This is a genomic window from Leifsonia sp. P73 (genome assembly GCF_051059105.1).
Classification (GTDB): Bacteria; Actinomycetota; Actinomycetes; order Actinomycetales; family Microbacteriaceae; genus Leifsonia.
Genome location: NZ_CP194931.1, coordinates 2,455,665 through 2,566,946 on the forward strand (window position 1 = coordinate 2,455,665; position 111,282 = coordinate 2,566,946).

The window sequence follows — 111,282 nt, forward strand, 5'->3', positions numbered from 1 at the left end:
GGCGACGATGCCGAGCGAGTAGATGTCGGTGGTCGGCGAGGCCGGGTGGCCCGACGCCTGCTCCGGGGACAGGTACTGCACCGTACCCATGACCTGGCCCGTGGCGGTGAGCGGGACCTGGTCGGCGATGCGGGCGATGCCGAAGTCGGTGATCTTGACCCGGCCGTCCGGCGTGATCAGGAGGTTGCCCGGCTTGATGTCGCGGTGGACCAGCCCGGCGGCGTGCGCGGCGTGGAGTGCGGCGGCGGTCTGCGCGACGATGTCGAGGGTGCGGTCGGTGCTGAGCACATGCTCGCGCTCGAGGATGGTGGAGAGCGCCTCACCGGGCACCAGCTCCATCACGAGGAAGGCGCTGCCCTCCTCCTCGCCGTAGTCGTAGACGTTCGCGATGCCTTCGTGGTTGACGAGCGCGGCGTGCCTGGCCTCCGCGCGGAAGCGCTCGAGGAAGCCGGGGTCGCCGAGGTACTCGTCCTTGAGGATCTTGATCGCGACGGTGCGGCCGATGACCAGATCGGTCGCCTGCCAGACCTCGCCCATGCCGCCGATCGCGATGCGCGACTGCAGCTCGTAACGTCCTCCGAAGGTGAGCCCTGCTGTGGGTCTCATTTATTCAGCACCGCCTCTAGTACTTTTTTCGCGATCGGCGCGGCGATGGAGTTACCCGTGCCGTCCTGACCGCGTCCACCGCCATTTTCAACGACTACCGCAACAGCGAACTGAGGGTCGTTCGCCGGCGCGAACCCGGTGAACCACAGCGTGTACGGGTCGTTCGCCCCGTTCTGCGCCGTCCCCGTCTTACCGCCGACCTCGACCCCGTCTATTCTTGCATTGCTCGCAACACCGTGATCGACGCCGTCGACCATCATCTGCTTGATGGTGTCGGCGTTCTGCTGGCTCATCGGCTGCGAGAACTGCTGGGGCTGGAACGTCTCGATCGGCTGCAGATCCGAGGATCGGATCGAGTCGACCAGGTTCGGCGTCATCAGCTTGCCGCCGTTCGCGACCGCGGCCGACACCATCGCCATCTGCAGCGGGGTCGCGCGGTCGTCCTTCTGTCCGAACGAGCCGAGTGCCCGCTCCGCCGGGTCGGTGTAGAGCGGGTAGACGCTCTTCTCGACGGGGATCGGGATGCTCAGAGACTGGTTGAAGCCGAACTTGTCCGCCTGGTCCTTGATGACCTGCGGCTGGAGCTGCATCCCGAGCTCGGCGAACGGGATGTTGCAGGAGAGGATCTGCGCGGTCGCGATCGACACCGTCGCGCCGGGGCCGCAGGTGGTCAGCGAGTCGTTCTTGACGACGGTCGGGGAGCCGGGGAGCGGGAGTGAGGCCACGTTCGGGAGCTGGCTGTCCTTGGTGTACTGGCCCGTCCCGAAGGCCGCGGCGCTCATCACCGGCTTGAACGTGGAGCCGGGCGGGTTGAGGCTGCCGCCGATGGTGCGGTTGGTGAGCGGGCTCCCCGAGGTGGCGAGGAGCTGCTGGTAGGCCGTGTTGACGGCAGCGGTGTCGTGCGAGGCCAGGACGTTCGGGTCGTAGGTGGGCTTCGACACCATCGCGAGGATCTTGCCGGTCTTCGGCTCCAGCAGCACCACCGCGCCCTGGTAGTCGCCGAGCGCGTCCCAGGCCGCCTGCTGCGCCTTCGGGTCGATCGTCGTCTCGACCGTCGCGCCCTGCGGGTTCTTGCCGGTCAGGATCGAGTTGATCCGCTCGAAGAACTGCGAGTTGGAGGTGCCGGACAGCCGGTCGTCGAGGGCGCCCTCCAGTCCGGTCGCCTCGCCGTTGACCGGGTAGAAGCCGGTCACCGCCGAGTACAGCGGCCCGTTGCTGTACTCGCGCTGCCACTTGTAGACGTCGTTCGAGGGCACGGACTGCGCGATCGGCTGGCCCGCGACGAGGATCGCGCCGCGCTGGGCCGCGTAGCTGTCGTTGCGCGCCCGGGTGTTCCGCGCGTCGGCGGTCAGGCTGTCCGCCTGGAACGCCTGCAGGATCGACGTGGACACCAGGAGCGCCAGGAACATCACCAGCACGATCGTGCTGACCCGCTTGATCTCGCGATTCATCGTTCAGCTCACCACCAGACGGGGTTGGTTGCGGACCGTGTCGGACAGCCGCAGCAGCAGCGCCACGATGATCCAGTTGGCCACTAGGGACGAGCCTCCCGCCGCGAGGAACGGCGTCGTCAGACCGGTGAGCGGGATCACACGCGTCACACCGCCGATGACGATGAAGCACTGCAGGCCCACGGTGAACGACAGTCCCACCGCGAGGAGCTTGCCGAAGTCGTCCTGGCCTGCGAAGCCGATCCGCAGACCGCGCGCGACGAAGATCAGGTACAGCGCGAAGATCGCGAACAGGCCGGCGAGACCGAGCTCCTCGCCGAGGCTCGCGATGATGTAGTCGCTCTGCGACACCGGGGTGACCCACGGCTGGCCCTGGCCGAGCCCGGTGCCGATGAGGCCGCCGTGCGCGAGGCCGAAGAGGCCCTGGACGAGCTGGAAGCTGCCGCCCTGGGCGTCGTAGACCTTCTGGGAGAACGGGTCGAGCCAGTTCGCGAAGCGGTCGTGCACGTACGGGAGGAGTTGGCTCGCGACGACGGCGCCGCCGACGATCAGCACCAGGCCCAGGATGACCCAGCTGATCCGGGCGGTGGCGACGTACACCATCACGAGGAACAGCCCGAAGATGAGGAGGCCCGTTCCGAGGTCGCGCTGGAAGACGATGACCGCCATCGACATCAGCCACACGATGAGCAGCGGGCCGAGGTCGCGGGCGCGCGGGAAGCGGATGCCGAGGAACTTCTTGCCCACCATCGACAGCGAGTCCCTGGCCTGCACCAGATAGCCCGCGAAGAAGATCGCGAGGCACAGCTTGGCGAGCTCGCCCGGCTGGAAGCTGAACGGACCGATGCCGATCCAGACGCGGGCGCCGTAGATCTCCTTGCCGATGCCCGGCAGCATCGGCAGGAGCAGCAGCACCAGCGCGGCGAGGCCGAAGATGTAGGTGTAGCGCTGCAGGACGCGGTGGTTGCGGATGACGACGATGACCGCGATGGCGCACACGATGGCGATGGCGGCCCAGGCGATCTGCTTGACGCCCGCGCTGGCCCAGCCGGCGTCCTTGAAGTGGATGTCGATCCGGTAGATCTCCGCGATCCCGATACCGGTCAGGACGGTGGCGATCGGCAGCAGGAACGGGTCGGCCTGCGGGGCGACGATCCGCAGCGCGATGTGCATCCCGAGCACGAGTGCGGACAGGCCGGCGCCGAGGTAGACGAGCGTGAGGTCCAGGTGGCCCAGGGCGCCGAGCTGCACGAGGACGACCGCCGCGGCGTTGATGCCGCAGGCGAGGATCAGGAGCAGCAGTTCGAGGTTGCGCTGCTTGGCGGGCAGGCGCAGCCGCTTGACCGGGCCGGTGGCCGGCCTGGCCTGCTTCCGCTCGCTCACGCTACTGTTTTGCGGCATCGGTCAACTGGTCCACGATCGCGCGGGCGGCCGCCAGGTCGTCCGCGTTGATGGTCTGCTGCACGAGCTGCTTGTCGTACTGCGGGAGGCTCTTCACCGTCACGGCGGACTCCTCGTACACATGTGAGAGCACGATCGGCCCGAGGTTCTGCTGCACGCCCTGGTAGATGGCGACCTTGCCCGCGGGCGTGGAGCCGACGAAGAACCGGGACTGGGTCCACTGGTACCCGACGAGCACCGCGAGCACGATCGCGACGACGAGCACCGCCAGCCCGATCATCCAGGTGAGCCGGCGGCGGCGCGCCCGGCGCTCGTCCTCCTCGATCAGCTCGTCGAAGTAGTCGTCCGACTGCGGCTCGAAGTGCGTCGGGCCGGTGGCGGGCCGCACCGGGTGGAGGCGGAGGGTCGGGAGGCGCGTGGCGCGGGTGGCGGGCTTGGGCTCGCCGAACTGGAGGGGGGCCGACGCCGAGCCGACCGTGACCGGCTCCTTCATGATGTCGCCCCGCGCGACGTCCGCGATGTCGAGGATCACCACCGTGACGTTGTCGGGAGCGCCGGCGTCGAGGCTCTGCTTGAGGAGCTTCTCCGCGACCTGCTTGGGCGCGTCGCGCGTGGCGAGGGCCGCGAGAAGGTCGTCGTGCTTCACGACGCCGCTGAGGCCGTCCGAGCAGATCAGCCAGCGGTCGCCCGGCCGCGTCGCGAGGATGATGGTGTCGATCTCGGGGGATGCGTCGACGTCGCCGAGCACGCGCATCAGCACGGAGCGGCGCGGGTGGACCATCGCCTCCTCCTCCGTGATGCGGCCGCTGTCGACCAGCCGCTGCACGAAGGTGTGGTCGACTGAGACCTGGCTGAGCTCGCCGTCGCGGAAGAGGTAGATGCGGGAGTCGCCGATGTGGGCGATGGCCATCTCGTCGCCGACCCGCATCAGCGCGCTGACGGTGGTGCCCATCCCGGTGAGCTCCGGATGCTCGAAGACGGTCTCGGCGAGCAGCGAGTTGGCGGCGATCAGCGCGGATTGGAGGGCGAACTCCGCCTCCGTCGCCGTCTCGTACTCGCCGTCGGCCTCCTTGATGCGGTTGACCGCGATCGCGCTGGCGACGTCCCCGCCGGCATGGCCGCCCATGCCGTCGGCCACCACGAACAGCTCATGACCGGCATAGCCGGAGTCCTGGTTGTTCGAGCGGATCTTCCCGACGTGGGAGACGGCCGCTGCCCGATTGCCTGCCACGGGTTACCGTCGCAGCTCGAATGTGGTCGTCCCGATCTTGATCGGGGTGTCGAGCGGGACCTGGGTCGGGACGGTGACGCGGCGGCCGTCGAGGAACGTGCCGTTGGTCGAGTCCAGATCCTGGATCATCCACTCGTCGTTCCACAGGAGCAGGCGGGCGTGGTGGGTGGAGGTGTAGTCGTCGCGGATGACCAGCCCGGACTCGCTGGAGCGGCCGATGGTGATGGGGTCGCGGCCGAGCGCGAGCTCCGTGCCGGCGCGCGGTCCGGAGGTGAGGACGAGGCGGTGCGCCGTCTGGACGCTCGCGTTCGTGCCGCCGCCGGCGGTGTTGGCGCCGGCAGGCAGGCTGGACACGGGGGCGTGCTTCATCACCGGCTCGGTCGGGCCGGCGGGAACGGCGACCGGGGCGGGGGCCGGAGCGGGAGCGGAAGCGGCTGCCGGGGTCGGGAACGGTGACGCGGCCGCCTGCGACTCCGGGAGCTTGCGCACGCGCTGGCCGAACAGGTCGGTGCGGAGGGCGTAGACGATGCCGAACACGAACAGCCACAGCAGCAGCAGGAAGCCGAACCGCAGCACCAGGAGGGTGAGCTCACTCGGGTTCACGAGGTGCTCCAGAAGTTGTCGCCCTGCGCGGAGCCGGGGAGGGCGCCGCCTGCGGGAGCACCCGGAAGACGATGCGGGTGCGTCCGATGGTGACGACGGAGTCGGGTTCGAGGATCGCCTTCTTCACCGGCTGCCCGTTCAGCTTCGATCCGTTGGTGGAGCCGAGGTCCTCCACCTGGGCGCGGTGGCCGTCCCAGGTGATCATGACGTGCCGGCGCGAGATGCCGGTGTCGTCGACCGTGATGTCGGCGTCCTGCCCGCGGCCGACGACCGTGCGGCCCCCGGTGAGCGGGTAGTGCCGGCCGTCGATGTCGAGCACCGGCGTCCAGGCGACGTCGCCCTTGACGTTCTCGGAGTCGATCTGGAGCATCCCCACGCTGATGTCGGGGTCCTCCCGGAGGTCGATGGCGAGCCCGCCGGCGAACGCGTAGTGCTGGCTGGTGGCGTGCTTCTGGGCGAACGACACGAGCTCATCGGTGAGCGCGGCGCCCATCGCGCTCATGCGCGTGTAGTCGGCGGCCGACATCCTCAGGACGAAGCGGTTCGGCGCCAGGACGCGGTCCCGGGAGACGACGGCCGCCTTGGTGTCCATCTCCTTGCGGATGGCGCTCGTGAGCTCCACGGGCTGCAGCCCGGAACGGAAGGTCTTCGCGAACGCGCCGTTGACGGCGCGCTCGAGCCCCCGCTCGAAGTTGTCCAGAATGCCCACTAGTCTCCCGCTCCCGGCTTGGCCAGCTACATGCATGTTAGTCGGAACCCCCTGGAAGACACCCCCGCACGGCTGCCTCACAGGTGAAGATCGTCCTCAGGGGGTACGGACGGATTCGTTGTCGGACACGCTGTCGTGTTAGTCTTCCTGGGTTCGCGCGAGTGGCGGAATTGGCAGACGCGCTGGCTTCAGGTGCCAGTGCTCGAAAGGGCGTGGGGGTTCAAGTCCCCCCTCGCGCACGAACGAATGGCCGGATCGACGGGTGACGTCGAACCGGCCATTCTGTGTTCATCAGGGCCTTCTGGGGTTCATCAGGGTCTTCTGCGTGTATCAGGCCCGGGCGCGTCACGGCGCCGGGAGGACTTCGATCAGCGCCAGATCCCACTGGTCGGTCGTCGGCGCCGTGTCGTTGATGGTCACCGCGGTGCCCGCGGTCGCCGTCGGGGTGGTCGTCCGTTGCAGCCAATAGGTGTCCGCGGAGGGGGAGAGGTACTGGTCGACGAGAGTCTGGCCGGGGCCAGTCGTCCGTGCTCGGGCGGCGGTCCAGTCGGTCCCGACGCCCCACACCCAGGACCCGGCGCGGGCCGTGGTGAGGGTCGCGCTCGGAGCGCCGCCGGCGCCGTTCGCGGCAATGACCGCTCCGGTGGTGGTGTCGGCGCCGAGGAATCCGGCGACCGTGAGGGACGACTGCCAGGATCCGGCCTTCTGGGTGGCCGTGATGGTCACGTTCGAGAGCGGCGCCGGCGCCACTGCCTGCCAGACCTCCGCTGTGCCCGGTTGGCCGTTGGAGCGCTGGCGCAGCGTCCAGGTCAGGCCGCCTCCGGTCACCGAGCCGAGCTGCGCGGCGCTCGAACCGTCGGAGCTGACGAACGCGAGGAGCAGCTCGTTCGTGCCCGTGGTCGTCAGGCCGGTCACCGCGACCGTCGATGCGGCCGTGCCCTGGTGTTTCGTCACGAGCTTGTCGACGGTGATCGCCCGGGGGCCGGAGGCCGCGGTGAGCGTGACGCTGTTGGAGGCTGCGCTGACGTTCCCCGCCGCGTCCTGCGCGGTCACCGTGTAGGTGTAGGAGGTACCGCCCACGACGGCGGCGTCGGTGTAACCCGTCCCGGTGGTGGTCGTGAGCGGCGAGCCGTTCCGGGTGATGTTGTACCGGGTGACGCCCACGTCGTCGGTGCTCGCGGTCCAGGTGAGGGCGATGCCGCTCACTGAGGCGGAGGCGGCGAGGTTGCCCGGTGCGGAGGGAGCGGTGGTGTCGGGGAGAGCGGTCCCTGAGACCTCGGGCGAGGGCGGGCTCAGGTTTCCGGCCGCGTCCACCGCCTCGATCCGGTAGAAGTAGGTGCCGGGCGCGAGGCCCGCATCCGTGTAGCCGGTCGTGGCGCCGTCGACCTGCTTCACCAGGTTCGCGGCGCCGGGGGCGAAGCCGGAGGTCGTGGAGCGGTAGATCTGGTAGCCGGTCACTCCCACGTTGTCGGTGGAGGCGGTCCAGCCCAGCGTCACGCTTCCGACCGCTCCGGTGGCCGTCGGTGCGCCGGGCGCGGAAGGTGCGACGGTGTCTTCGGAGGGCGCGGGGAATCGCACCATCACGGCAGTGGACGGGACGCCTTTCGCGTTCACGATCGTGAGCATGTAATACCCGGGGGGCGCCCAATCGCCGTTCGGCGGGAGTTGCACGCTCAGCCCTCCGACGGTCTGGGTGAAGGACAGCTGCATCCCGCGGGTGTTCTGGTCGAACGCGTGGGTGTCCGAGCCGGTCCGGATCAGCGACACCGAAGCGATGTCGGCCGCATCCGGAGTCTGGATGAGGGCGCTCGCGCCGTATTGGACGGTCGAGGGAGCGGAGGTGATGGTCGGCCGCGCCCCCTTGAACAGATAGGGCGGCGAGTAGATCTGGTAGCTCAGCTGGTTGGCCACGCCGGTGTCGCCGCCGCCTCCGGAGACGAACACGCGTCCGTCGGGCAGCAGGAGCGCGACCGAGTGGTACAGCCGCGGTGCGGTCAGGGCGGCCACGGTCGTCCAGGTCCCGGTGGCCGGGTTCCAGATCTCGGCCGGCTTCACCGCCTTGGAGACGTCCTGCCCGGACTTGTCGGTTCCGCCGCCTGTGGCGAGCACGGTTCCGTCGGGGAGGTTGGTGAGGTCGACGAAGCTGCGCGGGTAGGCCATCGAGGCGGTCGCCTTCCAGGCCGGGTTCGGCTGGTTCATGTCGAGGGTGTATGCGGTGTTCGCGGAGATGCCGGCGAAGCCGCCGTCGGAGGCGGTGCCCGCCTTGAGGAACTTTCCGGGGGCGTAGTTGGTGATGGACGCGCCGTCCAGCACCTGGCTGTCGATGGTGGTCCACTGCTGTTTCGCGACGTCCAGGGCCTGGGTCGACGTCGCCTGTTCGGACGCACCGGCCTGCAGCACCCGGCCGTCCGGCAGCTGGTACATGAACGGGTAGTAGGGAATGTTATTGCTCGACGCGGTGAGGTCGGTCCACGTGTTGGTTGGAGGGTTGTAGACCTCCGGGATCCGGACGATGTCGGTGGAACTGGTGTTCGATCCCGAGGTGACCAGGACGCGGCCGTCGCCGAGCGTCGTGCCCGTCGGGTACCAGCGCGGGTGGTTCATCGATTTCAGGGCCTGCCAGGTCTGGGTGCCCGGATCGAAGGCGTTCACCGCCGTGATCCCGAGGCCGCCGCTCGTCGCGGTGCCGCCGATCGCGGCGATCCGTCCGTCGGCGAGCACGGCCTGGCCCGAACAGAACAGGTCGACGGCGCCGTTCGGGACCTGGATGTAGTCGCCGCTCACCGGGTCGAGGAGGAACTGCTGACCGTTCTGGGTGAAGTCGCCCTGCCAGGTGAGGATCTTGCCGGTGTCCGTGAGCGCCGCGTGGATCGAGACTTCGGGCCACGGGGCGACCGGCCCCCAGGATCCCACGACGGACGGATCGCTCGCGGTGTTGTTCACGGTGATCGTGACGGGCGACGCGGTGGCCTGGTTGCCGGCGCCGTCGAGGGCGATCGCGGACAAGGCGTGGCTCCCGTTGCCGACGGACGTGCTGTCCCACTGGATCGTGTACGGGGAGCCGGTGACGACCGGGGTCAGGGGAGTGCCGTCGAGCAGGAACTGCACCGAGGCGACCCCGATGTTGTCCGTGGCGTTCGCCGACACCGCCACGGTGCCGGCCACGGTGCTGCCGCCCGTCGGAGCTGTCATCGCGACGCTGGGCGGGACCGTGTCCTGGCCGCTCGCCGGCAGGACCTCGATGGCGGCGAGGTTCCACCGGTCGGTCGTCGGCGCACTGTCGTTGATGGTGACGCTCGCCGGCGCGGTCGCGGTGGTGGCCGAGGTCTGGCGCTGAGTCCAGAACGTGTCCCCGGAGGGCGCGAGGTCTTCGTCGACCTTGGTCTGGCCCGATCCGACCGTGCGTGCCGTGGCGGTGTCCCAGTCGTCGCCGACTCCCCAGACCCACGACCCCGAGCGTGTGGTCGTGAGCGCGGTGGAGGGCGCGCCTGTTGCACCGCTCGAGCCGGCGACGGCGCCCGCCGTGGTCGTGTCGGCGCCGGTGAAGCTGACGACCGTGATGGCCGCGAGCCCCGAGCCCCCGTGGGTGGCTGTGACCGTGGCGTTGGTGATCGCGCTGCTCGAGACGGCCTGCCAGATCTCCGCGGTCCCGTACTGGGCGTTCGCGCGCTTGCGAAGCTGCCACGTGAGGCCGGCGCCGGTGACCGCCGAGAACGTCTCGCTCCCTGCCGTCGCCGGCCCGTCGGCTGTGAGGAAGGCCAGGAGCAGCTCTCCGCTCTGCGCCGTGCTGAACACGGGCGACACGACGGTGGAGGAGGAGCCCGTCTGGTGTCCGCTGACCACGGCATCGGTGGCGAGAGTGGATGCGGCGGTCGCCGTGGAGACCGGCCCGAGGGAGAGCCCGACCAGGCCGGCGAGGGCGGCGAGGGCGAGGAGGCGGCTCCGATGAGCGATTAACATGACTGAACCTCACTAAATCGATACCTGCGAGGTTCCTCCGATCGCCGCCCGATGTAAATAGTTTTGGGGGCTGCGCCTGAGCATCGTGGCCATGATCGCGCGCACACGACGCGACCCTCGACGTGCTCGGCTTACCGCGCGAGCCTCAGCCGGACGGCTCGGTAGGCGACCCCCACCGCCAGCACCACGATCCCCGCCACGATCGACGCCACCGGCAGCGTCACCACCAGCACCAGGCACCCCGTCGCTCCCGCGACGGCCAACGCTCGCGGGTAGCGCCGATGCGGCTTCTGTTGCGTCCACGCCGAGAGGTTCGCGACGACGTAATAGAGGAGCACGCCGAACGACGAGAAGCCGATCGCGCCGCGGAGGTCTGTCACCGCCACGAGCACGCAGACCACCAGGCCGAGGGCCAGTTCGGCGCGGTAGGGCACGTGGAAGCGCGGGTGGACCGCGGCGAACCAGCCGGGGAGGTCGCGGTTGCGCGCCATCGCCAGGCTGGTGCGCCCGATGCCGGCGATCATCGCGAGCAGGGCGCCGAGTGCCGCGGCCGCCGCTCCGATGCGGATCACGACGCCCGGCCAGGCCGCTCCCGCGGTGTCGGCCACCGCGCTGAGCGGGGCGGCGGCCGACGCGAGTCCTGCGGCGCCGAGGGCGTGCAGGGCGGACACCGCGACGAGCGTGTAGACGACCAGCGCGATCGTGAGCGCGGTCGTGATCGCGCGCGGGATGGTGCGCGCCGGGTCGACGACCTCCTCGCCCATCGTGGCGATCCGGGCGTAGCCGGCGAACGCGAAGAAGAGGAAGCCGGCCGACTGGAGGACGCCGTAGACCGTCGGCGCGGTGCCTGGGGCTGCGGCGCTCGCCGCGGTGTGCGTGAAGCCGATCGCCACGGCCACGGTGAGCGCGAGCAGGGCCACTCCCACCAGCACGCGGGTGAGGAGCGCCGTCCGCGTGATCCCGAGCGTGTTGACGAGCGTCAGCACGACGACCGCGAGGATGGCGACGGGCTTCACCCAGGCCGCAGGCACCGCGTACGTGGCGAACGTGATCGCCATGGCGGCGGAGCTGGCGGTCTTGCCGACCACGAACGACCAGCCGGCGACGAAGCCCGGCCATTCGCCCAGCCGCTCGCGCCCGTAGATGTACGTGCCGCCCGAGGTCGGGTACTGTGCCGCGAGCTGGGCGGAGGAGGTCGCGTTGCAGAAGGCGATGAAGCCGGCGATCACCAGGCCGACCAGCAGCCCGACGCCGGCGGCCGCGGCAGCGGGGCCGAACGACGCGAAGATCCCGGCGCCGATCATGGAGCCGAGGCCGATCATCACGGCGTCGCCGAGGGTGAGCCGCCGGGCGAGCGCGCCGGGCGGCGGGGATGCGGGCGCGGTCACGGGCGGCAGCCTAGTCGCCGCGCGTGAACAGAATTAGACAGTCTGAACTGCACAGTTGGAACTGAACAGCTAGACTGTCGATATGCCCGATCCCTCCCCGTCCTCCATCCGCGCCGCACTCGACCTCCGCGTGGCCTTCGCGCGACTCCGCCGCCGGATGCGTGAGGTGGCGACCGAGCCAGCCGGTCTCAGCGCGCAGCAGTCGTCGGTGCTCGCCCGCATCGGCAAGGGCGAGGGCAGCACGGCCTCCCGTCTGGCGGAGCTGGAGGGCGTCCGCCCGCAGTCGATGGCCACCACCATCGCGTCGCTGGAGGAGCTCGGCCTCGTCGTCCGCACGCCCGACCCCACCGACGGCCGGCGGCAGCTCGTCTCGCTGACCGACGCCGGGCGGGAGGCCGAGAGCGGCAACCTGGATGCCCGGCGCGAGTGGCTCGCGCACGCGATGGAGGAGCGGCTGACCGAGGAGGAGCGCCAGACCATGCTCGCGGCGACGGCGCTGATCGAGAAGCTGGTGCGCGCGTGATCGACCTCATCGCCGCCAGGCCGGGCCCCGCGGACCGGTTCGACAGGCGGCTGCTCGCGCCGATGATGATCGGCGCCGTGCTCAACCCGGTCAACTCGTCGATCATCGCGGTCGCGCTCGTGCCGATCGCCACGGCCCTCGGCGCGCCGGCCTCCGAGACGGCGTGGCTGGTGTCCTCCCTCTACCTGGCGACCTCGATCGGGCAGCCGCTCGTCGGCCGTCTGGTGGACATGTTCGGGCCGCGGCGGCTGTCCATCGCCGGCGCGATCCTGACCGGGCTGGCGGGGGTGATCGGCGTGTTCGCACCGAACATCGCGGTGCTGGTGATCGCACGCGTCATCCTCGGCTTCGGCACCTGCGCCGGCTACCCCGCGGCCATGTACCTGATCCGCAGCGAGGCGACCCGGACGGGGATGCGGAGCCCGGCAGGCGTGCTGACGGCGCTGTCGGTGACGACCCAGACCATCGCGGTCATCGGGCCGACGCTCGGCGGCCTGCTCATCCAGGTGGGCGGCTGGCGGGCGACGTTCGCCGTGAACATCCCGCTGGCGATCGCGTCGCTGGTGCTCAGCCTGCTCTTCCTCCCGAAGGCGACGGCGCTGGACGCCAGCCGGCCGGCGCGGGGACGGCTCGACTACCTCGGCGTCGCGCTGTTCGCGGGCACGCTGGTCAGCCTCCTGCTCTTCCTGATGAACATCCACCTCGCGCAGCTCTGGCTGCTCGCGCTCGCCGCGGTGTTCGGTGCGGCCTTCGCGCTCTGGGAGCTGCGCCGCCCCGACCCGTTCATCGACGTGCGGGTGTTCGCGGGCAACATCCCGCTGCTGGTCACGTACGCGCGCGGCGTGCTCGCCGCGACCGTCTCGTACTGCTACCTCTACGGGTTCACGCAGTGGCTGGAGGGCGGCCGCGGCCTGTCGCCGGCGGCTGCCGGCCTCATCCTGCTGCCGACGTTCGGCGTCGGGATCGTGGTCGCGTCGCTCTTCGGGCGCAAGCCGGAGATCCGGTGGAAGCTCATCGTCGGCGCGGCCGGTCAGATCGTCATGGCGCTGCTGCTGCTCCTGGTCGGAGCGGAGGCCGCGATCTGGTTCCTCGTGCTCATCGCGATCGTCACCGGCATCCCGCAGGGCCTGGTGAACCTCGCCATCCAGAACACGCTCTACCACCAGGCCGACCCGGCCAGGATGGGCGCGACGTCGGGACTGCTGCGCACCTTCATGTACCTGGGGGCGATGCTCGCCTCGGCGGCGACCGGAGCGTTCTTCCACACGACGGCGGACACCGGCGGGCTGCACGACCTCGCCTGGTTCATGCTCGGAGCGAGCGCGCTGTTCCTGGTGATCACGCTCGTGGACCGCTCCCTGCGCCGGGTGGACCGGCTCGCGACCGGCGCATGATCACCGCCGCGCCGTAGAATCCTCACGTGTCCGAGGACGTCCCGGTGCTGAGCGAGCCGCTCTTCGACGTGTTCGCGAGCGGGAGCTGGATCTTCCTGCCCGCGGGTCCCGCGCGCGGCGTCGCGACCGAGCTGGACGCCGCGATCCTCGACGAGCAGTTCTCCTGGTGCGAGAACCCGCACCTCGGTGAGGGCTCCGGGCTGCTCGTCCTCACCTCCGCCATGAACGGCTGGATGCTGCTGCACGGCGCCAGCGAGACGGTCGGCTGGGCCGCCGGCCTGCTCAGCGAGCAGCGGGACCTCTACCGGGCGACGATCGACGTGCGGCTGCCGGCGATGAGCTGGAGCTTCCTGGAGCGCGGCGCGCCGACCCGCTCGGTCTCGGTGGAGCTGGGCGACGACGGCGACCTGGTGACCCGCACCTCCGGCCACCCCCTCCCGTTCGAGTCGGACGGCGTGGAGCTGCCCGGCACGGGAACCGGGTACGACGCCTTCTTCTACCCGGTCGCCATCCTCGGCGAGCACGGCGTCACGCTGCAGGACCTGGAGGCCGCGCTCGACCGGCCCAGCGTCACGCTGCGGGTGCGCTGACCCGGTAGTGCAGCATCACCGTCCCGGCCGGGAAGGCGCGCTCCTCCAGCAGTTCGAGGTCGAGCATGAGATCGGTCGGCAGCGCGGCCGTGCCGCCGCCGACGGACACCGGGACGAGGTAGAGCACGACCTCGTCGACCAGTCCGGCGCGGAAGGCCTCCGCTGCGAGCGTCGGGCCGCCGATCGACACGTCGCCGGGCGCGGCCTCCACCAGCGCGCGGACGGCGGCCGGATCGAACACCGGCTCGACCGTGGTGCGGGGCGTCGTGACACCGGTGAGCGAGGACGAGTACACGATCTTGTCGGCGTCGCGCCAGATGTCCGCGTACTCGCGCATGACCGCGGGCTCGTCGCCGGAGCCGATGTTCTGCCACACGTGCATGGTCTCGAACATGCGCCGGCCGTAGAGGTAGGTGCCGATGCCGCGCTCGCGGGCGTTGACGGCGGCGTGCACCTCCTCGTCGGGCGCGGCCCAGTCGAACGAGCCGGAGGTGTCGACGGTGTAGCCGTCGAGGGACGCGAGAGCCGAGAAGACGAGCGACATGCGGCGACTCTAGGCCTCCGGGGCGCCGGGGGACAGGGCTCGGTCTTGCAGACCCACGGCGTCAGTTTTAGCATTTTAGATATCTATGGGCAGTGTGGCTCACCGGGTTGGAGATCGCGATTGTCGGTACGAATCACCAAAAGACAGGCCGAAGTACTCGTCCGGCTTGCGCACGGGCTGACGCACCGAGAGATTGCTGAAGAACTCTCGACTACCGTCCACACTGTTGCCCACCACATCTCGGCGCTTCAAGATCGTTTGGAGGCCCGGAACCGACCAGCAATCGTAGCGCGCGCTGTCGTGGCTGGTCTGCTGGATGTTACGTATTGGCCGATAACGCTAACCGGATGCGTCGCCGGCGAGATTCGGGTAATGCCGACAAGAACTGTGCGCGGCGAACCGTAAAGCGAGAGCCCCCGTGAATCACGGAGGCTCTCGCTCTCGACTAAGCCCTGGGACGCGACAAGCCTGTTGCCAAGCTGGTCAGCCAGCTAGCCGAAATGCCGACCAGGAGGATGCACCCGATCGCTGATGTCGTGAGGATCATAACGAACGGGGGCTTGGAGGCTAGCTCCGCCAGCTTGTCGGGCGATGTCGTGGCGGTGAACGACTGCCACAGGACATACCAAATAGCGAGACCGATCAGGCCGCCGACGAACCCAGCAATCCGCTGAGCGAGGCGCCGGGGCCGGCTGGGGGACTCGTGGTTGGTCATGCGAACCACCGTATCGAGCTAGAGGGCTTGATCAGTTGTAACTGAGCATTTCATAAGATATGTTACAAGGCGATGCGCCGCCCGATGCTCGCGTTGCGTGGTTGACCCAGACTTTGGTGTTTGCCTTGTAGATCAGAGTGTCTCCGCTGATGGTGGGTGAGGTCGTCGTCACTACAACCTGACCCACCACGAGTGGTGGACACGGATTGTAGGCTCCGGTCAGTGCCTTGGAAATGTCGGAATAGATGGTCCAACCTTCCACGGTGGTTCCGAGCACTTTGATGACCTTTGTTGCGGGGAGGAACATCAACGCCACGCCGGGGACGTGTTGTGCCAGCACATTGGCAGTCGCCAATGCGGCATCGACGTTCGTCACGACAGTCCTCGATCCTGGCGAGTTCAGAACGTAGAAGTCCTTCTCTTCATTCACGCCGGGGACGTGAAGTGAGAACGTTATCCGTAGCGGGCCGAGAATCGGCACACCGGCACCTTGTTTGTTCCCGCCGGTTCCCGCAGCCCCATAGACCGCCCAGGAATTTATCACCGCGCTGGTCCGAGCTGCACGGGGATAGTTGATGGAAACCTGGATTCCGACAGATTTGTCGAGGGTTCGAAGCCGGTTGTACTGAATGTTGACACCTGGGTGCGTAGGAAAGTTCGGATCCTGGAACGAGGTGACCGAGATATTCGAGAGGTAGCTGTCGAGGATGGGAGTGGCTGCCGCATTCGCCGGCTGCGCGGCAGGAAGCGTCAGTGATCCGATCAGCGCGACCGTCAATGCGCCGATCATGAGGCGGGATCGCCTCGGCCTCCCAGCATCTGGTTCGATCCGGGCCGAACGTTTCCAACGCTTCATCGACGTTCCTCTCACTCATTCGTGCGCGGCCCAAGAAGGCCTCTCTCTCGAATGGTAAGAAGAATTGAAATCTAAAACATGGTACGAAACTGTAGTCTTTGTTGACTGTCGATCGGCATCGCGGCTCAGTGCGGGAGGAGCACGGCCAGCGCCCGCAACTCGTTCCCGAAGACCAGCGGCACGACCACGTCGAGCGCGAATCCGATCACGAGAACCAGTGACGCGGCGCCGGCCGCGAGGATGACCAGCGCGGAGAGCAGCCTGAGGTAGGCGTTGTCCGCCATTCCAGCGAGCGTTCCCCGTGCTCGCACCAGGCCCCCTGGTGGTGGCGGTGCTCCAGTGTGGTCATCGTCTCCCCTCCTCGGCCGGACCCCCGTCCGGCTGATGAGTGGCCGTCCGCCGGGCGAACCGGCCACGACATCAAGTCAAGCGGGGGAGGGCGCAGGGGGCATCGGTCGATGGTCGGGAGCGGGTCATCCCTGGGGATGATCTCCGGACACCGTGCAGCCGTACCCGGTGTCGGGCGCCTGCGGGACGTCGGCGGTCGCCGAGGCGAGGCGCCGGGCGAGCTGCTCGCGGCGGGCCTCCAGGACCGCGATCGCGGCCTCCACCTCGGCGAGGCCGTCGAGGTACGCGGCGACGGAGGCGGGGCACTCGTCGCTGCGGGCGTGGCCCGAGCCGAGGCAGGCGATGAACGGCGCGGCCTTCCCCGGGGGGATGCCGGTGGCCGCCAGCTCGCGGATCTCCCGGACCGCGCGCAGCTGGGCGTCGTCGTAGTCGCGGTAGCCGTTCGGCAGACGTTCGGGCGCGACGAGTCCGAGGCGCTCGTAGTACCGGACGGCCTTCACCGTCACGCCGGCGCGGCCGGCCAGTTCGCCGATCTGCATGTTCACCTCGCTGAGCCGGGATGATTCGCTTCGCCGTCAGCGTAAACCCTGACCCTCGGGTCATGGTCGAATCGCGCTACACTATTAGTTAGTGCCCTAACTATTCGGGGCGTCGATGGGAGAGTCGAGATGTCCAGTCGCTTCGCGCAGTGGTACGCGAACTGGAACGCCAAGCTGATCCGCGTGGCCGGTCCCGCGCAGCTCGGCGCCGGACATCCAGAAGGCCCCGATCTCCGTTCGCCGGCCGCGCCGTGCCCGATCTGCGGGCGCCCGATGACCGAGCACTCCGTGCTGCGGCCCGAGGGTCAGCGTGACGCCAGCCGGCTGGTCTGCCCGATCGCCGCCTGACCGCTCAGGACGACCGGACGGCCGCCGCGATGATCGTCCGCAGGCTCTCGCGCAGGTTCACGATGTCGTCCACCGGCAGGCCGAGCCGTTCCACGATCCGCGGCGGGATCTTCTCGGCTTCGGCGCGCAGCTCGCGTCCGGCGCGCGTGAGGGTGACCTCCAGCGCGCGCTCGTCGGACGAGCTCCTCCTGCGCTCGACGTAGCCGTTCGCCTCCAGCCGCTTGAGCAGGGGGAGAGGGTGGCCGGTTCGAGCTGCAGCGCGTCGCTGAGCTCCTTCACCGACCGCGGCTCGCGCTCCCAGAGGGCGAGCATCACCAGATACTGCGGGTGGGTCAGGTTGAGGGGCTCCAGCACGGGCCGGTACAGCGCGATGACGCTCCGCGCGGCGACGGCGAGGCCGAAGCAGACCTGATTCTCCAGGGCGAGGAGGTCTTCGGACACGTCGGTAAGTCTAGGCTCCGGGCCGGCCATGCTGCCTGATCACTCGGCCCGGGAGAACTCGGACGCCCGCATCACCTGGTCCGGGGTGAGCGCCACCCCGGTGTACCGCTCGAACTGGCGTGCCGCCTGCAGGGCGATGACCTCCGCGCCGGTGATCAGTCGCTTGCCCGCCGCCCGCCCTGCCGCGATGAGCGGCGTCTCGGACGGGAACGCGACGACGTCGAAGACGACGGACGAGCGCTCCACGAACGCGTCGCCGAACGACAGCGCGGACTCGTCGGCTCCGCGCATCCCGAGCGGGGTGACATTCACGATCACGTCGAAGTCCGGCTCGGGTTCGCTCCCCGTCCAGGCGTACCCGTACTTGCCGGCCAGCGCCGTGCCGGCCTCCTCGTTGCGGGCCAGCACCGTGAGGTCGTCGAACCCGGCGCCCCGGAACGCCGCGACGACCGCCTTGGCCATGCCCCCGGACCCGCGGACGACGACGCGCGACGCGGGATCGACCGCGTGCTCGGAGAGGAGCTGGGCCACCGCCTCGTAGTCGGTGTTGGAGGCGGTGAGCAGCCCGTCCTCGTTGACGACGGTGTTGACCGACTCGATCGCCAGCGCCGACGGCTCCAGGTTGTCGACCAGCGGGATGATGGCCTCCTTGAAGGGCATCGACACCGAGCAGCCGCGGAAGCCGAGCGCGCGGATGCCGCGGACGGCGCCCTCCAGGTCGTCGGTGGTGAACGCCTTGTAGACGAAGTTCAGTCCGAGCTCGTCGTACAGGAAGTTGTGGAACCGGGTGCCGATGTTGCTCGGGCGGCCGGACAGCGAGATGCAGACCTGCATGTCCTTGTTCAGGATGGGCATGCGTCCATTGTGGCAGGGCGCCTGAACACCTTCGCAGCCGTCCCTATCCAACCGTTACGTTCACAACTTGACTACATCTCAGACTTCATTCACTCTTATCGCATGACCGCCACTCAGGGTCTTCCCTCGCGTGGCGCACGCAATCCCGGGTCGCAAGGCGCGCTGAGGCACTTGAACCAGGAGCGGCTCGTCGAGTTCCTCCTGGCCAACGGACCATCCACCCAGGCTGAGCTGGCGCGCGGGACGGGACTCTCCACCGCCACCGTGTCGAACATCGTCCGCGACATGGCGGCGAAGGGCGTCGTGGAGACCTCGCCGGTGACCTCCAGCGGCCGCCGCGCACTGCTCGTCCAGCTCACCGACACCGGGGACATCGCGGTCGGGGTGGACTTCGGCCGGCGGCATGCGCGCATCGTTCTCTCCACCCTCGGTTACGAGGTGATCGCGGAGGAGGCGATGGCGCTTCCGCTCGGCTACGACGTGTCCGGCGCAGTGCGGCAGACGGCAGAGCTCCTCGACCGGATGCTGGCGGCCGGCGGGCACGACCGGCAGGCCGTCCTGGCGGTCGGGATCGGCATCCCCGGTCCCATCGACCGGCGCACCGGCACCGTGCTGCAGGGCGCGATCCTCCCGGAGTGGGTGGGCGTGCGGCTGCGCGACCTGGAGGACGCGTTCCGGTTCCCGGTGGTGGTGGACAACGACGCCAACCTCGGCGCGCTCGCGGAGGTGACCTGGGGCGCCAACCGCGGGGTCCGCAACCTGATCTTCGTGAAGATCGGCACCGGCATCGGCGCCGGGCTGATCCTCAACGGCCTGCCGTACTACGGATTCCTCGGGATCACGGGCGAGCTCGGCCACACACCGGTCGCCGAGCAGGGCGTGATCTGCCGCTGCGGCAACCGCGGCTGCCTGGAGACGATCGCCTCCACGAGCGTGATGATCGAGACGCTCGGGCACGGCGTCAACGCGCCGGTGAGCACGGCGGACATCCTGCGGCGCGGACGCGAGCGCGACCCGGCCGTGCTGCGGGTCGTGAGCGACGCCGGCACGGCGATCGGCCAGGCCATCGGCAACATCGCGAACGTCATCAACCCCGAGCTGGTGCTCATCGGCGGCCCGCTGGTCGGGCTCGGGGACGCGCTCCTGGAGCCGATCCGGCGCGGCATCCAGCACAACGCCATCCCGGTCATCGCCGAGACGACGGTGGTGCGGATCTCGTCGCTCGGCGACCGCGCCGAATCGCTCGGCGCCGCAGCCCTGGTCATCCAGGGCGCCCTCGACGGCAACGAATAGGTGCCGTAACCCGTGCACGGGAGACCGTTATGCATCCGTTGTCTTTACTATTTGACGTCAAGACTGAATTTAGCGTTTACTACTTAGGCACAACCCGCACCCGAACAGCACACCAAGGAGCGACGATGCCGTCGAACGCAGTCATCCTGCAGATGCGCGCCATCACCAAGGAGTTCCCCGGCGTGAAGGCGCTCGAGGATGTCTCCCTCACCGTCCACGCCAACGAGATCCACGCCATCTGCGGCGAGAACGGCGCAGGCAAGTCCACGCTGATGAAGGTCCTCTCGGGCGTGTACCCGTTCGGGACTTATACGGGGGACATCGTCTACCAGGGCGACGTCATGCGCTTCAAGGACATCAAGTCCTCCGAGCAGCGCGGCATCGTGATCATCCACCAGGAGCTCGCGCTCATCCCCGAGCTCTCGATCACCGAGAACATCTTCCTCGGCAACGAGCCGGGGCGCGGCGGCGTCATCGACTGGAGCCAGGCCAAGCGGCGCGCCGTCGAGCTGCTCGCGCGCGTCGGCCTGAACGACGACCCCGACACCCAGATCAAGAACATCGGCGTCGGCAAGCAGCAGCTCGTCGAGATCGCCAAGGCGCTGAACAAGGACGTCAAGCTCCTCATCCTCGACGAGCCGACCGCCGCGCTCAACGAGGCCGAGTCCGCGCACCTGCTCGACCTGATCGTCGGACTCAAGCACAAGGGCGTCAGCTCCATCATCATCAGCCACAAGCTCAACGAGATCGAGAAGGTCGCCGACCAGATCACGATCATCCGCGACGGGCGCGCGATCGAGACCCTCGACGTCAAGGGCGACGGCGTGGACGAGGACCGCATCATCCGCGGGATGGTCGGCCGCACGCTGGAGAGCCGCTTCCCCGACCGCACGCCGAACATCGGCGACGTCCTCTTCGAGGTGCGCGACTGGGTCGTGCAGCACCCGCAGGTCGCGGACCGGCTCGTGGTGAAGAACTCCAGCTTCACCGTCCGCCGCGGTGAGATCGTCGGCTTCGCCGGCCTCATGGGCGCCGGCCGCACCGAGCTCGCGATGAGCGTCTTCGGCCGCTCGTACGGCACCTACGTCTCCGGCGAGATCTACAAGGACGGCAAGCAGATCCAGGTCCGCAACGTCTCGGAGGCCATCGACAACGGCCTCGCGTACGTGAGCGAGGACCGCAAGGTGCTCGGCCTCAACCTCCTGGACGACATCAAGCAGTCGATCGTCGCCGCCAAGCTGAAGAAGATCGCCAAGCGCGGCGTCGTGAACGACCAGCAGGAGTACGCGGTCGCCGACGAGTACCGCAAGAGCCTCCGGATCAAGACCCCGGACGTCGACCGCGGCGTCGCCACGCTGTCGGGCGGAAACCAGCAGAAGGTCGTCCTCGCCAAGTGGATGTTCACCGACCCGGACATCCTCATCCTCGACGAGCCCACCCGTGGCATCGACGTCGGGGCCAAGTACGAGATCTACGGCATCATCCAGGCGCTCGCGGCCCAGGGGAAGGGCGTCATCGTCATCTCCTCCGAGCTGCCCGAGCTGCTCGGCATCTCGGACCGCATCTACACGATCTTCGAGGGGCAGATCACCAACGAGCTCCCCATCAGCGAAGCCACCCCCGAAACGCTCCTGAAGAGCATGACCTCCGCCAAGAAGAAGGCAACCCGATAATGACGACTCAGATCGAAGAGAAGAAGAAGTCCGGCGGAATCCGCGACCTCGGCAAGATGTTCGGCGGCGGCCAGTCCACAGGCCGCCAGTTCGGCATCCTGGGCGCGCTCGTCGTCATCATCCTGCTGTTCGAGATCCTGACCGGCGGCAAGACGCTCGAGTCGGTGAACCTCATCAACCTGGTCAACCAGAACGTCTACGTCCTGGTGCTGGCCATCGGCATGGTCATGGTCATCATCGCGGGCCACATCGACCTGTCGGTCGGCTCCGTCGCCGCCGTGGTCGGGATCATCGTGGCGAAGTCGATGACCGAGTGGCACTTCCCGTGGCCGGTCGCCATCCTGCTCGGTCTGGTCATCGGCGTCGTGATCGGCGCCTGGCAGGGCTGGTGGGTCGCGTACGCGGGTGTCCCGGCGTTCATCGTCACCCTGGCCGGCATGCTGATCTTCCGCGGCCTCAACCAGTTCATCGGGAACGCGAACACCATCCCGGTGCCGGACTCCTTCACCTTCATCGGCGGCGGCTTCCTCCCGGAGTGGGGACCCGACACCGGCTTCAACAACTCGACGCTCCTGCTCGGCCTCATCATCGCGGTCGTCATCGCGCTCTTCGAGGCGCGGACCCGCCGCAACCAGACCAAGATGGGCTCCGACAAGGCGCCGCTCTGGGTCAGCGTCTTCAAGGTGATCGTGCTCGACGCGGTCGTCATCTACGCGACGCTGCTGTTCGCCGGCGGCCGGGTCGGGACGTCGTTCCCGGTGTCGGGCATCATCCTCGGCGTCCTGATCATCGTCTACTCGTTCGTGACCAGGAACACGATCTTCGGCCGCCACATCTACGCGGTCGGCGGCAACTCGCACGCCGCGGAGCTGTCGGGCGTCAAGATCAAGCGCGTCAACTTCTACGTGATGATGAACATGTCGGTGCTCGCGGCGCTGGCCGGCATGATCGCCGTCGCCCGCTCGGTCTCCTCCGGCCCGCAGGACGGCCTCGGCTGGGAGCTCGACGCGATCGCCGCCGTTTTCATCGGTGGCGCTGCGGTCTCCGGCGGCATCGGCACCGTCGCAGGGTCGATCGTCGGTGGTCTCGTGATCGCCGTGCTCAACAACGGCCTCCAGCTCCTCGGCGTGACCAGCGACAAGGTCCAGATCATCAAGGGCCTCGTCCTCCTGATCGCCGTGGGCATCGACGTCTACTCGCACCGCCGCGGCGGCCCCTCGCTCATCGGGAGGCTGTTCGGCGGCCGCGGACGGACGGAGTCCGCAGCCGACGCCGCGGGCGCCGACCAGCCGGCGGTCCTGCCGACGTCGGACCCCGCCGAGGACTCCTCGCGCTCCCTCACCTCCTGACCTGCACCACTCATCCCGAATACCTGCACCATCCCAATCACAGAAAGAGAACGCAATGCGCAAATTCGCACTCGCGACAGTGGCTGTCGCTGCTGCCGCCGCGCTCGCCCTGTCGGGCTGCTCGAGCCGTGACGGCTCGTCCGGCTCGTCGACGGCGTCCGGCTTCGCCAAGGACGCGACCATCGGTGTCGCCCTCCCGACCAAGACGTCGGAGAACTGGGTGCTCGCCGGTGGCCTGTTCACCGACGGCCTGAAGGCGGCGGGCTTCAAGGGCGACGTGCAGTACGCCGGTGGCTCGGGCGTCTCCGACCAGCAGTCCCAGATCCAGTCGATGATCACCAACGGCGCGAAGGTCGTCATCATCGGCGCCGTGGACGGCGGCCAGCTCGCTGCGCAGGCCAAGGCCGCGCACGACGCCGGTGCGACCGTCATCGCGTACGACCGCCTCATCCTGAACACCAAGGACGTCGACTACTACGTCGCGTACGACAACGAGAAGGTCGGCGAGCTGCAGGGTCAGGCCCTCCTCGACGGCATGAAGGCCAAGTACCCGGGCAAGACCAAGTTCAACATCGAGCTGTTCTCTGGCTCGCCCGACGACGCCAACTCGAAGGTCTTCTTCGACGGCGCGATGAAGGTCCTCCAGCCGAAGATCGACGACGGCACGCTGACGGTCGTCTCCAAGCAGACCGACATCAAGCAGACCGCCACCCAGGGCTGGCTGCCGGCCAACGCGCAGACCCGCATGGACACCCTGCTCGCGGGCAGCTACGGCTCGACCGAGCTCGACGGCGTCCTGTCGCCGAACGACACCCTCGCGCGCGCCATCATCACCTCGGTGAAGGGCGCAGGCAAGCCGGTCCCGATCGTCACCGGTCAGGACTCGGAGGCCGAGTCGGTCAAGTCCATCATGGCGGGCGAGCAGTACTCGACCATCAATAAGGACACCCGCAACCTGGTCAAGCAGGCCATCGACATGGTCAAGGACCTGCAGGCGGGCAAGAAGCCGGCCACGAACGACGACAAGTCGTACAACAACGGTGTCAAGGTCGTCCCGGCCTACCTCCTGAAGCCGATCATCGTCACCAAGGCGAACGCGGCGGAGGCCTACGCCAACGACCCGACCCTGGAGCCGCTGACCAAGTAGTCGGCGCCCCTCCCGGGCAGCTGTAGACAGAGCAGAAGGCCGGTCCCGCTTCGGGACCGGCCTTCTGTGTCCCCCTGGACAGTTCCCCCGGGATTTCCCCCTCTGGCGGCCTTGGTCTCACGCTAGGACGCGTGCGGGGTCACGGCATCAGGGCCACCACGGATATCCGCACCCGTGGTGACCCTGATCGCGAGTGGGGGTTCCGCGGCCGGAACAGGGGTCACAGGGTGGCGAGGACCTCCCCGATCCGCGTCACGTAGTCGTCGATGAGCGTGACCGCGGCGCGACCGTCGCGGCGGGCGGTGGCTTCGCGGAGGTCGCGGGCGAAGCGTTCGAGGGCGAGCGGGTCGAGGCGGCCGTGCAGCTTGCGGCCGAGCCGCCGGACCTGGGGGAGCACGTTGCCGAGCGCCCGGATGCGGACGTCGTTGTCCTCGATCCGCGCGAACGCCACGACCAGTTGGGAGAAGACGGTGACGAGGCGGGTGGCGTCGTCGTTCGCCGCCGCCGCGACGAGCTCGTTCTGGATCTCGCCGATCAACTCGTCGTCGACGGCCTCCCAGAGCGGGAGGCCGCGCAACGCCGCGCCGGCCCACAGGTCGCCGGCGACCTGGACGGACTCGAGGACACCGTGGATGTCGAACTGGGCCACGCGCGTGAAGCGGTTGCGCTCCATCTCGACGAGGCCCTGCTCGGCGAGCCGGTCGAGCGCGTGGCGGATGGGGGTGCGCGAGATCCCCAGCCACTCGACGAGGTCGGCGTCGCGGAGACGTTCACCCGGTTCGAGGGTGCCGTCCATGATGGCGGCTTCGATGCGCACGTAGGCCTCTTCGGAGAGGGAGATGCGGGCGACGTGATCGGTGGGCATTGGCATGGTCGGGTGCTCCTGGGTCGGGGTCGGTGGAACGAACAGCTTGCTCTGGTCAGATGCCTACTGGTAATCTATAAATATACCAGAGCAAAACTGAGTTCATGAAACGAGTTCCCCCATGACCCTCGAAGAACTCCGCGCGCGCTTCCCCTCGCTCGCGGCCGATCGGCGCCTCCTCCGAAACGATGTCTACGCGGTACTCCTCGCCGGCATCATCACCGGAGATCTCGCCCCAGGTGAGCGCCTCAAAGACGGAGAGCTCACCGATGCCCTCCGCGTCTCCCGCACCCCGGTGCGCGAGGCGATAGGCAAGCTGCAGCAGGTCGGACTGATCCGCACGGCCCCCAACCGCTACACCCTGGTGTCGCCCCTCGAACTCCGCGAGATCGTCGATGTCGTCGGAGTGCTGCGGCTCCTGATGCCCCCGGCGATCCGCCACGCGATCCAGGGCGTCGACGTGGACACCGAGCTGGAGCTGACGGTGGTGGCCGAGCGGCTGGAGCGCGAATCCGACGGAGCGGGCGACGCCGCGCCGATCGACGCGTTCCAGCGCTCGACCGCGGCCATCCTGGCCGTGATCCCCGATCGTGTGCTCGCCGAGACGATCGAGAACCTCATCCCGCGCTTCGTGCGCTACGTCACGCTGTCCGACGAGGGCGCGGCGGCCGTTTCGCGGGAGCGGGTCCTCGACTTCGTGCGGGCGGTGGTCCTCGGCGACGAGAGTGCGACGGGCGTCCTGGACGAGATGCTGCTCGAACTCTCCGCGGCGCTCAGTCCGCGCGCCGGCGGAGCCGGCTGAGCACGGCCGCCGGGAACACCAGCAGCAGGAGCACCAGCACCAGCAGGATCCCGGCGCCGGCGACGATCGCCGCGGTGAGGCCCAGCGTCACGTCGAAGACGAAGAACACGACGCCGGAGGTCAGCAGGGCCACGAGGCCCAGAGTGATCCTCAGCAGCCGGTTGGCGATGGCGACGGACTGCGCCTTCTCGTGGTGCCGGAAGAGCTGGCGGTGCAGCGCGACCGGGGCGAGCCCGAGCGCGGTGCTCCCGGCGGCGAGCACGACCAGGACCAGGTAGAAGCCGACCTGGAACGCGTCCAGCGTGCCGAAGCGCGCCTGGAACGCGATCGCGAGCAGGAACCCGCTGATGAGCTGGGTGCCCGTCTGGGTCACCCGGAGCTCCTGCAGGATCTCGTTCCAGTTGCGGTCGGCGCGCTGGGTGGCGGACTCCGGGCGTCCGTCGTCCGGGTCGATGTCGTCCCGGTCCGGCGGCCGCGGGTCCGGCGGCGGGTCCGGGTTCTGGGTCATCGCTCCATCGTCGTCCGGGGAGGAGACGCACGCAACGGGTGGACTCCCTGCGCCGCCAGTGCCGCGCGGTAGAACCGCACGAGCTCGGCGGCGCTGGGCCGCTTCGCCGCCATCGTCGCGGCGTCCGACCTCCGGGCGGCCATGTGGTGCCGCCACGACTCGGCGGCGCAGCGGTGGTCCCAGGCGACCGCCGCCGCGGCCTCCAGCGTCCGGCACCAGCCGATCAGCTCCCGGCCCTCCGACGCCGGCGCCCAGGTGACGACGCGGTACCAGACGTCGGGCCGGTTCAGGTCCCCGAACGCGAACCGCCGGACGACCGCGTACGGCGTCCCGAGGGCACCCTGGCTCAGCACCCATTCCGAGGGCTGAGCGTTCGCCACGGGATGCCAGGATACGGTCACGTCAGAACGTTAGAGACGGCCGCCGACACCGGTTCCAGGCCTCGGCCCCGCCTGGCGTCAGGTCAGCAGGCGGATGAGTGCCGCCACGACGGCGGCCGCGGGCACCACCACGATGAACGGCACGCGCAGCGCGTACAGCCCGGCGGCGACGGCGACCGCGGGCAGCCGCGCGTCCAGGTGCAGCGACTGCCCGGAGCCGAAGGTCTGCACGCAGATCAGTGCGGCGAGCAGTGCAGCCGTCAGCAGGTCGCTCGTGCGGGCGACGACGGGATGGTCGAGCGCCTTCGGCGGGACCAGCCAGCCCACAGCCTTCAGCGCGAGCACGGCGATCGAGCCGAGCAGGATGATGTTCCAGGTCGTCACGGCTCGACCTCCCGCTCCATCGGGATCGGGTCGGGATGCGGCCTGTCGTCGCCCCGGCCGAACAGGTTGAGGACGCCGAACACGATCGCGACCGCCGCGGCAGCGAGCACGGGCAGTCCCGGCATGAGGACCGGCGTCAGCAGGGTCGCGACGAACCCGGCGGCGACGGCGACCGCCTGGGTCTGACGCGCCTTCAGCCGCGGCCAGAGCAGTCCGAGGAACGCCGCGGCCGCCGCCGCGTCCAGGCCGTACGCCTTCACGTCGCCGATCAGGTTGCCGAGGAGCGCCCCGGCGAGGGTCATCAGGTTCCAGCCGAGGTAGACCACGAGCCCGGTCACCCAGAACCCGATGCGCTGCGCGCGCGGCTCGGTCTGGGCGGTGGCGACCGCCGTGGACTCGTCGATGGTGAGCTGGGTGGCCGCTGCCCGCCTCCAGAATCCCGGGCCGATGATGCGCGACAGGCGCAGCGCGTAGAAGGAGTTGCGCACGCCGAGGAGGGCGGCGGAGGCGATGGCCGTACCGCCCGCAGCGATCCCGCCCGACGCGAGCACACCGATGAGGGCGAACTGCGAGCCGCCGCTGAACATGACGAGGCTGAGGACGCACGCCTGCCACACGTCGAGTCCCGAGGCGGTCGCGAGCGCGCCGAACGAGATGCCGTACAGCGCCGTCGCGACGCCGACCGCCCAGCCGGAGCGGGCGGCGGCGCGCTCCTGTGCTGTGCGGGGAGGGCGTGCCATTCTGACGACACTAGCGGGCCGGGAGGCTCCCTACCGTGCGGAGCCGGCGCCCGGCCGGAACAGGCGCGCGACCATGTCCTCCGCCGTCGTGTCACCGAGCGTCCACGGCTGGAAGATGACGCGGTTGACGATCGGGGCGATCACGACGTCCATCACGTCGTCCTCGGTCACGTCGGACTCGGGATGCCGCGCGAGCAGCAGCTCCGCCTCGGTGCGCCGGTTGCGGAGGCAGTCCGAGGTGCGCTCTCCCGCAGCGCCCGCGCCGCCGCGCAGCAGGGCCGCGTTGACCGGCTTGCGGAAGTGCGTGACGATCCCGCTCGCCCAGTCGGTGAGGTCGTCCCGCAGGTCGCCGCGGTCGGCGAGCGGACGGTCGGGGTCGAGATGGTAGGTGGCGATGTCGTTGAGGAGGGTCGGGAGGTCGCCCCAGCGCCGGTAGATGCTGGTCGGGTTGACCCCGGCGCGCTCGGCGATCATCGGAACGGTCACGCGCTCGCTGCCCTTCTCGCGGACGAGCTCCTCGACGGCGGTGCGCACGCTGTGGATGACCGCGGCGCTGCGTCCGCCCGTCCGCTTCGACGGTGTGGTCGTAGTCATGGGAATAGCTTAAAGCAAAGATTGTTGCTTTTTACCAGATCGCGCTTTATAGTCCATTAAAGCAATCAAATTTGCTTTTAGGAGGCCGAGATGTCCACTGCAGGGGAGAGCTGCCCGACGCTCGCGAGCCCGACGCTCGCGACTGGGTCGACTGCCGCCACCCGGCCGCGCCAGCGGGGTCGCTCAGTGCGGCTGCGCCCGACCGCCGCGTTCGCCGGAACGGCCCTGGCGTTCGTCGCCGTGGCGCTCGCCGTCGGCGCGCCCAGCCCGCTGTTCGTCCTGTACCAGCAGGAGTGGGGCTTCCCGTCCTGGCTGCTGACGGTCGCCTTCGCGATCTACGCGGTGACGCTGCTGATCACACTGCTCGTCGCCGGTTCGCTGTCCGACCACATCGGCCGGCGCCCCGTGCTGGTCGGCGCGCTCGCGCTCCAGATCGCGGCGATGCTGATGTTCCTGTTCTCGAAGGACATCGGGTCGATCATCGCCGCCCGCTCGGTGCAGGGCGTCGCCACCGGCGCCGCGATGAGCACCTTCACCGCCTCCCTGGTCGAACTGGCTCCCGAGCGGCAGAAGAAGCTCGGCGCGACCATCGGCTCGACGGCCCCGGTCGGCGGCATCGCGCTCGGCGCCTTCTTCACCGGGCTCGCCGTCCAGTTCACGGCCCAGCCGACGACGCTCGTCTTCGTGACGCTGGCGCTGCTGTTCGCCGCGGGCATCCTCGTCGTGCTGGCGTCGCCGGAGACCGTCGCGGCCCGTCCTGGCGCTCTGCGCTCGCTGACGCCGCGGCTGTTCATCCCACGGGCCGCGCGGGGCGAGTTCGTGGCGGCGCTGCCGCTCTTCCTCGCAACCTGGATGCTCGCCGGGCTGTTCATCGGGCTGTCACCGTCGATCCTGCACGGTGTCTTCCACCTGGACTCCGGCATCCTGAACGGCGCGATCGTCGCCGTGCCGCCCGCTGTGGGCGCGGTCGCCGGGCTGCTGCTGACCCGTGCGCCGGCGCGGACCACGACCGTCTGGGCGATGGCGGCGATCATGGCCGGGATCGCGTTGACCGCCATCGGGATCGGCGCCGGCCTCCTGCCCGTGCTGTTCGCCGGCGCGGTCGTCGCGGGAGCGGGCTTCGGCGCCGGATTCTCGGCGATGCTGCGGATCATCGCCCCGCTCGCGCCCAACGACCAGCGCGCCGAGCTGTTCGCCGGGGTGTTCCTGGTGAGCTACCTGGCCTACGGCGTCCCCGCGCTGGCAGCGGGGGAGCTGATCGGTGTCGTCGGGCTGCTGCCCACCGCGCTCGGCTACGCGGCGGCCATCGCCGTCGCCGCCGCGGTCGCGATGGTGGTGCAGATCGTGCGCCTGGCGCGCGGTGTGCGTGCCGAGGCGGCGGCCTCCGCCGAGCCCGCTCTCACGCCAGGTCGATGAGCACCTTGCCCACGGCGCCGTCCTTCACGGCGTCGTGGGCGGCGGCCGTCTCCTCCAGCGGGAAGCGCGTGATGGGGAGGCCGTGCTCGGCGCCGACCGGCAGCGCACCGGCCGCGACGGCCGCCGACACCGCCCGCACCGCGGCCGCCTTGGCCTCCGGCGCGACCGTGTAGGTGAGCACGAACTGCCAGCGCAGGTTCTTCTGCATCGCCGGGCGGATCGGCATGGTCACCTCGGTCGATCCAGGGGCGTCGGCGTACACCGCGATCGTGGCGCCCCGGGCGGCGACCTTCGTGTCGAGCTCGGCGTTGGCGCTGGCGTTGACCTCCACGACGATGTCGACGCCGCGCGGGGCGAGCGCACCGATCGCTTCGGCGGCGTCCGGCTCGCGGTAGTTGACGACGTGGTGGGCTCCTGCAGCGCGCGCGAGCTCGGCCTTCTCGTGGCTGCTGACGGTCGCGATGACCGTGGCGCCCGCCCAGACGGCGAGCTGGATGGCCGCGTGGCCGACCGCACCCGCGCCTCCCGCGACGAGCACAGTCCGCCCGTCGAGTGTGCCGGGCGCGAGCTCCGCTGCCACGCCCTCGTGCGCCGTGAGCGCGCGGTGCGCCGTGAGCGCTGGGATACCCAGCGACGCGCCGACGTCGAAGCTGACACCCTCCGGCAGCGGCACGACGTGCGCCTCCGGGAGGACGACGAGCTCCTGCGCCGTGCCGTCCGGGCGCTGGTACGCGGCGTCCCACACCCAGACCCGGTCGCCGGGTTGGACAGTGGTGACGCCCGCGCCGACCTCGTCGACCACTCCGGCGCCGTCCTGGTTCGGCACCTGCGCCCGCGCGAGATCCGCCGGGCCGCTGCCCTGGCGCGCCTTCCAGTCGGTCGGGTTGACGCCGGAGACGTGGATGCGGACGCGCACCTCGCCGTCGCCGGGGTGCGGCTCGGCGCGCTCGCCGAGGACGAGGACGTCGGAGTCGCCGGTGGAGGTGTAGCTGACAGCCTTCATGGCTCAAGCCAACCACGGGACGGCGCCCGTCGTCAGCCCGCGGAGCAGGCTCCCGAGCTGATCGGCGCCGAGCCGACCGAGGCGAGCACCGGGTGGAGCTCGTCCAGGGTCAGTGCGTAGCCGGTCTGCGGGTCGATGGTGGAGCGGGCGAACACCACCCCGACGACCTCGCCCGCCTGGTCGAGCAGCGGGCCACCGGAGTTACCCGGGCGGATCGTGCCGCGCAGCGAGTAGATCTGCCGCTCGACCGCGCCGCTCTGGTAGATGTCCGTCCCGCGGGCGGTGACCTGGTCGCGGACGCGCTGCGGGCTGATGGTGAACGGCCCGTCACCGGGATAGCCGGCCGCGTACGCCGAATCGCCCGCGCCCAGGTTCTGCCCGAGGTGCAGGGCAGGCGCCCGGAGGTCGGTGACGTCCAGCACGGCCAGGTCGCGCTCCGGGTCGAACGCCACGAGCGTGGCCCTGTCGACCGTCGTGCCGCCGGACTCCCGCACCACGACGGACGAGGCGCCGGCGACGACGTGCGCGTTGGTGACCACGCGGCCCGGCTGCACGACCCAGCCGCTGCCCTCGGAGTCCACGCCGCAGGCCGGCTTGGACGCCAGCACGGTGACGGTGGACTGCTGCGACGAGGCGACCGCGGCGGGGACGTTCGGGTCGGGCGCGCCGATGGTCTTGATCGACTCGCCGCCCTCGAAGACCTTGGGGAGGCCGGCCCCGGCGAGGGCGTCGTCCACGGCGCCCAGCACGGTCGAGGAGGGGACCGGCGCGATGCTGTTCAGGGTGGAGACGACCTGCGACGAGTTCGCGGCCTGCACCACGGTCGCGAGGCTGGTGGCCATCGCGAAGCCGGCGACGAGCCAGACGACGACCGCCCAGGTGACGAAGCCGAGGACCGCCCCGATCAGCGAGTCCACCCACTTGACCGGCCCGTGCCGGAGCACCTTGCCGATCACCGACGCCGCCGCGGTCGCCAGCGCGTAGACGACGCCGGCGCACACGACCAGGACCACCGCTGCCACGATCGAGCGCTGGCTGACGCCGGTCATCCCGGACGCGGCCATCCAGTTCACGACCATCGGCGCCAGGAGGAGGCCGAGCGAGAGACCGACGCCGAGCCCGATGAGCGCCCCCGCGGCGCGGATGGCGCCATTGCTCCAGCCCGCCGCCATCGCGAGGACGGCGAGCACCAGCAGCACGACGTCGACCACGATCTCCACGGCTCTCACGATGCCCCACCAGGCTGGGCGCGGGCTGGGGTACAGATGTACGGAACCGGAAACCTCCATGTGCGTGGGTATATTACGAGGGACGCCGGGTTCCCGACCCGAGCGTGGAGGAGGATGCCGTGCCGAAGGGAGCGAACCTCCCGGCGATCGCCGCGTTCAACGAGACCGTGGTGCTGGACGCCGTGCGGCGCTCCGAGGGCGGCCTCAGCCGCGTGGAGCTCACCTCCGTCACGGGTTTGTCCGCGCAGACCGTGACGAACGTGACGCGGCGGCTGCTCGGCCACGGGCTGATCCGGGAGGCCGGGAAGCAGAGCGAGGGCAGCCCGGGCAAGCCCCGCACCCTGCTGCGGCTCGACCCCGCCGGCGCGTACGCGGTCGGCGTGCACCTGGACCCCACCGTGATCACCTGCGTGCTCCTCGACCTGGAGGGCGAGGTGGTCGAGCACCTGCGCCGGCCGTCCCCTCCGGACGGCGACGCGAAGGCGACGCTCGCCGTCATCCTGGACGCCATCCGCTCGCTGCTCGCGACCCCGGGCGTCGACGCGTCGCGCGTGATCGGCGTGGGTGTCGCCGCGCCCGGCCCTCTCGACACCGCGACCGGCGTCGTGGTGCGGCCGCCACTCATCCCGGGTTGGAACGACTTCCACCTCCGCGACGAGCTCACCGCCGCGACCGGCCTCCCGTCGCTGGTCGCGAAGGACGTGATCAGCGCCGCCGTGGCCGAGCGCTGGCGCGACCCCGCGGGCGCCAGCAAGGACTACGCGTTCATCTACTACGGCACCGGCGCCGGCATCGGCCTGGTGCTCGGCGGCGAGGTCTACACCGGCTCGACCGACAACGCGGGCGACGCCGGCCACGTGCTGGTCGACCCGGGCGGAGCGCTGTGCGCGTGCGGCCGCCGCGGCTGCTGGGGCGAGTCGGTGCGGCCGCAGCGGCTGGTCATGCAGGGCCTGTGGGCCGGAGCGCTGACGGCGCCGGCGGGGACGTCGGTCGTCGACGGGGTCGATCTGGATCTCGACGTGGAGGTGGTCGACGCGCTCTTCACCCGGCTGACCGAGGCTGCGGACGCAGGCGACGAACGGGCCGCGGCGATCATCGACCGCTCCATCCAGAACACGGCGTTCTACCTGTCGAACCTCACTGCGCTGCTCGACCTGGACCGCGTGGTGTTCGGCGGTCCGTCGTGGTCGCGTGTCGAGCGCCGCTATCTCGCGCAGCTCGCCGACCGTCTCGCGGAGATCGATATGGGGATATTGACGCATCCGGTGCTGCTGGAGGGGAGCGCGGTGGGGGAGGATGTGGCGGCGGTGGGGGCGGCGTGCCTCGTGCTGAATGAGACGTTCTCGCCGCGGGTGGGGCGGGGCTGAGCCACCTCCTCTCACGTCCCCCACCCGAGGGTGGACGGGCGATTTGCTCTGCGCTCTTTACTTATAAATCAATTTGATTTATAAATTACGAAGAGTCCGCGGCACGGGAGCCGGAGGACCCCAATGCAAAGGAGCATCGATGAAGCGAAGCAGGGTTGTGGTCGCAGCAGTCGCCGCCGCCGCGCTCGTCGCACTGGCGGGCTGTTCGTCGTCGTCCGGGGGTGGTGACGGCAAGACCATCAAGGTCGCCTTCCAGGATTTCGGGTCGGACATCATGGCCAACTTCATGAACAAGGCCAAGACCGACTTCGAGAAGGCCAATCCCGGCACCAAGGTCGACCTGGTGCCCATCAAGGCCGCGGAGAACGACTATTACACCAAGCTCGCGCTCATGAACCGGGCCGCCACCACCGCGCCCGACGTGATGAGCGAGGACACCTTCCTCATCCGCGCGGACGCCCAGGCCGGGTACCTCGCGCCGCTCGACTCCTACGTCTCCAAGTGGTCGGACTGGTCCAACTTCTTCGACAACGCCAAGGACGCGGGCAAGGGCGACGACGGCAAGGTGTACGGCATCCCCACCGGGACCGACACCCGCGGGCTCTGGTACAACAAGCAGATCTTCGCCAAGGCCGGCATCCCCACGCCGTGGCAGCCGAAGAACTGGGAGGACGTCATCAGCGCGGCCAAGAAGATCAAGGCCGCCGACCCCGGCGTCATCCCGCTCAACATCTTCTCCGGCAAGGCTGCCGGTGAGGCGAGCTCGATGCAGGGCTTCGAGATGCTCATGTACGGGGCCAGCGCGAAGGGCCTCTACGACGACTCCTCCTCCAAGTGGATCACCGGCTCGAAGGCGTTCACCGACGCGCTCGACGTGATCAAGGAGGTCTACCAGGGCGGCCTCGGCCCGAGCCAGGAGGTCACCAGCGACACCAACTACCAGAACACGATCAACAACGAGCTGGTGCCGCAGGGCAAGCTGGCGATCAACCTCGACGGCTCCTGGGCCTCCAACGCGTGGCTGCCCACCGGCGCCACCCCGTGGGCCGACTGGGACAAGGTGATGGGCACGGCCAAGATGCCGACGCAGAACGGCGGCGCGCCCGGCTCGATCAGCCTCTCGGGCGGCTGGACGTTCTCGATGGGCTCCAAGAGCTCGGCGAAGGACACGGCCTGGAAGTTCATCACCTTCGTGACCGACAAGCAGCGCTCGCTCGAGTACAACATCAACACGGCCGGCATCCCGGTGCGCAAGGACGTCGCGAACGACGAGAAGTACAAGACCTCCAACCCGACGTCGGAGTTCTTCTCCTCGCTGGTCGCCGTCACCAAGTTCCGCCCGGCGACCCCGGACTACCCGAAGATCTCCAACGGCATCCAGGTGGCGATGGAGTCGGTGATGACCGGGCAGGCAACGCCGGCGCAGGCCGCCAAGACCTACGACGACTCGGTCGTGGGGATCGTCGGTAAGGACAAGACGGAGTCGAAGTAAGGTGACCTCCACTCTGGATGCCGTCGGCACCGACGCGCGCGGCCGGACCACCCCGGTCCGGCCGCCGCGCGGTCCGAAGACACGTTCGCGCGCACACGCCCGGCGCTCGCTCGCCCGGGCCGTCCCCCTGGTCCCGGCGATCGGCCTGCTGGTCGTCTTCCTGGTCGGGCCGATCCTGTCGTCGTTCTACGGCTCGTTCACCAACATGTCGCTCACCGGCTCGGCGGCGGCGTCGGCGGAGTGGGTGGGCCTCCAGAACTACATCGACCTTTTCAAGAGCCCGGACTTCCCGGTCTCGGTCTGGCTGACCCTGGTCTTCCTGATCGGCTCCGCGGTGATCGGCCAGAACATCGTCGGCATGGTGCTCGCCCTTCTGATGCGCAGCGGCAGCCGCTGGGTCGGCGCCCTCGTCTCGACCTTCGTGGTCGGCGCCTGGGTGCTGCCGGAGATCGTGGCGGCGTTCGCGTCGTACGCGTTCTTCAGCCAGCACGGCACGCTCAACGCGATCCTCGCCGGGTTCGGCATCGTCGGGCCGTCGTGGCTGTTCGCCTTCCCGATGCTGTCGATCATCCTCGCCAACACCTGGCGCGGCGCGGCGTTCTCGATGCTGGTCTACTCGGCCGCGCTGCAAGAGGTGCCGCCGGAGATCACCGAGGCGGCGGAGGTCGACGGCGCCAACGGGGCGAAGCGGTTCTTCCTCGTGACGCTGCCGATGATCCGGCGCAGCATCTCCACCAACCTCATGCTCATCACGCTGCAGACGCTGTCGGTCTTCACGCTCATCTACGTGATGACCGGCGGCGGACCGGGCAACAAGAGCATGACCCTGCCGGTGCTGGCGTACCAGGAGGCGTTCAAGTTCTCCGAGCTCGGCTACGGCACCGCGATCGCGACCATCCTGCTGCTCGTCGGGGCGGTCTTCGCGATCGTCTACGTACGCGCACTCAAGACGGAGGTGGACTGATGAAGCTCTCGTCGCCCAACGGCATCGCCCTCAAGTGGACGGCCAACATCCTGCTGCTGCTGATCGGCGTGGTCTTCGTGCTGCCGCTGGTGTGGGTGGTGCTGGCCTCGTTCGACGGCAGCGCGACCCTCTCGGTCGCGTGGCCGAAGCAGTGGACGCTGGACAACTTCCAGAAGGTGCTCACGCCCGAGCTGGCGTTCGTGCCACTGTGGAACAGCCTCCTGCTGTCGGCCGGGTGCGCGGTCCTCACCGTGATCATCGCGGTGCTCGCCGCCTACCCGCTGTCGCGATACCGCAACCGGTTCAACCGGCCGTTCCTCTACGCGATCCTGTTCGGGACCTGCCTGCCGATCACCGCGATGATGGTGCCGGTCTACAGCCTGTTCGTGTCGCTCAACCTGATCGACTCGCTCGGTGGGACGATCCTGTTCATGGCGGCGTCATCGCTCCCCATGGCCATCTGGATGACGAAGAACTTCGTCGACTCCGTGCCGATCTCCCTGGAGGAGGCGGCCTGGGTCGACGGCGCGTCCAGCATGAAGACGCTGTGGACGGTCGTCGTCCCGCTCGTGCGGCCGGGGATCGCGGTGGTGTTCATCTACGTGTTCGTCGCCGCGTGGGGCAACTTCTTCGTCCCGTTCGTGCTGCTGCTCAGCCCGCAGAATCAGCCGGCTGCTGTGAGCATCTTCACGTTCTTCGGGCAGTACGGCGCGGTCGCCTACGGCCAGCTCGCCGCCTACTCGCTCATCTACTCCGTGCCCGTCATCGCGCTCTACGTGATCGTGTCCCGTGCGCTGGGCGGCTCCTCCGCGCTCGCCGGGGCCGTCAAGGGCTAGCCGTACCTCTTATATAGAAGGAGTCCTCCTTGTACCAGCAGAACCAGCTCGCCGAGTTGCGGGTCGACCGTTTCGTCCGCGAGCGCCTGACGCCCGCCCTCGAACGGGCGTCCGTCCCGGTGGCCGTGGAGGCGTGGGAGGTGCCGGACGAGCCGGTGCCGTTCGCGCAGGCGGTGGAGGGCGCGTTCGAGCCGTTCGCCGTCGGGAGGCCGTGGGGGCGGCCGTGGGGCACGGTCTGGTTCCGTGTGACCGGGACGGTCCCGGCCGAGTGGGAGGCCGCTCCCGATGACGTGGAGCTGGTCGTCGACCTCGGCTTCACCGCCGGCCAGGTCGGCTTCCAGGCGGAGGGGCTGGTCTGGGCGACGGACGGCACGATCGTCAAGGCGCTGGAGCCGCTCAACAACTACGTGCGGCTGCAGGCGGCGCCTGGGGAGTCGTTCGAGCTGTTCGTGGAGGCGGCCTCCAACCCCGACGTGGGGTCGGACTGGTCGTTCCGGCCGACGCCGGTCGGCCGCAAGTCGACCGCGCCGACGGAGTCCATCTACACGCTGCGCCGGGTGGACGTCGTCCACCGCGACCGGGAGGTGTGGGAGTTGATCCAGGACATCTTCACGGTGCGCGGCCTGGCCGCCGAGCTCCCGGCGACCTCCCCGCGTCGGGCCGCACTGTTCGCCGCGCTGGAGGACGCGGTGACGGCGGTCGACCCGTTCGACGTCGGTGCGACCGCTGGGGCAGGCCGCGCCGCGCTCGCCGGCGTGCTGGCGTCGCCCGCCGCTGCGACCGCGCACCAGGTGTTCGCGGTGGGCCACGCGCACATCGACTCCGCCTGGCTGTGGCCGGTGCGCGAGACCATCCGCAAGTGCGCGCGGACCTTCTCCAACGTCCTCGACCTCATGGACCAGGACCCGGACTTCGTGTTCGCGTGCTCGTCGGCCCAGCAGTTCGCGTGGATGCAGCGGTTCTACCCCGAGCTGTTCGAGCGCATCCGCGTGCGCGTCGCCGAGGGCCGCTTCGTGCCGGTCGGCGGGATGTGGGTGGAGTCGGACACCAACATGCCCGGCTCGGAGGCGCTGGCCCGCCAGTTCGTGGAGGGCAAGCGGTTCTTCCTGGAGGAGCTGGGCTACGAGCCGCGCGAGGTCTGGCTGCCCGACTCGTTCGGCTACTCGGGCGCGCTCCCGCAGATCGCGCGCGAGGCCGGGATGGACTACTTCCTCACCCAGAAGATCTCGTGGAACGAGACCAATACGTTCCCGCACCACACCTTCGACTGGGAGGGCATCGACGGCACGCGCATCTTCACGCACTTCCCGCCGGTCGACACCTACAACTCGATCCTCTCCGGGGAGAACTCGCCCACGCCGAGCAGAACTTCGCCGACAAGGGCCGCGCGAACACCTCGCTCGTGCCGTTCGGGTTCGGCGACGGCGGCGGCGGGCCGACCCGCGAGATGGTCGCCGCGGCCGCGCGCACGGCCGACCTCGAGGGCTCGCCGACCGTTCGGGTCGCGGCGCCGTCCGCGTTCTTCGACGCCGCGCGCGCCGAGTTCGACCCGGCGCCGGTGTGGGCGGGGGAGCTCTATTTGGAGTTCCACCGCGGCACTTACACCTCGCAGGCGCGCACCAAGCAGGGCAACCGCCGCAGCGAGGCGCTGCTGCACGAGGCGGAGCTGTGGGCGGCGACCGCGGCGGTCCGCGCCGGTGCGGTGTATCCGGCGGAGGAGCTGCGGGAGGCCTGGCGGACGGTGCTGCTGCAGCAGTTCCACGACATCCTGCCCGGGTCGTCCATCGGCTGGGTGCACGACCAGGCCGTCGAGAACTACGCGGCGGTGGCGCGCAGCCTGGAGGACGTGATCGGGAGGTCGCTGGCGGCGCTCGCCGCGGGCGCGACCGACTCGGACGCCGTCGCCAACGCCTCCCCGTACCGGGTGGACGGGATCGCCCCGGGCGGCATCGGCGTCCCGGCGCGCGGCTCCGACGCCCGCGTCGAGCCCGACGGCGACGGCTTCCGGCTGATCAACGACCGCATCGCGGTCACGGTGGACGCCGAGGGGCTCATCCCCTCGATCGTGGAGCTCGCGACCGGCCGGGAGGTGGTACCCGCGGGCACCCGCGCGAACCTCCTCCAGCTCTTCCGGGACACCCCCACGCAGTGGGACGCCTGGGACGTCGACATCGAGTACCGGCTCGCGGGGGAGGACCTTACGCGGGTGGAGTCCCTCGACGTCGCCGCGGAGACGCCCGAGTCGGTGTCGCTGCGCCTGATCCGCCGCTTCGGCTCCTCCACGGTGACGCAGACGATGACCCTCGCCGCCGGGTCGCCCGCGCTCGACATCGAGACCCACGTCGACTGGCACGAGCGCCAGCGGATGCTGAAGCTCGGCTTCCCGGTCGACGTCCACACCACGTCGGCCCGCTCGGAGATCCAGTTCGGGCACATCGACCGGCCCACGCACACCAACACCAGCTGGGATGTCGCCCGGTTCGAGACCAGCGCCCACCGCTGGGTGCACGTGTCCGAGCCCGGCTTCGGCGTCGGCGTCGCCAACGACGCGACCTACGGCCACGACATCACCCGGCACGAGCGCGAGGGAGGCGGCACCTACTCGCTGGTGCGCCAGACCCTCCTGCGCGCGCCGCTCTTCCCGGACCCGGAGGCCGACCAGGGCGAGCACGCGCTGCGCAGCTCCCTCGTGGTCGGGGGCGTGGACGCGGCGATCGAGGCGGGCTACCGGCTCAACCTCCCGCTGCGCCCGGCGGCGGCCGCGAGCGAGCCGCTCGTCGCCTCCTCGTCGGCGGGAGTCGTGGTCGAGACCGTCAAGCTCGCCGAGGACGGCTCGGGCGACGTCGTCGTCCGCCTGTACGAGGCGCACGGCTCGCGGGCGTCGACGACGCTCGCGGTGGGCTTCCCGTACGAGCGCATCGAGCGCACCGACCTGCTGGAGCGCGCGACGGGCGACGCCGCGACGACGCTCGCGCTGCGTCCCTTCGAGATCGTCACGCTGCGGTTCGTCCGCGGCTGACCCAGACCGCCCGCCCCGGGCCGCGCGAACCCCGGGGCGGGCAACATCCTTCGCGAGCCGTCGCGCGTGCGGGCCGCGCAGCCGTCGGCGGGTCGCGTGTCCCGAACTGGGGGCGCGCGGCCCGGCAGAAGCATTCCATCCGCCCGGTTATTCTTTCCACGTGGCGGTCGGTATGTGGCGCAGGGGGTCCTCGTGGTCGAGGACCACGCCCTGATGCGTTCGCTCGTGGCCGACGCCTTCGCGCAGCGCGGATTCGAGGTCACCGCGGCGCCCTCCGCGGTGGACGCGCTGCGGCTCGTGGACGACGCCGACCCCGACCTGCTCGTGACCGACATCGACCTCGGCTCCCGGCCCAACGGCGTGGAGCTGGCGACGATCGTCCGCGAGCGCGCCCCGCACGTCGCGGTGCTGTTCCTCAGCAACCTGTCGCGGGAGGCTGCGGCGGCCCAGGCCCGCGACACCGTCGAGGGGGCCTCCTTCGTCAACAAGGGCGCGATCGGGTCGGTCGCCGAGCTGGTCGACGCCGCGGAGGCCGTCCTGGCCGACCGGCCCGTCGAGCACCTGACCGGCGCGACCGGCTCGCAGGGCGCGCTGGTCCGGCTGAGCCCGGCCCAGCGCGAGACGACGCGGCTGCTCGCCGCGGGACTCACGAACGCGGAGATCGCCCGCCGGCGCGGCGTCTCGGTGCGGGCGGTCGAGAAGAGCGTGGAGCGCGTCTTCCAGGCACTCGGCCTCGGCGGTGACGATGGCATCGCCCCGCGGGTGGCGGCCGCGACCCTCTACACGGCGACGTACGGCGACCCGGGGTCGGGATTGTGAACCCGTCCGTCGCTTCGCGGGTCCGGCGCATCGTCGCGCAGGCGACGGGCCGTCACGCCATCACCTGGTGGACGTGGCTGATCACGGCCCCGATCGCGCTGACCGTGATGTCGGGGCTGCAGTACGTGACCGGCGGGCCGTGGGCGGTCCTCGCGGTGGCCTCCGTCGAGCACCTGGCGGTCGGGCTCCTGCTGCTGGTGGGCCGGGCGCTGCTCCGGGTCACGCCGGCAGCGGCACGGGCAGCCACGGTGTTCGCCGTGTTCGCCGTCATCGGCGTCCTCCGTCCCGTCCTCTTCCTCGCCGCAGGATGGCTGCTGGGCATCCCCGCCGCGGCCGGTGATCTCGGCGGGCGGATGGCGATCAACCTGGTGACGACCGTCGCCGTGTTCTCGCTCATCGCGATCGGCGTCCAGCTCGTCGAAGACCATCTCGGCGTCTATCGACGGCTGCGCGCGGCGCGGGAGGCCTCGGCTCGCGATGCGGTGCGGGCGGCGGACCGTGCGCAGGCTCTGCGGGACTCCGCCCTGGACGCCGTCTCGGAAGGGCTGGAGCGCGCGACCGTCGCGGCCGAGAGTCACGGGATCCGTCCCGTCGACGCGGCGAATCTGCTCCGCGAGGTGGCCGAGCAGGTCGTCCGACCGGCCAGCCACCGGGTCTTCGACACCGACGCTCCTGCCGGGGAGGAGTCCGACGCGGGCCGTGTGCGCCGGCGCGACTGGATCGCCTCCGTGCTCGGCGGGATGCAGGCGGCCCCTCCACTCCTGCTGGCCGTGCTTTTCGCGGTGATGGTGCTCCCGTTCGGCGTCTGGCAGTACGGCCTGTTGTTCTGCCTCCCCCGCTGGTGTGCGGCCTTCTCGTGATGTGGGGAGGGAACGCGCTGCTGGGGCTCGCGGCCACCCGGACCCCACCCGCGCTGCGTGCGGTGGCCCTTGCGGTCGGTTACGTCGTGATCGGCGTGCTGCTCTCAACGAGCAGCGAGATCACGGTCCGGCTGATGGGAGGCGATCCCGAGCTGGTCTGGTTCGAGGCCGCCTCGTACTGGCTGGTCGGCCTCGGGGTCGCGTTCGTCGCCTCTCTCACGGCCCAGGTGCGCCGGGATCAGAGCGAGCTCGAGGAGGCGGTCCAGGAGAACATCCGCGCGGCGGCCGCCATCCGGAGCGACTTCGAGCGGGAGCGGGCCGCGCTCGCGCGATTGCTGCATTCCGGAGTCCAGTCCGAGCTGATCGCCTCCGCCCTCGCCCTGGCGGCTGGACCGCCGGCGGACGCGTCGGCCGAGCTGCGCAGGGTGGTGTCGAGCATCCGTGCCGAGCTGAGCGCGCCGCGCGTGGAGCCGGACGCCGCGGAGCGGATCACTGCGCTGGTCGAGAGCTGGGCGTGCGCCATCCCGCTGCGGTCGTCGTTCGGCGACGACGTGTGGGAGCGTCTGCGCGAGCCCGTGCGCGCCGCCGCGGTGATCGACACGATCTCGGAGGGCCTGGCGAATGCGGTACGCCACGGCGACGGGTCGGAGGTCACGCTCGACGTGCTCCCGGCGTCCGGCGACGGCGTCTCGGTCGTGATCGTCTCCGGAGGGGCGCTGACCACCGCCGTGCCCGGGATCGGGCTCCGCCAGCTCGCCGAGCGGGGGACGTCGCGCTGCAGGAGGTCGCCGGCCGGGTCGAGCTCGCGGTGGTCGTTCCCTAGCACCCGTCCGGCGTGCGAACGCCAGTCGTAGCAGCCGTACCCGGTGGCGTCTGAGCGGACTCGAAGGGTTACCTTCAAGGTGATCGGACCTGCATCCGTCTTCGTCAGGGCCGGGGTGGTTTCCGCGCGACCCGAACGCGCGGAATGCGCCCCGCCCCCGGCATCTCGCGGGATTCCGGCGACCTCCATTCATCCGCGAGTTCGCCCGTTCAGGGGCGTCGTGCCCCGAATTGGTGCGATCTATTCGTCTGCATTGATAGAACGTCCAGCGGAAATTTGATAAGAATGATCGGTACGCCTGAAAGCGTCGTCCCCCCGCGGCGCTCGGACCCGACCGTCCCAGGCGGGTTCAGTTCGTCCAGGAAGGCCCTTTTTGCCCGAGTCCTCTGCCCCCTTGCGGCCTCGCCGCAGTACTCGGGGACCCGTCGTACTCGACGTGGACGAGCAGACGCAGGCAGTCGCCGACCCGATCACGGACTTCACGCGGGCCGAGTCGCTGGCCCCCGCCGCACCTGTCGTCCCGGCGGCGCCCGCCGCGCCTGCGCCGATGAGCCGCCGTGCCGCGCTGGAGGCCGAGCGTGCCCAGGCGCGTCGGACGCCGGCCGCGAAGGCACAGGTCGCACCTGTCGCGTCGCAGGCCGCTCCGGAGGACGGCATCGCGTCGCTGTTCGCCGAGACCCTGGCGGCCGGGACCCCGCGGCCGCGGCCCCCGCGGCCGAGAGCGTCGTCGCGGAGAACGTCGTCGCCGAGAGCGCCGTCGCCCGCCGTCGCACGGATGAGCAGCACACCGCACCGCGGAAGAAGAAGCGCGTCGTCCGCGAGCGCGTCGTCGTGAAGCCGACCCGCCCGTCCCGCGCCGAGCGCCGTGCCGCCGCCGCCGCGCAGCAGTCGTCCGTCCCCGCCACGCAGGTCGCGGCCGGCCCCTCGGTCGCCGATCCGGCGAACCCGCGCCACCCCCGTCGCGGCATCTACCGAAAGCTCCACACCGAGAGCCGCCACCGCCGCGGCTTCCACCTCTTCGTGCTCGTCGCGCTGACCGCGTTCTTCGGCACCGCCTCCCTCCCGGCGTACGCGACGACGGGGGAGGCCTCCGTCGCCGGCGCCGCGCGCACCGCCCTCGCCGTGCAGACCCTGACCGGCGGCGACGCCACCGCGCAGGTCGTCTCCCGCGACGGCCTCGGTATCGCCGAGAGCCCGCAGGCCCTCGACTCGACCACCAACACCGCCGTGTCGCCCACGGTGCAGGCCCTGGCCGTGCAGCTCATGGGCGCCGTCGCCGCGGGCCGCCTGGTCGGTTCCACGCCGAACCACATCCCGGAGATCGCGAACCTGGCCGAGGGCAAGGTCGTCCCCGGCTGCGGCGTCGACTACCGCGTCCTCCAGGCGATCTCGGTCGCCCTGGACAACTTCAGCCAGGTCGGCGTCAGCGACATCAACCGCAAGTGCACGGGCCAGATCGAGGGCGCGGGCACCGACTCCGCCCACTACGCGGACGGCGGCGGCCACGCGGTCGACTTCTTCCTCCTCAACGGCTCGGCCCTCACCGGCGGCGACGCCAAGTCCCTCCAGCTCATCCGCCTCCTCGACCCCCTGGTGCCGAAGGGCTCCGGCCTGGGCCAGGCGGAGTGCCGCGGCTCGATCAGCGTGCAGAACTTCGCGCCGTTCGACGACACCTGTAACCACGTGCACATCGACTTCCTGAAGTCGCAGGGGGCGACGCTCCGCTACGGCTGATCCGGGCACGATTCGTGACGAATCGCGGCTGTGAGCAAGGCAATCACGCCATTCGTGCCGAATCGGCCACCGCTCTTACGGCAACGGCACCGCCACCCCCGACCCCAGACGCTTCATCACCAGCGTCGACGTCATCCGCTGGATCCCCGGCAGCCCGCCGAGCTCGCCGTCGTACAGCTCCTGGTAGGCCGCCAGGCTCGGCGTCAGGATGCGCAACATGTAGTCCGGGTCGCCGAAGAGGCGCTCGGCCTCGATCACGTTCGGGATGGCGACCACCGCCTCCTCGAACGCGCCGACCGTGTCCGGGTCGGTGCGGCTGACCGTCACGAACACGATCGCCTCGAACGTCAGCCCGACCGCGGTCGGCGACACCACCGCGCGGTAGTGCTCGATGACGCCCGTCTGCTCCAGTTCGCGGACCCGGCGGTGGCACGCCGACAGGCTCAGCCCGACCCGGGAGGCCAGTTCCGTCACGCTGATGCGGCCGTCCTGCTGGAGGGTTGAGAGAATCTCCCGGTCGAGGCTGTCCATGTGAACTATTCTCCCGCTGTTTCGGCGTTTCCGTCGCAGATTGCGAAGCACCTTTCGCAACTATTGCCGTAGCTTCTGCGACATGAATCCCGCACTGGTCGCGCAGTTCTGGACGATCGCCGTCCTGCTCACGCTGACGCCCGGCGCCGACTGGGCCTACATCATCGGCGCCGGCGTACGCGCCAAGTCCGCCGCACCCTCGATCCTCGGGATGCTGACCGCCTACGCACTGGTCATCGCGGCGGTCGCGCTCGGTGTCGGCGCGCTCGTCACGCGGTTCCCGGTGGTCCTCACCGCGCTCACGCTCGGCGGTGGCGCGTACCTGATCTGGCTCGGGGTCACCGCCCTCCTCAAGCGCGCCGAGCCGGTTGGGCCGCACGGCGAGCCGATCGTCGGGAGCGCGACCTCCCAGTTCCTCCGCGGCGCGGGAGTCTCCGGGTTCAACCCCAAGGGCCTCCTGCTGCTGCTCGCACTCCTGCCGCAGTTCACGTCGCCGACCGGGATGGCGCCGGCCATCCAGATGCTGGTGCTCGGTGCGATCCAGCTGGTCGATATCGCGGTCATCTACACGCTGGTCGCGTTGCTCGCCCGCCGGCTGCTGCGGTCCCGGCCGCGCGCTCTCGCGGTGGTGGGGAAGCTGTCCGGCGCGATGATGGTGCTCATCGGGGTGAGCCTGCTGGTGGAGCGGTTCCTGCAGCACTGACGAGCGTCGACCGTAACCCTCAGAACAGGTTCAACCCCGCCCACTGCAGCAGGATGACGGTCTTCCCGTCCACGATCCGCCCGTCCGCGACCATCGCCAGTGCCTCGTCATATCCCACGACGACCGGCTCGATCTCCTCGCCCTCCTCGGCCACGCCGCCCCCGCCGACGATCTCGCCCGGCCGGTACTCGGCCGCGTAGAAGTGGACGCGCTCGGTCACCGAGCCCGGGCTCATGTACAGGTCGAACAGGTGGCGGAGGTCGCCCACCCGCACGCCCAGCTCCTCGGCGGCCTCGCGGCGGATCGCCTCGTCGGGGGCGTCCCCGTCCAGGAGGCCGGCCGCGGCCTCCACCAGCATCCCGTCGGGGTGGCCGTTGACGTACGCCGGGAGGCGGAACTGCCGGGTGAGCAGCAGCGTGCGCGCGGCGGGGTCGTACAGCAGCACGGTCGCGCCGTTGCCGCGGTCGTAGGTCTCCCGCGACTGCGTCACCCACGCGCCGTCGCGCCCGCGGTAGTCGAAGGTGGTCCGGCGGAGGACGTGCCAGCCGTCGGACACGACCTCCACGTCGGTGACGCGGACGGCGGGGTTGCCGGTGGCCGAACGCCCGGTGCGGTGCAGCCCGGTGCGCCCTCTGCTGTCCGGGACGTCGTGCCCGGGTCGCGCGTCGTGCTCCGTCGATCCCTCACCGCTCATGGCAGGAGGGTATCGGAGCTTTCTCCCGCGCGAATGTACGAGCCGACGATCTCGCGGACCTCCACGCCGCCGCCCTGCCAGGTGGCGGGGTTGCGGCGGGCGATCGCGAGTGCGGCCGCCTTGTCGGCGGCCTCCACGATGCCGATGCCCGCGATGATCTCCTTGCTCTCGGTGTACGGTCCGTCGGTGACGCCGTCGCCGCGGACGGAGGTCGCCTCCGTGAACGGCGCGAGCGCGAACGCGGCGGTCAGCGAGCCGTCGGCGATCAGGTCCTCCGAGTGCCGGTCGTGCTCGGCGAGCTCCTCAGGGCTGCCGGCGACGCCGTTTCCGTAGATGAAGATGGCGAACTGGGCCATGAGTGATCCTCTCTGTCGTCACCAGGACGTCGAACCGCGCGCCGCCGAATCGACAGGGCCCGCGGGGCGCTCAGCGGTATCGGCGCCTGATCGCCCGCGCCGCCAGGATGTCGGCCGCATCCGCGTCTTCAGCCTTGACGATCAGCTTGTCCGACTTCAGCGGCAGCGCGCGGCCCTGCTCGACCTCCTTGCCGGCCATCAGCTCGCGGGCGCGGGCGATCTCCGAGTCGAACACCGCACCGAGCAGGAGGACGACGTTCGCGACCCAGATCCAGAGCAGGAACACGATGATCCCGGCCAGCGTGCCGTAGGTCTTGTCGTAGTTGCCGAAGTTCGCCACGTAGAAGGCCAGCAGCGCCGACGCGACGCCGAGGAGCACGATCGCGACGACGGCTCCGGGAGTGAGCCAGCGGAAGCGCGGCTGCCGCACGTTCGGCGTCGCCGAGTACAGCAGTGCGACGAGCAGCACGAGCGCGAACACCACGACCGGCCAACGGAGGATGGACCACGCGGTCTTGGCGGCGTCCCCGATGCCGAGGGCGTCGCCGAGCGCCTGCAGGATCGGGCCGGAGATCACGAGCAGGACGGCGACGACCGAGATGAGCACGAGGGCGGCGATCGTGACCCCGAGCTGGACCGGGCGCAATGCGAAGAACGTGCGGCCCTCCCGCACGTCGTAGATGCGGTTGAGCGCGCGGCCGAAGCCGCCGACGTACCCGGACGCCGACCAGATCGCACCGATGGTGCCGACGACGAGGGCGATCCCGGTCGCGGGGGAGGCGGCCAGGTTCTCGATGGGGGCGCGCACGACGGTGAGCATCCCCGGCGCGAGCTGGTCGACCATCTGGAACAGCGCGTCGATGCCCGACTTGCTCTGACCGACCAGGCCGAGGACGCTGACGAGCGCGATCATCGCCGGGAACAGCGACAGCACGCCGAAGTAGGTGAGTCCCGCCGCGAGGTCGGTGCACGACGCCTGGCCGAAGCTGCGCAGCGTGCGCTTGAGGATGTAGCCCCACGGCAGACGGGGCCGGGAGGCCTCAGCGGCCACGCGCGATCCCTCGCGCCACGAGAGCGGCGGCGCCAGCCAGCACCGCCAGGAACACCGCCGCGGCGGCGACGGGGTGCGACCGGATCTGCACGCGCACGTTGAAGGTGGCGAAGATGTCGTCGAGGGTCCCGGCGAGCTGGTCGCGGGTCTCCTCCAGTTCGAGCTTCAGCGTGTTCATCCCCTTGCCGCTCACGGCTGCTCCCCCTTCAACGCCTGGACGTCGGCCTTCAGCTCCGGCCCGAGGTCCTCCGGGACCGGCGGCATCCCGCGCTTCAGCATGCCGCGGCCGATGAGGGCGACGATGATCGCCAGCACGATCAGGATGCCCGCGACGATGAGTGCCGCGAGCCAGCCGGGGACGATGAGCGCGAACGCGAACACCGCGGCCGTGACGAGGACGCCGAGCGCGAAGAACACGAACACCAGGGCGCCGACCAGGAGGCCGACGCCCACCCCGGCCGCCTTCGCCTTCGCCGTCATCTCGGCCTTGAACAGGGCCAGCTCGGCGCTGAGCAGCCGCTTGAGCTGGGCTGCTGCGTCGCGCGTCAGCTCCGGCAGCGGGCGCAGTCCGCGCGTGGTCCGGCGGCGCTCGCGGGGGAGCGCGGCCTTGTTCTCGGTCATGCATGGCCTCCCTGGGTTCGCGTCCGAACGTACCCCACCACTGGGGGCGAGCCAAGGGAGTGCCGTCTCCGCGTGGCCCACGGGATAGTGCACACTAGTCGCATGAGCGGCATCGGCGGCAATGGCGCGGGCGGCGGCGGATCGGCCGGCATCAGACCCGGGGGAGTGCTCGTCGCGGTCGTCCCCGGTCAGCCGACCGCGGTGCTCGACGCGGCGGCGCGGCTCGCCGACGACCTGGACGTCCCGCTGGTGTGCGCCAACGTCGACCCGAACCGGTACCTGGTCTCCAGTTATGTGGACGGCACTGTCGTCGCGCTGCCGTACGACCCGGACCTCCCCGAGGTGGAGGACGAGACGTTCGACGCCGAGCTGGAGGCCGACATCCGCACGACGCTGAACGGCCGCGGCGTCCCGTACTCGCTCAAGCAGCTCGCGGGCGACCCGGCCTGGGCGCTCGCCCGCCTCGCGGACGAGATGGACGCGCGGTACATCGTGGTCGGCACACGCGAGGCGGGCCTGCGCGGCAGCCTCCGCGAGTTCTTCAACGGCTCGGTCGCGGTGCACCTGGCGCACCGGCAGCACCGGCCCGTGATCGTGGTGCCGCTGGCGCCGGTCAGCGGGTCGCAGGCGCTGCCGTGGGAGGACCCGCCGGTATAGTGGTCCAGCGGCGATGGATCTCGCCGGGGCCGACGGCCCGAACCGCGACGGTCGCTGATAGTTCCTGCGCTTCGTTCTGAAGGGTGGATGCCGCGTGTCCGCGAGAACCCCGCTGCCGGTGCACCTGCACTGGCGCTCCGTCCTGCTCGTCTTCGCCGGCGGCGCGATCGGCACCACGGTGCGCTACCTGCTGTCGGCCGCCGTGCCGACCGTGGCCGGCATCCCGCTCATCACGCTCGTCATCAACGTGACGGGCGCGTTCGTGCTCGGCTGGCTGCTGGAGGCGCTGGCCCTGCGCGGACCGGACGCCGGGCGGCGCCGTGACCTGCGGCTGTTCGCCGGCACCGGCATCCTCGGCGGGTACACGACGTACAGCTCGTTCGCGGTGGACACGGACGGGCTGTTCGCGGCGCACAACCCCGGCGGCGGCATCGGGTACGCGGTGGCGACGATCCTGATCGGCGCGCTGGCGTCGGTCGCGGGGATCGCGGCGGCCGCTGCGCTCGGGAGGCGACGTGCGCGCCGGGCGGGGGCGGCCGAGTGACGCCGCTGCTGGTGCTCGCCGTCGCTGTCGCGGGCGGCCTCGGAGCGGTGGCGCGGCTGGTGCTCGACGGGGTGCTGCGCAGCCGGTTCCGGATCAACTTCCCGTTCGGCACCACGGTCATCAATGTGACGGGGTCGTTCCTGCTCGGGCTCGTCACCGGGCTGGCGCTCGCGCACGGCCTGCCGCCCGAGTGGCGCGCCATCCTCGGCACGGGGTTCCTCGGCGGCTACACGACGTTCAGCACCGCGAGCTACGAGACCGTGCGGCTGGCGCAGCAGCGGAGGTACCGGGCGGCGCTGTTCAACGGCGCGGGGATGCTGATCCTCGCGCTCGCCGCGGCGGGGCTGGGGCTCTGGCTGGGCGGCCTGCTCTGAGCGGCGTCGGGCGCCGGCTCAGGCCTGCTGCTCCATCCACCACTCGGTGAACTCCTCGGCGCGGCCGTCGGCGGCCAGCACCACCACCCACAGGTTCGAGTAGGTCGGCCCGTCGTGGTAGTCGGTGACGCCCTCCACGAAGTACTGCGCCCCGTCCTGGCCGAGCAGCCGCCACTCGAAGTCGACCGAGCCCGGGTCGTCCTGCGCGTCGAGCCAGCCCTCCACGATCTCGAGGTGGCCGTCCCACGGCTCGGCGAACGGCTCGGTGCGGTAGCTCGCGTCCTCGGTGAAGAGCGCCCGGATGTCGTCCGGGTCGTTCGTCTCCCACGCGCGGCGATAGCGGTCGATCCAGGTCGTGATCGCGTCGGCCATGCCCCCCGTTATACGCCCAGGCCAGGCGAGCCCGCCAGACTTGACAGCGCGCCGCATCTGCGCGACCCCGCCGAAGGGCGCGCAAACGCCCCACCGGCCCGTTTCAGGGGCGTTAAGGCGCCCCTCGGCGAGAGTGTCAGCTCCGGGCGAGGGCGAGCTGCGGCAGGGCGTCGAGGAGCGGGGCGAGCTCGGGGATGCTGTGCGCCTCCTGAAGGGCGGCCTCCAGCGCGTCGTCGTGCACCGGACGGGCGCTGTCGAGCAGTTCGTGGCCGCCGGAGGTGAGCTCGGTGTAGATGCCGCGCCGGTCGTCCAGGCAGTCGATGCGGGTCAGGAGGCCGCGCTCCTCCAGCCGGTTGACCAGCCGGGTGGTCGCGGACGGGCTCAGCGCGCTGGCGCGGGCGAGCTGCTGCATGCGCATGTGCCAGCCGTCCTGCCGGCTGAGCGCGTCGAGCACGGTGTACTCGACGACGGAGAGGCCGGCCGCGCGGGAGAGCGCCTTCTCCAGCTCGTTCTCGATGAAGTTGTGGAGGGCGGCGAGGGTGCGCCAGCCCTGTGCGCGCACTTCGACGGCGTCGTCGGCGATGCCCATGTGCGGTCTCCTCGGTGCTCGGTTCGTGGCTCGTGCTTGCGAAAAGTAATTGCATGTGCAACTATTTAGGACGCGTCTGCAAGTACTTAGTGTACGCGGTCGCCCTCCCATCCCCGACTTTCCCAGGAGTTCTCATGCCTGCAGGCCTGATCGCCCTCGCGCTGGGCGGCTTCGGCATCGGCCTCACCGAGTTCGTCATCGCCGGCCTGCTGCCCGAGGTGGCCGCCGACTTCCACGTCGACGCCGCCGCGGCCGGCTGGCTCATCTCCGGCTACGCGCTCGCCGTCGCCGCCGGCGCGATCGGCCTGACCGCCGCCGTCACCCGCCTCCCGCGCAAGACGGTGCTGCTGGGGCTGATGGTGCTGTTCATCCTCGGCAACGCGATCTCCGCCCTGGCCACCGACTACCCGACGATGCTCACCGGACGCCTCGTCGCCGCCCTCTGCCACGGCGCCTTCTTCGGCATCGGCTCGGTGGTCGCCGCGAGCCTGGTCGACCCCAGCCGGAAGGCGCGGGCCATCGCCATCATGTTCACCGGTCTGACCGCCGCCAACGTCCTCGGCGTGCCGTTCGGGACGCTGCTCGGCCAGCAGTTCGGCTGGAGGTCGACCTTCTGGGCGATCACCGTGGTGGGGGTGCTGGCGTTGGTCGGCGTCGCCGTGCTCGTGCCGGGAGGCCCCGCGACGTCCGCCCAGGCGTCCGGCCTCCGCACCGAGCTCCGGGCCTTCCGCTCCGGCCAGCTCTGGCTCTCGCTGGCGGCGACCGTCCTCGGCTTCGGCGGGATGTTCGGGGCGTTCACCTACATCGCCTACACCCTGACCGGGCTCTCCGGCTTCCCCGCGGCCGCGGTCCCGTGGCTGCTGATCCTGTTCGGGCTCGGCCTGTTCGCCGGGAACGCGATCGGCGGCCGGTTCGCCGACCGCTCGATCGACGGGACGCTGCTGGTCGTGCTGGCCGTGCTCGCGGTCATCCTCGCCGCGTTCGCGCTGCTCGCCGCCCAGCCGGTCGCCGCGGTCGTCGCCCTCGTGCTGATGGGGGCGTTCGGCTTCGCGACGGTCCCCGGCCTCCAGCTCCGCGTACTCCGATCGGCCGACGCCGCTCCGACGCTGGCCTCCGGGGCGAACATCGCCGCGTTCAACGTCGGCAACGCGCTCGGCGCCTGGCTGGGCGGCCTCACCATCGCGGCCGGGCTCGGCTACGCGTCCCCGCTCTGGGTCGGCGCGGCGATGACCGTCGCGGCCCTCGCCGTCGTCGCGGTCGCGGCGGCCGGTCGAGCCGGACGCTTCCGGTCCCGTAGACAGGGGCGTACACTCGCAGCTGTCTCGAACGGAAGGCCGACGATCAGGGGGTGATCGTGTGGTGGATGTGCCTGAGCGGCGCTCCTCTCTCGGTCCCGCGCGGCTTGTGATCGGATCCCTCGTCCTCGGCGGTGGCATCGTCGCGCTGGGGATGCTTTTCGGGGGAGGCACGGCGAACGCGGCGGAACCGCCTGCGCCGAGCCCGCTGGGCGGAGTGGTTGCGGCCGTTGCGTCGGTGGCCCCTGCGGCCCCGGTTCCCGTTGCGGACGTGGCGGGGCAGGTCGTCCAGCCGGTGGCGAGCGACGTGCGGGAGGCGGCGGGCGCCGCGCCGGTGGAGGCCGTGGTGAGCCCCGTTGCCGACGCGGCTGATCGTGTGGTGGCGGCGCCGGTGGAGCTGGTGGCTCCTGTTGCTGCGACGCCCGCGTCGGGCGGCGGGGCCGCGACGGCGACCGCCTCCGGGGCATCTGCACAGGCCCCCGAGGCCCCTGCCTCCCCGGCTCCCGCCCCGCAGACCTCGTTGACGCTCGGCCTGGTGCGCACGCTCGCCGCGCCGCTCGCCCCGGTGACGTCGCTGCTCGCGAACCACCCCGTCGGCACGCTGACCGCGCCGATCGCGGCCGCCGCTGACGGCGTCCTCGCGGTCGTCGCGGGAGTCGTGGCGGACACCGTCCAGCCGCTTGCCGTCCCCGTCGGCGCTGCGCCCGCGGGCGAGCAGTCTGCCGCCCCGTCGGTCGACGTCCAGCCGGCCGTCGCTCGCGTGACTGCGGCGGGCACTGCGCGCGCCCCCGCTTCTTCGCACTCGCCGGCCTCCGCGCCGGCCTTCGGTGCGCCCTCCGCGCTACTCGCCGACGCCCCGCACGGCGACTCCGACGTGCCCGTGCCGGGGACTCCCTCGGGTGTGCTCGGCACGAGTGCGAGTGGTGTCCAGGCGGGCGGTCACGGCTCAGGAGTGGCCGCGCTCGGCGGAAGCGCCTCACCCGGGACCGCCCTGGGCGTCCGCGCCGGTATCCCCGCGGACGACGACCTCACGACTTCACCCGTCTTCGATCACGACATCAGCCCCGACTGAGTGGGTTCCTTCCGCCCTGCGCACATGCGCGGCGCGGACACGGAACCCGAACTCCCGACCGGGAGTCCGACACTCACTCGAAAGGCTGAACGATGAACAAGTACGTTTCCAGAGGGTTGTGGTTCACCCTCTGCGTCGGCGGGCTCTGGCTCGCCGGCACCGCGGCCGCGAACGCCGCGGAACCACCGACCACGACAGGATCCGGCGGCATCGCGTCCGGCGACCAGGCCGCGATCGGCGTCACGGCGCCGGTGACCGTCACCGGGAACGGGATCGCCGTGCTCGGCGACTCCACCGCCTCCGGCACGTCCGCCGCTCCGGCAGCGCCGGCGCCGACAACCGCCACCACCAGCGGACTCGGGTCCGTCGCCGGCGGCGACCAGGCCCTGCTCACCGTGCCCGTACCGGTCACGGTGTCCGGGAACGCGGTGAGTGCGGCGGGCGACGCGACCAGCGCCACCGCGCCGGCGGCCGCGGCACCTGCGCCCGCGGCTGCCGCGCCCGCGACGACCTCGGGATCGGATGGCGTGCTGGCCGGTGCTCAGGCGCCGGTCGCCGCGTCGGTTCCGGTGAACGCTTCCGGCAACTCGGTGGCGGTGCTGGGGGATGCGACGAGCGGAGGTTCGGGTGCTCCGGCGTCCGGCACCTCTGCTGCTCCCGCTTCGGGGCTGACCACCTCGGGTTCGGATGGTGTGGGCTCGGGTGCTCAGGCGCCGATCTCTGCGTCGGTTCCGGTGAACGCTACCGGCAACTCGGTGGCCGTGCTGGGCGACGCGAGCAGTGGCGGGACGGCTTCGAGCGTCCCGGCATCGTCACCTCCGGCGGCTTCGGGTCTGACCACCTCCGGCTCGGGTGGTGTGCTGTCGGGTGCTCAGGCGCCGGTCGCCGCTTCGGCTCCGGTGAACGCTTCCGGCAACTCGGTTGCGGTCCTGGGTGACGCGAGCAGTGGCGGGTCGTCCTCGTCCGCTCCGACGTCGGCTGGCGCTCCTTCGACCTCGGGTGCGACCACCTCGGGCGCGAACGGTGTGGGCTCGGGTGCGCAGGTTCCGGTGAACGCGACCGCTCCCGTGACCGCTTCCGGCAACTCGGTGGCGGTCCTGGGTGACGCCGCCACCACCGGCGCCGCGAGCATGCCCGCGGCGGGCGCTCCGGCCCCGGCCGCGTCGGGTCTGACGACCTCGGGTGCGGGCGGTGTCCTCTCCGGCGCCGGCAGCATCCTCGGCGGTGGTCAGGCGCCGATCGGTGTCGCGCTTCCGATCGCAGTGGGCGCCGACGCCATCGCTGTCGGCGGGAGCGCGACGACCGGTGCCGTGACCACTCCGGTCGCGTCCGGTACGACGATCACGGGGACGGGTCAGGCCGGCGGTACCGCAGCGCTCGGAGCCACGACCGGGACCCTGACCGACCCGGCCATGGTGGCCACCACCGCTGTGGGCGCAACCGCGCTGGGCGAAACCGCGCTGGGCTCGTCCATGCTGGGCGAAACCTCGCTCGGCTCCACCGGACCGACGGCCTCCATGCTGGCGTCCACCGGTTCGGACGCCCTGGCCTTCGGGTCGATCGCCGCACTGCTGGCGATGCTCGGAACCGTGCTGCTCTTCGGAGCCGCGAACAGGGAGCGCCGCCACCGCACGCGGTGACGACGCGCACCACGCGACGGGGCTGGGTCGGTCGGAGGACCGGCCCGGCCCATCGCCGTGCGTCCGCCCCCGCTCAGAACCCGATCGGGCGCCCCGGCGTCAGCGGCGCCTCGCTCGCGGTGAACATCTCCCCGCGGTTGTACTCGGCCTCCCGCCGTTCGACCTCCGCGATCAGGGCCTTGTTCAGCATCTCGGACCAGCTGCTGTCCCTCTCCTCGAAGGAGGTCGAGCGGTAGGCCGCGCGGGCGCGGTTGCGCAGCGTCTCGGACAGGTAGAACGTGACCGTCGTCTTCCTGGCTGTGGTCAAGGTGTCGGCGACGGCGGTCGGCCTGTCGGGCGTCTCCGTCGGACGCTCATCCGCGAGCGGGGGCTCCGCCCGCACGTCCGGGATGGCCTGGATGGCCGGGGAGAGGTCTTGAAGAGTCACGAACGCACCTCGCAAAATACCGCATGTGTCATCTACCGGCAACATACTACGTGATGATGCCGCAGGAGACCAGAGAGGGACCGAAAAGCCGCCTCAGCGCGACAGGCGCTCGACGATCGCGCCGAAGAGCTGCGGCCGCGCCGTCGCGGTCGACACGATCCGCGGACGGAACGGCGACCGGGCGGCGACCACCAGCCCGGTCGTCAGCATCCGGAAGTCCCGCGTCGTCGCCCGCCACGCCCGCTCGTACTGCTCGGTGTTCCCCGCCCGCACCGCGGCGACGGCGGCGCGCGCCTGCGCGAACCCCACCCGCATCCCCTCGCCGGTGAGCGCGTCGACGTACCCGGAGGCGTCCCCGGCCAGCAGCACGCGGCCCGCCGCCCGGGAGCGCGAGCGCTGCAGGAGCGGTCCGGCGCCGCGCGCGTCCGACACCGGCTCCGCACCCGCCAGGCGGCCGGCGAGCTCCGGGATCGCGGCGATCGCCGCCTCCTGGTCGAGCGGGCGCGGGCCGAGCACGGCGACGCCGACAGTGCGGTCGTCCACGGGTGTCACGTAGGCCTCCACGAGGGGGACCAGTGCACCTCGACCAGGTCGGTCCACGGCGCGACTCCGTAGTGCCGGCGCAGCCCGTACCGCCGGCGGACGGGGTGCTGCGCGCGCCCCTCCAGCCCGAGCAGCCGCCGGACGGGGGAGTGGAGGCCGTCCGCGGCGATCACCCACGGGGCGTCGATCGTCTCCCCGGCGGCGAGGCTCAGCTCCACGCCGTCCCTGCGCTGCGCCAGCGCGGCCACGCGTCCGCGGACGACCGGCGTCCCCAGTTCGGCGGCGCGGCGCGCCAGCTCGCGGTGCAGCACCGTGCGGCGGACGCCGCGTCCGGGCCGCTCGGCGAAGCGGTGCTCGACGCGTCGCGCGCCGTCCAGGTAGGCGATCCCGTCGAGCCGGTGGCCGGGCGGGTCGACCCCGATGCGGTGGAGGGCCGCGAGGGCGCCCGGCATGAGGCCCTCGCCGCAGGCCTTGTCTATCGGATCGTCGCGGGGCTCCACCACGACGACGTCCATGCCCGCCAGCCGGGCCTCGATGGCGCACGCCAGGCCGATCGGCCCGCCGCCGACCACGACGAGCTCGGCCGTCGTCATGCGGACGCGGAGGAGGCCGATGCGGCGGCGAGGGAGGCGAGCGCCCGGTTCTCGCACGGGAGCCGGAAGCCCAGCAGCAGCACCGCGTTCAGCGCGGTGAAGGCGAGAGCGGTGATCCACGCCGTATGCACGAGCGGGAGCGCGAACCCCTCCACGACGACGGCCACGTAGTTCGGGTGGTGCAGCCACCGGTACGGGCCGCGCTCGACCAGCGGGAGGCCGGGGACCACGATGACGCGCGTGTTCCAGCGCGGGCCGAGCGTCGCGATGCACCACCAGCGCAGCGCCTGGCTCGCCAGGACGAGCACGAGCATGGGCCAGCCGAGCCACGGCAGGAACGGCCGGTCGAGCAGCCAGACCTCCGCCAGGCAGGCGAGCAGGAGGCCGGTGTGGAGGGCGACCATCGGCGGGAAGTGCGCTCGACCGTACTCGACGCCGCCGCGGGCGAACGACCAGCGGGCGTTCCGCGCGGAGACCACGAGCTCGGCGATCCGCTCGGCGCCGGTGGCGAGGATGAGGACGGTGTACCAGATCACGCGGCCGAGCCGATCGTGCGCGAGGCGGTGTCCGCTGCCTCCGTCCCCGCCGCCCACCGCAGCAGCACCAGCTCGCTGGTCACGCCGGGCCCGAGCGCGAAGAGCAGCCCGACCGTCCCGGCCGGATGGGCGTCCAACTGCTCGGCCAGCACGTGCAGCACCGCCGCCGACGACAGGTTGCCGACGCGCGCCAGCGACCGCCAGCTCGCCTCCAGGGCGTCCGCCGGCAGGTCGAGCGAGCGGGCGAAGGCCTCCAGCACCTTCGGGCCGCCGGGATGCGCGGCCCAGGCGCTGACGTCCGACACCTCCAGATCGTGCTCGGCGAGGAGGCCGCGGGCGTCGCCGGCGAAGTTGCGATCGATCACGTCCGGCACCCCGGCGCTCAGGACGATGCGGAAGCCTGTGCCGCCGATGTCCCAGCCGATCACGTCCTCGGTGTCCGGGTAGATGCGGCTGCGCGTGTCCACGATCTCCGGGCCGGGGAGGCCGAGCTCGCGGGCACGGTCGTCGCCCGCCATCACGACCGCCGCGGCGCCGTCCCCGAAGAGCCCGCTCGCGACGATGTTGGCCATCGAGTCGTCGCGCGCCTGCACGGTCAGCGAGCACAGCTCCACTGAGAGCAGCACCGCGATCTCGCCGGGATGCCCGGCCAGGTAGTCGTGCACGCGGGCGATCCCGGCCGCGCCGGCGACGCAGCCGAGCCCGAAGCTCGGCAGCCGCTTGACGTCGGGACGCATCCCGAGCCGCTGCACGAGCTGGGCGTCGATGGAAGGGGCGGCGATCCCGGTGACGGAGGTGAAGAGCATGTAGTCGACGTCGGTGGCGCGCAGGCCCGCGGTCGCGAGGGCCTGGGTCACGGCGCGCTCGGCGAGCGTGGTGCCCTCGGCGATGAAGAAGTCGTTGGACTCCCGGAACGACGCGAGCGAGCTGTACCGCTCGAGCGGCATCACGAGGCTCCGCGTCTCGACCCCGCTGGCGGCGTGGATGCGCCGCATGACGGCCTGCCGCGCCGGGTCGCTGGTGATCATCGCCAGGAGCGCGGCGGTGATCTCGCCCTGGCTGTAGCTGCGGGCGGGCAGCACGGGCGCCACGGCGACGATACGGCTCACATGCGAAACGTACCACCGGGGTGGTTCCCGGGAGTGAGGTCGCGGTGAACTGTCAGACCGGTTCGGCTGGGTGCGCGGTCGCAGTCCTATTTCAGGTTGTCGAGTTCGGCCCTGACGAGCTTCTGGTAGTGCTCGGCCTGCTCGACCAGCGCTTTCATTTCTTGGGTGGAGATTGAGGCTTCGATTGTGCGTTGGACCCAGTCGAGGTCGTCGCCCCAGTAGTAGGCGCTGGGTTTGGAGAGATCGCTCATGGGATAGCTTGCTTTGGGTGCGTCGTAGCCGCCGCCCACCATGATTGTGAAGGATGCGATCTTCCCGCCCTTGATCGTGCCGAGGTGCGTGAGGAACGCAACGTCTGTTGCAACCGATTGCATTCCATGCTCGGTGAGGGTGTATTTGACACCAGCGTCTTCAATGACGACCCGAGGATTTTCGTCGCAGTGAGCATTGATGCCTTCTAACCCCAGACGCGAAGTCACTTGTTCGCAGTGCTTCTCCAATCCTCGAAGGTAAGGCCCGTATTCTAGATCCGATAGGCCACACGATGCCAAGAGGCTGATGGTTGCCACCCCTGTCGCTGCGGCCAACAGAGTCGTCGTGAAGCGACGCCAACGTCTGGTTTTCATCTCGGCAGCTCGCCTTGCAAGAAGCCCCGGGTCTATCCTCATCGCAGGTTGTCGAGCTCGGTCCTTACGAGCTGCTGGTAGTGCTCGGCCTGTTCGACGAGCGCCTTCATTTCCTGCGTGGAGATTGACGCTTCGATCGTGCGTTGCACCCAGTCGAGATCATCACCCCAGTAGAACGCACGAGGAGCCGACATGTTTCGCATATCATACTTTGCCTTGGGGGCATCGTAACCGCCGCCAACCATCACCGTTATGACTGTCACCTTTACGTGGAATGCGGTGGCGACAATCCTGATGGAGGCAACGTCGGTTTCGATCTGCTCGATCCCGTCGTCGCTGAAGGAGTACGCGACACCGGCGTCGTCTATGGTGGCCCAACGATGTTTGTCGCAGTGAGCGCTGATACCTTCTGGCGCCAGGAGAGAAGTCACGCGTTCGCAGTGCTCCTCCAAGCCGAGAAGGTGTGGCTTCCTGTAATCGGGGTCGGATAGTCCACACGATGCCAGGATGCTGACGGTCACCGTCCCCGCGGCTGCGGTGAGAAGAGCCAACGCGATCCGACGCTGCGCTCCGTGTTTCATCTGGACAGCTCTTCTTTCAAGAAGCTCAGGTATGCTTCGAGGCCGCCATTCTTGAGTTCTTCGTACTTTTCGAGTTCTCCGGTGAGGGCGTCCAAGTCAAGTTCGTACGTCGCTGCAAATGCCATCTGAGTGCGTAGGTGGTCGTTCATCACTTCGTCTCCGAGGTTGTACGACTCCACCTCTTTCGTCAGCACGCTCCTGAGTTGGTCGAAGTCTCCGCCACCCAGCGAGTCGATGAGTTCTTGGGCTCTGTTGGTGTCTCCGCTGGCGAGTTCGCTGTTGTAGTTGCTCATCGCTTGCAGCACGGTGGCACCGGGGTTCAGGGAGCGTCGGTGGATGTTGATCATGTCGGTGTCGGACTGCATATCGTCGCGGCCGAATCGAGTCGAGGTGACGTCGCCCTTGTAGCTTGAGAATTCGTCGAGCTGCCCGGCCAGCAGGAGGTCCATGATCCCTGCAGGGGTTACTCCGCGAGGCGCGGTGAAGATCGCCAGGCCGACCATCTCGTGCGCGAAGTCTTTGCTGCCAGAGCTGCTCGCTTCGGCGTGCTGGCGATTGAGTGCTGCGACCAACGCGTTCATGTCTTTCGCGGTGAGACCCAGACCGGCGAAGTACTCTCGTGCGTGCTCCAGTGAAGCGGTCCCCGCTGTGAGCGTCCACCGCGTCGCGCGATAGCTGTCGCAGAGCGATGCCATCATCGCGAGGAATTCGTGCTCATCGGAATGCTCACCCGACCGGAGGTACAGGCGTTCGGCGAGGAGGATCGCTGCGGCCTCTTCCTTGGTGAAGCCGTACAGCTCCATGAGCGTCTCGATCGAGCTTTCGCGGGTGGTTACCTCCGCACCGTTCAACTGCCGAATCAGGGCCAGGTTCACGCCGTTCGTGTAATACGTTCCGTCCGCTTCGACCGCCACTTTGTTCAACTCGATCGCAGCCCGCGTCGCGAGCTGCAGGACCTGCACGCTGTCGGAGAAGTAGTTCGACACGTCCGCGACGAACCATTCGAGTTTCTCGATCTTGGTCTTGTGGTCGCGGATGGTGTGCTCCAGGCGCTCCGCGAGTCGCTCGAGCGCCTGGTTCTGCAGATGGAGGAGGGCAGCTCGCCGGTGAAGAAGGCCTGGACCTGGGTGAAGAACTCCCTGTTCCGTTCGAGCTGGTCCTCGGTGAGACGGAGCTGTTCTTCCGCGCTCGCCAAGGCTGCCCGCAGATGGTCCAGATCAAGATCGCCGTGCTCCGCCACGACGGAATGCGCGTGCTCGTAGGACCTGAGCTCGGCTTGAATGTCGTCGATGGCCTCTCCCAGTTTCCCGATGGCGGGAAGGATCAGTTCGCTGAACAGCCCACGCCCGGCCGTGTAGGCGGCGCCTTGCAACACGCCGGTGTCGAGATGGGAAATCAGATGCTGCGACCCGGCCCTTAATCGATCGATGATCGTGTTCGCGATCGAGACGTTGTTGCGCATCGCGCTGATGAGGTTGCTCGAATCGTCGACGCCGAACTTCACTCCCATGGCAACGCATTCCTCTCGCGAATCAGGCGCTCGCGCTCATCGTCGAGAGACATCCTCACCTGTGTGCTCGTCCACGCCAGCTCTTCCACCGACTCTTGGACGTACCGATCGACGTGAAAGAGCAACTCGTGCTGGGCTTCGTGCTCCTGTCGCGCGGTGCCGCTGGAGTGCGGGTCGCGAGCGAGCGCGGACTCCAATCGGCGGGTCACCGAGTGAAACTGCTGCCGGAACTGCTCCAACGACCGTTCATACGCGTCCCGGAGCTCGGAAAACTCGTCCTCTCGCCGCTCGACATGCGCGATTTCGGCGCTGAGTCGGAAGCGTTCGTTCGCGCTCCTGTCCGCACTCACTCGGCACCCTCCCACCGCTCGGCGTCGGCGAGGTCACGCTTTTCGATGCTGCGGGCGAGTTCGGGGAACTTGTTCGCCTGCCCCAACACAGCGGAACAGAATTGCGTGATCGTCTGGAACAGCTGATTCGTGACGTCACGGCCGGCGTCCATCCCGGAGATCCCGTTGGTCCCACCGAAGCTGACCTGCTGATCCGCGTGACCGGAGGTGTTGATTCCGAGCAACTCGTGGACGGTGGCATCGGCGTCGACAACGCTCGAACTGACTTTCCCAGACGACATGAGCCCCCACCGCTGCGTTGACCGAGCGTGGTTGCCGCTCGTGATTGTCAAATCTTACATGTCTCAGGTGCAGTTTCAATGCGCGCATGACTAATGAACGAACGCCCATGCGCGCCCGCCCGCTACGCTCACCTTCATGCGCGCCTTCCTGATCCTGCACGGCTGGGACAACTTCCGGCCTCCCGGGCACTGGCAGTACGAACTCGCCGCGGCGCTCCACGAGCGTGGCGAGCGCGTCGCCTACCCGCAGCTCCCGGACGCCGCGCAGCCGGACCTGAACGCGTGGCGGGAGGCCGCGGCGGCGGCCCTCGCGGAGGCGGCGGAGGGCGGAGCGCGGGTGACCGTGATCGCCCACAGCTTGAGTGCGATGCTCTGGCTCGGCGCACGGCCGGACGACACGGAGGCCGGGTCATCCGTCGAGCGCGTCCTCCTCGTGGCGCCGCCGTCGCCCGGCTACCTGCGCGCGAACCCGGAGGTCGCCGCGTTCGCCGCCCTCGAACCGTCCCGCCCTGCGGCCGAGACGCGCATCGTCGCGTCCGACGCGGACCCGTGCAACCCGGAGGGGGCGGCCGCCGTCTTCGCCGGACCGCTCGGCCTCCCGCTCTCGATCATCCCGGGCGGCGGGCACCTCACGCCCGCGTCCGGATACGGGACGTGGCCGTCGGTTCTCGACTGGTGTCTCGATCCGACGGCCACGATCGTCCCGCGTTAGGCGGCGACGGCGGAACGCTCAGCGCCCGGCGCCGCGCACGACCTCCACCAGCGGCTCGAACAGCGCCTCGCCCCGCTGCACGCCCATGACGTCGTCCACGATGTCCTCCGGGTCGGCGCGCTGGAGGAGCTGCTGCAGCTCCATGCTCTGCGTGTCCTCCGGCACATCGAAGCGCAGCGCGGCGCCGATCGCGGCGAGCAGCGCCTCCGGGATGCCGCCGACGTACTGCACGTAGTCGGCGGCCGGGCCCACGAACCTGTCGTTGCGGCCGAGCTTGCGCAGCGGCTCGCGGCCGACGCGGGTCACCTCGTCCACCAGGTACGGGTTGCGGAAGCGGTTCAGGATCTTCGCGCGGTAGGCGGCCAGCTCCTCCGGGTCGAGCCCGTGCTTGGCGCTGAGCGCGGCCGACGTCTCCGTCAGCGCGGCCTCCGTCGCCGCGAGCACCGACGGGATGCCGATCGCCTCGCTGATGATCGTCGCGCCCGCCAGGAAGCCGGTGTAGGCGACGGTGGCGTGCCCGGTGTTGACCGTGAACAGCTTGCGCTCGATGTACGGACCCAGCGAGTCGACGAAGTGCGCGCCGGGGATCGGCGGCACGTTCCCGTTGAACGGGCTGCGGTCCACGACCCACTCGTAGAAGGTCTCCACCGTCACGTCGATGCCCGCGTCCGGCGCCTGGGCCGGCACGATCCGGTCGACGGCCGTGTTCGCGAAGACTGCGCGGGTGGCCAGCTCGTCGCGGGTGTCGTCGTCGGGGAGGCCGTCCATCAGCTCGGCCGCGAGGAGGTCGGTGGCGCCGATGGCGTTCTCGCAGGCCATCACCGCGAGACGGGGGGCGTCGGAGGCCCGGGCGGCGAGCCCGCGCGCGATCACCGGCGCGACGAAGCGCAGGATGCGCGGGCCGACGGCGGTGGTCACCACGTCCGCGGTCGCGATCTCCGCGACCAGCGCGTCCTCCGCGGTGGCGCTGTTGATCGCCCGGAAGCCGGTCACGGTCTTGGTCTCCGCGTCGTCCCCGACGAGGTGGACCTCGTACGAGTCCGCCGCGTCGAGCGCGTCGATCAGCTCGGCGTTGACGTCCGCGAACACCACCTCGTACCCGGCCTCGTGGAGCAGGAGCCCCACGAAGCCGCGCCCGATGTTGCCCGCGCCGAAGTGGACGGCTTTCATGCGAGCCCCCGTCTCAGTCGTTGACGTCGCCGAGCAGCGCGAACAGGGCGTCCGCGTCCGGCGCGTCGATGAGCTGCTGCACGTCGTCCTCCTCCGAGAAGAGGATGGCGATCTTGCTCAGGATGTCGAGGTGCTCGTTGTTCCTGCCGGCGATGCCCACGACGAACCGCACCTCCTCGCCGCCCCAGTCGAGCGGCGAGGAGTAGCGGATGAAGGAGAGCGCCGAACGCACGATCTCGTCCTTGGACTCGTTGGTGCCGTGCGGGATGGCCAGGCCGTTCCCCATGAAGGTGGAGACGGTGGCCTCGCGCTGCGCCATCGAGTCGACGTAACCCGGCTGCACGGCGCCCGCCCTGACGAGCAGCTCACCCGCCTCCCGGATCGCGTCCTCCCGCGTGGTCGCGGTGCCCGCGGCCACGACGTTCGCCCGGTCGAGAATCGTGTCGGTCATTTGGTGGCGTCCTCCGTAACGGTCTGCTGCTTCGCGACGAGGTCGACGACCTCGTCGTACTTGGGGCTGTTCATGAAGTTGTCGACGGACACGTGGAGCGAGTCCGGCGACTGACCCTTGGCCCGGTCGGTGAGCTCGCGCTGCGTGATCACCAGGTCGGCCGTGCCGTCGAGGTTGCTGATGGCCTGGTTCGTCACCGTGACCCCCTCCACGCCGGCCTTCTTGATCTTGTTCCGCAGCACGGACGCGCCCATCGCGGACGAGCCCATCCCAGCGTCGCATGCGAAGACGATGTTGCGCACCAGTCGTTCGGTGGCGTCGCCCTGCGCGTCGCCGGTGTCGTGCTCGCCCTCCTGGACCAGGCCCTCCAGGATCGAGGACTCCTTGCCCTTGTTGGCCTCGGTCTGCGCGACCGCGGCGTGCAGGTCGCCCGCGTTGCCGCTGGCGAGGTCGCGCTTGCGGCTGGCCCGCAGGATGATCGAGGCGACCACGAACGAGACCGTCGCGGCGCCGATCACCGAGAGCGTGACGCCCACGATGCTGTTGGCCGGCGACTGGATCAGCACGGCGATGATGGATCCGGGCGAGGCCGGAGCGCGCAGGCCCGAGTTGAAGGTCACGTTGATCGCGATGCCGGTCATGCCGCCGAGGATCGCCGCGATGACGATCATCGGCTTCATCAGTACATACGGGAAGTAGATCTCGTGGATGCCGCCGACGAACTGGATCAGCGCGGCTCCCGGGGCGCTCGCCTTGGCGATGCCGAGGCCGAAGATCGAGTACGCGATCAGGATGCCGAAGCCGGGGCCGGGGTTGGCCTCCAGCAGGAACAGGATCGACTTGCCCTGCTGCTGCGCCTGCTCGATGCCGAGCGGGGTGAGCACGCCGTGGTTGATGGCGTTGTTGAGGAACAGCACCTTGCCCGGCTCGATCAGGAGGCTCGCGAACGGCAGCAGGTGCGCCGTGACCAGCCAGTTGACCGCGTTGCTCAGGACGGAGCTCAGCCACTCGACGAGCGGCGCGATCCCGAAGAAGGCGCCGATCGACAAAAGCATTCCGACGATGCCGGCGGAGAAGTTGTTGACCAGCATCTCGAAGCCGGCTTTGATCTTCCCCTCCCAGATCCGGTCGACGTGCTTCATGACCCAGGCGCCGAGCGGGCCCATGATCATGGCGCCGATGAACATCGGGATGTTGGAGCCGACGATGACACCCATCGTGGCGATGGCGCCGACCACGCCGCCGCGGACGCCGTAGACCATGCGGCCTCCGGTGTTCGCGATCAGCAGCGGCAGCAGGTACGTGATCATCGGGCCGACGAGGCCCACGTACTGCTGGAAGGTGTGGCCGCTCGGGTCCTGAGCGAGCACGGTGGCCGCGCCGCTCCACCCGATCTTGGCCTGATCGCCGAAGCCGCCCAGGATTCCGCTGATCGCCCAGCCGGTGTTCTGAAGCCAGCCGGTGGCGATGAAGAGGGCCGTGATGAACCCCCAGGCGATGAACGCCGGGATGTTCGGCATGACCATGTTCGAGAGGAAGGTCCCGAAGCGCTGCACGTGGACGCGAGCGCTGCTGGGCTGCTTCGGCGTCGTCGCTGTCGCCGATGTCATGATGGTGCCTCGTTTCTGTGTCGGTCCTGCCTAGGCAGGTGGTTGGGCGAACCCGGCGGCCGTGGTTCGGACGGCCTCCCGGGCTTCGGCCGCGCCATCGGCGGCCAGTGCTGCCTCGGCCAGGGCTCTCGCCTGGTCGAGGGTGTAACGGGTGAGGGACAGCCGCACGTCGGCGAGGGCCGCGGGCGACATCGAGAGGGTGGTCGCGCCGAGTCCGACGAGAACCACCGCGAGCAGCGGGTCGGCTGCGGCCTCGCCGCAGATGCCGACCGGCTTGCCGTGCACTGCTCCGGCCGCGCCGACCTCGCCGACGAGGCGGAGGACGGCCGGGTGCCACGGGTCCTGGAAGCCGGCGACCGAGCCGAGGAGGCGGTCGGCGGCCATCGTGTACTGGGTGAGGTCGTTGGTGCCGATGGAGGCGAAGGAGGCCTCCCGCAGCACCCGGTCGGCCAGCAGCGCAGCGGACGGGACCTCGACCATGACGCCCACGGTCTTCAGCCCGAACTCGCCGGCCAGCTGCATGAAGTAGCGGGTCTCCTCGACCGTCGCGACCATCGGGGCCATCACCCACAGGTCGGCCTTCGTCTGCCTGTCGGCCTCGGCGAGGGCGGTGAGCTGTTCGCGGAGGATGTCCTCGTTGGCGCGCAGCGCCCGGATGCCACGCAGGCCCAGCGCCGGGTTGTCCTCGTGCGCGTCGTTGAGGAACTCCAGCGGCTTGTCCGCGCCCGCGTCGAGCACCCGCACGACGACCTTCTTGCCGGGGAACGCCTGCAGCAGCTTCACGTACTGCTCGCGCTGCTGCTCCACGGTCGGCGCCATCCGCGCGTCCAGGAAGAGGAACTCGGTGCGGAACAGGCCGACGCCCTCCGCCCCCGCGTCGACCGCCTTCTGCGCGCCGTCGGCCGAGCCGAGGTTGGCCAGCAGCGGGATCGCGGTGCCGTCGGCCAGTGCGCCGGGCTCCAGACCGCCGGAGAGGGCGGCCTCCCGCTCGGCGATGCGGCGGCGGGCGTCGTCGGACTGCGCCGCGCTCGGGGCGACGGACACGGTTCCGGCCCCGGCGTCGAGGATCACCTCGGTGCCGGCGGCCAAGTCGTCCGCTCCGGCGACGCCGACGATCGCGACGATCGCCTTCTCGCGGGCCAGGATCGCCGTGTGGGAGGTCGGGCCGCCCTCCCGGGTCACGAGACCGAGGACCTTGGTCAGGTCGAGCAGCGCCGTGTCGGCGGGCGCGAGGTCGCGGGCGACCAGGATGTACGGCTCGTCGGACTCCGGGACGCCCGGCGCGGGCCGGCCCTCCAACGCCGCGATCACCCGCTGGGCCACGTCGTCCAGGTCGGTCGCGCGCTCGCCCATGTAGCCGCCGAGGCCGATGAGCATGTCGCGGAACACGCCGAAGCCCTCGAACACCGCGCGCTCGGCGGTCGTGCCGCCGTCGATGCGGGACGCCACGTCGTCGGCGAGGGAGGAGTCTTCCGCCATCATCGACTGCGCCTCCAGCACGTCCGCCGCGGTGCCGGTGACGCGGCCCGCGCGCTCGCGCAGGTCGGCGGCCACGGTCGCGACGGCCTGCGCGACGCGGGCCTTCTCCTCCTCCGGGGTGCGGGTGCTCGGCGTCGTGTCCGGCTCCGGCAGCGGGTCCGACATGCGGAGCACGCGGCCGAGGGCGATGCCCTGGCCGATGCCGGCTCCGGTCAGCTGCGTCGTCGCTGCTGTCTGGTCTGTGGTCTCGGACATGATCAGGCGTCGTGGTCCGTGGTGAGGATCTCGGCGAGGTCGTCGAGGACGGCTTCGCCGTTGGTCGCGTCCGTCGTCAGCACGATCTTGTCGCCGTGGTCGATGCCCAGCGAGATGACGCCGAGGATGCTGCCGGCGTCGACCGTGCGGCCGCCCTCCTTCGACAGCGACACCTTCGCGCCCGAGGCGCCGACGGCCTCCACGAAGAGCTTGGCAGGACGGGCGTGCAGCCCGTGGGTCGATCCGACGGTGATGATCCGCTCAGCCATTGTTCCGGTCTCCTTCGTTGTCGATTGGCACGGTACGCCGCGGTTCCGCGGTGCCAGTGGCTCTCATCGTGCCCCGGCCTTCGCGTTGAGGGCCAGATCCAGCGCGAGCGCGCCGTCGAGCGCGGCAGGCGACACGGGAGGCAGGACGGCGACGGCGGTCCCGGTGGCGGCGGCACGGGCGCGCAGCCCGGGGACGGCGGCCTCCAGGTGCGCGCCGACGAGGACGACGTCCACCGCGGCGAGCGAGTCGAGCTGGCTCGCGCTGCCCGCGGCGACCTGCACGCTCATCCCACGGGCGGCCGCGGCGGTGCGCAGCTTCACGGCGACGAAGGTGCTGGAGGCGCCGGCGCCGCAGACAACCATGATCTTCATCGACCTCATGCCTTTCGGTGGTGCACGAACGGGTGAAACGGGTGGATCGGGTGGTCCGGTGGATCGTGACCATGCTCGTCCTGACGCCCGGGTGGGGGCCAGGAGGGTTTCTTCCTGGGGGTGCGGAAACAGCCGCTGGGACACCTCCGTCCGCGCCGTGGTCGTGATTGACTCGGAACCGGAAAGGTGGTCGCGTCGCATGGCGCTCTCGGCGAAGCAGACGAGGATGCTCGACATCCTGTCGCGTCGTGCTGCCTGGGTGACGGCCGCCGAGCTCGCGCACGACCTGGGCGTGACCTCCCGCAGCATCCGCAGCTACTCCGCCGCGCTCGGCGAGCTGGTCGAGTCGGGGCCGAACGGCTACCGCGTGAAGGGCGACGCCTACGCCGCCTACCTCGCCGACACGTCGGGCGCCTCCCCGACCGCCGGCTCGCCGCAGGAGCGCCTGGCCTTCCTCGCCCGACGGTTGCTGGACGAGCCGGAGGGGATCGACGTCTACGAGACGGCGGAGAGCCTCTTCGTGAGCGATTCGACCATCGAGGCGGACCTCACCCGCGTGCGCAGCCTCCTCGCCGACACCGAGCTGGAGCTGGATCGGCACGGTCCTGTCGCGCGGCTGAACGGGCCCGAGATCGCGCGGCGCAAGCTGATCAGCCGGCTGTTCCGGGACGAGATGCGGCAGGGCGTCGTGGACGTCTCGCGCATCCAGGAGGCGTTCGCGTCGAAGGGGCTGGCCGCGTTCAAGTCCGATCTGGTCGAGATGCTGGACGCGCGCGGGTTCTTCGTCAACGAGTACGGCATCAACGATGTGCTGCTGCACATGGCCGTCGCCCTCGACCGCGTCGCCAAGAACCGGGTGCTCCCCGCGGCCGGCGCGGCGGAGGCGGGGAGGCCCTGCGCGGGCTGGCGGACGACCTCGGCGGTCTGGTGCACACGCACTTCGACGTCGAGCTCGACCCGACCGAGCTGCGCTACCTCGCCATCCTGCTGCGCACCCGGGTCATCGCGCCGGGAGCGCGCGCGGACAGCGTGGCCGAGTTCGTCAGCGAGGCCGACCTGGAGATCGTGCGCGGGATCGTCGCGCGGGCCTCCACCGAGTACTTGGTCGACCTCCGCGACGAGGATTTCATCGTGCGGCTCACCCTGCACGTCCAGAACCTGGTGGCCAGGGCGCACGAGAACACGTACTCCCGCAACCCGCTCACGCGCTCCATCAAGAGCTCGTACCCGATGACCTACGAGCTGGCCGTCTACATCGCGAGCCGGCTGCAGGCGGCGGAGGGGATCGCGGTCAACGACGACGAGATCGCCTACATCGCGATGCACGTCGGCGCCTACCTGGAGCAGCAGTCGCGCCGCCGGGACGCCGTGCGCACCGCGGTCGTCTGCCCGAACTACTACGACATGCACATCCTGCTGCGCGAGAAGCTGGAGAGCGCGCTCGGCGACGAGCTGGACATCGTGAGCGTCATCACCTCCACCGACGCCGACTGGTCCGCGATCGACGCCGACCTCGTCCTGACGACGATCGACCCGCGCGGACGCCGGGAGAACACGGTCATCGTGCAGCCCTTCCTCACCGCGACCGATGTGGAGCACATCCGGCAGTCGGTCGCGCGCATCCGACGGCAGCGCCGCCGAGCCGGGATCAAGAACGAGCTGCTGGAGTACTTCGACGAGAGCCTGTTCCTGCGCAACTTCTACGCGCGCGACGCCATCACGATGATCCGCGCGCTCGGCGACAGGATGATCGCGGCGGACGCGATCGGCCGGGACTACGTGGAGCAGGCGGTCGAGCGCGAGCAGATGTCCTCCACGGCGTTCACCGACACCCTCGCGGTGCCGCACGCCATGACGATGAACGCCAAGCGGACGGCGATCGCGATCGTCGTCAACGACACCGCGATGGACTGGGGCGACGCACGGGTGAACGTGATCGCGTTCATCGCCTTCTCGGAGGGCGGCCGAGCCGCGTTCCAAACGGTCTTCGATCAGTTCGTCGACGTCTTCTCCGACCGGGAGGCCGTCCTCGGCCTCATCCGCCGCGCCGACACCTTCACGGCCTTCATCGACGAGCTCGTCCGTATCATCGACGCCTGACTACCCCCGAAACGTGAGTAGTCGCGGGAATCGAACGGTCGATTCCCGCGACTACTCACTCTTCGATCGTCAGTTGGCGGTGACGGCGTACGTCACGGCGACGCCGGGGGTGCCCACGGCGACGGTGTACGTCGCGTTCTTGTAGACGGCCTTGCTGTCGGTCGCGCCGGGCTGGACCGTGTAACCGGCCTTTTCGAGAGCGGCCTTCGCGTCGGCGAAGCCGTTCTTGTCCTTCGGCTGCACGGTGACGGACCAGCCGTCGTTCTTGTCGCCGTTGGCCACGATGATGCTGCCGGCGACGAGCGGGACGTCCGACTTCGGGAAGTCGGACGGGAGCGACTTGGAGGCCGCCTCCTGGGACGCCGACGCCGACGGCGTCGAGCTGGAGCCGTCACCGCTGCCGGAGCAGCCGGTCAGTGCGGCGATGGAGAGTGCCGCGACGAGGGCGGCGGGGACGAGCAGTTTGCTGTTGGTGCGCATCATTCTTCCTAGTGCTGTATGCGGTTCGGTAGTACAACACTCCAGCGTACTGCGCAGCCTCAGACACTCCCGCCGCGGGCGTCTGATGCTCGGTTCAGCCCAGCAGCAGTGTGCTGAGCTGGTCGGCCGAGTGCACGACCGCGATCGCGCCCGCCGCCTCGGCCGGGGAGCCGTAGCCCCACTCCACGAGGATGGTCGGGATACCGTGCTCGCCAGCACCCTCCACGTCGTACGCGCGGTCGCCGACCATCACGGTGTGGTCGAGCGCGACGCCCAGCTCGCCGAGACGGCGCAGCGCGTCGGCCACGACGTCGGCCTTCGCGCTGCGGCTCTCGTCGTCGGTCGCGCCTGCGATCACGTCGAAGTACTGCGCGAGCTCGAAGTGCTCCAGGATGCGCGTGGCCTGGGTCTCCGGCTTGCTGGTGGCGACGGCGAGCGGGATGCCCGCGGCCTGCAGCCGCTGGAGGAGGCCCCGGACCCCGGGGAAGACCGCGCTGTCGAACGCGCCGTTGGCCGCGTAGTCCGCACGGTAGACGGTGAGGGCGGCGCGGGCGCCCGCCTCATCGAAGCCGGCCATCGCCTGCAGCGAGTCGAGCAGCGGAGGCCCGACGTACTCCACGAGTTCGGAGGGGGTGGGGATGGGGAGGCCGAGCGTCTCGAACATGCGCACCAGGGAGGACGTGATGCCGGGTGCGGAGTCGGTGAGCGTGCCGTCGAGGTCGAAGAGGACGCAGGTCCAGGTGCGCGCGACGGCCGCGGGCGCCTCGGTGGTGATGGTCGGGTTTGTCATAGCCGTCCAATGCTATGTGAGATGTACGAATGTATCGTCAGTGCTCGCTGAGAGCCGACTCGATGTGCGAGCGCGCGACGACCATCGTGTGGGCGGCTCCCGGGTCGAACTGCACGGCCACGAAGTCGGCGTTGGCGATGTAGCCGAGCGCCTCAGCGGCCGGGACGATTACGGCCTGCACGCGCGTGCCCTTGCCGCCGGCGGCCCCGACGGCGTTACGGAGCGCCTTCATCGAGGTGAACAGCGGCAGCACCGGCTCGCCCGCCGTCGACTGGATGGTCCGCAGCCGGACCTCCCCGGGATCGGACCCGGTGACGTCCACCACGAGGCCGCCCTTCGTCGCGGCGGTCAGCAGCGCCTCCAGGTTCTCCATCGTCGGCTCGCCGGCGATGGCGGCGAGGGCCTTGCGGACGGGGCCGTTCTCGTAGGTCTGCGGGAAGCGTCCCGAGGGGGCGGCCATCAGAACAGCCTGCTGTCGCTGTCGTCCAGGCCACGCATGGCGTCGTAGTCGAGCACCAGGCAGCGGATGCCGCGGTCCTCGGCCAGCGTACGGGCCTGGGGTTTGATCTCCTGAGCCGCGAACACCCCGGACACCGGCGCCAGCAGCGGGTCGCGGTTCATCAGCTCCAGGTACCGCGTGAGCTGCTCGACGCCGTCGATGTCGCCGCGGCGCTTCAGCTCGACGGCGACCGACGCCCCGCGCTCGTCGCGGGCCAGGATGTCGACCGGGCCGATCGCGGTCATGTACTCGCGGCGGACCAGAACGTGGCCGTCGCCGAGGAGGTGGATCTGCTCGGCCAGCAGCTTCTGGAGGTGCGCCTCCACGCCGTCCTTCTGCAGCCCGGGGTCGACGCCCAGCTCGTGCGCCGAGTCGTGCAGCACCTCGTGGATGGAGACGACGAGCATGTCGGCCGTCTTCGCCTGGCTGACGCGCCAGACCTCGGTGATCCCGGCCTCCCGCTGCAGCTCGTCGGGCTCGTCGACCGTGAGCGTGCAGGGCGGGCTCATCCAGTTGAGCGGCTTGTAGGAGCCGCCGTCGGAGTGGACCAGGAGGCTGCCGTCGGCCTTGAGCATGAGCAGGCGCTTGGCGAGCGGGAGGTGGGCGCTCAGGCGGCCGGCGTAGTCGACGGAACAGTTGGCTATCACGAGGCGCACCGGTCAAGTGTACGGTGCTGGCAGGATGTGGGGATGGCCCACGACCTCCTCATCGGCACGTACACGCAGCGTCTCCCGCACGTCGACGGTCATGCGGACGGCGTGCTCTCGGCGCGGTTCGACGGCAGCGCGGTCGTGGACGTGACTGTGGCGGCCGAGGTGCCGAACCCGTCCTGGGTGGCGGTGTCGGCGGATGGGACCCGTGTCTACGCGGTCGAGGAGACCGGCCCGGACGGCGGTGTCTCGGCGTTCGCGCGTTCGGCCGACCGCTCACTGCGCCCGCTCGGCCGGGTGTCGAGTGGAGGCGACTCTCCCGCGCACCTGGCGCTGCACCCGTCCGGCCGGTTCCTGCTGACGGGGACCTACGTCGGCGGCACGGTCTCGGTCTTCGCGCTCGACGACGGCGCCCTCGGTGAGCGGACCGCGTTCATCCAGCACGATGGCCACGGTCCCGACCCCGCGCGGCAGGAGGCGCCGCACGTCCACCAGCTCTCGGTCGACCCGGTGAGCGGGGACGTCGTGGTGGTCGACCTCGGGCTGGGCGAGGTGCGCTGGTACGCGCTGTCGTCGGCGGGCTCGCTGACCCTCCGCCCGGAGGCGACCGTCGCGGTCGGCGCTGCGGGACCGCGGCACCTGGCGTTCCACCCGGACGGGCGGCACGCCCTCCTTGTGAACGAGCTGGACAGCACGCTCGACGTGCTGCGCCGGGAGGGCGACCGGTTCGAGCGGGTCGCCTCGGCAGGCACGCGCGGCCCGGACACGGCGGGCGCGAACCTGCCCGCCGCCGTGCGGGTGACGGACGACGGACGCACGGTGCTCGTGACCAACCGCGGGGACGACACGATCGCGGTGTTCGCCTTCGACGCGGCGGCGTCGGCCGTCGAGCTGGTGGACGTCGCGGCGGTGGGAGGCCGCGCCCCGCGCGACCTGGTGCTGTCGCCGGAGGGCGACCGCGTGCTGGCGGCGTGCCAGGACAGCGACGAGGTGGTCGTCTTCGCCTTCGACGCCGCGTCGCGCGCGCTGCGCCGGCTCGGCGCGACGCCCGTCCCGACCCCGGTCTGCCTCGCGTTCGCGTAGCCCGCCCAACATTCGTCACGAATGTCGCGTTAGGCGCCCCGGTACCGCACATTCGTGCCGAATCCGCGTGCGCCCATTCGTGCCGAATGTCGCCTTCGGCGGCGCGATACGGCACATTCGTGACGAATGTGCGTCGGGCGGCGGGGCTACTCGGCGGCGGGCTGCAGGCGCGTCCCGCGCTCCGCCGCGGGGCGCACGGCCGGCGCGGCCAGGAACGACGCCACCAGCAGCACGAGGATGAGGTACAGCGCGTTGAGCAGCCCGAACTCCTTGCCCAGGAACCCGATCAGCGGCGGCCCGACCAGGAACGCGCAGTACCCGATGATCGCCACCGCCGAGACGCGCGCGGCCGGGTTCTCGTTGCCCTCCGACGCCGCCGACATCCCGAGCGGGAAGCCCAGCGAGACGCCGAAGCCCCACAGCACCGTGCCGATCACGGCCACCCACAGCGGACCGCCGAGGATGAAGAGCAGGAGGCCGGCAACGCCCATCGCCGCCGTCACGCGGATCGCGGCCACGCGTCCGACGCGGTCGACGATCGGTCCGCCGAGCACGCGGCCGAGGGTCATCGCGGCGACGAAGAACCCGAACACGAGCGCGCCCGTGGAGTTGGACTGGCCGTGGCCGTCGACCGTGGCCAGCGCGATCCAGTCGTTCGCCGATCCCTCGCCGAACGCCATGCCGAGCATGACCACGCCGATGAGGATGAGCCGCCAGTCCGCCCACACCGCCAGCGACGCGCGGAGCCGCTGACCGAACGGGATGCGCGGCTTCTCGGCCGTCTCGTCCCCGAGGTCGGCCTCCCGCGGGATGAAGCGGATCGCGACCAGCGCCGCCGCGACGAGCAGCACGGCGATGAAGGAGAGGTGCCACACGACGCCGATGTGGAGGGCCGCCGCGGCCGCGCCCATCCCGGCGCCGAGTACGGTGCCCAGGCTGAAGAAGGCGTGCATGAGCGGCATCAGCGTCTTGCCGATCTCCCGCTCGACCGCGGTGCCCTCGACGTTCATCATCACGTCGACCATCCCGTTGCCGAAGCCGAGCAGGATGAGGCCGACAGCCACCGTCGGCACGGAGTGGAACACCGTCGAGCCGAAGCCGATCGCGAGCGTGCCGATCGCCACGATCACCAGGCTCCCGACCATCCCCCTGTGCGGGCCGAAGCGAACCAGCACGAGGGAGGACACCGACAGTCCGATGATGGCGCCGGCCGACATCCCGAGGATGAGCAGTCCGACCGAGGACGGGTCGCGGCCGAGGCCGAGGTCGTCGCGAACGCCGGGGATGCGGGCCACCCAGGTCGCCATCGCGAGTCCGCTGAGGATGAAGATCACGAAGACCGCGTTGCGCCAGGCGCGCAGTTCGCGGCGATCGCGGGTCGTCGTCGGGGTCGGCTGTGACATCGGCTGTCCTGGGAGGAGCGGGGGCCGCGAGCGGCCGGCGGGTTCTGGTGGGGGAGTGGATTTCGCCACTCGAATCGTTTCGATCGAAACGATTCGACTAAGCTACCACACGTGAACGACAGCAGCACACCCCTCGCGGGCGCCCGGCCGACGCTGGCCGCCGTCGCCCGCCTGGCCGGTGTCTCCAACTCCACCGCCTCCCTCGCCTTCTCCGGCACAGGGCCCGTGTCGGACGCCACGCGCGAGCGCGTCCTCCACGCCGCCAAGCAGCTCAACTACGCCGGGCCCGACCCGCGCGCCCGCTCGCTGCGCCGCGGCCGGTCGGGGATCGTCGGCGTCGTGATGGAGGAGCGGGTCGGCGACGCGTTCCGCGACCCGATCAAGATCGCCCTGCTCGACGGCATCTCCGACGAGATCGCCGCGGTGGACGCCGGCCTCCTCATCCTGACGGACGCGGGGAGACCGCCCAGCGGATCGAGGACGCCCCGATGGACGCCGTGGTGCTCGTCGGCTGCAGCCCACGCCTGGACGAGTCGGTCGCGATGCTGCGCCGGCGCGGCATCCCGCTCGTGGCGATCGAGGGCGACCCGGCCGACGACGTCCCCTCGATCGGCCAGGACAACCGGGAGGCCACCCGCCTCGCCGCCCAGCACCTCCACGACCTCGGCCACCGCGACGTCGCGGTCGTCACCCTGCCGCTGCCGCGTGACCGCGCGCGCGGACCGCTGACGCCCGAGGTCGTGCGCGCCAGCAGCTCCACCACGGCCACAGAGCGCCTCGCCGGCGCCAGGGACGTCTTCCCCGACGCGGGCGGCTGGACGACCCGCGGCTCGTTCGTGGAGGAGGGCCGCATCGCCGGCGCCGCCCTCCTCGCCGACCCGTCGCGCCCCACCGCGATCATCGCGCAGAGCGACCTGCTCGCCGCCGGCGTGATCCGCGCGGCGGAGGAGCTCGGCCTGGAGGTGCCGGGTGACGTCAGCGTGGTCGGCTTCGACGGCGTGCGCGTCGACGGCCTGTGGCCGTACGACCTCACGACGCTGGTGCAGCCCGCGGTCGAGAAGGGCCGCGCCGCCGGCCGCGCGATCGTGGAGATGCTGGAGGGCCACGCACCGCACCCGACGTCGTTCACGAGCGACTTCCACCGGGGGAACACGACGGCGGAGCCGCGCAGGTAGAGGTCTCACCACCCCCGCCGCATAGGGTGGACCGCATGGACCTCGAAGCCCTCTACCGCGACCTCCACGCCCACCCCGAGCTCTCGTTCCAGGAGCACCGCACCGCCGGTATCGTCGCCGAGCACCTGTCCGCCCTCGGCCTGGAGGTGCACACCGGCATCGGCCGGACCGGCGTCGCCGGCGTGCTCCGCAACGGCGACGGCCCGACCGTGCTGCTGCGCGCCGACATGGACGCGCTGCCCGTCCGCGAGGAGACCGGCCTCCCGTGGGCGTCGACCCAGACCGCGCCAGGCGACGACGGCAACCCCGTCCCGGTCATGCACGCGTGCGGCCACGACATCCACATCACCTGCCTGCTCGGAGCCGTCGAGCGCTTCGCGACGTCCACCGACGACTGGTCGGGGACGCTCGTGGCCGTGTTCCAGCCGGCGGAGGAGCACGGCGGCGGCGCGGACGTGATGGTCCAGGACGGCCTCTACGCGAAGGTCCCCGCGCCGGACATCGTGCTCGGCCAGCACGTCACCCCGTTCCCCGCCGGCATGGTGGGCGCCCATCCGGGCCCAGCGATGGCCGCGGTCGACGCTTTCGAGGTCACCCTGCGCGGCCGTGGAGGCCACGGCTCGCGCCCGGAGACGACCATCGATCCGGTGGTCATGGCGGCCTCCGCGGTCATGCGCCTGCAGACCGTCGTGTCGCGCGAGACCGCCCCGCAGGACACCGCTGTCGTCACGGTCGGCACCCTCCACGCCGGCACCAAGAACAACATCATCGCGCCGTCGGCGACCCTCGGGATCAGCGTGCGCAGCTTCGACGAGACGGTCCGCGCACGTGTGCTGGAGGGCGTCGACCGCATCCTCCGCGCGGAGCTGCTGGCCAGCGGCTCCCCGCACGAGCCGACCACCGAGTGGGGCGAGCGCTACCCGGTCACGGTCAACGACCTGGAGGCCACCGCTCGCGTGAACGCGGCGTTCGCGTCCGAGTTCGGTGCGGAGGCCGTCCTCGAGCCGGGCGCGCTGTCCGGCAGCGAGGATGTCGGCAACCTGGCGACGGCGGCGGGCGTCCCGCTCGTCTACTGGCTGCTCGGCGGGGGCGACCCGGAGACGGTGCGCGCGGCGATCGCGGCGGGGACCGTGGAGACGGACATCCCGTCCAACCACTCGCCGTTCTTCGCGCCGGTGGCGCAGCCGACGATCGACGTGGGCGTGCGGGCGCTGGTGGCGGCGGCGCGGGAGTGGCTGGGCTGAGCTGGAGGTAGCGGGGTGGGTCTGCGCCCCGTTACCGCTCGGCGCCCGCCCGCATCCACGCCCGGCCACGCGCCCGCAGCCCCAACGTCACCGCCCGCGCCCCGAGGTACCCGAACGCGAACGCCGCCGTCAGCGCCGCGAGTCCTCCCGCGTCAGGCGACCCCGAGGCCACCACCGCGAGCGCCAGCGGCACGAACACCGCCACGTTCAACACCCCCGTCAGCGCCAGGTACCGTGCGTCCCCCGCGCCGATCAGCACACCGTCGAGCACGAACACGTAGCCCCCCAGCGGCGCGCTCACCCCGATGATGGCGAGTGCAACCGGGAGCAGCGCCGCCACCGACGGGCTGCTCGTGAACAGCCCGGCCGCGACCGGGCTGAGCGCCACCGTCGCCGCCCCCAGGACCACGCCCGCGCCGAGTCCCCACTGCACGCACCGGCGCAGGACCTCCCGGACGTCGCCGAGCTCCCCGGCGCCGAGCCCCTTGCCGACCAGCGCCTGCGCCGCGATCGCGAGCGCATCCAGCGCGAACGCGAGCGTCGCGAACACGGTCATCGTCACCTGGAAGGCCGCGAGCTCGTCCGGCCCCAGCCGCGTCGCGCAGAACACGGCCAGCAGCATCGCCGCGCGCAGGCTCGCCGTGCGCAGGAACAGCCATCCCCCGCCCGGGCGGTCCGGCCGATCCCGGCGTGGTGCGGGAGCAGTGGGGCGCCGACGCGTCGCGCGCGCCGGACGACGATGACCGCGTACACGACGACCATCGCCCACTGCGCCACGACGGTCCCGAGCGCGGAGCCGGCGATTCCGAGCCCCGCCGGATAGATGAAGCAGAAGTTGAGCAGGATGTTCGCCCCGAACCCTGCGACGGCGACCGCGAGTGGGGTACGGGTGTCCTGCAGGCCGCGCAGCAGCCCGGTCATCGCGAAGACGAGCAGCATGGCCGGGAGCCCGAGCATCGAGATCGCGAGGTAGGTCTCCGCCTGGGCGGCGACCTCAGCGGACGCGCCGAACAGCCCCACCAGCACCGGGGAGGCCGCCCACCCGGCCGCGGCGAGCACGATTCCGAGCGCGAGCGCCAGCCAGCTCCCGTCGACGCCCGCGGCGACCGCACCGCGCTCGTCACCCGCGCCCAGCCGGCGTGCGACGGCGGGCGTGGTCGAGTAGGCGAGGAACACCATGAGCCCCACGACGGTCTGCAGCACGGCGCTCGCGATCCCGAGCCCGGCGAGCGGGGCGACCCCCAGATGCCCGACCATCGCCGAGTCGGCCAGCAGGAAGAGCGGCTCGGCCACGAGCGCGCCGAGCGCAGGGACGGCGAGCCGCAGGATCTCGCGGTCGAGCGGGCGGCGGGGGAGGACGTTCACGGCGGGGACAACGGTATCGCGAAGGGGTGACATGGGTGGTGGGCGGCTGGTTTGAGCTGGATGGCGATAGCGGGGGTGCGGTGGTTTGGGGTGTTGCCGGCGACCTCGCCGCGGAAGCGCGCGCCGGCCGCCTCCTGCTCACGCACCTCGCCCTCGGCCTCCCGCCCACCGACGCGATCCGGCGGGCCTCCACACGCTTCGGCGGCCCCGTCGCCGCGGCGCGCCCCGGCGACGTCGTGTCGGTCGGTCCGGTGTCGGTGGCTGTTCCTACAGTGGAGGGATGAGCCACCTGATGCCGGAACTGCTGTCCACCTGGTCCTGGCGTCTCGAGCGGGTCCGCAACGGGCGCACGGTGCTCACCAAGGGGCAGGCGGCGTCTGCGCGCACCGACCTCCTCCACGACCGGTCCGCGCATCCGGGCGACTACTCCGGCTACGAGGAGGAGTACACCTCGGCCGTCGACGCGCTGGGCGTGCTCGCGCAGCAGGCCAACCGCAGCGACGACCTCCTGGCGGTGCTCCGTTCCGAGCGGCCGGTGGACGCCCCGGCGCGCGAACGTTACGCCACCGCGCCCGACAGCACGGGAGTCCAGCGCGCCTCCCTCGCCGCCGAACACGATCGCGTCCCGGCGGGGCTCCCGGAGGCTCTGGATCAGTGGGTCCACCGGCTCATCCGCTACCGCAGCGGCGCCAAGATCATCGCCCCGGTCGAGGCCGCGCGCGCCGAGATCCGGCTGCGCAACGAGGCCGACCTCAACCCCGGCGCCTACCGCAACGCGACAGCGGCGCCGTACTTCGGGAGGGTGATGCGGGAGCTCGGCGAGATCGCGACCTCGCAGCGCCCGGGAGTCCACCTCTCCCGGCGCGGGCTCCACCGCGGCCTCGCCGACGACTCGTTCCTGTGAGCAGGACGTCCTCGCGGCGCCGTCGTCCGGCGCCGTGGCCGGTCGCTGTGGTCGCGCTGCTGCTCGCCGTCGCGGGAGCGGGAGGCTACGCCGCGCTGACCCACGGTGGCGCACCGGCCGGGCCGCCGGCGGCGGGTGCCTCGACTTCACTCGCATCCCCGCCCGGCGCCCGCTCGGCGACGGGCCTTCTCGACGCGCCCGGCGCACGCGCCGCGCTGGCGCAGCTCCCGGTGAAGGGCCGCGCGCCGGCGACCGGCTACGACCGTGTCGCCCGCTTCGGCGAGGCGTGGCTCGACGTCGACAAGAACGGCTGCGACACCCGGGACGACATCCTCGCCCGCGACCTCGCCGCGGTCACGCGTCGCACGGACTGTGCGGTCCTCACCGGCACCCTGAGCGACCCGTACACCGGCCGCAGCATCGCGTTCACCCGCGGGGTCCAGACGTCCGCGCTCGTCCAGATCGACCACGTCGTCGCGCTGCTCGACGCCTGGCAGACCGGAGCCCAGGGGTTGAGCCAGGACACGCGCGTCCAGCTCGCGAACGACCCGCTCGAACTGCTGGCGGTGGACGGGGCGACGAACCAGGCGAAAGGCGCGGGCGACGCCGCGACGTGGCTGCCGCCGAACCGCGGGTTCCGCTGCGAGTACGCGGCCCGGCAGGTCGCGGTGAAGGCGAAGTACGGACTGTGGGTGACGGCCGCGGAGGGTGCGGCGTTGAAGGGGATCCTCGCGGGGTGCTGACGGCTGCGGTGGAGGCGATTGTGACGCGCTGCTGAGCGCCGCGGCGCCGCCGCGTCGCCCCTGTGTCCGGCCGCGACCGGCCGCTACGATCAACGCATGCACCAGCCAGAGCGCATGATCCCCCGCCGATCGGGCGGCACCGCGGTGCGGCCGTGACCCCCGCCGAGGCGGCCGCCCTGCTCGGACTCCCCGAGAACGCGACCGAAGCCCAGATCACGGAGGCGTATGCCGCGCACATCGCGACCGTCCCGGAGAGTGACATCGCCGCCGTCGACGCGCTCACGCGGGCGCGGGACGCACTCCTCGCCGGGGTCCGCTGGCTGCCGCCGCAGAGCGCTGGTGCGCCGCGCGAGTGGGGAACGGCCCGGGGCGCCGCGACGCCGATCGGACTGGGGCAGCAGACTCAGCCCGGATACCCGCCACTCCCACCCGCGGCGGCGCAACCTGGACCGCTGTCGCAGCCGGGCTCCCCCTCCCAGCCCGCCCCCGCGCCGCAGGCCACCACTCAGCAGTCCCCGGGATACCCACTCCAGCAGCACGGCTACCCATACGCGCCCTCCTTCGCGCCCACGGGCGGACCGGGACTCGCGGCCCACCCCCAGCAACCGCCCTACCCCGGCTACCCCCAACCCCCCGCCTACCCCACCCGCCGCCGCACCCCCTCTCCAACGGCGCCATCATCGGCATCGCCCTCGGCAGCACCGCCGTGCTCCTCGTGGTCCTGCTCGTCGCGGTCATCGCCCTCGCCGGCGGCACCCAGCGGGGCCTCGCGAACGCCGCCGCCCAGCACGGCTCCGCCGCCGCGCCGTCCACCGCCCCGTCGAGCAGCGACCCGTCGGCGGCCGACCAGAGCTACGTCATCGACGGCGTGACGATCAAGCCGGAACAGGGGTGGACCTTCCTGCTGACCTCCCAGCGCGACTGCCCCGCCGCCGAGGTGATCGTCGGGTTCGCGGACACCATCGACGGCGACTCCATGGATCAGCACACCGACACCGTCTCGCTGAAGGCCGGCGTCCCGTACACCTACACGGTTCCCGACACGGCCTCCACGCGCCAGTACGCCGGCATCGACGACCTGCAGTGCGTCCCGACCTGATCCGGCGCGTAAGGATTCCGTTAATAGTTTTCACAAATTACTGAATCAAGCGTAGAGTCACGCCCATGACCACAGTGATTGAGGCCTCGGGCCTCGAGAAGCGATTCGGCCGGGTCCGGGCACTGGACGGCCTCGACCTCACCGTCACCGAGGGTGAAGTCCACGGATTCCTCGGGCCGAACGGCGCAGGCAAGTCGACGACCATCCGCGTCCTCCTCGGCCTCGCGCGCTCCAACGGCGGCACCGCCCGCGTCTTCGGCAGCGACCCCTGGCGGGACGCCGTCGCCCTGCATCGCCGCATCGCCTACGTCCCCGGCGACGTCAGCCTCTGGCCGAACCTCTCCGGCGGGGAGGCCATCGACCTCCTCGCCCGGCTCCGCGGCGGCACCGCGGACAAGGCCGCCTACGCCGAGCGCAAGAAGCGGCTGATCGAGGTGTTCCAGCTCGACCCGACCAAGAAGGGCCGCGCCTACTCCAAGGGCAACCGGCAGAAGGTCGCGCTCGTCGCCGCCTTCGCCACCCCGGCGGACCTCTACATCCTCGACGAGCCGACCAGCGGACTCGACCCGTTGATGGAGGCCACCTTCAACGCCGAGATCGCGCGCATCTCCCGGGACGGCGCGACCGTCCTGCTGTCCAGCCACATCCTCTCCGAGGTGGAGCAGCTCTGCGACCGGGTGAGCATCATCCGCGAGGGCAAGACCGTCGAGTCCGGCACGCTGGACGAGCTCCGCCACCTGACCCGCACCGAGATCTCGTTCGCGGCCGACGGCATGACGGACGAGCAGCTCGCCCGCATCCCCGACGCCCACGACCTTCGCACCGACAACGGCCGCGTCAAGTTCACTGCTGACAGCGACGGCCTCCCGCCGGTCCTCGCAGCGCTCGCCGACCTGAACGTGAAGAGCCTGACCGTGGCCCCGCCGTCGCTGGAGGAGCTGTTCCTCCGCCACTACGGCGACGAGCTGGCCGGTGTCGCCGAGCTGGAGGCGGAGGCGAAGGGGCGATGAGCACCACGACCACCGACCGCCCGGCCACGCGCGCCGGGCGCACCGCCGTCCCCGAACGCGGACGCGTCGCGACCCTCGGCGTCCTGCTCCGCCAGCGCCTGCGCCGCGACCGCTGGCAGCTCCTCATCTGGATCCTCTGCATCGCGTTCCTCGCGCTCTTCTCCGCGGCGAGCATCGACCAGACCTACGGGTCGGCGACCGGCCGCGAGGAGCTGATCCGGCTCGCGATCGCGAACCCGACCGTCCTCGTCCTGCGCGGCCTCCCGCAGGGCACCGGCCTCGCCGCGGTCACCTTCTTCGAGATCTACACCTTCCTCGCGCTGCTCGCCGGGCTGATGAACACGTTCCTCGCTGTCCGGCACTCCCGGGCGGAGGAGGAGTCCGGTCGCGCCGAGCTCGTCGGGTCGACCCCCGCGGCGCGGCTCACCCCGACGGTCGCGACGGTCATCCACGGCGTCCTCGCGGACATCGTGCTCGCGCTGGCCACGGCGCTCGGCTTCATGGCGTCCGGCCTCCCGGCGTACGGCTCCCTCGTCGCGGGAGCGGCAGTCGGCGGCGCGGGAATCGCCTTCCTCGCCGTCGGCCTCCTCCTCGCCCAGGTGATGAGCACCTCCCGCGGCGCGAACGGCTACGCCTCCGCCGTCGTGGTGCTCGCCTGGGTGCTGCGCGGGATCGGCGACGCGATCGGCACGGTCACGGGCTCCGGCACGACGATGGTCTCCGGCTGGCCGACCTGGCTCAGCCCGATCGGCTGGGGCGAGCAGTTCTCGCCGTACGTCCGCAACGACTGGACGCCGCTGCTCCTCCAGCTCGGCTTCGCGATCGTGCTCATCGCCGCGGTGTTCGGCCTCCAGGCCGTGCGCGACTCGGGCGCGGGGATCGTCCCCGAGCGCGCCGGCCGGCGGGATGCCCTCCCGATGCTGAACGGCCCGCTCGGGCTCGCCTGGCGCCTCCAGTGGCCGACCGTCCTCGGCTGGACGATCGGCGGCCTTCTCACCGGCGTGCTCGCGGGGGCGCTCGGCAGCGTGGTCAGCTCGTCGATCGCGAACGACCCCAGCCTGGGGAACATCCGGGATGCCGTCGCCCACCTGGGCGCGGGCGGCTCCGGCCCGATGACGGCGCTCTTCCTCTCCGCGATCATGTCGATCGTCGGGGTGCTCGCCGCGGCGTGCGCGGTGCAGACGGTCATCCGGCTCCGCCAGGAGGAGGTCGGAGGGTCGGCAGAGGTGATGATGGCGACCCCGGTCTCCCGGGTCCGCTGGCTGCTCGACTTCGTGTTGGTCGGCCTGATCGCGATCGTGCTCGTGCTGCTGGCGGCGGCGCTCGCCGCGGGCGTGTCCGCGACGGCGGCGGGGGAGAAGGCGTCCGCCTTCAATGACGCGTTCGCCGCCGCGGCCGCGCAGTTCCCGGTGGCGCTCGTCTACCTCGGCGTGCTGACGCTGGTGTTCGTGGTGCTGCCGAGCTGGACCGTCCCGGTCGGCTGGGCCGCCCTCGGCGCCGGCGCGTTCATCGGCATCTTCGGCGCCCTGATCAAGCTCCCGGACTGGCTGCGCCACTTCTCCCCGTTCGCCGACGCCCCCGTCGTCGTCGGGAAGGTGGATTGGACCGGTGGATACTGGATGTTCGGCATCGCGGTGGTCGCGCTCGCCGCCGCCGCGGCGCTCATCCGACGCCGGGACTTCGCGATCGGTTAGGGACGGGCATGGCGAGGGACGAACGCGCTCTGACCGAGATGATGGAGCACTCCGCGGCGGTGCTGACCGCCGCGGGGTTCCCGAAGATGCCCGCCCGCGTGCTGATGGCCCTCACGGTCACCGAGTCGACCGGGCTGACGGCCGCGCAGCTCGCCGAGCGGCTGGACGCGAGCCCGGCCGCGATCTCCGGAGCGGTCCGCTACCTCCAGACCCTCGGGATCGTCCGGCGCCTGTCGCAGAACGGCAGCCGCCGCGACCTCTACCAGATGCCGGCCGACTGGTACGCCCTGATGGTCCGCAACAGCCCGATCTACGGCGTGCTCGCCGACCAGGCGGACGCGGGCCTCGCCGCCATCGACGGCCCGGACGACCCGGCGACCGAGCGGCTGCGCGACATGGCCGGCTTCTACCGCTTCATGCAGGACCGGCTGCCGGAGATGCTGAACGAGTGGGAGCAGATCCGGGCGTCGCGGGATGCGTGAGCGGGGTGCGACCCGATTTGCCACCCTACAAATATCGGACTAATGCCTAACCCGCGTCCACGAGGGCGGACAAGCGGGCCCTGCGCGAGCCCGGGCCACCGCTGGGCGGCGGCTTCGGGAGGCCATCGCCGCACCGTGGATCGGTTCGGCGACCGGCGTGCCTCGCCTGCCGGTCGTGAACATCTGAAATGCTAATGATCGGACTCACAGGGGGATCGACATGCGTTTCACCACTCCGGCGCGGAAGGCGCTGGTGGTCGCGGTGCTGCTCGCCGTCAACGTGGCGCTCGCGCTGCTGTTCGACGCCCTCCACTCCGAGCCGGCGTCCATCGTGCTGACGGTGCTGCAGGTCGCCGGGTGGTACATCGTCTCCCGGGTGTTCCGGGGGCCGGGGGAGCCCGTGCGCGCGGCGCGGCCATGGTGGCGGATGACGAACCGGCCGCTCCTGTCCGGGGTCTTCGGTGTCGGCTACGCCGTGCTCGCCCTGGTCAACATCGGCTTCTCGCTCGCCGGGTTCGGCAGCATCTCCGGCACCGTGTCGATCCTCGCCGAGCTGGTCCTCGCCGCGCTCTTCCTGAACTCGTACGCCTGCCTCCGTCCGCGGCGGACCGCGCCTCAACAGGCTCCTGCGCGGCAGCAGTCGCGTCCGCGCGTCTCCGGGGGCGCGCGCACCTGACAGGCGGGGCGCCCGCGCCGTAGGCTGGAGCGCATGACGCTCTCCTCCGGCATCGCCACCGACGAACTCGACCCCACGATCCGCCCGCAGGACGACCTGTTCCGGCACGTCAACGGCACCTGGATCGACCGCACCGAGATCCCGGGCGACAAGGCGCGCTGGGGCTCCTTCATGGAGCTCGCCGAGAAGTCGGAGGCCGCGGTCCGCGAGATCGTGGAGGCCGCGCAGACCGCCCCCGAAGGCACCGAGGAGCGCAAGTTCGGCGACCTCTACACGAGCTTCCTCGACGAGGACCGCGTCGACGCGCTCGGCGTCGAGCCGATCCGCGCGCAGCTCGCGATCGCCGACGACGTCGCCACCATCCCGGAGTTCCTGAAGACCCTCGGCGAGCTGGAGCGGCACGGCGTCGGCGGCATCTACCAGCTCTTCGTCGACAACGACCCGGGCGACCCCAGCCGCTACCTCGTGTTCGCCGAGCAGGCGGGCATCTCGCTGCCCGACGAGTCCTACTTCCGCGAGGAGCGGTTCGCGCCGATCCGGGAGGCCTTCGCCGCGCACGTGCAGCGGATGTTCGAGCTGGCCGGCTTCCAGGACGCCCCCGAGCGCGCCCAGCGGGTCTACGACCTCGAAGTGGAGATCGCCGCGCAGCACTGGGACAACGTGACCTCCCGCGACTCCGAGAAGACCTACAACCTGTTCTCCTGGGCCGACGCCACCGCCCTGTTCGGCTCGACGGGCCTCGACGACTGGGCCGCCGGCCTGGGCGCACCGCAGGGCGCGCTCGCCGAGGTGGTCCTGCGCCAGCCGTCCTTCACCTCCGGCGTCGCCGGCCTCCTCACCGAGGACAAGCTGCAGTCGTGGAAGGACTGGCTGGCCTGGCAGATCATCCACGACTCCGCCCCGTACCTGACCGGCGACTTCGTGGACGCCAACTTCGACTTCTACGGCCGCACCCTCACCGGCACGCCGGAGATGCGGGCCCGCTGGAAGCGCGGCGTCTCGCTCGTGGAGGGCGTGATGGGCGAGGCCGTCGGCCGCATCTACGTCGAGAAGCACTTCCCGCCTGCGGCCAAGCAGGAGATGGACGAGCTGGTCGCCAACCTGATCGAGGCGTACCGGCAGAGCATCCAGAAGCTCGAATGGATGGGGGAGGACACCCGCGACCGCGCGCTCGACAAGCTCGGCAAGTTCACGCCCAAGATCGGCTACCCCGTGAAGTGGCGCGACTACTCCGCGCTCGTCATCGACCCGACCGACCTGGTCGCCAACGTGCGCGCCGCCGCGCTGTTCGAGTTCAACCGCGAGCTGAACAAGATCGGCAAGCCGATCGACCGCGACGAGTGGTTCATGACCCCGCAGACGATCAACGCCTACTACAACCCGGGCTTCAACGAGATCGTCTTCCCCGCGGCCATCCTGCAGTACCCGTTCTTCGACGAGAGCCGGGACGCCGCAGCCAACTACGGCGCGATCGGCGCGGTGATCGGCCACGAGATCGGCCACGGCTTCGACGACCAGGGCTCCAAGTTCGACGGCGACGGCAAGCTGGACGACTGGTGGACGGCCGCCGACCGTGCCGCGTTCGAAAAGCGCACCGGCAGCCTGATCGCGCAGTACGACGCGCTCGCCCCCGCGCAGGTGCCCGACCACCACGTGAACGGCGCCCTCACCATCGGCGAGAACATCGGCGACCTCGGCGGTCTCGGCATCGCGTGGAAGGCGTACCTCCTCTCCCTCGGCGGCGAGGAGCCTCCCGTGGTCGACGGACTGAGCGGCGCGGAGCGGTTCTTCCTCAGCTGGGCGCAGGCCTGGCAGCAGAAGGGCCGCGACGAGGAGGTCATCCGACTGCTGGCGATCGACCCGCACTCGCCGAACGAGTTCCGCTGCAACCAGATCGTCCGCAACATCGACGCTTTCTACGAGACGTTCGGGGTCGCGGACGGCGACAAGCTGTGGCTGGCTCCGGAGGAGCGCGTGACCATCTGGTGACGCGCCGGGGAGTGCGCGAAAGGGATCGCCCGGCGACCCCTCCGGCGAGGTAACATCGTCCCTATCGCGTCGAGGACACCCTGCCTCGCCGCGTCGCGGGCCGGGGGACCGCAGCACGGACCGAAGCCCCGACTCGGAAGAAAGACCCAGCGCGACTGTGACGATCCAGACCCCGGAGACCGACCACCGCCGCCGGCACGCCAGTGCGCGCCGCGGCCGGCACCGCGGGTCCGCGCCCGCCGCCGCCGAGGTCTTCAGCCGCGGCTTCGACGCGCTCGGGCGGCTGGCCGTGCAGGGCGTGCAGGTCTCGGCGCGGGCGACGGACCTCTCCACAGGCGAGGTGCTGTTCTCGGTCGACGACCACGTGGTGATGCCCACGGCGAGCATCGGCAAGGTCCTGCTGCTGGTGGAGGTCGCCGCGCGCCTCCAGTCGCACCAGCTCAGCCCGCTGGCCCAGCTGGATCGCGCACCCCAGGACATCGCGGGGGAGTCCGGCATCTGGCAGCACCTGCAGGTCCCCGCCCTCCCGGTCGCCGACCTGGCGGCCCTCGTCGGCGCGACGAGCGACAACCTCGCGACCAACGTCCTGCTGCGCCGCGTCGGCCTGGAGGCCGTGAGCGCCCGCACGGAGTCCCTCGGCCTCACCCGCACCGCCCTCCTCGACCTGGTCCGCGACCACCGCGGCCCGGACGACGCCCCGCAGCTCTCGGTCGGCAGCGCCAACGAGCTGACCTGGCTGTTCTCGGCGCTGGCCCGCGGGGAGGTCGTGGACGCCGCGACGAGCCGCCAGGTCATCTCCTGGCTGTCCCTCAACAGCGACTTCTCCCTGGTGTCGAGCGCGTTCGGTCTCGACCCGCACTCGCACCGCCACCCGGAGCACGGCATCCTGCTGGTCAACAAGACCGGCACCGACGCCGGGGTCCGCAGTGAGGTCGGCGTGCTGCGCGGGCCGCGCGCGGGGTCACCTACGCGGTGTCGACGTACTTCGACGACACGGCGCTGCCGGCACGGCTGTCGGTGATCGACGGGATGCGGACGGTGGGGCTGGATCTGCTGGAGTATGTGTTCTGAGGCGGGCTACCGCGCGGCCATGAACGCGTCTTCCGGGTCGTAGTCGAACCAACGGTCGTCCCTGGCCCGCTGCCCCTCACCCCAGCAGCGACCGCGCCAGCGCCAGGTACTCCCGTGCGTTCGCGTCCGGCAGGTACGCCCGTCCGATCGCGTTGCCGATCGCCGGGAGGGAGACAGCGTCCGGGTACGCCAGCCACAGCGTCTCGTAGGTCGGGTTGAACTTGCTCTTGAACGCGAACAGCGAGGCGAACCCGTATGCAGGCTCCAGCGTCCTGGCCAGGAATGCGAGCAGCCGGTCCATCACCGCCGGCCCCTCATCGGAGGCGTCGGTGTCAGCAGGCCCCGTGGGCTTCGTCGCCAGCGGCGCCCCCGACAGGCTCAGCACCTCCACGCCCTCGCCGCGCATCCGCTGGGCCGCGGACGCGATGACGAACTCCATGATGCCCGGGATGCTCTTGTCCGCCCGGCGCATGAAGTCGATCGTGTAGCCGACCACGCGGCCGTCCTGCCAGCTCGGCAGCCAGCTCGTGACCGCCTGGAGGTCGCCCTGCGGGTTGTAGGCGAGGTAGAGCCGCACCTCGGGGTCCTTCAGCTCGGCCATCCCGCCGAGGGTGAAGCCCATCTCGGGCAGCTCCTTCTCGGACACCCACTGCTCGCTCAGCGCGACGATCTGGTTCTGCTGGATCGGGGCCAGCTCGGCCCACGTCGTCCACAGCGTCGAGATGCGCTCCTTCACCCCGCGGTTGTGCGCCTGGCGGACCTTCTGCCAGGGCTTGCCCTGCATGTCGAAGGTCTGCGGGTGCATCAGCGTCTCCTCGCCGACCGACACGCTCTGCCAGCCGAGCGACTCGAACACCGGGAGGAACGCGCCGTGGATGCTGTAGAACGCGGGCGTCCAGCTGTTCGCGTCGCAGAAGCCGATGAAGTCGATGATCGTCTGCTCGGCCCGGTCGGGGCGGCAGACCGGGTCGGACAGCGTGATCGCCACCCCGTTGATCACCCGGTAGGCGACGGCGGCCTCGCCGTCCTCCGAGAACCAGTAGACGTTGTCCGGCCAGGTGCCCATGAACCCCAGCGTCCCGCCGCCGCCCGCGTGCAGGAGCTCGCGGAAGCGCAGCTCGTCGCCCAGCGTGCGGCCGGTGGAGGTCGCCCGGTACAGTCGCATCGTGCCGATGACGAAGATCGTCCAGAACACCGGGCCGACCCACTGGTAGAGCAGCAGCGTGAACGGTGACGTCGGCACGATGACGGGGCCCAGCACGGACTCGAAGCCCGACGGGACGAACCGGCGCAGCGTCGACGCGAACACGTCGCCGATGGAGGCCTCCGGCACGAACGACGACAGCGTCGCCAAGCCCGCGATCAGGTACAGCACCCCGAGCAGGGCGAACGCGACGACCGCCAGGATGGTGAAGCGCACCACCGCGTCCCTGGGCGCGCGGATCTGGAACTGGCGCCGCGTGGCCACCAGCAGCGCGATCGACGCCAGTGGCACCAGCATCGTCGCCAGCAGCCAGAGCAGCACCTCGATCGCGGGCGCGAGAGCGTCGATGCTCTCCACGTCGATGGTGATCTCGCCGCCGGGCAGTGCCGTGAACGGGAGGACGACCATCGCAGCGTTCACGATGATCCCGAGCAGCCACGCGAAGTGCCGGCCGCGACGGAGACCGATGGCCGTCACGATGAGCAGCACGAGCGGCAGCAGGCTGAGCAGCAGGGGACCGACCCCCTGCACGGAGACGGCGGCGAGCTCGTCACGGCAGTTGGTGGTGTCGGCGGCCTTGCACGCCGCCAGCACCGTCGCTGCCGCGACCTCCCGATGCTGGAACAGCGCGGAGATGAACGAGAGCGGGCCGAGGCCGCCCGGCGGCAGGAGCGCGGCGAGCGGGCCGATCGCGGTGATCGCGACGATCGCGGCGACCAGGGTGCGGGTCTCCCCGTGCGAGCTGCGGCGCATCCGGTGCAGCGGCCCACGGCGGAGGATGACGCCGAGCGCGAGGCCGAGCAGCGCCGCGAACAGCCGGTAGACGTTGTTCTGGTCGCCGTTGTAGAGCACGAACATGACGACGGTCGCGAAGGTGAGCAGCCGGATCCGGCGCCGCCACAGGGTCGCCGCGAACGCGCTCGCCGTGACCAGTGCGCCCACGATCCCGATGGTCGGGTCCAGTGTGAAGTCGAACTCGGTGGCGTGCGCGAGGATCTCCCCCACGTTCGCCGCCGCCCACTGGCCGAGCACGCCGAGCGTGATGCCGAGCACCCCGGTGACTACGAAGGCGATGATCAGGCGCACGGTCCCGAGCAGCCGTTCGGCCGCCGCGAGCACCGTCAGCGCCAGCAGGAAGGAGATCACGAACTGGATCGGGTCCTCCGGCACGAAGAGCGCCGTGACCGGCGTCCACCAGTACCCGGCCCGGATGGTCGTCGGTACGCCCGCCGCCCAGACGAGCGAGCCGCCGCCCACGCTCGCGGCGCTCCACAGGGTGCCGGTCGCGATGGAGGTCGCGAGCAGGATCACGGCGAGCGTCACGCTCGCCGGGGCGATCTGCACGTAGGCGCGCAGCATCGCCCACGCCGGCGGGCGTCCCGGGGAGGGATCGGCCGGCGGCGCCGGTGCGGTGTCAATGGGAGCCGTGCTCATGGTGTCTCCGTCGCGGTGGCCCCCACCCTAGCCGCCAATGGTCTCGGGGGCGCTACAGCCAGACGCCTGCAACGCCGATCATGCCGAATGCTCCGGCGAACGCGATCACCCAATGCGTCGCGCGCTGCGGCACGCGGAGCAGGAGCAGGATGACGAGCAGCGGCCCGAAGGCGATCGAATAGCGGGCGACGATCCCCACGTCGATCCCGAACGTGACGACGTTGGAGAGCCGCAGGGCCACGGGATAGAGCAGCAGTGTGAGCAGGGTCCCGAGGGCGAGCAGGTGGAGCGGGTTCAGGACGCGCGGCGCGAACTTCACGATGGTGAACTGGAAGCGCTCGTCGAAGTTGCTCCGGAGCACCGTGTAGACGAGGGCTCCGAAGATCAGCACGCTCAGCCAGACCGGCCAGCCGGCGGCGATCCCCCGCATGATCTGCCCGAGGAAGGCCTTGGATGCGGGCATGGCCTTGTCCCAGTCGGTCCACGGCGTGTGGACGGACGCGATCTCCTGGAACACGCCGACGATCACCTTGCGCCAGCCCTCGAACGCGAGGCCGCCGTACACCGTGGCGTTCGAGACCGTGGCGGAGGCCGCGATGTAGCGCCCCCAGATCACGACGGGCGCGATCACGATCGCGATCAGGGTCCCGAGCTGCCACCACCGGGGATCCCAGCGTTCGGGGCCGACGGTCCAGCCGAAGCGCCGGCCGACGAGCACGGCGAGGATCGCGAAGAGGAAGCCTCCCACCGGCAGCGAGCAGACCACCGCCACGCACGCGCCGAACGCGCTCGCCAGGGCGAACCACAGGAAGCCGCGGTTGCGGCGCATCCAGCCGATGCCGGTGCCCGCGATGAGCGCCCCGCAGAGCACGCCCAGCGCGTTCGGGTTGACGATGCCGCCCATGACCATGATGGTCGACGCGGCGACGGGGGCCGTCACCGCCGCGATCAGTCCCACTCGGCGGATGCCGAGCGCGTAGGCGGCGACACCGCTGGCGATCACGCCGAGGATCATCACGACGGCGCTGAACAGCCGGTACTCGTCCAGCGGGTAGTGGTCGCCGGGGAACAGCTCCAGGAGCCTCCGGAACAGCTCCGCTCCCGCGAAGTACGTCGGGTAGTGGATGTAGCCGCTCGTGTACTTGCCGCTCGGCAGCGACTCCGCGGACAGCAGCGGGTCGGCGCAGCCGCGCAGCGTGGGCCCGGCCTGGTGGCCGACCCCGCACGCCCATTCCTGCACGACGCCCTGATCGATCAGCGCTCCCCGATAGGAGAGCTGGCCCTTGTGCATCTTGAGGGCGGTGTCCAGGTGGACGTGCTCGTCGAGGAGCGACAGCGGATGCCGGTCGAGGGCGAAGTGGATCACCGACACCGCGAAGTAGAGCACCAGGAGGGCAGAGACGATCAGGGAGAGCAGAGCGCCGTGGCGCACGCACCACGACCAGACCCGCTGACCCGCCTGTGCGGGGCCCGCCACGTCAGATCTCGCGCAGGCGCTCGGCGAGGTATCGGTCGAGGCCTTCCAGCGGGATGCGCTCCTGCTTCATCGTGTCGCGGTTGCGCACGGTCACGGCGTCGTCTTCGAGCGAGTCGAAGTCGACCGTGACGGCGAGCGGCGTGCCGATCTCGTCCTGACGGCGGTACCGGCGGCCGATCGCGCCCGAGTCGTCGAAGTCGACGTTGCGGCGCTTGCGCAGCTTGTCGGCCAGACCGCGGGCGAGCGGCGACAGCGCCTCGTTGCGGGACAGCGGGAGGACGGCGACCTTCACGGGCGCGAGACGCGGGTCGAGGTGCAGCACCGTGCGCTTGTCGGTGCCGCCCTTGGCGTTCGGCACCTCCTCCTCGTCGTACGCGTCGACCAGGAACGCCATCAGCGCGCGGGTGAGGCCGAAGGACGGCTCGATCACGAACGGCACGTAGCGCTCGTTCTTGTTCTGGTCGAAGTAGCTGAGGTCTTTGCCCGAGTGCTCGATGTGCGTCTTCAGGTCGAAGTCGGTGCGGTTGGCGACGCCCATCAGCTCGCCCCACTCGCTGCCGACGAAGTCGAACTTGTACTCGATGTCGATCGTGCGCTTGGAGTAGTGCGCGAGCTTGTCCTTCTCGTGCTCCAGGCGGCGGATGTTCGCCGGGTCGATGCCGAGGTCCACGAACCAGTCCCAGCACAGGTCGATCCAGGTCTGGAACCACTCCTCGTCGGTGCCGGGCTCGACGAAGTACTCGATCTCCATCTGCTCGAACTCGCGGGTGCGGAAGATGAAGTTGCCCGGCGTGATCTCGTTGCGGAACGCCTTGCCGATCTGGCCGATGCCGAACGGCGGCTTCTTGCGCGCGGCCTGCAGCACGTGCGCGAAGTCGGTGAAGATGCCCTGCGCGGTCTCCGGGCGCATGTAGTGGAGGCCGGACTCGTCGTCCACGACGCCGAGGAAGGTCTTCATGAGGCCGGAGAACTGCCGGATCGGCGTCCACTGGCCGACCTTGTCCGGGTGGTCGGGGTCGGCGATGTCGTCGAGGCCGTTCACCGGCGGGTGGCCGTGCTCGGCCTCGTACGCCTCGAAGAGGTGGTCGGCGCGGTAGCGCTTGTGGGTGATCAGCGACTCGGTCAGCGGGTCGCTGAAGACCTGCACGTGACCGGAGGCCTCCCACACGGCGGTCGGCAGGATGATCGCCGAGTCCAGGCCGACCATGTCGCCGCGGCCGCGCACGAAGGCGTTCCACCACTCGCGCTTGATGTTCTCCTTGAGCTCGACGCCGAGGGGACCGTAGTCCCACGCGGAGCGGGTGCCGCCGTAGATCTCCCCGGAGGGGAAGACGAATCCGCGGTGCTGCGCCAGCGTGATGACGGATTCCAGTCTCGACGGTGCGGCCATGGGTGCTCCCTGTTCGGTGCCGGGGTGTGGGGGGACCCGTCCATCCTACTGAGGATGCGGCGGCCTCACCGGCTCGGGCGGAAGTCGTCCTCCAGGATCGCGAACACCGCGGTGTCCGACCATTCGCCCTTGAAGATCTCGCTCTGGCGCAGCAGGGCCTCCTGCTTCATCCCGAGGATGCCGCACAGGCGGGCCGACGCCTCGTTGCGGGCGTCGAGCTGGGCGAAGACGCGGTGGCCGCCGAGGGAGTCGAAGCAGAGCTCCAGGAGGCGGGTCGTCGCCTCGGTCGCGTAGCCGCGGCCGTGCACCGCCGGGTGGAAGACCCAGCCCATCTCGAACTTCGCCCACTCCGCCTTCTTGAGGAACAGGCTCACGTGGCCGATGACCCTGGTGTGGCCGCCCTCGGGGTCCGGGAGCTCGACCGCGTAGACGATGCCGTCGCCGTCGTGGGCGAGCCGGTTCATCGCGATGCGCTTGCGCAGGTGCTCGGCCGACTCGTCGTGGTCGTGCACCTCCCAGAACAGGTAGCGGGCGACGTCCTTCAGGCGCTCGAACTCGTGGCCGTTCTCCAGGTCGCCGCTGTTCAGCGGGCGCAGCAGCAGGCGCTCGGTGCGCAGCTCCTCCGCGGCGTAGGGCAGGCCGGTGGCGGCGTGCGGCTCGGTGGCGGTGATCGTGGCCTCGTCGCTCACGTGTCCTCCTCTGGTGGGTGCTCCTGGACGGACGTCAGGAGGCGGCGGTCTCGTCGTCGACGGCGCGGAGCGCCTGCGGGCGGGGCGCGTCGTCGACCTCCACGCCGAACAGCGCCGACGTGGCGTCCACGAACGCCTGCGCCTCGCCGTTCCTGGCGAGTTCGCGCGCCCGGACCGACGGGGTGTGCAGGAGGACCCCGGCCAGGTGGCGCAGCGCCGCCTCGGTCTGCTCGGTCGAGTCGCCGCGCGAGCGGGCCCGGGCGATCTCCGCGTCCAGGATGCCGAAGACATGGGTGCGGAGGGCGACCAGCGCGGGCGTGACGGCCTGCTCGGCGTTCTGCGCCGCGAACTCCGCGGCGGCGGCGCCGACGAGCTCCCGGGCGTCGGCCGCGGCGTTCAGCTCCTCGACCGGCGCGTGGATGCTGATGGTCTCCAGGTCGAGCAGCTCGACGTCCCGCAGCTCGGCGACGGCCGGGTCGACATTGCGGGGGAGGCCGAGGTCGATCACGAGGCGGCGGGCCGCGGCATCCGGCGCGGCGATCGCGTCCGCCAGCAGGGCGCGGGTGATGACGTGCTCGGTGACGGCCGAGCAGGTGACGACGAGGTCCGCGGCGCCGAGCGCCTCCAGGAGGTCGTCGGACTCGACGGGGACGACGTCGTGCGACAGGGCGAACTTCGACGCGCGCCCGGTCGGCGAGAACACCTGCACGTCGACCGCGCCGCGCTCGCGCAGCGCGGCCAGGCTGGCGCCGGCGTACTTGCCGGTCCCGACGAGCAGCACGCGCACGGCCGCCCAGTCGCTGATCCGGCTCTCCGCGAGCTCCAGCGCGAGGCGGACCATCGAGCGGCCGGCCGTCATGATGCCGGTCTGGTTCTTGACCCCGCGGGAGGTACGCGACGCGACCTGGAAGACGCGCTCCAGGTTCCCGGTCACGGTGCCGGAGGTGCGGGCCGCCTCCAAGGCGCGGCGTACCTGTCCGGCGATCTCGCCCTCCCCGACCACGACGGACTCGAGGCCACTGGAGACGGAGAAGAGGTGTTCGGCGACGGCGTCGTCGCTGTAGACGGCGCTGGAGGAGCGGAGGAGGCCGGAGTCGATGCCGCTGGCGGCGGCGACGGTCTCGATCAGCCGGTCCGCGGTCGCGTCCGCGGCGAGCGGCTGCGCGTCCACGTCGAGGTAGGCCTCGAAGCGGTTGCAGGTGGCGAGGACGACCGAGCCTGCGACGATCCCGTGCTGCTCCGCGAGTGCCGCGGTGACGGCCGGCGCATGGCGCTCGAGCCGTTCGAGGAGGTCGAACTCCGCAGTGCGGTGGCTCGACGAGAAGCAGAGAAGCACGGGGGAAAGAATACGCTCGGCGCCGACCAGACTCGAATCGGAGTACCCCGTCCTGAGCCGGTTCGACAGGATTCCCGGGGGATTGGCAGATTCGGCCCTGGCAGAATCATCGGGTGACCTCCCTCGACCCGACCCACCCGCTCTCCGAAGGCCGAACCGCGGGCAGCCGCCTGATCCGCTCCTATCAGGGCGAACGCCAGGAGACCGTGCCCGTCTGGTTCATGCGCCAGGCCGGGCGGTCGCTGCCCGAGTACCGGGAGCTGCGCGTCGGCACGCGCATGCTCGACGCCTGCCTCGACCCCGCGATGGCGAGCGAGATCACGCTGCAGCCGGTGCGCCGCCACGGCGTGGACGCCGGCATCTTCTTCAGCGACATCGTGGTGCCGCTGAAGCTCGCTGGTGTGGCCGTGGAGATCCAGCCCGGCAAGGGCCCGGTGTTCGAGAGCCCAGTGCGCACCGCCGACGACGTCGCACGGCTGGAGGAGGTCGACCCGGCCTCGCTCGGCGCCGACACGTTCGCGCCGATCGCCGAGGCCGTGCGCCTGACGACGGCCGAGCTCGGCGACACCCCGCTGATCGGCTTCGCCGGCGCCCCCTTCACCCTGGCCGCCTACCTCGTGGAGGGCGGCCCCTCCAAGGACCACATCCGCGCCCGCACGCTCATGCACGCCGACCCGAAGACCTGGGCCCGGCTGATGGCGTGGAGCGCCGACGTGACCGGGGCCTTCCTGCGGGCGCAGCTCCTGGCGGGAGCGAGCGCCGCCCAGCTCTTCGACTCGTGGGCCGGGTCGCTGTCGCTGCACGACTACGTCGAGCACGTCGCCCCCGCATCGGCGCGTGCTCTCTCACACATCCGCGACCTCACCTACGAGGTGCCGCAGCCTCCTGTGACCGGCGTGGACGCCGTCGGTGACGCGCCGGCGAACGACGAGCCGCTGGTCCGCAACGTGCCGATCGTGCACTTCGGCGTCGGCACCGGCGAGCTCCTCAAGGCGATGCACGGGGTGGGCGCCGACGCGGTCGGGGTCGACTACCGCACGCCGCTGGACGAGGCCGCCCGCCGGCTCGGCCACGTCGTCCCGGTGCAGGGCAATGTGGACCCCGCCATGCTCGACGCGCCCTGGGACGTGCTCTCGGCGCACGTCGTCGACGTCCTGGAGCGCGGGCGGGAGGCGCCGGCGCACGTGCTCAACCTGGGCCACGGCGTCCCGCCCGAGACCGACCCGACCGTGCTGACCCGCGTGGTCGAGCTCGTCCACGGATGGCGGGCATGACCTCCGAGCCGCTCGATCACGACGCCGTCACGGAGAGCGTCCGGCACGCGGTGGAGGCCGCGCCGACGCGCATCGTCGTGATCGGCGGCGGCGTCTCCGGGCTGGTCGTGGCGCGCGAGTGCGCCCGCCCCGGCTTCGAGGTCACCGTGCTGGAGGCGTCCGGCCGCGTGGGCGGTTCGGTGGCGCCGCTGGAGCTCGGCGGCATCACGGTCGACGCCGGCGCCGAGAGCTTCGCGACCCGCGGCGGCCACGTCGCCGCCCTGCTGACAGAGCTGGGCCTGGCGGACGACGTCGTGGAGCCGAACCCGGCCGGCGCGTGGGTCCGCAACGGCTCGCGCACCGTCCCGCTGCCGAAGGCCGGCCTGCTCGGCATCCCGAGCTCCCCGTTGGCGACGGACGTCGTCGCCGCGATCGGCTGGGGCGGCGCCGTGCGCGCGTACGTGGACCGGCTCCTCCCTGTGCTGAAGATCGGCCAGGAGCGCAAGCTCGGCACCCTGGTCCGCAAGCGCATGGGGTCGAAGGTCCTCACCGAGCTGGTGTCCCCGGTCGTGACAGGCGTGTACTCGGCCGACCCCGACGACCTCGACGTCGATGTGGTCGCTCCCGGACTCAACGCGGCCCTCACCCGGCTCGGCTCGCTGTCCGGCGCCGTCGGCGAGCTGCGCGCCGCCGCCAAGGCGGGGAGCGCGGTGGGAGGCATCCGCGGGGGCATGTGGCGCCTTCCGGCAGCGCTCGCCGCGGACATCGAGGAACGAGGCGGGACCATCCGCACCGACGCGGCGGTCGCATCGGTGGCGCCGTGGGTCGCGCCCGCTCCGGAGGACGTCGCCGCCGCTGCCGTGGAGGCCGCGATGGCCGACGCCGCCGACGAGGCCGCGCTCGACGGACTCGCGCTCGCCGGGCAGCCCCCGGCCGAGCCGGCCGAACCCACCGAGGAGCCCGCCGCCCCGCGCCCCGCACGCTGGACCGTCACCCTCGCGGACGGCTCCACCCTCGACGCCGACGCCGTGGTGGTCACCGCCCCCGCCGACGCCGCCCTTGCGCTCCTGCCCGGCATGGACGAAGCCCTCGGCGACCTCGCCGCCCTCGACTGGCCTCCCGCGTCCAGCGTCGAGCTGGTCACGCTCGTCCTCACCGACGACCGGGTCGGCGCCGCACCGCGCGGCACCGGCGTGCTCGTCGCCGACAGTCCCGACTCCGGCGTCTCCGCCAAGGCGATGACGCACTCCAGCGCCAAGTGGGCGTGGGTCGCGGAGGCCGCGGGCCCCGGCCGCCACGTCGTCCGGCTCTCGTACGGCCGCGCCGGCCGCGCGCCCGAGACGCCGGCGCTCTCCGATGCCGAGCTCCGGGCGCGCGCGGTCGCCGACGCCGCGGTACTGCTGAATATTCCGCTCACGGAATCCGCAGTCTCCGCGTTCGCCCGGACCCCCTGGACGAACGCCCTCCCCTATGCGACAGTGGGGCAGCGGGAGCGCATCCAGCGCGTCCGCGATGGAGCTGAGAACGTCGAAGGCCTCGAGGTGACCGGCTCCTGGCTGACCGGAACCGGTCTCGCGTCCGTCATCCCGGACGCGCGCCGGGTGGCGGAACGGGCCAGGGGTCTACGCTGGAAGGCACTGACCGACGACCTGGAGGGGTGAGGACGGAATGCGGGGCAAGATTCTCTTCGTGACGGGGGCGGCGGTGGGCTACGTGCTCGGCACGCGCGCCGGTCGCAAGCGTTACGACCAGATGAAGTCGGCCGCCCTCAAGGTCTGGGAGTCGCCGGGGGTGCAAAAGCAGGTGAACGCCGTCGAGGACTTCGTCGCCGAGAAGATCGGCGAGGCTCCCGAAGCGCTCTACATCACGATCAAGAAGGCCGTGGTCCGGGCGAACGATCGCCGCAAGGAGGCTCGCGCCGACTCGCGCACGACGGGGGTGGCCGTCGTCGCCGTCACGCGAGATGATCCTGACGAAGTGATCCGGTAGCGCGCAGTACGAGTGTCACGGAAGGGCGGTGAGCCGATGACCGATCGGGAACGTGCCAGATCGCAGTCGCTCGGTGAGCTGATCGCGTCGCTCCCGCGGCTGCTGATCCAGCTCGTCAAGGCCGAGCTCGCGAACCTGAAGGCCGAGTACGCCGAGAAGGCGAAGTATGCCGGGATCGGCATAGGGCTCTTCGTGGTGGCCGCGGCCTTCCTCTTCTTCGCGCTCGGCGTGCTCGTCGCCGCGGCGATCCTGGGGCTGGCGCTCGTGCTGCCCGGGTGGGCCGCCGCACTCATCGTCTTCGGCGGCCTCGTCCTCATCGCGGTGATCCTCGCGCTGATCGGCGTCGGCTCGCTCAAGCGGGTGGACGGCGCGGCGCCCAAGGAGACCATCGCCAGCGTCAAGTCCGACATCGACGCCGTGAAGGGGCTGGGCAAGTATGACAACTGACCGAAGCGGCGTCGAGAAGGCCCGGGCCGACCTGGCCGCGACCATCGACGCCATCCAGTACAAGGTCAACGTGCCCGCGCGGGCGTCCGAGCGGTTCCGGCGACTCCGCGACGACAACCCGCTCGCGCTCGTCGGCATCGCGGTCGGGGTGGCCGTGGTCGTGGGAGGCGCGGTCTGGGGGATCGTCGCCGCCTCCCGCCGCTGACCCTGGTTTTTGCCTTCTCAGCTTTGCGAGGGAGACTGTCGGTATGAGTACCCCGGCTGCCGTTCCGGCAGAGTCGACCACCCCCGAAGACACCGCCCCCGAAAGCCCCAGCGGCTTCACCCTGTGGGCCGTCCTGCGCCGCGACCCCGCCCGTCCCGACGACCTCGACGGCACCGACGTCCCCAAGGCCGTCCAGGAGCTCGAAGGCGTCATCGCCGACATCGAGCTGCAGGGCGTCGTCACCCGCGGACTCTATGACGTGAGCGGCCTCAAGGCCGACGCGGACATCATGATCTGGCTGCACGGTCCGGAGGCCGAGACGCTGCAGTGGGGTCTCCGCCAGCTCCGCCGCACCCGCCTGTTCAAGGCGCTCCTGCCGACCTGGAACGCGATGGGCGTGCACCGCGACGCCGAGTTCAACCGCCAGCACGTCCCCGGCTTCCTGCGCGGCAAGGAGCCGAAGGGCTGGCTGTGCGTCTACCCGTTCGTGCGCAGCTACGAGTGGTATCTGCTGCCCGACGCCGACCGCTCGAAGATGCTCGCCGAGCACGGCCGCAAGGGCGCCGCGTTCCGCGGGGTGCTGGCCAACACGGTCGCGGCGTTCGCCCTCGGCGATTACGAGTGGATCCTTCCGCTGGAGGCCGACGAGCTCACCGACCTGGTGGACGTGATGCGCGACCTCCGCTACACCGAGGCCCGCCGCCATGTGCGCGAAGAGGTCCCGTTCTACACCGGCCGCCGCATCCAGCCCGCCGAGGTCGTCGAGGTGCTGCAGTGACGGACACGACGGCCGTTCCGCGGGTGCTCGGCGCGACCGCCGCCGCCGCGTCCGGCCCGGAGCATGTGACCGAGCCGGTCGCGTACGACGCGATCCTCCTCGCCGGCTTCGGCGGCCCGGAGGGTCAGGACGACGTCATCCCGTTCCTCCGCAACGTGACCCGCGGGCGCGGCATCCCGGAGGAGCGGCTGGAGGAGGTCGCGCACCACTACCGCCACTTCGGCGGCGTGAGCCCGATCAACGACCAGAACCGCGAGCTCAAGGCCGCGCTGGAGGCCGAGCTCGCGTCGCGCGGCATCGACCTCCCCGTGCTGTGGGGCAACCGCAACTGGGACCCGTACCTGGAGGACGCCCTCGCCGAGGCGCAGGAGCGCGGCCTCACCAAGCTGATCGCCATCGCGACGAGCGCGTACTCCTCCTACTCGAGCTGCCGCCAGTACCGCGAGGACTTCGCCCGTGTGCTGGAGGAGAAGGGGCTGGAGGGCACCATCCAGATCGACAAGGTGCGCCAGTTCTTCGACCACCCCGGCTTCGTGGAGCCGTTCATCGAGGGCGTCCGCAACGCCGTGGACGAGCTGCGCGAGCGCATCCCGGGCATCGACCCGGCGACCGAGATCCGCATCCTGTACTCGACGCACTCCATCCCGTCGACGGATGCCGCGCGGTCCGGCCCCGCCGACCGCGGCTTCGGCGAGGGCGGCGCCTACGCGGCCCAGCACCTCGCCGTCGCGGAGGTCGTCTCGCAGGAGGCCGCAGGCGGCGTCATCGGCTGGGACCTGGTCTACCAGTCGCGCTCGGGCCCGCCGTCGATGCCGTGGCTGGAGCCCGACATCAACGACCGCATCGCGGAACTCCCGGCGCTCGGCGTCAAGGCCGTCATCATCGTCCCGCTCGGGTTCGTGAGCGACCACATGGAAGTGCTCTGGGACCTCGACAACGAGGCGATGGAGACCAGCCAGGAGAACGGCCTCGTCGCCGTCCGCGTACCCACCCCCGGCACGCACGCCCGCTACGTGAAGGGCCTGGTCGACCTCGTCCTGGAGCGCCGCGACGGCGTCCCGGTCGAGCAGCGTCCGGCGCTCACGACGCTCGGCCCCTGGTACGACGTGTGCCGCCCGGGCTGCTGCGAGAACGTCCGCCTCGGATTCAAGCCGGCTGCCGCGGGGCTCGCGCCGTGAGCGGCACGGTGAGCAGGGCCGAGAGCGCGTCCGCGCGTCGCGACGGCGTGCTGCGCATCGGCACGCGGGGCAGCGCGCTCGCGGTCGCGCAGACGACCGCTGTCGCCGAGTCGATCGCGCGGGCGACCGGGCTCGACATCGAGTTGGTCGCGATCACCACTCACGGGGACACCTCGCGCGAGTCGCTGTCGGAGCTCGGCGGCACGGGGGTCTTCGCCACCGCGCTGCGGGAGGCCCTTCTCGCGGACGAGTGCGACCTCCTCGTCCACTCGCTCAAGGACCTCCCGACCGCGCCGGCTCCGGGGCTGGTCATCGGCGCGGTGCCCAAGCGGGCGGACGCCAGGGACGCGCTCTGCGCGCGCGACGGCCTGACGCTCGACGCGCTGCCGGAGGGCGCCAAAGTGGGCACCGGCTCGCCGCGCCGCGTCGCCCAGCTCAAGTCGGTGCGGCCGGACCTGGAGGTCGTGGACATCCGCGGCAACGTGGACACCCGGCTCGGCCGGGTGGCGGACGGCGACCTCGACGCCGTCGTGCTCGCCGCCGCGGGCCTCGGCCGCCTCGGCCGCCTCGACGCGGTGACCGACTTCTTCGCGCTGTCGCAGGTGCCGACCGCTCCCGGCCAGGGCGCGCTCGCACTGGAGGTCCGCTCGGGCGAGCAGACCGGCCGCGGCGACGTCGCCCGGGCGCTGAAGGCCGTCGACCACGCGACCACGCACGCCTGCGCCACCGCCGAGCGCGCCGTGCTCGCCGGTCTCGAAGCAGGCTGCGCCGCCCCGATCGGGGCGTCCGCGCTGGTCGACGACGGCCTCCTGTTCCTCACCGCCACCGTGTACCGCCCGGACGGGACCGAGCGGCTCACGGCATCCCACGCCGCCACTCCGGACTCCTTCGGCCTCGCCGACCTCGACGAGGCCGCGCGCGAGGTCGGCGCCCGCGTGGTGGCCGAACTGCTCGGCGCGGGGGCTGCCGACCTGGCCCCGCTCGGGAGCGAATGATGCCCTCCACGCCGTCCTCTCCGAAGCCGCTCGCCGGCTGGCGGGTGCTCGTGCCCCGGGGAGGGCCGTGGGGCGACTCGGTCGCCGCCGATCTCCGTGCCAAGGGCGCCTCCCCGGTGGTGGCCGCGATGATCAACTTCGCGCCGACCGCCGACGCCCCCGCCCTGGAGGCCGCCCTCGCGCGGCTCGCGGCCGGCGGCTTCGACTGGGTGACGGTCACCAGCGCCACCACGGTCGACGTGCTGAGCGCGGCCCGCGCGGTCGTCCCGCCCTCCACCCGCATCGCGGCCGTCGGCGAGACCACGGCCGCCGCGCTGGCGGCCGCCGGGTACGCCGTCGACCTGGTCCCGGCGGAGGACAACTCCGCGCGCGGACTGCTCGCCGAGTGGGAGGCCGCGACCGAGGGCGTCGTCCCGCTGCGCATCCTCACCCTCCGCTCCGAGATCGCCAAGCCCCTCCTCACCGAGGGGCTGCGTCGTATCGGCCACGACGTGGAGTCCGTCGTCGCGTACCGCACGATCGGAATCCCCGTGCCGGAGACCATCCGCGCCGACGTGCGCGAGGGCCTCGTGCAGGCCATCCTCGTCACGAGCGGCTCGGTGGCCGAGCAGGTGCAGGTGCAGCTCGGCCCGATCCCCGAGAGCACCCTCGTCGCGGCGATCGGCCCGCAGACCGCGCGGGATGCCCGCGAGTACGGCCTCCGCGTCGACGTGATCGCCGACGAGCGCACGGCGGCCTCCTCATCGAGGCGGTCGCCGCCGCCGCGACCGCGAACCGGTCCGCCGCCTCCTGAGCGTGCGCGGGCACCCAGTGGTGCGGCGTAGGCTGGGGAGAGTGAGTGAGTTGCATCCCGTCGTACGGCCCCGGCGCCTCCGGCAGTCACCTGCCATGCGCCGTCTGACGGCCGAGACCCGCCTCCATCCGGCCGAGCTGATCCTCCCGCTGTTCGTGCGGGAGGGCGCCTCCGAGCCGCAGCCGATCGGCTCCATGCCCGGCGTCGTGCAGCACAGCCTCGACTCCCTGAAGCGTGCCGCCGTGGAGGCCGCGGAGGCCGGCGTCGGCGGCGTCATGCTCTTCGGCGTCCCGGAGACCCGCGACGCGACCGGCACCGCCGCGACCGACCCGGACGGCATCCTCAACGTCGCCACCCGCGCGCTCGCCTCCGAAGTGGGCGACGCCCTCGTCGTCCAGACCGACCTGTGCCTGGACGAGTTCACCGACCACGGCCACTGCGGCGTGCTCGACGGCGAGGGCCACGTCGACAACGACGCCACGCTGTTGCGCTACCGGGACATGGCCATCGCGCAGGCGGAGGCCGGCTCGCAGCTCCTCGGCCTGAGCGGGATGATGGACGGCCAGGTCGCCGCCGTGCGCGACGCGCTCGACGCCGCCGGCCGCACCGACGTCGTCATCCTCGCCTACGCCGCCAAGTACGCCTCCGGCTTCTACGGCCCGTTCCGGGAGGCCGTCGACTCGCAGCTCTCGGGCGACCGCCGCGCCTACCAGCAGGACCCGGCGAACCGCCGCGAGGGCCTGCGCGAGGCGCGGCTCGACCTCGACGAGGGCGCCGACATCCTCATGGTGAAGCCGGCCCTCAGCTACCTCGACGTCCTCAGCGACGTCGCCGCCATCAGCGACGTGCCGGTGTGGGCCTACCAGGTCTCCGGCGAGTACGCGATGGTGGAGGCCGCAGCCGCGAACGGCTGGATCGACCGCGAGCGCGTCATCGAGGAGACCCTGATCGGCACGCGCCGTGCGGGCGCCGACGCCGTGCTCACCTACTGGGCGACCGAGGTCGCGGGATGGCTGCGATGAACGACACCGACTCCCAGGACCTGCAGGGCCTGGCCGACGACGCCGCGCTCGGCGACATCAACCTCGCCCAGTTCGAGCGCGCGCAGCGCGTGATCCCCGGCGGCGTGAACTCCCCGGTCCGTGCTTTCCGCTCGGTCGGCGGCACGCCGCGCTTCATGGTGTCGGCGCACGGCCCCTACATTGTGGACGCGCAGGGGCGCGAGTACGTCGATCTGGTCGCGTCGTGGGGTCCGGCGATCCTCGGCCACGCGCATCCTGCCGTGATCGACGCCGTGCAGGCGGCCGCCGGGCGCGGGCTCTCGTTCGGCGCCTCCACGCCGGCCGAGACCGAGCTCGCGGAGGCCGTGCTCGGGCGGGTGCCGTTCATCGACAAGCTGCGGCTCGTCTCCACCGGCACCGAGGCGACCATGACCGCGATCCGCCTGGCGCGCGGCTTCACCGGCCGCCCGCTGCTGATCAAGTTCGCCGGCCACTACCACGGCCACTCGGACAGCCTCCTCGCCGAGGCCGGATCGGGACTCGCGACGCTGTCGCTGCCCGGCTCCGCGGGCGTCACCGAGGCGACCGCCGCGCAGACGCTGGTCCTCCCGTACAACGACCTCGACGCCGTGCGCGCCGCCTTCGAGGCGAACGGCCCGGACATCGCGGCCGTGATCACCGAGGCCGCCGCCGCGAACATGGGCGTCGTCGCCCCCGACGAGGGCTTCAACGCCGCGTTGACCGACCTCGCCCACGAGTACGGCGCGCTGCTCATCCTCGACGAGGTGCTCACCGGATTCCGGGTGAGCGAGGCGGGGTACTGGGGCTTGGACCGCGGCTACACGCCCGATCTGGTCACCTTCGGCAAGGTCATCGGCGGCGGGATGCCGCTGGCGGCCGTCGGCGGACGCGCCGAGCTCATGGACTTCCTGGCCCCGACCGGCCCGGTCTACCAGGCCGGCACCCTCTCCGGAAACCCGGTCGCGGTCGCCGCGGGCCTCGCCACACTGGCGCACGCCGACGAGGCGGTCTACGACCGGCTGGATGTCGTGGCCGATACGCTGTCGGGCGCGGTCTCCGACGCTCTCGCCGTTGAGGGCGTCGCCCACCGCGTTCAGCGCGCGGGCAACCTGTTCAGCTTCGTCTTCGGCGACTTCGCGGCCGCGCCGCGGACCTACGCCGAGGTGCAGTCGCAGGAGGCGTTCCGCTACCGGCCGTTCTTCCACGCGATGCTCGACGCGGGCGTCTCGCTGCCGCCGAGCGTCTTCGAGGCGTGGTTCGTCACGGCCGCCCACGACGACACCGCCGTGGACCGCATCCTCACCGCCCTCCCCGCCGCCGCCCGCGCCGCCGCCCGAGCCACCCCGGCCTGACCCTTTCGCCGAAGGGCACGTTGTTGTCACTTTTCGGGCGCAGAAGTGACAACAACGTGCCCCTCGGCGTCCGGAATCACTCGTCGGACGCGGAGGGGGTGCGGGAGAGGGATTCGACGTAGGTGTAGGTGGCCGAACTGGGCCAGCCGTCGGCGTCGAGCAGCGCGTAGACGTCGAAGTTGAGGGTGCCCCCACCACCGGCCGCGCGCCGCAGCGTGCGCGGCGGCACGTCCGACGACGCCCGCACCGTCACCGTCTGCGGGTCGACGCCCGAACGGAGAAGGCGGGCGTGGAAGGTGGTGGTTCGGGTCACCGGTCCACCTTCTCACACCCGCCCGGAGTGCTGTCCCGCTAGGCCTGCCCGTGCGATTCGCGCGAGCGGCGGGACAGCGAGTCGATGATCACGGCGAGCAGCAGCACCGCTCCGGTGATCATGAAGCGGTACGACGAGTCGAGGTTGAGCAGCGTCAGGCCGTTCGAGATCGACTGGATGACCAGGATGCCGAGCAGTGCCGACCATGCCGATCCACGGCCGCCGAAGAGGCTCGTGCCGCCGATGACCGCCGCCGCGATCGCGTTCAGGTTGGTGTCGGTGCCACCGGACGACGCGCTCACCGATGCGAGGCGGGCCGCGGCGAGCAGTCCGCCGATCGCGGCGAAGGTCGAACACAGGATGAACACGCTGATGAACACCCGGTTCACCTTGATACCGGCTCGCCGTGCGGCCTCCACGGACCCACCGACGGCGAACACCGAGCGGCCCCACTTGGTGCGCGTCAGGAAGAAGTTCATCACGATCACGAGCACGACGAACAGCAGGAACATCGCTCCCGTGCCGCGGTCGGTGGAGAGGTACCAGACGGCGATGCAGAGGCCGACGAGCAGGAGCGCGGCCTTGATCAGCACGATCGCCATCGAGCCTTCCGACAGGCCGGCGCGGCGACGCCGGGCGTTGCGGCGCCAGTCCGACCAGAACATCGCGATCGCGGCGATCGCGGCGAGCGCGTAGGCCGCCCACGGCGGCAGGAAGGTCTGCTGCGCGAACTTCACAATCCACGAGTCGTAGGGGATGTTGATCGAGCTGTTCGGCCCGAGGATCCAGAGCTGCACGCCCAGGAAGCCCAGGAGGCCGGCCAGCGTGATGACGAAGCTCGGGACGCCGAACCGGGTGAACAGCAGGCCGTAGAGGTAGCCGATGGCCGAGCCCGCGAGGATCGCGACGATCACGGTCAGAGCGAGGGGCCAGTGGAGCTGCGTGAACCCGACGCCGAGGATCGCCGCAGCGACACCGCTGACCGAGCCGACCGAGAGGTCGATCTGCCCGAGCAGCAGCACCAGCACGATGCCGATCGAGATGGTGCCGATCGCAGCGCACTGCAAGGTCAGGTTGACCAGGTTGTTCGCGCTGAGGAAGTTGGGGTTCAGGATCTGGAACACGACCCAGATCACGATCAGCCCGACGACGACGGGCAGCGAGCCGAGGTCGCCGCCGCGCACCCGGCGCCCGAATGCGCGCACCGCGCCGCCGAGCCCCTCCTCGCGGATGAGTCGTTCGTCCTGGAGGTCGGCCGCGATCTGGGCCGGAGTCTCTGGTGCCTTGGTCATCAGGCCTGGTTCCCTTCGCTGTTCTCCACGCGCTCGACGCGCTCCTCGATGCGCTCGGCCCGCTGCGCGACGACGTTGTCGGTGGCGCCGGTGATCGCCGAGATGATCTCTTCGTAGCTGACGTCGGGGACGCGGAAGTCCCCGTTGTTGCGGCCGAGCCGGAGCACGGCGACCCGGTCGGCGACCGCCTGGACGTCGGCCATGTTGTGGCTGATCAGGATGACCCCGAGGCCGCGCTCGCGCAGGCGCTCGATGAGGTTCAGCACCTCGGCGGTCTGCGCGACGCCGAGGGCGGCCGTCGGCTCGTCGAGGATGACGACGCGCGGCTCGCCGATCAGCGAGCGGGCGATCGCGACGGTCTGGCGCTGGCCTCCGGAGAGCGACGCGACCGCGATGCGCACCGACGGGATGCGCGCCGAGAGCTGCCGCAGCAGGCTCCACGACCGCTTCTCCATCTCCTCCTCGTCGAGCGTTCCTCGGGTGATCTCCCGTCCGAGGAAGAGATTGGACACGACGTCCAGGTTGTCGCAGAGCGCGAGGTCCTGGAACACCGTGGCGATGCCGAGCCCGCGGGACGCCGCGGGCGACGGGATGTGGACGTCCTGACCGTCGAAGGTGATCGTCCCCGCGTCCTGCGGGTGGACCCCCGCGAGGATCTTGACCAGGGTCGACTTCCCCGCGCCGTTGTCGCCGACGAGGGCGACGACCTCTCCCGGGTAGACGTCGAGGTGGATGTCGGTGAGCGCCTGCACTGCTCCGAACCCCTTCGACACCCCCCGTAGCGAGAGGACGGGCTGTCGGCTGGACCGCTCCTGGTCGGTGACCGGGGATTCCATCGTCACGGCGTTCTCCTTCGGGCCTGACGCGTCGTACGCGTGTAGCTGTCGGTGCTTGGGCTAACTGTATGGCGGAACCACCCGGCCCGGGGATGCGGGATTCCGCAACTCCGGGCCGGGTGGCCCCAGGTGAATCGGTTGTGTTACTTGATGCCGTACTTGTCGCACGCCGTCTTGTAGTCCGCGGTGCAGATCTTCGAGGCGGAGTCGGGACCGTAGAACTCGTCCTTCACGACCGTGGACTCGATGTTGTCCGTGGTCACCGCGACCGGGGTCAGCAGGATGGACGCGATCTTCGCGCCGCCCGCCGTGGCGACCTCGCTGGTCTGCTCGGACGGCTTCTGGCCCTTGGTCAGAGCGATGGCGAGCGTCGCCGCCTGCTCGGCCTCCGGCTTCAGCGCCTTGTAGACGGTCATGTACTGGTCGCCGGCGAGGATCCGCTGGATACCCGCGAGCTCAGCGTCCTGACCGGTCGTCGGGGGCAGCGGGCTCAGGTTGGCCGCCTTCATGGCCGCGATCGCGCCACCGCCGGTGCCGTCGTTCGCCGCGTAGACGCCCTTGATCTGGTTCTTGAACTGCGAGACCTGACCGGACACCCAGTCCTGGGCCTTGGCGGGGTCCCATCCTGGTGTGTCGAACTCGGCCAGCACCTTGTAGCCGCTGGAGTCGATGACGCTGTGCGCGCCCTTCTTGAAGAGGGTCGCGTTGTTGTCGGTCGGCGAACCGTTGACCATCAGGATGCCGCTGCCGGACGGGACGCCGTCCTTCTTCAGCTTGTCGACCAGCGCCGTGGCCTGCAGCTTCCCGACCTTCTCGTTGTCGAACGAGATGTAGTAGTTCAGGTCGGGGCTGTTGATGAGACGGTCGTAGGAGATGACCGGGATGTTCTTGGCCTTCGCCTCGCCGACGATCGACGCGGCGGCCTCGCCGTCGAACGGGTCGAGGACGAGCACCTTGACACCCTGGGTCAGCATCGACTCGGCCTGCTGCTGCTGCTTGCTGGCGTCGCCGTCCGCGTTCGCGTACAGGACGGTGCAGCCGGAGCAGAGCGACTTGACCTTCGCCTCGAAGTACGGCTTGTCCGCCGCTTCGTAGCGGGCGGTGACCGAGTCGGGCAGGAGGAGGCCGATCTTGGCGTTCGCGGCGCCCGACGCGTTGTTCGTCGAGGAGTTGCCGGAACCGTTCGAACAGGCTGTGAGAGTGAGGGCTGTGGCCAGGATCGCGGCGGACGCCATGACCGCTCTCTTGGTGGCGATCTTCATTGAAAAACCTCCGATTCGAGGCCGCCGACGTTGGCGGCTGGGTTGAGTGTGTCAAAGCCCGGCCGTTGGCGTCAATACTTGAATTCAAGCTTTCGATAACGGTTCGTCACGGACGGGGGTCAATGGGGGACACGCGCGCCGCGAGCGGTCAGACGGCGACCCCCACGCTCGTGATCGAGACGCTGTCGACCGCGTGGGCCACGGCGCCGAGCGTGGCCGCCCGCACACCGAGCTGGCCTTGGACGATGTCGGGCATGAGGTCCTGGTTCACGATGATGGATCGCTCGACGGCGTGGCGCATCGGGCCGAGCAGCAGCTCTCCCGCGCGGGCGAGCTCGCCGCCCACCACGACCCGCTCCGGGTCGAGCAGGTTGCAGAGATTCGCCGTCGCGATGCCGATGTGCCGCCCGGCGTCCGCGATCGCCCGGATGCAGCGGGCGTCGCCGGCCATCGCCTGCAGGACGACGTCGCCCAGCTTCAGGCTGCCGAGGTGGTCGCGCAGCTCGTCCAGGATCGCGGGGCCGCCGGCGATGGCCTCCAGGCAGCCACGGTTCCCGCAACGGCAGAGCGGCCCGTTCTCCCGGATCGTGGTGTGGCCGAACTCGCCCGCGACGCCGTTGTTGCCCCGGAAGAGCTGGCCGTTGAGGAGGAGCCCCGCCCCGATCCCGTCGCCGACGTCGAGGGTGATGGACGTGCGCTTGCCGCGCCCGGCGCCGAGCCGCGACTCTGCCAGGGCCGTCAGGTTGGCGGCGTTGTCGATGAAGACCGGGCGCTTCACCCGGCGCTCCAGGGCCTCCGCGATCACCACGCCGTCCCAGCCGCGCATGATGCCGCTGCGCGCGATCGTGCCGGTGGCCCTGTCGAGGGGCGCCGGCACCGCGAGCCCGACCGCCAGCACCTCGTCGCGGGTCGCGTCGACCGAGTCGAGCATGTCCTGCAGCAGCAGCGCGACCTTGTCGAGCTCGTTGTCCGCGCGGTGGTCCTTGGCGAGCGGCATGTGGTTCTCGGCGACGACCGTGTTCGCCACGTCGGCCAGCGCGACGCGCAGGTGCCGGGTGGAGAAGTGGACGCCGACCACGAGCCCGAGCGCATGGGCGAGTGTGACGTGCTGGGCGCGCCGTCCCGAGCGGATGCTCTGCGCGGTGTGCAGCACGCCGGAGGTGGCGAGCTCCTTGACGATGTTGGAGACGGTGGCGGGGGAGAGCCCCGTCGCCCCGGCCAGCTCGACCTGCGTCAGGCCGCCGTGCTTCTTGATGGCGTCGACGATCCGAGCCCGGTTGGCTTCACGAAGTGAAGTCTGCGAGCCCGGAGTCCGCCGCTGCGTTGCCACGACGAGAAGGATACATGCCGCTCGGGCAAGCGGATCATGAGAGTCCTGCGACCGCTGCACGCCGTCCGTCGCGGCCCTCCAAGCCAACGGTTACGGGTTTGTGAGGTTCGCGACCCCCGCCGACCCCGGTCGGCGGGCAGGATAGAGCTATGGCCGACCTGCACGTTCACCCCGACCGCCTGGAGATCCACCTCACCCGGGCCGAGAAGGTGCTCTCCGTGCGTCGGGAGGATCTGGTGATCCCGCGGGAGAGCATCCGATCGGTCGCGATCACGGAGGACCCCTGGATCTGGATCCGCGGCATCCGCGCCCCCGGTGCCGCCGTCCCGCTCACGCTCTCGGTCGGGACGTGGAAGTTCCACGGCGGCAAGGACTTCCTCCTCATCAAGGGCAAGCAGCGCGCCGCGGTGGTCGTCGACCTCGACGGCGAGGAGTTCTCCCGCGTGATCGTCTCGACGCCGCACGCCGCGAAGCTGGTGGAGGCGCTGCGCGTGGACGTGAGCGAGATCCCGGCCGACGGAGAGATCATCGACTGACGGCTGGAGCGCGATCTGCTGTCGCCTGCGAGAGTATAAGATTGAAATACCGACTCGCAGCGCGTGTGGCGTTGGGGCGACGCTTATAGGACCGAGCCGAGGCAACCCTGCGTGACGACATCTTTGCTGCACCGAGCGGACTTCGTCTGGGGCGACCCAGCGCATTCGTTCTGCCTCGTCGACGCGGAACAGATTTCGCGGGATCGACCTTTCAGACAGCAGGCCGAAGCAGCCCGTCGAAGGCTCGCTTTTCGAGACGACGATGCCGTCATCGCAGGCGCTGCTCCGTTCGACCCTGATTCCGCGGGGGTGCTGTGGGTGGGCACGCCGAGGCCCTTCACGGTCGTACGAGCGGCAGCGGCGAACCGTTCGCCGAAAGCGGGCCAGGTCGAGCAGCGCTGGGAAACGAGGGCGTTGACGCCCGAAGCCGACTTCATCGCTTCAGTGGGGAAAGCGCTCAGGCAAATCCAGCTCGGTGTACTCGACAAGGTGGTCTTGTCTCGGGCGGTCGAGGTCGTCGGCCAGGTCGACATCGATCTCGA

Annotated in this window: 115 protein-coding genes, 1 tRNA gene, 6 pseudogenes and 1 riboswitch (2 of these 123 running past the window's edge); of the genes and pseudogenes, 59 read left to right on the forward strand and 63 right to left on the reverse strand. The window is 70.7% G+C overall.

What is annotated here, in order from left to right:
- The 6 genes in view from ACQ86L_RS12580 to ACQ86L_RS12605 are tightly spaced (at most 3 nt apart) and all read right to left on the reverse strand, a layout consistent with a single transcriptional unit that may run on beyond the window.
- Positions 1-606, reverse strand: the beginning of a protein-coding gene (locus ACQ86L_RS12580; protein ID WP_434315697.1) for a serine/threonine protein kinase. Its footprint begins 1,110 nt before the window's first position; the window shows 606 of its 1,716 coding nt (coding positions 1-606); its start codon is at positions 604-606; its stop codon lies beyond the left edge, outside the window.
- A complete protein-coding gene (locus ACQ86L_RS12585; protein WP_434315698.1) occupies positions 603-2,057 on the reverse strand; it encodes a peptidoglycan D,D-transpeptidase FtsI family protein in 1,455 nt (484 codons plus the stop codon). Before ACQ86L_RS12585 ends, ACQ86L_RS12580 begins: the two co-directional genes overlap by 4 nt.
- A 3-nt stretch (positions 2,058-2,060) precedes the next feature.
- Positions 2,061-3,440, reverse strand: coding sequence for an FtsW/RodA/SpoVE family cell cycle protein (locus ACQ86L_RS12590; protein WP_434315699.1), 1,380 nt, complete (start codon positions 3,438-3,440; stop codon positions 2,061-2,063).
- A gap of 1 nt (position 3,441) precedes the next feature.
- Entirely contained in the window at positions 3,442-4,689 is a 1,248-nt protein-coding gene (locus ACQ86L_RS12595) for a PP2C family protein-serine/threonine phosphatase (protein ID WP_434315700.1), read from the reverse strand.
- Between the two features lie 3 nt (positions 4,690-4,692).
- Positions 4,693-5,292, reverse strand: a complete 600-nt coding sequence (locus tag ACQ86L_RS12600; RefSeq protein ID WP_434315701.1) for an FHA domain-containing protein FhaB/FipA — start codon at positions 5,290-5,292, stop codon at positions 4,693-4,695.
- Positions 5,279-6,001, reverse strand: a complete 723-nt coding sequence (locus ACQ86L_RS12605; protein WP_434315702.1) for an FhaA domain-containing protein — start codon at positions 5,999-6,001, stop codon at positions 5,279-5,281. The genes ACQ86L_RS12600 and ACQ86L_RS12605 overlap by 14 nt, the downstream gene beginning before the upstream one ends.
- Before the next feature lie 155 nt (positions 6,002-6,156).
- Here ACQ86L_RS12605 and ACQ86L_RS12610 point away from each other — a divergent pair.
- A tRNA-Leu gene (locus ACQ86L_RS12610) sits at positions 6,157-6,240 on the forward strand.
- A 106-nt stretch (positions 6,241-6,346) separates the two neighbouring features.
- Here ACQ86L_RS12610 and ACQ86L_RS12615 read toward each other — a convergent pair.
- Positions 6,347-9,961: a galactose oxidase-like domain-containing protein gene (locus ACQ86L_RS12615; protein WP_434315703.1), complete on the reverse strand. Its 3,615-nt coding sequence runs from the start codon at positions 9,959-9,961 to the stop codon at positions 6,347-6,349.
- 131 nt (positions 9,962-10,092) lie between these two features.
- Positions 10,093-11,349 (reverse strand): APC family permease, encoded by a 1,257-nt coding sequence (locus ACQ86L_RS12620; RefSeq protein ID WP_434315704.1) that lies wholly within the window; start codon positions 11,347-11,349, stop codon positions 10,093-10,095.
- Positions 11,350-11,431: 82 nt separating this feature from the next.
- Between ACQ86L_RS12620 and ACQ86L_RS12625 the strand changes: the two genes are divergently transcribed.
- The 3 genes from ACQ86L_RS12625 to ACQ86L_RS12635 are packed head-to-tail and all read left to right on the forward strand — an operon-like array spanning position 11,432 to position 13,856.
- Positions 11,432-11,872 (forward strand): MarR family winged helix-turn-helix transcriptional regulator, encoded by a 441-nt coding sequence (locus tag ACQ86L_RS12625; RefSeq protein WP_434315705.1) that lies wholly within the window; start codon positions 11,432-11,434, stop codon positions 11,870-11,872.
- Positions 11,869-13,266, forward strand: a complete 1,398-nt coding sequence (locus ACQ86L_RS12630) for an MFS transporter (protein WP_434315706.1) — start codon at positions 11,869-11,871, stop codon at positions 13,264-13,266. Before ACQ86L_RS12625 ends, ACQ86L_RS12630 begins: the two co-directional genes overlap by 4 nt.
- Positions 13,267-13,292: 26 nt before the next feature.
- The gene (locus ACQ86L_RS12635; RefSeq protein WP_434315707.1) at positions 13,293-13,856 is read left to right on the forward strand and encodes a hypothetical protein; all 564 of its coding nucleotides are present in this window, start codon (positions 13,293-13,295) and stop codon (positions 13,854-13,856) included.
- Here ACQ86L_RS12635 and ACQ86L_RS12640 read toward each other — a convergent pair.
- Positions 13,837-14,400, reverse strand: a complete 564-nt coding sequence (locus ACQ86L_RS12640; protein ID WP_434315708.1) for a dihydrofolate reductase family protein — start codon at positions 14,398-14,400, stop codon at positions 13,837-13,839. The two genes, ACQ86L_RS12635 and ACQ86L_RS12640, sit on opposite strands and share 20 nt — an antisense overlap.
- Between ACQ86L_RS12640 and ACQ86L_RS12645 the strand changes: the two genes are divergently transcribed.
- Positions 14,305-14,805: a response regulator transcription factor gene (locus tag ACQ86L_RS12645; RefSeq protein ID WP_434315709.1), complete on the forward strand. Its 501-nt coding sequence runs from the start codon at positions 14,305-14,307 to the stop codon at positions 14,803-14,805. The two genes, ACQ86L_RS12640 and ACQ86L_RS12645, sit on opposite strands and share 96 nt — an antisense overlap.
- 40 nt (positions 14,806-14,845) lie before the next feature.
- On the opposite strand, the gene ACQ86L_RS12650 is transcribed toward ACQ86L_RS12645, so the two are convergent.
- The 4 genes from ACQ86L_RS12650 to ACQ86L_RS12665 form a co-directional block, all read right to left on the reverse strand.
- The gene (locus ACQ86L_RS12650) at positions 14,846-15,115 is read right to left on the reverse strand and encodes a hypothetical protein (RefSeq protein ID WP_434315710.1); all 270 of its coding nucleotides are present in this window, start codon (positions 15,113-15,115) and stop codon (positions 14,846-14,848) included.
- A 31-nt stretch (positions 15,116-15,146) separates the two neighbouring features.
- Entirely contained in the window at positions 15,147-15,905 is a 759-nt protein-coding gene (locus ACQ86L_RS12655; RefSeq protein ID WP_434315711.1) for a hypothetical protein, read from the reverse strand.
- A 191-nt stretch (positions 15,906-16,096) separates the two neighbouring features.
- Positions 16,097-16,255, reverse strand: coding sequence for a hypothetical protein (locus ACQ86L_RS12660; RefSeq protein WP_433861917.1), 159 nt, complete (start codon positions 16,253-16,255; stop codon positions 16,097-16,099).
- A 189-nt stretch (positions 16,256-16,444) separates the two neighbouring features.
- Positions 16,445-16,858, reverse strand: a complete 414-nt coding sequence (locus ACQ86L_RS12665) for a MerR family transcriptional regulator (protein ID WP_434315712.1) — start codon at positions 16,856-16,858, stop codon at positions 16,445-16,447.
- A 129-nt stretch (positions 16,859-16,987) separates the two neighbouring features.
- On the opposite strand from ACQ86L_RS12665, the gene ACQ86L_RS12670 reads away from it, so the two are divergent.
- Entirely contained in the window at positions 16,988-17,206 is a 219-nt protein-coding gene (locus tag ACQ86L_RS12670; RefSeq protein ID WP_434315713.1) for a hypothetical protein, read from the forward strand.
- Positions 17,207-17,210: 4 nt separating this feature from the next.
- On the opposite strand, the pseudogene ACQ86L_RS12675 reads toward ACQ86L_RS12670, so the two are convergent.
- Both ACQ86L_RS12675 and ACQ86L_RS12680 read right to left on the reverse strand, forming a co-directional pair.
- Positions 17,211-17,677, reverse strand: a pseudogene (locus ACQ86L_RS12675) (MarR family winged helix-turn-helix transcriptional regulator).
- A gap of 9 nt (positions 17,678-17,686) precedes the next feature.
- Complete coding sequence (locus ACQ86L_RS12680) at positions 17,687-18,502, reverse strand: shikimate 5-dehydrogenase (RefSeq protein WP_434315714.1); 816 nt, start codon at positions 18,500-18,502, stop codon at positions 17,687-17,689.
- Positions 18,503-18,604: 102 nt separating this feature from the next.
- On the opposite strand from ACQ86L_RS12680, the gene ACQ86L_RS12685 reads away from it, so the two are divergent.
- The 4 genes from ACQ86L_RS12685 to ACQ86L_RS12700 all read left to right on the forward strand — a co-directional run bounded on the left by ACQ86L_RS12685 (position 18,605) and on the right by ACQ86L_RS12700 (position 23,964).
- Positions 18,605-19,795 (forward strand): ROK family transcriptional regulator, encoded by a 1,191-nt coding sequence (locus ACQ86L_RS12685; RefSeq protein WP_434315715.1) that lies wholly within the window; start codon positions 18,605-18,607, stop codon positions 19,793-19,795.
- Between the two features lie 125 nt (positions 19,796-19,920).
- Entirely contained in the window at positions 19,921-21,468 is a 1,548-nt protein-coding gene (mmsA, locus tag ACQ86L_RS12690; protein WP_434315716.1) for a multiple monosaccharide ABC transporter ATP-binding protein, read from the forward strand.
- Entirely contained in the window at positions 21,468-22,817 is a 1,350-nt protein-coding gene (gene mmsB / locus ACQ86L_RS12695; RefSeq protein WP_434315717.1) for a multiple monosaccharide ABC transporter permease, read from the forward strand. The genes mmsA and mmsB overlap by 1 nt, the downstream gene beginning before the upstream one ends.
- A 55-nt stretch (positions 22,818-22,872) precedes the next feature.
- Positions 22,873-23,964 carry a substrate-binding domain-containing protein gene (locus ACQ86L_RS12700; protein WP_434315718.1) on the forward strand — a complete coding sequence of 364 codons (1,092 nt, stop codon included), beginning with the start codon at positions 22,873-22,875 and terminating at the stop codon, positions 23,962-23,964.
- A 220-nt stretch (positions 23,965-24,184) separates the two neighbouring features.
- On the opposite strand, the gene ACQ86L_RS12705 is transcribed toward ACQ86L_RS12700, so the two are convergent.
- Positions 24,185-24,835 (reverse strand): GntR family transcriptional regulator, encoded by a 651-nt coding sequence (locus ACQ86L_RS12705; RefSeq protein ID WP_434315719.1) that lies wholly within the window; start codon positions 24,833-24,835, stop codon positions 24,185-24,187.
- A gap of 115 nt (positions 24,836-24,950) precedes the next feature.
- On the opposite strand from ACQ86L_RS12705, the gene ACQ86L_RS12710 reads away from it, so the two are divergent.
- Positions 24,951-25,631, forward strand: coding sequence for a GntR family transcriptional regulator (locus ACQ86L_RS12710; RefSeq protein ID WP_434315720.1), 681 nt, complete (start codon positions 24,951-24,953; stop codon positions 25,629-25,631).
- Here the strand turns inward: ACQ86L_RS12710 and ACQ86L_RS12715 are convergent.
- From ACQ86L_RS12715 to ACQ86L_RS12735, 5 genes are read right to left on the reverse strand one after another with little or no spacing between them, the layout of a single operon-like run.
- On the reverse strand, positions 25,603-26,139 hold the full coding sequence (locus tag ACQ86L_RS12715) for a DUF6328 family protein (protein ID WP_434315721.1): 537 nt from the start codon (positions 26,137-26,139) through the stop codon (positions 25,603-25,605). The two genes, ACQ86L_RS12710 and ACQ86L_RS12715, sit on opposite strands and share 29 nt — an antisense overlap.
- Entirely contained in the window at positions 26,136-26,540 is a 405-nt protein-coding gene (locus ACQ86L_RS12720; protein WP_434315722.1) for a hypothetical protein, read from the reverse strand. Before ACQ86L_RS12720 ends, ACQ86L_RS12715 begins: the two co-directional genes overlap by 4 nt.
- A gap of 57 nt (positions 26,541-26,597) precedes the next feature.
- Positions 26,598-26,903 carry an AzlD domain-containing protein gene (locus ACQ86L_RS12725; protein ID WP_434315723.1) on the reverse strand — a complete coding sequence of 102 codons (306 nt, stop codon included), beginning with the start codon at positions 26,901-26,903 and terminating at the stop codon, positions 26,598-26,600.
- Positions 26,900-27,643, reverse strand: a complete 744-nt coding sequence (locus tag ACQ86L_RS12730) for an AzlC family ABC transporter permease (protein ID WP_434315724.1) — start codon at positions 27,641-27,643, stop codon at positions 26,900-26,902. Before ACQ86L_RS12730 ends, ACQ86L_RS12725 begins: the two co-directional genes overlap by 4 nt.
- 30 nt (positions 27,644-27,673) lie before the next feature.
- Complete coding sequence (locus ACQ86L_RS12735; RefSeq protein WP_345838715.1) at positions 27,674-28,237, reverse strand: TetR/AcrR family transcriptional regulator; 564 nt, start codon at positions 28,235-28,237, stop codon at positions 27,674-27,676.
- 90 nt (positions 28,238-28,327) lie between these two features.
- Here ACQ86L_RS12735 and ACQ86L_RS12740 point away from each other — a divergent pair, with 90 nt between their 5' ends.
- On the forward strand, positions 28,328-29,653 hold the full coding sequence (locus ACQ86L_RS12740) for an MFS transporter (protein WP_434315725.1): 1,326 nt from the start codon (positions 28,328-28,330) through the stop codon (positions 29,651-29,653).
- On the opposite strand, the gene ACQ86L_RS12745 is transcribed toward ACQ86L_RS12740, so the two are convergent.
- Complete coding sequence (locus ACQ86L_RS12745) at positions 29,637-30,656, reverse strand: NADPH:quinone reductase (RefSeq protein WP_434315726.1); 1,020 nt, start codon at positions 30,654-30,656, stop codon at positions 29,637-29,639. The two genes, ACQ86L_RS12740 and ACQ86L_RS12745, sit on opposite strands and share 17 nt — an antisense overlap.
- 32 nt (positions 30,657-30,688) lie before the next feature.
- On the reverse strand, positions 30,689-31,876 hold the full coding sequence (locus ACQ86L_RS12750) for a MarP family serine protease (RefSeq protein WP_434315727.1): 1,188 nt from the start codon (positions 31,874-31,876) through the stop codon (positions 30,689-30,691).
- Between the two features lie 128 nt (positions 31,877-32,004).
- On the opposite strand from ACQ86L_RS12750, the gene ACQ86L_RS12755 reads away from it, so the two are divergent.
- From ACQ86L_RS12755 to ACQ86L_RS12800, 10 genes and pseudogenes are all read left to right on the forward strand, one after another.
- The gene (locus ACQ86L_RS12755; protein WP_434315728.1) at positions 32,005-33,252 is read left to right on the forward strand and encodes an ROK family transcriptional regulator; all 1,248 of its coding nucleotides are present in this window, start codon (positions 32,005-32,007) and stop codon (positions 33,250-33,252) included.
- A gap of 139 nt (positions 33,253-33,391) precedes the next feature.
- Positions 33,392-34,744, forward strand: a complete 1,353-nt coding sequence (locus ACQ86L_RS12760; protein WP_434315729.1) for an extracellular solute-binding protein — start codon at positions 33,392-33,394, stop codon at positions 34,742-34,744.
- A gap of 1 nt (position 34,745) precedes the next feature.
- Entirely contained in the window at positions 34,746-35,708 is a 963-nt protein-coding gene (locus tag ACQ86L_RS12765; protein WP_434315730.1) for a carbohydrate ABC transporter permease, read from the forward strand.
- A complete protein-coding gene (locus ACQ86L_RS12770) occupies positions 35,708-36,544 on the forward strand; it encodes a carbohydrate ABC transporter permease (RefSeq protein ID WP_434315731.1) in 837 nt (278 codons plus the stop codon). The genes ACQ86L_RS12765 and ACQ86L_RS12770 overlap by 1 nt, the downstream gene beginning before the upstream one ends.
- A 29-nt stretch (positions 36,545-36,573) precedes the next feature.
- A pseudogene (locus ACQ86L_RS12775) lies at positions 36,574-39,563 on the forward strand (alpha-mannosidase).
- A gap of 192 nt (positions 39,564-39,755) precedes the next feature.
- Positions 39,756-40,382, forward strand: coding sequence for a response regulator (locus ACQ86L_RS12780; protein ID WP_434315732.1), 627 nt, complete (start codon positions 39,756-39,758; stop codon positions 40,380-40,382).
- The gene (locus ACQ86L_RS12785) at positions 40,379-41,242 is read left to right on the forward strand and encodes a hypothetical protein (RefSeq protein ID WP_434315733.1); all 864 of its coding nucleotides are present in this window, start codon (positions 40,379-40,381) and stop codon (positions 41,240-41,242) included. The genes ACQ86L_RS12780 and ACQ86L_RS12785 overlap by 4 nt, the downstream gene beginning before the upstream one ends.
- A complete protein-coding gene (locus ACQ86L_RS12790; RefSeq protein ID WP_434315734.1) occupies positions 41,242-42,096 on the forward strand; it encodes a hypothetical protein in 855 nt (284 codons plus the stop codon). Before ACQ86L_RS12785 ends, ACQ86L_RS12790 begins: the two co-directional genes overlap by 1 nt.
- 405 nt (positions 42,097-42,501) lie before the next feature.
- The gene (locus ACQ86L_RS12795) at positions 42,502-42,900 is read left to right on the forward strand and encodes a hypothetical protein (protein ID WP_434315735.1); all 399 of its coding nucleotides are present in this window, start codon (positions 42,502-42,504) and stop codon (positions 42,898-42,900) included.
- A complete protein-coding gene (locus ACQ86L_RS12800; RefSeq protein ID WP_434315736.1) occupies positions 42,897-43,799 on the forward strand; it encodes a hypothetical protein in 903 nt (300 codons plus the stop codon). Before ACQ86L_RS12795 ends, ACQ86L_RS12800 begins: the two co-directional genes overlap by 4 nt.
- 75 nt (positions 43,800-43,874) lie before the next feature.
- Here the strand turns inward: ACQ86L_RS12800 and ACQ86L_RS12805 are convergent, their stop codons facing one another.
- Positions 43,875-44,330, reverse strand: coding sequence for an Lrp/AsnC family transcriptional regulator (locus tag ACQ86L_RS12805; protein ID WP_434315737.1), 456 nt, complete (start codon positions 44,328-44,330; stop codon positions 43,875-43,877).
- An 82-nt stretch (positions 44,331-44,412) separates the two neighbouring features.
- On the opposite strand from ACQ86L_RS12805, the gene ACQ86L_RS12810 reads away from it, so the two are divergent.
- The gene (locus ACQ86L_RS12810; RefSeq protein ID WP_434315738.1) at positions 44,413-45,033 is read left to right on the forward strand and encodes a LysE family translocator; all 621 of its coding nucleotides are present in this window, start codon (positions 44,413-44,415) and stop codon (positions 45,031-45,033) included.
- A 19-nt stretch (positions 45,034-45,052) separates the two neighbouring features.
- Here ACQ86L_RS12810 and ACQ86L_RS12815 read toward each other — a convergent pair whose 3' ends face one another.
- From ACQ86L_RS12815 to ACQ86L_RS12835, 5 genes are all read right to left on the reverse strand, one after another.
- Positions 45,053-45,727, reverse strand: coding sequence for an NUDIX domain-containing protein (locus ACQ86L_RS12815; RefSeq protein WP_434315739.1), 675 nt, complete (start codon positions 45,725-45,727; stop codon positions 45,053-45,055).
- Entirely contained in the window at positions 45,724-46,083 is a 360-nt protein-coding gene (locus ACQ86L_RS12820; RefSeq protein ID WP_434315740.1) for a YciI family protein, read from the reverse strand. Before ACQ86L_RS12820 ends, ACQ86L_RS12815 begins: the two co-directional genes overlap by 4 nt.
- Positions 46,084-46,153: 70 nt before the next feature.
- Positions 46,154-47,134: a YihY/virulence factor BrkB family protein gene (locus ACQ86L_RS12825; RefSeq protein WP_434315741.1), complete on the reverse strand. Its 981-nt coding sequence runs from the start codon at positions 47,132-47,134 to the stop codon at positions 46,154-46,156.
- A complete protein-coding gene (locus ACQ86L_RS12830; RefSeq protein ID WP_434315742.1) occupies positions 47,124-47,327 on the reverse strand; it encodes a hypothetical protein in 204 nt (67 codons plus the stop codon). Before ACQ86L_RS12830 ends, ACQ86L_RS12825 begins: the two co-directional genes overlap by 11 nt.
- Positions 47,324-47,755, reverse strand: coding sequence for a phage holin family protein (locus ACQ86L_RS12835; protein ID WP_434315743.1), 432 nt, complete (start codon positions 47,753-47,755; stop codon positions 47,324-47,326). The genes ACQ86L_RS12830 and ACQ86L_RS12835 overlap by 4 nt, the downstream gene beginning before the upstream one ends.
- 102 nt (positions 47,756-47,857) lie before the next feature.
- Here ACQ86L_RS12835 and ACQ86L_RS12840 point away from each other — a divergent pair, with 102 nt between their 5' ends.
- The 3 genes from ACQ86L_RS12840 (at position 47,858) to crcB (ending at position 49,330) form a co-directional block, all read left to right on the forward strand.
- Positions 47,858-48,412 carry a universal stress protein gene (locus tag ACQ86L_RS12840; protein WP_345838695.1) on the forward strand — a complete coding sequence of 185 codons (555 nt, stop codon included), beginning with the start codon at positions 47,858-47,860 and terminating at the stop codon, positions 48,410-48,412.
- A riboswitch (Fluoride riboswitch) is annotated at positions 48,413-48,486 on the forward strand.
- A 20-nt stretch (positions 48,487-48,506) separates the two neighbouring features.
- Positions 48,507-48,956 (forward strand): fluoride efflux transporter FluC, encoded by a 450-nt coding sequence (locus tag ACQ86L_RS12845; protein ID WP_434315744.1) that lies wholly within the window; start codon positions 48,507-48,509, stop codon positions 48,954-48,956.
- On the forward strand, positions 48,953-49,330 hold the full coding sequence (gene crcB / locus ACQ86L_RS12850; RefSeq protein ID WP_434315745.1) for a fluoride efflux transporter CrcB: 378 nt from the start codon (positions 48,953-48,955) through the stop codon (positions 49,328-49,330). The genes ACQ86L_RS12845 and crcB overlap by 4 nt, the downstream gene beginning before the upstream one ends.
- Before the next feature lie 18 nt (positions 49,331-49,348).
- On the opposite strand, the gene ACQ86L_RS12855 is transcribed toward crcB, so the two are convergent.
- Together ACQ86L_RS12855 and ACQ86L_RS12860 are read right to left on the reverse strand one after the other, a co-directional pair.
- Positions 49,349-49,702, reverse strand: coding sequence for a nuclear transport factor 2 family protein (locus tag ACQ86L_RS12855; protein WP_345838692.1), 354 nt, complete (start codon positions 49,700-49,702; stop codon positions 49,349-49,351).
- A gap of 136 nt (positions 49,703-49,838) precedes the next feature.
- A complete protein-coding gene (locus ACQ86L_RS12860; RefSeq protein ID WP_370055478.1) occupies positions 49,839-50,291 on the reverse strand; it encodes a MarR family winged helix-turn-helix transcriptional regulator in 453 nt (150 codons plus the stop codon).
- A 134-nt stretch (positions 50,292-50,425) separates the two neighbouring features.
- Between ACQ86L_RS12860 and ACQ86L_RS12865 the strand changes: the two genes are divergently transcribed.
- The 3 genes from ACQ86L_RS12865 (at position 50,426) to ACQ86L_RS12875 (ending at position 54,298) form a co-directional block, all read left to right on the forward strand.
- Positions 50,426-51,643 (forward strand): MFS transporter, encoded by a 1,218-nt coding sequence (locus ACQ86L_RS12865; protein ID WP_434315746.1) that lies wholly within the window; start codon positions 50,426-50,428, stop codon positions 51,641-51,643.
- Between the two features lie 214 nt (positions 51,644-51,857).
- Complete coding sequence (locus ACQ86L_RS12870; protein WP_434315747.1) at positions 51,858-52,658, forward strand: hypothetical protein; 801 nt, start codon at positions 51,858-51,860, stop codon at positions 52,656-52,658.
- 92 nt (positions 52,659-52,750) lie between these two features.
- A complete protein-coding gene (locus tag ACQ86L_RS12875; RefSeq protein ID WP_434315748.1) occupies positions 52,751-54,298 on the forward strand; it encodes a beta strand repeat-containing protein in 1,548 nt (515 codons plus the stop codon).
- 73 nt (positions 54,299-54,371) lie between these two features.
- On the opposite strand, the gene ACQ86L_RS12880 is transcribed toward ACQ86L_RS12875, so the two are convergent.
- The 10 genes and pseudogenes from ACQ86L_RS12880 to ACQ86L_RS12925 form a co-directional block, all read right to left on the reverse strand.
- Positions 54,372-54,725, reverse strand: coding sequence for a ParB family protein (locus ACQ86L_RS12880; RefSeq protein ID WP_434315749.1), 354 nt, complete (start codon positions 54,723-54,725; stop codon positions 54,372-54,374).
- Between the two features lie 93 nt (positions 54,726-54,818).
- Positions 54,819-55,861, reverse strand: a pseudogene (locus ACQ86L_RS12885) (NAD(P)/FAD-dependent oxidoreductase).
- Complete coding sequence (locus ACQ86L_RS12890) at positions 55,858-56,397, reverse strand: isoprenylcysteine carboxyl methyltransferase family protein (protein WP_434315750.1); 540 nt, start codon at positions 56,395-56,397, stop codon at positions 55,858-55,860. The pseudogene ACQ86L_RS12885 and the gene ACQ86L_RS12890 overlap by 4 nt, the downstream one beginning before the upstream one ends.
- A complete protein-coding gene (locus ACQ86L_RS12895; RefSeq protein WP_434315751.1) occupies positions 56,394-57,506 on the reverse strand; it encodes a type III polyketide synthase in 1,113 nt (370 codons plus the stop codon). Before ACQ86L_RS12895 ends, ACQ86L_RS12890 begins: the two co-directional genes overlap by 4 nt.
- An 86-nt stretch (positions 57,507-57,592) precedes the next feature.
- The gene (locus ACQ86L_RS12900) at positions 57,593-57,985 is read right to left on the reverse strand and encodes a hypothetical protein (protein ID WP_434315752.1); all 393 of its coding nucleotides are present in this window, start codon (positions 57,983-57,985) and stop codon (positions 57,593-57,595) included.
- Positions 57,986-58,170: 185 nt separating this feature from the next.
- The gene (locus ACQ86L_RS12905; RefSeq protein ID WP_434315753.1) at positions 58,171-58,683 is read right to left on the reverse strand and encodes a hypothetical protein; all 513 of its coding nucleotides are present in this window, start codon (positions 58,681-58,683) and stop codon (positions 58,171-58,173) included.
- A gap of 26 nt (positions 58,684-58,709) precedes the next feature.
- Positions 58,710-59,699 (reverse strand): hypothetical protein, encoded by a 990-nt coding sequence (locus ACQ86L_RS12910; protein WP_434315754.1) that lies wholly within the window; start codon positions 59,697-59,699, stop codon positions 58,710-58,712.
- A complete protein-coding gene (locus ACQ86L_RS12915) occupies positions 59,633-60,223 on the reverse strand; it encodes a hypothetical protein (protein ID WP_434315755.1) in 591 nt (196 codons plus the stop codon). The genes ACQ86L_RS12910 and ACQ86L_RS12915 overlap by 67 nt, the downstream gene beginning before the upstream one ends.
- Positions 60,214-60,573, reverse strand: coding sequence for a hypothetical protein (locus ACQ86L_RS12920; RefSeq protein ID WP_434315756.1), 360 nt, complete (start codon positions 60,571-60,573; stop codon positions 60,214-60,216). The genes ACQ86L_RS12915 and ACQ86L_RS12920 overlap by 10 nt, the downstream gene beginning before the upstream one ends.
- Entirely contained in the window at positions 60,570-60,854 is a 285-nt protein-coding gene (locus ACQ86L_RS12925; protein WP_434315757.1) for a hypothetical protein, read from the reverse strand. Before ACQ86L_RS12925 ends, ACQ86L_RS12920 begins: the two co-directional genes overlap by 4 nt.
- A gap of 136 nt (positions 60,855-60,990) precedes the next feature.
- On the opposite strand from ACQ86L_RS12925, the gene ACQ86L_RS12930 reads away from it, so the two are divergent.
- Positions 60,991-61,566 carry an RBBP9/YdeN family alpha/beta hydrolase gene (locus ACQ86L_RS12930; RefSeq protein ID WP_434315758.1) on the forward strand — a complete coding sequence of 192 codons (576 nt, stop codon included), beginning with the start codon at positions 60,991-60,993 and terminating at the stop codon, positions 61,564-61,566.
- Between the two features lie 18 nt (positions 61,567-61,584).
- Here ACQ86L_RS12930 and ACQ86L_RS12935 read toward each other — a convergent pair whose 3' ends face one another.
- The 6 genes from ACQ86L_RS12935 to ACQ86L_RS12960 form a co-directional block, all read right to left on the reverse strand.
- A complete protein-coding gene (locus ACQ86L_RS12935; protein ID WP_434315759.1) occupies positions 61,585-62,736 on the reverse strand; it encodes a mannitol-1-phosphate 5-dehydrogenase in 1,152 nt (383 codons plus the stop codon).
- Between the two features lie 13 nt (positions 62,737-62,749).
- A complete protein-coding gene (locus tag ACQ86L_RS12940; RefSeq protein WP_369961651.1) occupies positions 62,750-63,187 on the reverse strand; it encodes a PTS sugar transporter subunit IIA in 438 nt (145 codons plus the stop codon).
- Positions 63,184-64,797: a PTS mannitol transporter subunit IICB gene (locus ACQ86L_RS12945; RefSeq protein ID WP_434315760.1), complete on the reverse strand. Its 1,614-nt coding sequence runs from the start codon at positions 64,795-64,797 to the stop codon at positions 63,184-63,186. Before ACQ86L_RS12945 ends, ACQ86L_RS12940 begins: the two co-directional genes overlap by 4 nt.
- A gap of 30 nt (positions 64,798-64,827) precedes the next feature.
- Complete coding sequence (ptsP, locus tag ACQ86L_RS12950) at positions 64,828-66,531, reverse strand: phosphoenolpyruvate--protein phosphotransferase (RefSeq protein ID WP_434315761.1); 1,704 nt, start codon at positions 66,529-66,531, stop codon at positions 64,828-64,830.
- 2 nt (positions 66,532-66,533) lie between these two features.
- Positions 66,534-66,800 carry an HPr family phosphocarrier protein gene (locus ACQ86L_RS12955; RefSeq protein ID WP_345838673.1) on the reverse strand — a complete coding sequence of 89 codons (267 nt, stop codon included), beginning with the start codon at positions 66,798-66,800 and terminating at the stop codon, positions 66,534-66,536.
- A 63-nt stretch (positions 66,801-66,863) separates the two neighbouring features.
- Entirely contained in the window at positions 66,864-67,172 is a 309-nt protein-coding gene (locus ACQ86L_RS12960; protein ID WP_434315762.1) for a PTS sugar transporter subunit IIB, read from the reverse strand.
- Between the two features lie 226 nt (positions 67,173-67,398).
- Here ACQ86L_RS12960 and ACQ86L_RS12965 point away from each other — a divergent pair, with 226 nt between their 5' ends.
- Together ACQ86L_RS12965 and ACQ86L_RS12970 are read left to right on the forward strand one after the other, a co-directional pair.
- On the forward strand, positions 67,399-68,406 hold the full coding sequence (locus ACQ86L_RS12965) for a helix-turn-helix domain-containing protein (protein ID WP_434315763.1): 1,008 nt from the start codon (positions 67,399-67,401) through the stop codon (positions 68,404-68,406).
- A complete protein-coding gene (locus ACQ86L_RS12970; RefSeq protein ID WP_434318889.1) occupies positions 68,304-69,272 on the forward strand; it encodes a BglG family transcription antiterminator in 969 nt (322 codons plus the stop codon). The genes ACQ86L_RS12965 and ACQ86L_RS12970 overlap by 103 nt, the downstream gene beginning before the upstream one ends.
- A gap of 69 nt (positions 69,273-69,341) precedes the next feature.
- On the opposite strand, the gene ACQ86L_RS12975 is transcribed toward ACQ86L_RS12970, so the two are convergent.
- The 4 genes from ACQ86L_RS12975 to nucS all read right to left on the reverse strand — a co-directional run bounded on the left by ACQ86L_RS12975 (position 69,342) and on the right by nucS (position 71,697).
- The gene (locus ACQ86L_RS12975; protein WP_434315764.1) at positions 69,342-69,752 is read right to left on the reverse strand and encodes a hypothetical protein; all 411 of its coding nucleotides are present in this window, start codon (positions 69,750-69,752) and stop codon (positions 69,342-69,344) included.
- A gap of 94 nt (positions 69,753-69,846) precedes the next feature.
- Positions 69,847-70,542: an HAD hydrolase-like protein gene (locus ACQ86L_RS12980; protein ID WP_434315765.1), complete on the reverse strand. Its 696-nt coding sequence runs from the start codon at positions 70,540-70,542 to the stop codon at positions 69,847-69,849.
- A 37-nt stretch (positions 70,543-70,579) separates the two neighbouring features.
- Positions 70,580-71,002: an SseB family protein gene (locus ACQ86L_RS12985; RefSeq protein ID WP_434315766.1), complete on the reverse strand. Its 423-nt coding sequence runs from the start codon at positions 71,000-71,002 to the stop codon at positions 70,580-70,582.
- Positions 71,002-71,697, reverse strand: coding sequence for an endonuclease NucS (gene nucS, locus ACQ86L_RS12990; protein ID WP_434315767.1), 696 nt, complete (start codon positions 71,695-71,697; stop codon positions 71,002-71,004). The genes ACQ86L_RS12985 and nucS overlap by 1 nt, the downstream gene beginning before the upstream one ends.
- 33 nt (positions 71,698-71,730) lie before the next feature.
- Between nucS and ACQ86L_RS12995 the strand changes: the two genes are divergently transcribed.
- Positions 71,731-72,774: a lactonase family protein gene (locus tag ACQ86L_RS12995; protein ID WP_434315768.1), complete on the forward strand. Its 1,044-nt coding sequence runs from the start codon at positions 71,731-71,733 to the stop codon at positions 72,772-72,774.
- Between the two features lie 146 nt (positions 72,775-72,920).
- Here ACQ86L_RS12995 and ACQ86L_RS13000 read toward each other — a convergent pair whose 3' ends face one another.
- Positions 72,921-74,177, reverse strand: coding sequence for an MFS transporter (locus tag ACQ86L_RS13000; RefSeq protein ID WP_434315769.1), 1,257 nt, complete (start codon positions 74,175-74,177; stop codon positions 72,921-72,923).
- Between the two features lie 111 nt (positions 74,178-74,288).
- On the opposite strand from ACQ86L_RS13000, the pseudogene ACQ86L_RS13005 reads away from it, so the two are divergent.
- The 3 genes and pseudogenes from ACQ86L_RS13005 to ACQ86L_RS13015 form a co-directional block, all read left to right on the forward strand.
- Positions 74,289-74,399 (forward strand): annotated as a pseudogene (locus ACQ86L_RS13005) (transcriptional regulator); the annotation flags it as partial.
- 266 nt (positions 74,400-74,665) lie between these two features.
- Positions 74,666-75,352 (forward strand): substrate-binding domain-containing protein, encoded by a 687-nt coding sequence (locus tag ACQ86L_RS13010; protein ID WP_434315770.1) that lies wholly within the window; start codon positions 74,666-74,668, stop codon positions 75,350-75,352.
- Positions 75,353-75,387: 35 nt separating this feature from the next.
- Positions 75,388-76,596, forward strand: coding sequence for an amidohydrolase (locus ACQ86L_RS13015; RefSeq protein ID WP_434315771.1), 1,209 nt, complete (start codon positions 75,388-75,390; stop codon positions 76,594-76,596).
- A gap of 31 nt (positions 76,597-76,627) precedes the next feature.
- Here the strand turns inward: ACQ86L_RS13015 and ACQ86L_RS13020 are convergent.
- A pseudogene (locus ACQ86L_RS13020) lies at positions 76,628-77,994 on the reverse strand (MATE family efflux transporter).
- A gap of 47 nt (positions 77,995-78,041) precedes the next feature.
- Between ACQ86L_RS13020 and ACQ86L_RS13025 the strand changes: the two are divergent.
- From ACQ86L_RS13025 to ACQ86L_RS13070, 10 genes and pseudogenes are all read left to right on the forward strand, one after another.
- Positions 78,042-78,245, forward strand: a complete 204-nt coding sequence (locus tag ACQ86L_RS13025; protein WP_434315772.1) for a hypothetical protein — start codon at positions 78,042-78,044, stop codon at positions 78,243-78,245.
- Positions 78,242-78,865, forward strand: coding sequence for a hypothetical protein (locus ACQ86L_RS13030; RefSeq protein WP_434315773.1), 624 nt, complete (start codon positions 78,242-78,244; stop codon positions 78,863-78,865). Before ACQ86L_RS13025 ends, ACQ86L_RS13030 begins: the two co-directional genes overlap by 4 nt.
- The gene (locus ACQ86L_RS13035; protein WP_434315774.1) at positions 78,862-79,608 is read left to right on the forward strand and encodes an HNH endonuclease family protein; all 747 of its coding nucleotides are present in this window, start codon (positions 78,862-78,864) and stop codon (positions 79,606-79,608) included. Before ACQ86L_RS13030 ends, ACQ86L_RS13035 begins: the two co-directional genes overlap by 4 nt.
- A 706-nt stretch (positions 79,609-80,314) precedes the next feature.
- Positions 80,315-80,707 carry a hypothetical protein gene (locus ACQ86L_RS13040; protein WP_434315775.1) on the forward strand — a complete coding sequence of 131 codons (393 nt, stop codon included), beginning with the start codon at positions 80,315-80,317 and terminating at the stop codon, positions 80,705-80,707.
- 65 nt (positions 80,708-80,772) lie between these two features.
- The gene (locus ACQ86L_RS13045; protein WP_434315776.1) at positions 80,773-81,717 is read left to right on the forward strand and encodes an ABC transporter ATP-binding protein; all 945 of its coding nucleotides are present in this window, start codon (positions 80,773-80,775) and stop codon (positions 81,715-81,717) included.
- Entirely contained in the window at positions 81,714-83,411 is a 1,698-nt protein-coding gene (locus tag ACQ86L_RS13050) for an ABC transporter permease (RefSeq protein ID WP_434315777.1), read from the forward strand. The genes ACQ86L_RS13045 and ACQ86L_RS13050 overlap by 4 nt, the downstream gene beginning before the upstream one ends.
- An 8-nt stretch (positions 83,412-83,419) precedes the next feature.
- Positions 83,420-83,893, forward strand: a complete 474-nt coding sequence (locus ACQ86L_RS13055; protein ID WP_434315778.1) for a GbsR/MarR family transcriptional regulator — start codon at positions 83,420-83,422, stop codon at positions 83,891-83,893.
- 220 nt (positions 83,894-84,113) lie between these two features.
- Entirely contained in the window at positions 84,114-84,569 is a 456-nt protein-coding gene (locus ACQ86L_RS13060; RefSeq protein ID WP_434315779.1) for a hypothetical protein, read from the forward strand.
- A 33-nt stretch (positions 84,570-84,602) separates the two neighbouring features.
- The gene (locus ACQ86L_RS13065; protein WP_434315780.1) at positions 84,603-86,558 is read left to right on the forward strand and encodes a M13 family metallopeptidase; all 1,956 of its coding nucleotides are present in this window, start codon (positions 84,603-84,605) and stop codon (positions 86,556-86,558) included.
- A gap of 157 nt (positions 86,559-86,715) precedes the next feature.
- Positions 86,716-87,629, forward strand: a pseudogene (locus tag ACQ86L_RS13070) (serine hydrolase).
- Between the two features lie 76 nt (positions 87,630-87,705).
- Here ACQ86L_RS13070 and ACQ86L_RS13075 read toward each other — a convergent pair.
- From ACQ86L_RS13075 to ACQ86L_RS13095, 5 genes are all read right to left on the reverse strand, one after another.
- Complete coding sequence (locus ACQ86L_RS13075; protein WP_434315781.1) at positions 87,706-90,267, reverse strand: bifunctional lysylphosphatidylglycerol flippase/synthetase MprF; 2,562 nt, start codon at positions 90,265-90,267, stop codon at positions 87,706-87,708.
- A gap of 52 nt (positions 90,268-90,319) precedes the next feature.
- Positions 90,320-91,744, reverse strand: a complete 1,425-nt coding sequence (locus ACQ86L_RS13080; RefSeq protein WP_434315782.1) for a hypothetical protein — start codon at positions 91,742-91,744, stop codon at positions 90,320-90,322.
- A gap of 1 nt (position 91,745) precedes the next feature.
- On the reverse strand, positions 91,746-93,134 hold the full coding sequence (locus tag ACQ86L_RS13085) for a glycine--tRNA ligase (protein ID WP_434315783.1): 1,389 nt from the start codon (positions 93,132-93,134) through the stop codon (positions 91,746-91,748).
- A gap of 65 nt (positions 93,135-93,199) precedes the next feature.
- Positions 93,200-93,823 (reverse strand): GNAT family N-acetyltransferase, encoded by a 624-nt coding sequence (locus tag ACQ86L_RS13090; RefSeq protein WP_434315784.1) that lies wholly within the window; start codon positions 93,821-93,823, stop codon positions 93,200-93,202.
- 34 nt (positions 93,824-93,857) lie between these two features.
- Positions 93,858-95,159 carry a glutamyl-tRNA reductase gene (locus tag ACQ86L_RS13095; RefSeq protein WP_434315785.1) on the reverse strand — a complete coding sequence of 434 codons (1,302 nt, stop codon included), beginning with the start codon at positions 95,157-95,159 and terminating at the stop codon, positions 93,858-93,860.
- A 113-nt stretch (positions 95,160-95,272) separates the two neighbouring features.
- Between ACQ86L_RS13095 and hemE the strand changes: the two genes are divergently transcribed.
- From hemE to hemL, 11 genes are all read left to right on the forward strand, one after another.
- Positions 95,273-96,433, forward strand: coding sequence for a uroporphyrinogen decarboxylase (gene hemE / locus ACQ86L_RS13100; protein WP_434315786.1), 1,161 nt, complete (start codon positions 95,273-95,275; stop codon positions 96,431-96,433).
- Positions 96,430-98,073 (forward strand): protoporphyrinogen/coproporphyrinogen oxidase, encoded by a 1,644-nt coding sequence (locus tag ACQ86L_RS13105; protein WP_434315787.1) that lies wholly within the window; start codon positions 96,430-96,432, stop codon positions 98,071-98,073. The genes hemE and ACQ86L_RS13105 overlap by 4 nt, the downstream gene beginning before the upstream one ends.
- A gap of 43 nt (positions 98,074-98,116) precedes the next feature.
- Positions 98,117-98,401 carry a hypothetical protein gene (locus ACQ86L_RS13110; protein ID WP_434315788.1) on the forward strand — a complete coding sequence of 95 codons (285 nt, stop codon included), beginning with the start codon at positions 98,117-98,119 and terminating at the stop codon, positions 98,399-98,401.
- Positions 98,402-98,437: 36 nt separating this feature from the next.
- A complete protein-coding gene (locus ACQ86L_RS13115) occupies positions 98,438-98,848 on the forward strand; it encodes a phage holin family protein (protein ID WP_345838642.1) in 411 nt (136 codons plus the stop codon).
- Positions 98,838-99,053 carry a DUF3618 domain-containing protein gene (locus ACQ86L_RS13120; protein ID WP_345838641.1) on the forward strand — a complete coding sequence of 72 codons (216 nt, stop codon included), beginning with the start codon at positions 98,838-98,840 and terminating at the stop codon, positions 99,051-99,053. Before ACQ86L_RS13115 ends, ACQ86L_RS13120 begins: the two co-directional genes overlap by 11 nt.
- Positions 99,054-99,096: 43 nt before the next feature.
- A complete protein-coding gene (gene hemQ, locus ACQ86L_RS13125) occupies positions 99,097-99,831 on the forward strand; it encodes a hydrogen peroxide-dependent heme synthase (RefSeq protein WP_434315789.1) in 735 nt (244 codons plus the stop codon).
- Positions 99,828-101,009: a ferrochelatase gene (locus tag ACQ86L_RS13130; protein ID WP_434315790.1), complete on the forward strand. Its 1,182-nt coding sequence runs from the start codon at positions 99,828-99,830 to the stop codon at positions 101,007-101,009. The genes hemQ and ACQ86L_RS13130 overlap by 4 nt, the downstream gene beginning before the upstream one ends.
- Entirely contained in the window at positions 101,006-102,004 is a 999-nt protein-coding gene (gene hemC, locus ACQ86L_RS13135; protein ID WP_434315791.1) for a hydroxymethylbilane synthase, read from the forward strand. Before ACQ86L_RS13130 ends, hemC begins: the two co-directional genes overlap by 4 nt.
- A complete protein-coding gene (locus ACQ86L_RS13140; RefSeq protein WP_434315792.1) occupies positions 102,004-102,828 on the forward strand; it encodes a uroporphyrinogen-III synthase in 825 nt (274 codons plus the stop codon). Before hemC ends, ACQ86L_RS13140 begins: the two co-directional genes overlap by 1 nt.
- Before the next feature lie 64 nt (positions 102,829-102,892).
- Positions 102,893-103,819, forward strand: coding sequence for a porphobilinogen synthase (gene hemB / locus ACQ86L_RS13145; RefSeq protein WP_434315793.1), 927 nt, complete (start codon positions 102,893-102,895; stop codon positions 103,817-103,819).
- Positions 103,816-105,171, forward strand: a complete 1,356-nt coding sequence (gene hemL / locus ACQ86L_RS13150; protein ID WP_434315794.1) for a glutamate-1-semialdehyde 2,1-aminomutase — start codon at positions 103,816-103,818, stop codon at positions 105,169-105,171. Before hemB ends, hemL begins: the two co-directional genes overlap by 4 nt.
- Positions 105,172-105,247: 76 nt before the next feature.
- Here hemL and ACQ86L_RS13155 read toward each other — a convergent pair whose 3' ends face one another.
- The 5 genes from ACQ86L_RS13155 to ACQ86L_RS13175 all read right to left on the reverse strand — a co-directional run bounded on the left by ACQ86L_RS13155 (position 105,248) and on the right by ACQ86L_RS13175 (position 110,204).
- A complete protein-coding gene (locus ACQ86L_RS13155) occupies positions 105,248-105,484 on the reverse strand; it encodes a hypothetical protein (RefSeq protein WP_434315795.1) in 237 nt (78 codons plus the stop codon).
- Positions 105,485-105,522: 38 nt separating this feature from the next.
- On the reverse strand, positions 105,523-106,776 hold the full coding sequence (locus tag ACQ86L_RS13160; protein WP_434315796.1) for a sugar ABC transporter permease: 1,254 nt from the start codon (positions 106,774-106,776) through the stop codon (positions 105,523-105,525).
- On the reverse strand, positions 106,776-107,612 hold the full coding sequence (locus tag ACQ86L_RS13165) for an ATP-binding cassette domain-containing protein (RefSeq protein ID WP_345839167.1): 837 nt from the start codon (positions 107,610-107,612) through the stop codon (positions 106,776-106,778). The genes ACQ86L_RS13160 and ACQ86L_RS13165 overlap by 1 nt, the downstream gene beginning before the upstream one ends.
- Before the next feature lie 143 nt (positions 107,613-107,755).
- A complete protein-coding gene (locus tag ACQ86L_RS13170) occupies positions 107,756-108,874 on the reverse strand; it encodes an ABC transporter substrate-binding protein (RefSeq protein ID WP_434315797.1) in 1,119 nt (372 codons plus the stop codon).
- A gap of 148 nt (positions 108,875-109,022) precedes the next feature.
- On the reverse strand, positions 109,023-110,204 hold the full coding sequence (locus tag ACQ86L_RS13175; protein ID WP_434315798.1) for an ROK family transcriptional regulator: 1,182 nt from the start codon (positions 110,202-110,204) through the stop codon (positions 109,023-109,025).
- Between the two features lie 149 nt (positions 110,205-110,353).
- Here ACQ86L_RS13175 and ACQ86L_RS13180 point away from each other — a divergent pair, with 149 nt between their 5' ends.
- Positions 110,354-110,740, forward strand: coding sequence for a hypothetical protein (locus ACQ86L_RS13180; RefSeq protein ID WP_434315799.1), 387 nt, complete (start codon positions 110,354-110,356; stop codon positions 110,738-110,740).
- A 111-nt stretch (positions 110,741-110,851) separates the two neighbouring features.
- On the forward strand, positions 110,852-111,282 hold the start of the coding sequence (locus tag ACQ86L_RS13185) for an isochorismate synthase (protein WP_434315800.1). Its footprint extends 685 nt past the window's final position; the window shows 431 of its 1,116 coding nt (coding positions 1-431); the start codon lies at positions 110,852-110,854; its stop codon lies beyond the right edge, outside the window.

Coding starts and splice junctions, on each gene's coding strand:
- ACQ86L_RS12585 (WP_434315698.1), bottom strand. CDS start 2,057: ATGAATCGCGAGATCAAGCGGGTCAGCACGATCGTGCTGGTGATGTTC.
- ACQ86L_RS12615 (WP_434315703.1), bottom strand. CDS start 9,961: ATGTTAATCGCTCATCGGAGCCGCCTCCTCGCCCTCGCCGCCCTCGCC.
- ACQ86L_RS12625 (WP_434315705.1), top strand. CDS start 11,432: ATGCCCGATCCCTCCCCGTCCTCCATCCGCGCCGCACTCGACCTCCGC.
- ACQ86L_RS12640 (WP_434315708.1), bottom strand. CDS start 14,400: ATGTCGCTCGTCTTCTCGGCTCTCGCGTCCCTCGACGGCTACACCGTC.
- ACQ86L_RS12650 (WP_434315710.1), bottom strand. CDS start 15,115: ATGACCAACCACGAGTCCCCCAGCCGGCCCCGGCGCCTCGCTCAGCGG.
- ACQ86L_RS12655 (WP_434315711.1), bottom strand. CDS start 15,905: ATGATCGGCGCATTGACGGTCGCGCTGATCGGATCACTGACGCTTCCT.
- ACQ86L_RS12660 (WP_433861917.1), bottom strand. CDS start 16,255: ATGGCGGACAACGCCTACCTCAGGCTGCTCTCCGCGCTGGTCATCCTC.
- ACQ86L_RS12665 (WP_434315712.1), bottom strand. CDS start 16,858: ATGCAGATCGGCGAACTGGCCGGCCGCGCCGGCGTGACGGTGAAGGCC.
- ACQ86L_RS12670 (WP_434315713.1), top strand. CDS start 16,988: ATGTCCAGTCGCTTCGCGCAGTGGTACGCGAACTGGAACGCCAAGCTG.
- ACQ86L_RS12680 (WP_434315714.1), bottom strand. CDS start 18,502: ATGCCCATCCTGAACAAGGACATGCAGGTCTGCATCTCGCTGTCCGGC.
- ACQ86L_RS12685 (WP_434315715.1), top strand. CDS start 18,605: ATGACCGCCACTCAGGGTCTTCCCTCGCGTGGCGCACGCAATCCCGGG.
- mmsA (WP_434315716.1), top strand. CDS start 19,921: ATGCCGTCGAACGCAGTCATCCTGCAGATGCGCGCCATCACCAAGGAG.
- mmsB (WP_434315717.1), top strand. CDS start 21,468: ATGACGACTCAGATCGAAGAGAAGAAGAAGTCCGGCGGAATCCGCGAC.
- ACQ86L_RS12700 (WP_434315718.1), top strand. CDS start 22,873: ATGCGCAAATTCGCACTCGCGACAGTGGCTGTCGCTGCTGCCGCCGCG.
- ACQ86L_RS12705 (WP_434315719.1), bottom strand. CDS start 24,835: ATGCCAATGCCCACCGATCACGTCGCCCGCATCTCCCTCTCCGAAGAG.
- ACQ86L_RS12710 (WP_434315720.1), top strand. CDS start 24,951: ATGACCCTCGAAGAACTCCGCGCGCGCTTCCCCTCGCTCGCGGCCGAT.
- ACQ86L_RS12715 (WP_434315721.1), bottom strand. CDS start 26,139: ATGACCCAGAACCCGGACCCGCCGCCGGACCCGCGGCCGCCGGACCGG.
- ACQ86L_RS12730 (WP_434315724.1), bottom strand. CDS start 27,643: ATGGCACGCCCTCCCCGCACAGCACAGGAGCGCGCCGCCGCCCGCTCC.
- ACQ86L_RS12735 (WP_345838715.1), bottom strand. CDS start 28,237: ATGACTACGACCACACCGTCGAAGCGGACGGGCGGACGCAGCGCCGCG.
- ACQ86L_RS12740 (WP_434315725.1), top strand. CDS start 28,328: ATGTCCACTGCAGGGGAGAGCTGCCCGACGCTCGCGAGCCCGACGCTC.
- ACQ86L_RS12745 (WP_434315726.1), bottom strand. CDS start 30,656: ATGAAGGCTGTCAGCTACACCTCCACCGGCGACTCCGACGTCCTCGTC.
- ACQ86L_RS12760 (WP_434315729.1), top strand. CDS start 33,392: ATGAAGCGAAGCAGGGTTGTGGTCGCAGCAGTCGCCGCCGCCGCGCTC.
- ACQ86L_RS12770 (WP_434315731.1), top strand. CDS start 35,708: ATGAAGCTCTCGTCGCCCAACGGCATCGCCCTCAAGTGGACGGCCAAC.
- ACQ86L_RS12790 (WP_434315734.1), top strand. CDS start 41,242: ATGTGGGGAGGGAACGCGCTGCTGGGGCTCGCGGCCACCCGGACCCCA.
- ACQ86L_RS12805 (WP_434315737.1), bottom strand. CDS start 44,330: ATGGACAGCCTCGACCGGGAGATTCTCTCAACCCTCCAGCAGGACGGC.
- ACQ86L_RS12810 (WP_434315738.1), top strand. CDS start 44,413: ATGAATCCCGCACTGGTCGCGCAGTTCTGGACGATCGCCGTCCTGCTC.
- ACQ86L_RS12815 (WP_434315739.1), bottom strand. CDS start 45,727: ATGAGCGGTGAGGGATCGACGGAGCACGACGCGCGACCCGGGCACGAC.
- ACQ86L_RS12820 (WP_434315740.1), bottom strand. CDS start 46,083: ATGGCCCAGTTCGCCATCTTCATCTACGGAAACGGCGTCGCCGGCAGC.
- ACQ86L_RS12835 (WP_434315743.1), bottom strand. CDS start 47,755: ATGACCGAGAACAAGGCCGCGCTCCCCCGCGAGCGCCGCCGGACCACG.
- ACQ86L_RS12840 (WP_345838695.1), top strand. CDS start 47,858: ATGAGCGGCATCGGCGGCAATGGCGCGGGCGGCGGCGGATCGGCCGGC.
- ACQ86L_RS12855 (WP_345838692.1), bottom strand. CDS start 49,702: ATGGCCGACGCGATCACGACCTGGATCGACCGCTATCGCCGCGCGTGG.
- ACQ86L_RS12860 (WP_370055478.1), bottom strand. CDS start 50,291: ATGGGCATCGCCGACGACGCCGTCGAAGTGCGCGCACAGGGCTGGCGC.
- ACQ86L_RS12865 (WP_434315746.1), top strand. CDS start 50,426: ATGCCTGCAGGCCTGATCGCCCTCGCGCTGGGCGGCTTCGGCATCGGC.
- ACQ86L_RS12875 (WP_434315748.1), top strand. CDS start 52,751: ATGAACAAGTACGTTTCCAGAGGGTTGTGGTTCACCCTCTGCGTCGGC.
- ACQ86L_RS12915 (WP_434315755.1), bottom strand. CDS start 60,223: ATGGGAGTGAAGTTCGGCGTCGACGATTCGAGCAACCTCATCAGCGCG.
- ACQ86L_RS12925 (WP_434315757.1), bottom strand. CDS start 60,854: ATGTCGTCTGGGAAAGTCAGTTCGAGCGTTGTCGACGCCGATGCCACC.
- ACQ86L_RS12930 (WP_434315758.1), top strand. CDS start 60,991: ATGCGCGCCTTCCTGATCCTGCACGGCTGGGACAACTTCCGGCCTCCC.
- ACQ86L_RS12935 (WP_434315759.1), bottom strand. CDS start 62,736: ATGAAAGCCGTCCACTTCGGCGCGGGCAACATCGGGCGCGGCTTCGTG.
- ACQ86L_RS12940 (WP_369961651.1), bottom strand. CDS start 63,187: ATGACCGACACGATTCTCGACCGGGCGAACGTCGTGGCCGCGGGCACC.
- ACQ86L_RS12945 (WP_434315760.1), bottom strand. CDS start 64,797: ATGACATCGGCGACAGCGACGACGCCGAAGCAGCCCAGCAGCGCTCGC.
- ptsP (WP_434315761.1), bottom strand. CDS start 66,531: ATGTCCGAGACCACAGACCAGACAGCAGCGACGACGCAGCTGACCGGA.
- ACQ86L_RS12955 (WP_345838673.1), bottom strand. CDS start 66,800: ATGGCTGAGCGGATCATCACCGTCGGATCGACCCACGGGCTGCACGCC.
- ACQ86L_RS12960 (WP_434315762.1), bottom strand. CDS start 67,172: ATGAAGATCATGGTTGTCTGCGGCGCCGGCGCCTCCAGCACCTTCGTC.
- ACQ86L_RS12965 (WP_434315763.1), top strand. CDS start 67,399: ATGCTCGACATCCTGTCGCGTCGTGCTGCCTGGGTGACGGCCGCCGAG.
- ACQ86L_RS12975 (WP_434315764.1), bottom strand. CDS start 69,752: ATGCGCACCAACAGCAAACTGCTCGTCCCCGCCGCCCTCGTCGCGGCA.
- ACQ86L_RS12980 (WP_434315765.1), bottom strand. CDS start 70,542: ATGACAAACCCGACCATCACCACCGAGGCGCCCGCGGCCGTCGCGCGC.
- ACQ86L_RS12985 (WP_434315766.1), bottom strand. CDS start 71,002: ATGGCCGCCCCCTCGGGACGCTTCCCGCAGACCTACGAGAACGGCCCC.
- ACQ86L_RS12995 (WP_434315768.1), top strand. CDS start 71,731: ATGGCCCACGACCTCCTCATCGGCACGTACACGCAGCGTCTCCCGCAC.
- ACQ86L_RS13000 (WP_434315769.1), bottom strand. CDS start 74,177: ATGTCACAGCCGACCCCGACGACGACCCGCGATCGCCGCGAACTGCGC.
- ACQ86L_RS13010 (WP_434315770.1), top strand. CDS start 74,666: ATGGACGCCGTGGTGCTCGTCGGCTGCAGCCCACGCCTGGACGAGTCG.
- ACQ86L_RS13015 (WP_434315771.1), top strand. CDS start 75,388: ATGGACCTCGAAGCCCTCTACCGCGACCTCCACGCCCACCCCGAGCTC.
- ACQ86L_RS13030 (WP_434315773.1), top strand. CDS start 78,242: ATGAGCCACCTGATGCCGGAACTGCTGTCCACCTGGTCCTGGCGTCTC.
- ACQ86L_RS13045 (WP_434315776.1), top strand. CDS start 80,773: ATGACCACAGTGATTGAGGCCTCGGGCCTCGAGAAGCGATTCGGCCGG.
- ACQ86L_RS13050 (WP_434315777.1), top strand. CDS start 81,714: ATGAGCACCACGACCACCGACCGCCCGGCCACGCGCGCCGGGCGCACC.
- ACQ86L_RS13055 (WP_434315778.1), top strand. CDS start 83,420: ATGGCGAGGGACGAACGCGCTCTGACCGAGATGATGGAGCACTCCGCG.
- ACQ86L_RS13060 (WP_434315779.1), top strand. CDS start 84,114: ATGCGTTTCACCACTCCGGCGCGGAAGGCGCTGGTGGTCGCGGTGCTG.
- ACQ86L_RS13065 (WP_434315780.1), top strand. CDS start 84,603: ATGACGCTCTCCTCCGGCATCGCCACCGACGAACTCGACCCCACGATC.
- ACQ86L_RS13075 (WP_434315781.1), bottom strand. CDS start 90,267: ATGAGCACGGCTCCCATTGACACCGCACCGGCGCCGCCGGCCGATCCC.
- ACQ86L_RS13085 (WP_434315783.1), bottom strand. CDS start 93,134: ATGGCCGCACCGTCGAGACTGGAATCCGTCATCACGCTGGCGCAGCAC.
- ACQ86L_RS13105 (WP_434315787.1), top strand. CDS start 96,430: ATGACCTCCGAGCCGCTCGATCACGACGCCGTCACGGAGAGCGTCCGG.
- ACQ86L_RS13115 (WP_345838642.1), top strand. CDS start 98,438: ATGACCGATCGGGAACGTGCCAGATCGCAGTCGCTCGGTGAGCTGATC.
- ACQ86L_RS13120 (WP_345838641.1), top strand. CDS start 98,838: ATGACAACTGACCGAAGCGGCGTCGAGAAGGCCCGGGCCGACCTGGCC.
- hemQ (WP_434315789.1), top strand. CDS start 99,097: ATGAGTACCCCGGCTGCCGTTCCGGCAGAGTCGACCACCCCCGAAGAC.
- ACQ86L_RS13140 (WP_434315792.1), top strand. CDS start 102,004: ATGCCCTCCACGCCGTCCTCTCCGAAGCCGCTCGCCGGCTGGCGGGTG.
- hemB (WP_434315793.1), top strand. CDS start 102,893: ATGCGCCGTCTGACGGCCGAGACCCGCCTCCATCCGGCCGAGCTGATC.
- hemL (WP_434315794.1), top strand. CDS start 103,816: ATGAACGACACCGACTCCCAGGACCTGCAGGGCCTGGCCGACGACGCC.
- ACQ86L_RS13160 (WP_434315796.1), bottom strand. CDS start 106,776: ATGACCAAGGCACCAGAGACTCCGGCCCAGATCGCGGCCGACCTCCAG.
- ACQ86L_RS13165 (WP_345839167.1), bottom strand. CDS start 107,612: ATGGAATCCCCGGTCACCGACCAGGAGCGGTCCAGCCGACAGCCCGTC.
- ACQ86L_RS13170 (WP_434315797.1), bottom strand. CDS start 108,874: ATGAAGATCGCCACCAAGAGAGCGGTCATGGCGTCCGCCGCGATCCTG.
- ACQ86L_RS13180 (WP_434315799.1), top strand. CDS start 110,354: ATGGCCGACCTGCACGTTCACCCCGACCGCCTGGAGATCCACCTCACC.